The sequence below is a fragment of the Pseudomonas sp. 91RF genome (assembly GCF_003576265.1).
GTDB classification, from domain to species: domain Bacteria; phylum Pseudomonadota; class Gammaproteobacteria; order Pseudomonadales; family Pseudomonadaceae; genus Aquipseudomonas; species Aquipseudomonas kribbensis.
The window spans coordinates 169,924-256,733 of sequence record NZ_QWFC01000019.1 but is presented as its reverse complement, the minus strand read 5'-3'; the positions used below and the strand labels follow the sequence as shown (position 1 = coordinate 256,733).

Genomic DNA, 86,810 nt, shown 5'->3' with positions numbered 1-86,810 from the left:
CTCCAAAACCTCCGCCACCAAAGCCGCCCCCGCCTCCGGAGCCGCCCCGGCCGACGGGAAGGATACCGAGCATCTGGCAGACAAAAACAGTCAGGATGAACAACATCACCAGAAATACGAAAATTCCCGGATGCCGCGAGACAAAGTCGTCCGAAGGATCGCCGGACGATTCGTACACCGTGGAAGGTTCGTCCAGCGGATTGCCACCCAGCACCACCAGCATCGCCGCCACGCCGTCGCTGATGCCCTTGCTGAAATTGCCGGCCTTGAACGACGGTGTGATCACCTGATGGATGATCACTGAACTCTGGGCATCGGTCAGGCGATCCTCCAACCCATAGCCGACTTCGATGCGCAATTTGCGCTCGTCCCGGGCGACGATCAGCAAGGCGCCGTTGTTCTTGTCCTTCTGGCCGATGCCCCAGTGCCGGCCGAGTTCGACGCCGTAATCCTCGATGGTGGCGCCTTGCAGGTTCGGCAGCGTCACGACCACCAGTTGCTCGCCGGTCGCCTGCTCGTGGGCCTGCAACTGCTGGTTCAACTGCGCGCGCACCGCCGGCTCGATCATCTGCGCATCGTCCACCACCCGCCCGGTCAGCGCCGGGAAGGTCAACTCGGCCCGGGCGCTGATGGCGAACAACCACAGCATCAGCACCAGGCCCATCTTCAACACGCGCATGGGCATCCCCGGCTCAGAACTTCACTTCCGGGGCCTTGTCCGCGCCGGGGCTGGTGGCTTCGAAGGTCTCGCGGATCGGCAGGTCGCTGTACATCACGCTGTGCCACAGGCGACCGGGGAAGGTGCGGATTTCGGTGTTGTACTTCTGCACCGCCAGAATGAAATCCCGGCGGGCCACGGCGATGCGGTTTTCCGTGCCTTCAAGTTGCGATTGCAGGGCGAGGAAGTTCTGGTTGGCCTTGAGGTCCGGATAACGTTCGGACACCACCATCAACCGGCTCAATGCACCGGTCAGCTGATCCTGGGCCTGCTGGAACTGCTTGAGTTTTTCCGGATTGTCGAGGGTGCTGGCATCGACCTGGATCGACGTCGCCTTGGCCCGGGCCTCGACCACCGCCGTCAGGGTGGCCTCTTCATGCTTGGCATAACCCTTCACGGTTTCCACCAGGTTGGGGATCAGGTCGGCGCGGCGCTGGTACTGGTTCTGCACCTGGCCCCAGGCAGCCTTGGCCTGTTCGTCGAGGGTGGGAATGTTATTGATGCCGCAAGCGGTCAACAACGCGGCCAGCACCAGCAAGGTGGCGACCTGCAAACGCGAGCGGTAGACAGGACTGACATTCATCGTTCGGGAGCTCCCTTGCACATTTCATGAATGATCGCGCGTGAAACCTTCTGGACCGGCTCTTGGGGCATAATCGCCCGCGCCACTGGATTGCAGCGGGCCGATGGGCTAAAAAGAGGCCCTGCGCGATCACGTCGCCGAAACTGGCGCCGTACATTCGGCTGTCGTTTTTTGAATCAGCACCCGAACAACAATAGTCGCTCCCTAAATTTTGGCTGGCCGGCGTTGTAACGCCGTTTAGGCCCTTGAGAAAACTATTCATGAAGAAGCTGTGTTTGCTGGGCCTGTTCGTCAGCCTGGCCAGTCATCAGGTACTGGCCGCCACGACCCCGGTACCCCTGGAAAACAAGGACGCGTTCATCAGTAACCTGATGAAACAAATGACCCTCGACGAGAAGATCGGCCAGTTGCGCCTGATCAGCATCGGCCCGGAAATGCCCCGCGAGCTGATCCGCAAAGAGATCGCCGCCGGCAACATCGGGGGCACGTTCAACTCGATCACCCGCCCGGAAAACCGTCCGATGCAGGACGCTGCCATGCGCAGCCGCCTGAAGATCCCGATGTTTTTCGCGTACGACGTAATCCACGGTCACCGTACGATTTTCCCGATTCCCCTGGCCCTGGCATCAAGCTGGGACATGGACGCCATCGGTCAGTCAGGACGCGTTGCCGCCAAAGAGGCCGCCGCCGACAGCCTCGACATCACCTTCGCACCGATGGTCGACATCTCCCGCGACCCGCGCTGGGGCCGCAGCTCCGAAGGTTTCGGTGAAGACACCTACCTGACCTCGCGCATCGCCAAAGTCATGGTCAAGGCCTATCAGGGCGACACGCCGAGCGCGGCCGACAGCATCATGGCCAGCGTCAAGCACTTCGCCCTGTACGGCGCGGTCGAGGGTGGTCGCGACTACAACACCGTCGACATGAGCCCGGTGAAGATGTACCAGGACTACCTGCCGCCGTACCGCGCCGCGATCGATGCCGGCGCCGGTGGCGTGATGGTCGCGCTGAACTCGATCAACGGCATCCCGGCCACCGCAAACACCTGGCTGATGAACGACCTGTTGCGCAAGGAATGGGGCTTCAAGGGACTGGCGGTCAGCGACCACGGCGCGATCTTCGAACTGATCAAGCACGGCGTGGCCGCCGACGGTCGCGAAGCGGCGAAGCTGGCGATCAAGGCCGGCATCGACATGAGCATGAACGACACCCTGTACGGCAAAGAGCTGCCGGGGCTGCTCAAGTCCGGCGAGATCGAACAGAAAGACATCGACAACGCCGTGCGTGAAGTCCTCGCTGCCAAGTACGACATGGGCCTGTTCAAGGACCCGTACCTGCGCATCGGCAAGGCTGAAGACGACCCGGCCGACACCTACGCCGACAGCCGTCTGCACCGCGCCGACGCCCGCGAAGTGGCGCGTCGCAGCCTGGTGCTGCTGAAGAACCAGAACGAAACCCTGCCGCTGAAGAAAACCGCGAAAGTTGCGCTGGTCGGCCCGCTGGCCAAGGCGCCGATCGACATGATGGGCAGCTGGGCCGCCGCCGGTCGTCCGGCGCAATCGGTGACCCTGTTCGACGGCATGAGCAACGTGATCGGCGACAAGGCGAACCTGATCTACGCCCGTGGTGCCAACATCACCAGCGACAAGAAAGTCCTCGATTACCTGAACTTCCTCAACTTCGATGCGCCGGAAGTGGTCGATGACCCGCGCCCGGCCAACGTGTTGATCGACGAAGCGGTGAAAGCCGCCAAGGATGCAGACGTAGTGGTCGCAGCCGTGGGCGAATCCCGTGGCATGTCCCACGAGTCGTCGAGCCGTACCGACCTGAACATCCCGGAAAACCAGCGCGAGCTGATCCGCGCCCTGAAAGCCACCGGCAAGCCGCTGGTGCTGGTGCTGATGAACGGCCGTCCGCTGACGATCCTTCAGGAAAAAGAACAGGCTGACGCGATCCTGGAAACCTGGTTCAGCGGCACCGAGGGCGGCAACGCCATCGCCGACGTGCTGTTCGGCGACTACAACCCTTCGGGCAAACTGCCGGTGACCTTCCCGCGCTCCGTGGGCCAGATCCCGACCTACTACAACCACCTGAGCATTGGCCGGCCGTTCACGCCGGGCAAACCGGGCAACTACACCTCGCAGTATTTCGATGACACGACCGGGCCGCTGTTCCCGTTCGGTTTCGGCCTGAGCTACACCGATTTCGCCCTGAGCGACATGGCGCTGTCGTCGACCACCCTGAACGCCACCGGCAAGCTCGACGCCAGTGTCACGGTAAAAAACACCGGCAAGCGTGACGGTGAAACCGTGGTTCAGCTGTACATCCAGGACGTCACCGGTTCGATGATCCGTCCGGTCAAGGAGCTGAAGAACTTCCAGAAAATCATGCTCAAGGCCGGCGAGCAGAAAGTCGTGCACTTCACCATCAGCGAAGACGACCTGAAGTTCTACAACGCCCAGCTCAAGTACGCGGCCGAGCCTGGCAGGTTCAACGTGCAGATCGGCCTGGATTCCCAGGACGTGGCGCAGCAGAGCTTTGAATTGCTGTAATTATCAGGCAACGCACATACCCTTTGTGGGAGCGAGCCTGCTCGCGAATGGTGTTCATCAGTCACATCAACGCTGACTGGTACACCGCTTTCGCGAGCAGGCTCGCTCCCACATTGTTTTTTGGGGATGGCTGCTAACCGCGCCTATCCAGAATATTGACCACCACCCGATCCACCCAGCCCCAGATCCGCTGCTTCACCCGCCGCCACAACGGCCGGCGCTGCCATTCCTCCAGACTCACCTGCTGACTCAGGCCGAAGTCCTTCTCGAAACTCGCCACCACCGCTGCCGTCAGTGACGGATCCAGCGCCTCCAGATTCGCCTCAAGGTTGAAGCGCAGATTCCAGTGGTCGAAGTTGCACGAACCGATGCTCACCCAATCGTCCACCAGCACCATTTTCAGGTGCAGAAAACACGGCTGGTATTCGAAGATCTTCACTCCGGCCTTGAGCAGGCGCGGGTAGTAGCGATGCCCGGCGTAGCGCACCGACGGGTGATCGGTGCGCGGCCCGGTCAACAGCAGCCGCACGTCGAGGCCACGGGCGGCAGCCTTGCGCAGGGAGCGGCGGATTTTCCAGGTCGGCAGAAAGTACGGCGTGGCCAGCCAAATGCGTTTCTGGCCGCTGTTCAGGGCACGGAACAGCGATTGCAGAATGTCACGATGCTGACGGGCGTCGGCATAGGCCACGCGGCCCATGCCCTCCCCCGTGTCGGGTACACGCGGCAATCGCGGCAGGCCGAAATTCGCGTGGGGCTTCCAGGCGCGGCGATGGCGGTTGGCGATCCATTGGCGGTCGAACAGCAACTGCCAATCGAGCACCAGGGGGCCGGTGATGTGCACCATCACTTCGTGCCATTCGCTGGTGTCGTGGCCCGGCTGCCAGAATTCGTCGGTGAGCCCGGTGCCGCCGACCACCGCCAGACGCTGGTCGACCAGCAGCAGCTTGCGGTGATCGCGATAGAAATTGCCGACCCAGCGCCGCCAGCTCAAGCGATTGTAGAAACGCAGCTCGACCCCGGCGAGGGTCAGGCGCTGACGCAGGGTCAGAGTGAGCGCGAGGCTGCCGTAATCATCGAACAGGCAACGCACCCGCACGCCCCGCTCGGCCGCCAGCACCAGCGCCTGAATCACGGTTTCGGCGCAGGCGCCGGCCTCCACCAGATACAGCTCCAGTTCGATCTGCTCACGAGCGCTGGCGATTTCCTCCAGCATGCGCGGGAAAAATTGCGGGCCGTCGATCAACAGTTCGAAGCGATTGCCATCCCGCCACGGAAACACTGCGCCGCGCATGTCAGCGCGCCGTGAAGATCAGCACCGCACCCACCGGCACCGACAGACTGATGGCCGACAGGCCGGCCTTTTTGCGCAGGTTTTCCAGGCCCGGCAGCAGATCGAAATCCTCGGCGCTGATCACCAGCGGCTCCAGGGTCACCACTTGAAAGCGCCGGTCATCGAGACGCGTGGCGAGCAGTTCGGCAGGGTATTCGTGCTGTTTGCCGTGCAGGTTGACGGTCAGCGGCAGGCGCAATTCAAGCTGCGCGCCGGGGGCCAGATCGTTGATCGGGCGCAGGTCGATTTGCGTGGTGATGGTCGCCTCGGGGAATTGCTCGATCTGGAACAGTTCCTTGCGCATGCGCTCGTCGCGCAGCGGGATGCCGCTGTTGATCGAATCCAGCTCGACTTCGACTTCGGCGCGGCCATCGGGATCGACCTTGCCGTGCAACACCAGAAAGCGCTGCACCTCGGAAATATTGGCGTTTTTCGTGCTGACGAACGACAGCCGCGACGACTCGCCGTCCAGATACCAGTTGGCCTGGGCCGGCAGCGCGGCGGCGCCCAGCAGCAGGCCGGCGAAGGCGTTGCACAGAGAACGGTTGAACATTGAAGACTCGTGGGGCCGATAAACCTGCACGAACCTTAACTGCCTGAAGCCGGGATGCAAACCGGTAGTTGATTTTGCCGATCAGGGCTTGAGGCGACAGCCCTGGCGCTCGCCCTGCCATTGGGCGCTGTTGCTACGGCCCATGCCACTGGCGCTGACGAGTTTTTGCGTGCTGTCATCGGTCAATTCGCTGGGCAACCACTGCTTGACGTAGCCTCGGCAATACTCGGCGTCGTTGTTCATCACGTAGCGGCACGAGCAGTATTCCTTGGCGGTATAGGCACTGATGATGTCCGGGAAGGCCCACAGGTTTTCCCGTTCATGCCAGCCCCAGCCCGCCAGCACAACCAGCAGCACCAGCAGGATGCGTCTGAACAGTTTCATGGCCGCACCGCCCCGAGCACGCGCTTGAGCAATTCGTTGTGGCGATAGCTGCCGTCGCGGTCATCGCCGTAGCGGACGACCACCAGTTTTTCGCTCGGGATCACGTACAGCGCCTGGCCCCAATGGCCGAGGGCGGCGAAGGTATCGGGCGGTGCATCGGGCCATGGCGAGGGCGCGCCGTCCGCCGGGCGATTCAACCACCACTGACCACCGGGCACGGCTTCGTCCTGATGGGCCTTGTATCCGGCGAAGGGTTGGCGGTTGAAGGCGACCCAATCCCTAGGCAGCAACTGCCGGTCGTTCCAGCGTCCGTCCCGTTCCATCAGCAGGCCGATTCGCGCCAGATCCCGGGCCGTCAGGTAGGCATAGGAAGACGCGACAAAAGTGCCCGTGGCATCGGTTTCCCAGGTGGCGTGGCGGATGCCCAACGGATCGAAAAGCGCAGTCCATGGATAATCCGGATAACGCTGCGGGCCGACGATGGCTTTCAGCACGGCGGCCAACAGATTGCTGTCGCCGCTGGAATAGCGGAACGCCTGACCCGCGGGTGCGTAGCTGTCGTGATCGGCAGTGAAGGCGGCCATGTCGCGGTGGCCGCGGGTGTAGAGCATCGCCACCACCGAGGATTTCAGCGGGGCGTATTCGTAGTCTTCCTGCCAGTCGATGCCCGAGGCCCAGTGCAGCAGATCCTTGAGGGTGATGGCCGGGTGTTTTTCCAGCACCGGGTAATATTTTGCGGCCGGGTCATCGAGCTTGAACAAGCCTTCGCCGTACGCCACGCCGAACACCGTGGCCATCAGGCTTTTGCTGATGGACCAGGTCAGGTGCGGGGTGTCGGCGGTGGTTGCAGCGGCGTAGCGTTCGTAGATGAGCTGACCGTCGCGGATCACCAACAAGGCATCGGTGCGGATGCCTTTGCGAGTGTTGTCATCGCGGGTCGGGAAGGCATAGGCCTCCAGTGCTTCGACGGCCGGGCCGACGATTTTCGGACCGGTCGGCCACTGCTCCCCCGGCCATTGTTCGGCCTGAACCGTGAAGCTGATCAGCAGCAGAAACAGGGACAGGCCTTTGAACATGGTGAGGGCTCTGGGGATGAACCTGCCAAGACTAGCCGGCGTTCATGACAGATGTGAGGTGTTTTTGAGGGCGCTATCGCGAGCAGGCTCGCTCCCACATTTGATCGAGTTCCTCCAGTTGGAATGCGGTCGAAAGTGGGAGCGAGCCTGCTCGCGAAGGGGCCAGTCAGTTCACCGCCAACGCCTTGGCCAGTCGTTTGGCCCGCGCGCCTGCGGCCAGTTGCATGACCGATTGATCGCGCTGCCACATCGCCGCCCACTCAGGATTGCCGTCGCGCAGAGCCTGATCGACTTCCGCGTTGAGCCCGTCGAACTGCGCGAACAAGCCACCAAGCAACACATGCCCGGCGGGACTGTTCGGCGGCTGCCGACTGACCTCCGCACACCCGGCCAACAGCGCCAGCAAGCGCAATTGCAGCGGCTGCGGCCAGCCACTGTCCTGACCGACGCCGTACAGCCATGCAGTCATTGCGCTCAACACGTAAACGTCTTCAAGGGTGCGGAACGGTTTGACGTAAGCGTCCCAACCGTCCCCGGCGAGCAACTCGCACAGGGCGTCGTCGAGATGCAGCCGACCATGGCTGATGTCCGGCATCAACGGCAGCGCCGGGAGTTTTTCCACGCGCACGCCGGATTCGCCGGGGTACACCACCGCCAGGCTCAGGCGCGGTGATTCGCCGGGTTGCTCACTGCGGGCGGCGATCAGCAGCCAGTCCGCCGCGTCGCCGGCGGTGACGAAATCCTTTTGCCCGTTCAGGCGCAGATCCGTCAGCCGGGTCTGCATGTCCGCCGGGCGCAGGCTGCGCTGTTCGGTCGCACACAACGCACCGAGGCTCGGCGGCGCGCTCGGCCAGAGCATGCGCAACGCCGCCTGATAACCCACCAGAAACGCCAGCCCCGGCGTCGCCATCCGCCGCCCTCCCGCCACCGCCAGTTCGAACGGCGTGACGCTGCCCAGTTGATGCAACAGCGTGGCGAAACCCTCCGCCAGATCGGCAACAGCGGGCAGGCGTTCGCGACATTCAAGCAGGGTCGACCAGGTCATCAGAGGCTCCTCGTGGGCTGTCATATAAGCATCACCAAACATTCATGGCGATGACACCGGGGCTACATAGCCTGACTTTGCACAACACAGCTGCATAAAGAAAGTCGATCGGCTGTAACCCACGACGGGTTAAAGGCCCGTACGGAGATTCAAATGACTCAGATCGCCCGCATCAGCGACACCGGCAATGAACGCCGCCTGCAAGCCGAACGCCTGATCGGCGCCGAGGCCTTGCAGCAAGCCCAGGCCTTGCGTTTCAACGTGTTCAGCGGCGAGTTCAACGCCAAGCTGAAAGGCGCGGAACTGGGTCTGGACATGGATGACTATGATGTTCACTGCAGCCACATCGGCGTGCGTGACCTGAACACCGGCCGCCTGGTGGCGACCACCCGTTTGCTCGATCACACCGCCGCCAGCAGCCTGGGCAAGTTCTACAGTGAAGAAGAATTCAGCCTGCACGGCCTCGCCGGTCTGCAAGGCCCGATCCTGGAAATCGGTCGCACCTGCGTCGACCCGGCCTACCGCAACGGCGGCACTATCGCTGTGCTCTGGGGCGAACTGGCCGAAGTCCTCAATCAGGGCGGCTACAGCTATCTGATGGGTTGCGCGAGCATCCCGATGCAGGACGGCGGCGTGCAGGCCCACGCGATCATGCAGCGCCTGCGCGAACGTTATCTGTGCACCGAACACCTGCGCGCCGAACCGAAGAATCCGCTGCCAACGCTGGATCTCCCTTCGAACGTGATCGCCGAAATGCCACCGCTGCTCAAGGCCTACATGCGCCTGGGCGCGAAGATCTGCGGCGAGCCGTGCTGGGACGAAGACTTCCAGGTCGCCGACGTGTTCATCCTGCTCAAGCGCGACGAACTCTGCCCGCGCTACGCCAAGCACTTCAAGGCGGCCGTGTGATGAGCCGGTTGCGGGTGTACGCGCGGATTGCGCGGGTGCTGCTGGTGGTGACGCTGGGGTTGAGCATGGCCAGTGTCTTCGGGGTTTTCGAACGTCTGGGGCTGGCTCATTCGATGCAACGCCGGCAGCGCTGGTCGCGGTTTTTCATGGCGCGCCTGAGCAATGCCCTGCCCTTTCGCGTAACCGTGCACGGTGAGCTGCCGAAGCAACCGATGCTGTGGGTCAGCAACCATGTGTCGTGGACTGACATTCCACTGCTCGGCATGCTCACGCCACTGTCGTTTCTGTCCAAGGCCGAAGTGCGCACCTGGCCGGTGGCCGGCTGGCTGGCGGCGAAGGCTGGCAGCCTGTTCATCCGTCGTGGCTCGGGCGACAGCCAGTTGATCCGCAAGCAGATGACCCGTCACCTGCAAACCGATCATCCGTTGCTGATGTTCCCGGAAGGCACCACCACCGACGGTCGCTCGCTGCGCACCTTCCATGGTCGCCTGCTGTCGGCGGCGATTGATTCGGAAGTGATGCTGCAACCGGTGGCGATCCGTTATCTGCGCGACGGCGAGATCGATACGCTGGCACCGTTCATTGGCGACGACGATCTGCTGTCACACCTGATGCGTCTGTTCAGCAACGATTGCGGCGATGTGGAAGTTCATTTGCTCAAGCCGATTGCCTGTCAGGGTCGGGAGCGCGCGGCGCTGGCGTACGAAGCGCAGCAGGCGGTGCAGAAAGCGTTGTTCGGCGAGGTGGCCAAACCGGCCGAACCGCGTCGCGCAGGCGAACTGATCGCGGCCTGATCGTCCTCCTCTGCCTACAGCTGCCGGCCTGCGAAGTCCTGCAGCTGTGGGTAGAACAAGCGAAAGTCATCACTGAGCGGTTCATACAGACGCCGCAACTCCTGCATCGCCCCCGCCAGTTCTTCAGGCTTGCTCAGGCGCCGGGAAATCCCGCGCAGCACCTGCTCCAGCACTTCGAATTCCTGATACGAACCCAACCAGTCATTGGCCACCATGTGCGGGGCTATCTTCGCCAGGCGCTCGGGCAATTGCCGCTCGCTGGCCAGCACGCGATATACGTCCGTGGTGAACTGCCCCAGCGGCCGGTCGGCGTAAAGCGTCCAGTCCCGGGCCAGACAATGGTCGAAAAACACGTCAAGGACGATGCCGGCGTAACGGCGGCGGGTCGAGGTGAACCTTGCCAATGAAGCGTCGACCAACGGGTGGCGATCGGTGAACACATCAATTTGACGATGCAAGGCAATCGCCGCTTCGATCTCCGGATCGAACTGCCCTTGCAGCCGTCCTTTGACGAAATCGCCATACAGACTGCCGAGCAGTTGACCGGGGCGCTGGCCACCGAGGTGCAAATGTGCGAGATAGTTCATGGGCGCAGCTTAGCACCGCGCCCGCGTTTGTTTACACCTCATATATCGTTATAACCCGATATACCGATTTATGCGGTCGTCAGATCGAATTCATATTGGCATATCGCGAAATACCGATTTAAAGTTCGCCTCATCGCGATATAGCGCTACACACATCACGAGCAACCAGCCATGAACATTGACCTCGACGAAATAATAAAAGCCCTGGCACACCCAGTACGGCGAGACATCCTCAACTGGCTGAAAGACCCGAAAGCCCAGTTTCCGGAACAGATCCACAACCACGAGTACGGCATCTGCGCCGGGCAGATCGACCAACGCTGCGGCCTGTCGCAATCGACCGTCTCCGCCCACCTGGCCACCCTGCAACGGGCCGGGCTGATCAGCAGCCAGAAAGCCGGGCAGTGGCACTTTTTCAAACGCAACGAGGACGTGATCCAGGCGTTCCTCAGCACCCTCAGTAAAGAGCTCTGACCCTTAACGTCAGCCAGCCGAAAAGGACCAAACGATGCCCCTCTCGCTCCTCATACTCGCCCTGAGCGCCTTCGCCATCGGCACCACGGAATTCGTCATCATGGGCCTGTTGCCCGATGTGGCGGCGGATCTCGGCGTGTCGATTCCCGGCGCTGGCTGGCTGGTGACCGGTTACGCCCTGGGCGTGGCCATCGGTGCACCGTTCATGGCGATGGCCACTGCCAAACTGCCGCGCAAGGCTGCACTGGTGGCGTTGATGGGCATCTTCATTATCGGCAACCTGCTCTGCGCCATCGCCACTGACTACGAGGTGCTGATGTTCGCCCGAGTGGTCACAGCCCTCTGCCACGGTGCGTTCTTCGGCATCGGTTCGGTGGTGGCGGCCAACCTGGTGGCGCCGAACAAACGTGCTTCGGCGGTGGCCCTGATGTTCACCGGCCTGACCCTGGCCAACGTGTTGGGCGTACCGCTGGGCACCGCCCTCGGTCAGGAAGCCGGCTGGCGCTCGACCTTCTGGGCAGTGACCGTGATCGGTGTAATCGCGCTGATCGGCCTGATCCGCTTCCTGCCGGCCAAGCGTGACGAAGAAAAACTCGACATGCGCGCCGAACTGGCCGCGCTCAAGGGCGCCGGGATCTGGTTGTCCCTGAGCATGACCGCGCTGTTCGCTGCGTCAGTATTCACCCTGTTCACCTATGTCGCGCCGCTGCTGGGCGATGTCACCGGCGTCTCGCCCCGTGGCGTGACCTGGACCCTGATGTTGATCGGCCTGGGCCTGACCGTCGGCAACATTATCGGCGGCAAGATGGCCGACAAAGGCCTGGCCGCGACGCTGATCGGCGTGTTCATCGCCATGGCCGTGACCTCCACCGTCCTGACCTGGACCAGCATTGCGCTGATCCCGACCGAAATCACCCTGTTCCTCTGGGCCACAGCGTGTTTCGCCGCCGTGCCTGCCCTGCAAGTGAACGTCGTGACCTACGGTCAGGCCGCACCGAACCTGGTGTCGACCCTGAACATCGGCGCCTTCAACGTCGGCAACGCCCTAGGTGCCTGGGTCGGCGGCAGCGTCATCGCCCACGGCTACGGCCTGACCAGCGTGCCCCTTGCCGCTGCGGCGCTGGCGATCCTGGCCCTGCTGGTAACCCTGATCACATTCCGCCGGAACGGTAATCCCGAGCTGGCCACCGCTAACTGATTCACTCACTGACTTCACGAGGGTTGTATTTCATGGCAACAATTTTCGATCCGATCAAACTGGGCGATCTCGAGCTGTCCAACCGCATCATCATGGCGCCGCTGACCCGCTGCCGCGCCGACGAAGGCCGCGTACCGAACGCGCTGATGGCCGAGTACTACGTACAACGCGCCTCTGCCGGCCTGATCCTCAGCGAAGCCACCTCGGTGACCCCGATGGGCGTCGGCTACCCGGACACCCCGGGCATCTGGTCCAACGATCAAGTGCGCGGCTGGACCAACGTGACCAAGGCCGTTCACGCGGCAGGCGGCAAGATCGTCTTGCAACTGTGGCACGTCGGGCGGATTTCCCACCCGTCGTACCTGAACGGCGAAACCCCGGTCGCTCCAAGCGCCATCCAGCCTAAAGGCCACGTCAGCCTGGTTCGCCCATTGGCCGACTTCCCGACGCCACGCGCGCTGGAAACCGCTGAAATCGCCGACATCGTCGACGCCTACCGCGTCGGTGCGGAAAACGCCAAGGCCGCCGGTTTCGACGGCGTGGAAATCCACGGCGCCAACGGCTACCTGCTCGACCAGTTCCTGCAAAGCAGCACCAACCAGCGCACCGACAACTACGGCGGTTCCCTGGAAAACCGTGCCCGCCTGCTGCTGGAAGTGACCGACGCCGCCATCGAAGTCTGGGGCGCCGGCCGTGTCGGTGTACACCTGGCACCACGCGCCGACTCCCATGACATGGGCGACGACAACCTGGCCGAGACATTCACCTACGTCGCTCGCGAACTGGGCAAGCGTGGCATCGCTTTCATCTGCTCCCGCGAGAAAGAAGGCACCGACAGCCTCGGCCCACAACTGAAAGAAGCCTTCGGCGGCGCGTACATCGCCAACGAACGCTTCACCAAGGACAGCGCCAACGCGTGGCTGGCCGAAGGCAAGGCTGACGCCGTGGCGTTCGGCATCCCGTTCATTGCCAACCCGGACCTGCCGGCCCGTTTGAAGGCCGACGCGCCGCTGAACCAACCGCACCCGGAAACCTTCTACGGCAAAGGCGCAGTCGGTTACCTCGACTACCCGACGCTGTAAGTCGCACCGCAGAAACGCAAAAAGCCCCCGACTCGTGAGAGCCGGGGGCTTTTTATTGGGCGCGGGGTTCGCGAATCGCTCACGGGTTTGACACAAAATCCCTACAAAATACGTAGTTCGCTACGTATCAACTCGATGGGTTGAGGTATATAAAAGCAATCCACTGCGGCGAGGCGAACGAACAGGGATCTTCATCCGCCTCCTTCATTGACATAACCTGATCCAATTACGCATTTTGTTTCATTTGCGCAGGCTGGGGCTCCAGCGCAGCATGTCCAGCCCTGTATCGACCCAGCGCTCGGCTTCGGCGTAAAGCTCGAAGCTGTCCGGGGCCAGCAGCCACTGATACAGGATGCCATCGATAAAGGCGTGAATGCTGATGGCGGCGCGGGCGGTGTCGAGGTCCGCCGGCAGTTGCCCACGATTGACCGCATTACTCAATGTCAGCGCGATCCGCACATTGCAATCGAGGCTGGCGGTCCGGCGCTGTTGGCGCAGGTCGCACATTTCATCGGTGAACTCGCACTTATGAAACAGAATTTCGTTGATACGCCGGGTTTTCGGGTCCAGCGCAACTTGATGAAACAAATGAATCAGCAGCTTGCGCATGCAGCCCAGCGGGTCGGGTTCGTCCTCGCTTTCGCTGGCCTTGGCCAGCTCATCCAGCGGCTCGTGCAGCGTATCGAGCATCGCCTGCAGCAAATCGGCCTTGTTGCTGAAGTGCCAATAGATGGCACCCCGCGTCACGCCGGCCAGGCTCGCGATATCGGAGAGCGTGGTGCGGGCCACTCCCCTCTCGAAGAAAGCTTTCTCGGCGGCTTCCAGAATCTGGCTTCGCGTTTCCTGAGCTTCCTCTTTGGTACGACGAACCATGGCAGTAAAACCTCAAACAGGATGTTTCAGGGATGGCTGAATATCCGCTGAATAAAAAGGGGTGGATCTCTCGCGGATCGACTCCCCCGGCCTACAATTTCAGACCTTGCCACGACCTTTGTAACCGGTTGGGTACGCAGCCAAGGTGTTTACAAACAACCATGAACGTAAGTATATTCCTTAGCAAGCTACTTATCCACCCGGTAACCTTTTTTTACCCTTCCACACTTCTTGTGCGCTTTTCGCGCGCCTGACCCGAGGATCTTCATGCAATTCAAGCCAGCTGTTACCGCTCTGGTCACTGCCGTCGCCCTGGCATCGCTGCTCAGCGGATGTAAAAAGGAAGAGGCGGCTCCCGCCGCACCACCTCCTCAGGTCGGCGTCGTCACCCTGCAACCACAAGCCTTTACCCTCACGTCGGAACTTCCGGGGCGCACCAGTGCGTTCCGCATCGCTGAAGTCCGTCCGCAGGTCAACGGCATCATTCTCAAGCGTCTGTTCAAGGAAGGCGGCGATGTCAAAGCCGGCCAGCAGCTGTATCAGATCGATCCGTCGGTCTATGAAGCGACCCTGAAGAGCGCCGAAGCCAACCTGCGTTCGACCAAGTCGATCTCCGATCGCTACAAGCAACTGGTCGACGAGCAGGCCGTGAGCCGCCAGGAATACGACACGGCCGTGTCCAACCGCCTGCAATCGGAAGCCTCGCTGCAGAGCGCGCAGATCAACGTGCGTTACACCAAGGTCTACGCGCCGATCTCCGGTCGTATCGGCCGTTCTTCGGTCACCGAAGGCGCGCTGGTCAGCAGCGGTCAGGCCGATGCGATGGCGACCATCCAGCAACTGGACCCGATCTACGTCGACGTGACGCAGTCCTCGGTCGAACTGCTGGAACTGCGCCGTGAACTGGAAAGCGGGCGTCTGCAGAAGGCCGGTGACAACGCCGCGGCGGTCAAGCTGACCCTGGAAGACGGCAGCCAGTACAAGCTCGACGGTAAGCTGGAATTCTCCGAGGTGTCGGTCGACCCGACCACCGGTTCCGTGACCTTGCGCGCCGTGTTCCCGAACCCGGATCACACCCTGTTGCCAGGCATGTTCGTGCGCGCCCAGCTGCAGGCCGGTGTCAACGCCGCCGCCATCCTGGCGCCGCAACAAGGCGTGACCCGTGACCTCAAGGGCACGCCGACCGCGCTGGTCGTCGGGGCGGACAACAAGGTCGAACTGCGTCAGCTCAAGGCCAGCCGCACCGTCGGCAGCCAGTGGCTGATCGAAGACGGCCTGAAAGCCGGCGATCGCCTGATCACCGAAGGGCTGCAGTTCGTGCGTCCGGGTGTTCAGGTCAATCCGACCGAAGCGACCAACGTAGCCAAGAACCCGGCACCCGCCAAGGCAGCTGACAAAGCCTACGGCGGCAAAGGGGAGTAACTCATGTCAAAATTTTTCATCGACCGTCCGATTTTCGCCTGGGTAATTGCCCTGGTGATCATGCTGGTCGGGGCACTTTCGATCCTGAAGCTGCCGATCAACCAGTACCCGAGCATTGCGCCACCGGCCATTGCGATCTCCGTGACCTATCCGGGTGCTTCGGCACAGACGGTCCAGGACACCGTGGTGCAGGTGATCGAACAACAGCTCAACGGTATCGACAACCTGCGTTATGTGTCCTCGGAAAGTAACTCCGACGGCAGCATGACCATCACCGCGACCTTCGAGCAAGGCACCAACTCCGACACCGCGCAGGTCCAGGTCCAGAACAAGCTGAACCTGGCCACCCCGCTGTTGCCGCAGGAAGTGCAGCAACAGGGTATCCGTGTGACCAAGGCAGTGAAGAACTTCCTGCTGGTGATCGGCGTGGTATCGCGTGACGGCAGCATGAGCAAGGACGACCTGTCCAACTACATTGTGTCGAACATGCAGGACCCGATTTCGCGGACCGCCGGTGTCGGTGACTTCCAGGTCTTCGGTGCCCAGTATGCGATGCGTATCTGGCTCGATCCGGCCAAGCTGAACAAGTACAACCTGACCCCGGCCGATGTCAGCGCCGCGATCTCGGCACAGAACGTCCAGGTATCCTCCGGCCAGCTCGGCGGTCTGCCGGCGCTGCCAGGCCAGCAGCTGAACGCCACGATCATCGGCAAGACCCGTCTGCAGACCGCCGAGCAGTTCAAGGCGATTCTGCTGAAGGTCAACCAGGATGGTTCGCAAGTCCGTATCGGTGACGTCGCCGACGTCGGTCTGGGTGGTGAAAACTCCAGTATCGCGGCCCAGTTCAACGGCAAACCGGCTTCCGGTCTGGCGGTGAAACTGGCCAACGGTGCCAACGCCCTCGACACCGCAAAAGCCCTGCGCAAGACGATTGACGACCTCAAGCCGTTCTTCCCGCAAGGCATGGAAGTGGTGTTCCCGTACGACACCACCCCGGTGGTGACCGAATCGATCAAGGGTGTGGTTGAAACCCTGGTCGAAGCGATCGCCCTGGTGTTCCTGGTGATGTTCCTGTTCCTGCAGAACTTCCGTGCCACCGTCATCACCACGATGACCGTGCCGGTGGTATTGCTCGGTACGTTCGGCATCCTCGCGGCCGCCGGCTTCAGCATCAACACCCTGACCATGTTCGGTATGGTGCTGGCCATCGGCTTGCTGGTGGACGACGCCATCGTCGTGGTGGAAAACGTCGAGCGGGTGATGGCCGAAGAAGGCCTGTCACCGAAGGAAGCGACCAAGAAGTCCATGGGCCAGATCCAGGGCGCCCTGGTCGGTATCGCCCTCGTACTGTCGGCGGTACTGCTGCCGATGGCGTTCTTCAGCGGTTCCACCGGTGTGATCTACCGTCAGTTCTCGATCACCATCGTCTCGGCCATGGCCCTGTCGGTAATGGTTGCGCTTATCTTCACCCCGGCGCTCTGCGCCACCATGCTCAAGGCGATTCCGAAAGGCGAGCACGGCACGCCGAAAAAAGGTTTCTTCGGCTGGTTCAACCGCAACTTCGACCGCAGCGTGCGCAGCTACGAGCGCGGTGTCGGCAACATTCTGCAGCGCAAGGCGCCGTACCTGTTGGCGTACATCCTGATCGTGGTCGGCATGATCTGGCTGTTCACCCGCATTCCGACGGCGTTCCTGCCGGAAGAAGACCAGGGTGTACTGTTCGCCCAGGTACAGACTCCGGCCGGCTCCAGTGCCGAGCGCACGCAGGTAGTGATCGACGATATGCGCTCCTACCTGCTGGACAAGGAAGCCGGTGCGGTAGCCTCGGTGTTCACCGTGAACGGCTTCAACTTCGCCGGTCGCGGCCAGAGCTCCGGCCTGGCGTTCATCATGCTCAAGCCGTGGCACGAGCGTGACGCGAGCAACAGCGTGTTCGCCCTGGCGCAACGTGCCCAGCAACACTTCTTCAGTTTCCGCGATGCGATGGTGTTTGCCTTCGCCCCGCCGGCCGTACTGGAGTTGGGTAACGCCACCGGTTTCGACGTGTTCCTGCAGGACCGCGCCGGTATCGGTCACGACAAGCTGATGGAAGCCCGTAACCAGTTCCTCGGCATGGCCGCGCAGAGCAAGGTGCTCTACCAGGTGCGTCCGAACGGTCTGAACGACGAGCCGCAATACCACCTGGAAATCGACGACGAGAAGGCCCGCGCCCTGGGCTTGAGCCTGTCCGACATCAACAGCACCCTGTCGATCTCCTTCGGTAGTAGCTACGTCAACGACTTCATCGACCGTGGTCGGGTGAAGAAGGTTTACGTACAAGGGCAGGCCGGCGCTCGCATGAGCCCTGAAGACCTGAAGAAGTGGTACGTGCGCAACAGCGCCGGCACCATGGTTCCGTTCTCCGCGTTCGCCAAGGGCGAGTGGATCTACGGTTCGCCGAAACTGGCACGTTACAACGGTGTGGAAGCGATGGAGATCCTCGGTTCTCCGGCGCCGGGTTACTCCACCGGTGAAGCGATGGCCGAAGTCGAAGCGATTGCTGCCAAGCTGCCGCCGGGTGTCGGTATTTCCTGGACCGGTCTGTCCTACGAGGAACGCCTGTCCGGCTCGCAAGCGCCAGCGCTGTACGCCCTGTCGCTGCTGATGGTGTTCCTGTGTCTGGCGGCGCTGTATGAAAGCTGGTCGATCCCGATCGCGGTCATGCTCGTGGTGCCACTGGGGATCATCGGTGCGCTGATGGCCACCAGCCTGCGCGGTCTGTCGAACGACGTGTACTTCCAGGTGGGCCTGTTGACGACCATCGGTCTGGCGGCTAAAAACGCCATTCTGATCGTCGAATTCGCCAAGGAGCTGCACGAGCAAGGGCGCAGTCTGCGCGATGCGGCGATCGAAGCCTGCCGCATGCGTCTGCGACCGATCATCATGACCTCGCTGGCGTTCGTCCTCGGTGTAGTACCGTTGGCCATCTCCACCGGCGCAGGCTCGGGCAGTCAACACGCGATCGGTACCGGCGTGATTGGCGGTATGCTCACGGCCACGATCCTGGCGATCTTCTGGGTCCCACTGTTCTTCGTCACTGTGTCGTCCATGGGTCAGCGCAAAATCGCTGGCGAGGATGACACCAAAGAAACTCCTAAAGAGGCTGGCCAATGAGCAAGTCGCTACTCTCCATCGCAGTCGCCGCCTTCGTGCTGAGCGGTTGCTCGCTGATACCGGATTATCAGCAGCCTGAAGCACCGGTGGCCGCGCAATTCCCGCAGGGCCCGGCGTACTCGCCGGCCCAGGCACCGGCGCAGGCCGCTGCCGAGCAGGGCTGGAAGCAGTTTTTCCATGACCCTGCCCTGCAACAGCTGATCCAGGTGGCCCTGGAAAACAACCGTGACCTGCGCGTCGCGGCGCTGAACATCGACGCCTACGCGGCTCAATACCGCATCCAGCGTGCCGACCTGTTCCCGGCCGTCTCGGCCAATGCCAGCGGCAGTCGTCAGCGGGTTCCGGCCCGTGCATCGCAGACCGGTGAAGCGAACATCACCAGTTCCTACACCGCCACCGTCGGCATCAGCGCCTACGAGCTCGACCTGTTCGGTCGGGTTCGCAGCCTGAGCGAACAAGCGCTGCAACAATACTTCGCCACCGAAGAAGCGCGCCGCAGCACCCAGATCAGCCTGGTGGCCAGCGTGGCCAACGCGTACCTGACCTGGCAGGCCGACAAGGAACTGCTCAAGCTGACTCAGGACACCCTCGGTGCCTTCGAGGAAAGCTACAAGCTGACCAGCCGCAGCAACGAAGTCGGTGTGGCCTCGGCGCTGGATCTGGCGCAATCGCGCACCTCGGTCGAGAACGCCCGTGCCCAACTGGCACGTTACACCCGCCAGGTGGCTCAGGACGAAAACAGCCTGACCCTGCTGCTCGGCACCGGCGTGCCGGCCAACCTGCAAGCGGCCAAACCGCTGTCGGATGACCTGCTCAGCGATGTGCCGGCCGGTCTGCCGTCGGATCTGCTGCAGCGTCGTCCGGACATCCTTCAGGCCGAATACAACCTGAAGGCCGCCAACGCCAACATCGGCGCGGCCCGTGCAGCGTTCTTCCCGAGCATCAGCCTGACCGCCAACGCGGGCAGCCTGAGCCCGGACCTGTCCGGCCTGTTCAAGGGCGGTTCGGGCACGTGGCTGTTCCAGCCGCAGATCAACCTGCCGATCTTCAACGCCGGCAGCCTGCGCGCCAGCCTCGACTACGCCAAGATCCAGAAGGACATTGGCGTGGCGAACTACGAGAAGTCCATTCAAACGGCCTTCCAGGAAGTCGCCGACGGCCTGGCCGCGCGCCAGACCTACACCGAGCAGCTGCAGGCCCAGCGTGATTTCGTCGCCGCGAACCAGGACTACTACCGTCTGGCCGAGCGTCGCTATCGCATTGGCGTCGACAGCAACCTGACCTTCCTTGATGCCCAGCGTCAGCTGTTCAGCGCCCAACAGGCCCTGATCACCGACCGCCTCGCGCAGCTGACCAGTGCGGTCAACCTGTACAAGGCACTGGGTGGCGGCTGGAATGCGCAAACCGCGCAGAACGAACCGTTGAAAGAAGAAGCGCCGAAGATGAAGTTGTTCTGATCGTCTCGCGATAAACAAAAAGCCCACCATCCGGTGGGCTTTTTGTTGTCTGCACAACGCCTTCAGCCGCCGACACCGTTGAGCAGAAACACCGGTTCTTCCAGATAATCGAGCCCCAGGCGGTTTTCGAACATTTCATCGCGCAGCGCCGCCGTGGTGAAACACCCGAGATTCAACGCCGTGGCCACCAGTGAAAACGTCTGGCTCAGGTGCCCGGCATCCATCAACGCCACCCGCAGCGCCCGGCTGAACTCGTACTTCCAGGCCAACCGCTCGACCCGCGCGGTGGACACGAATACCGCGGCCGCGTCCTTCACCCAGGGTTGCCCGCCACTGGCCTCGCTGATCCAGGTTCTAGGATCTTCCCGCGACCGCAACTCCAATCCGTGACGACGTACGGAGTAGTGATAAAGCCCCCGCTCAAAACCCTGCACATTCATCAACACCGCATACACCTCTGTGGCTTGCAGCGAACCGCCGGAGGGTGAGGTTTTCTTCAGAAAATAGTCACCCATGCCGTTCGGCTCCATCGCCGTCACCCCCCAGGTGTAATAGAGCAGCAAGGACAATTGCGTCGGGTTCAACGGCTTGCCGCTGAACGCCCGAGAGGTACGCCGGGCGCACAGCGAATCGAGCAGCGTCGTTTCGGCGAGAGTCTCGCCGGGCACCAGCAGCGGATTTTCCAGAGCGATGAAGGGATGAGAGTGATAGTCCTTGAAGGACGACGGTTGACGCTGTTGCGCGGCCTTCTGTTCCAGCTCGGCCTCAAGCTCGACGACGCTGACATAGGGTGTCTGCAAACCGGTGCGGGTGCTGAGGTAAAACTCCAGCGCCGCCTCCCAGCGCGACCAGAGCTTGAGCGGTTGCCTGTGCACCCTGTCCCGCGAACCTGCGACAGATTGCACAATTCCGTGACTCACCAGCGCCTGCAAAAAAGCCAGATGACTGCCCTGCTCCGGGTTATTCAAGACGCCCGGCAGCATCAGCGCACTCTCAAGCGAATGCGGGGTCATGAAGTGGTTCAACAACGGCAGCAACGTCAGGCAGAAATCCAGACTCAGGCCCGACTGCCGATCCCGCAGCACGAATGATGAAGACCCGACACTGAACCATACGTTTTCCCTGAGTTTGAGCAACGAGCCGGGCTCGAGGGCCGGGGTGTCCGGCGCAGGCGACGGCTCGCGCCCCTGCCAGAACAGCACCCTGGGCTTGAGACGCTTGATGTCGCGGATCAGGACCTCCAGTTGCGCATCATCGGTTCTGTCAGCGATATCCCACTCCAGCGTCACCGCCCTGACCGGGGACACCGCAAACAACTGAGTCAACAGATCCCAGTCCCGACGCGGATGCCCGGTGTGGATCTCAATCAACCGGTCCAGCGGCAACGAACGCAGATAGTCTTTCAGGTCATAACCCAGCGCTTTGGCAGTGGCGATGGCGCTGTCCAGATCCAGCAGAAACCCCGCATGGCTGCGTTGCACCACGCTGGAAATGAATTCGCCTTCCGGCTGCTCGTGGGCGTCGCCCAATGAAAACAGGCGTGGCGCGTTTTCCAGTACCAGCGGCGTCGCGGTCAGTGCTTGCAGTTCCAGGGCGTTGGCGACCACCGTGTCGGCCACTTCCGCCGCCAGGGTCGGCAAAATGAAGTGCTGGGTGTCACCGCCGTGAAACCGCGACCAGGAAATGTGCTCCGCAAGCCAGGGTGAGCGGGTTCTGTCGCACAGCCGTCGGGTCATCTGCAGAAACTCGCGATCCATCGCGATGCCTACACTGCCCAGAGACAGGCTGGAGGAATGCAGCAGACTGGGCGTCTGCTCCCCCACTTCAAGCAGGCGTGGTTCGAGGATGCTGTGGGTCGGCTGAAACTCCAGGTAATCGAAATACGGCAGGCCTTCGGCGAGGATCCGTTCGAGGGCCGGATCGACGGCATGATCCGCCACCCGGTGACGGGGCAAGTGATACTCCAGCCCTACCCCGGCCTCGGGAAACCGCGAAGCATCGAACATCGTCATGATTGCCTCCCGGGCTCAGGCCGTCGCACCCAATACCGGTGGCGTCGTGGGCAATGGCGCCGCAGCGGCCAGCCGCCCGGCGTATTTGCTCTCCATGGCCCGCACCTCGGCGGCAAGGTTTTCCAGCAACTGGCGCCCGTGGGGCGTGAAATCCTCACTGCCTTGAAGGTCTGGCAAGGCCCGGATCAGCCCGCGCAGGATGAACAGCAGACGGTTCTGTGCCCGCTGCAATTCCTCGTCGGAACGCGACCGCACCCGCTCCATGTACTTGACCAGCGCGATGTACACGTAAAACGCATGAAAGTAGCCATACAGGTCACGTTTCTGGCCCGACCACGGCAAGCTGAATGACGCCTCCTGCGAAGCATCGGGGTCGACAATCGCAGACACTTCGACGACGTGATAAAGCAACTGATGAGTCGCCTCATGCACCAGGGATTCCTCAAGATCGAGGATCGAGTCGTCCCGGCTCGCCAGGAGGATGACGCCGGTGTAGCGCGAAGCCGAACAACTGCGAAAGGAACCGTCCGGCAGGTAGCAAATCGACTTGATCAGAAACTTCATCTGTTCGCGGCAGGCCGGCCAGGTGTGCTCGATCCGCAACAGGGCAATCTTCACCACGTCAGCGAAGAACCGGCTGGAAACACCGCCAAGCTCCAGGCGCTTGCGGGTCGCCTCGTCTTCCGGGAATTCATAACTGGGCGGCGTGGCCTGCATGATCAGCGGATCGACGTCGAAGCGGTAGACCGGCGGGTCGTTCTGAGCCACGCCCGACTGACTCCGGGCCTTGACCCTGTCGAGCATCTCGGGAAACTCGAGTAATGTCTTTTCCAGTTCGGCAGTACTTTCTGACTTTCCGACCAGAAATTGATTGGTTGAACGAAACGCCTGCCCGGTCCATATCTGAAAAACCGGATCGTTGATAATCAAAGCCTGTTCACGGGGTGGCAGCAATACAAGTTCCACCGCCCGGTCGAAAAACACCGACAACCGCGACTCCCCGGAAAACAACTTGAACAGTTCGGCATATAAAACCATGAAGACGGTGAAACGATTGCGACTGACATGCTCAAGTAACAATTCAAATCTGGAATGTCTGTCGTCCGCGAGAAATGTGTTCCCTTTAAACAAGTCATCAACCGTCGAATCAAGTTCGCCGTGGTTTCCAATATCCATTTTTCAACCATCCTTCAGGCAGGCGGCAATGGTTTCGCCATGGTCAGACTGGCAATGTCATAGCCCAATTGTTCATAAAGACAACGCGCCGGCAGGTTGCGACCGAACACATGCAGACGCATTTCCTCGCAGCCGTTCTGGCGCGCCCAGGTTTCGGCGGCCAGCATCGATTGTCGGGCATACCCCTGACGACGCTCGCCGGGTTCGATGTAGATATCCAGAATGAAGGCAATCGGCTTCGTGCCAACATGTCGGCGGGCGATCCACAACTCGCCGATACGTCGCTGGCTGTCACGGATCACCCAGAGCTGATGGTTTTCGGTCAGCCGTCCCTTGTCCAGCAACTGCGCGAAAGCCGTGGCGGATCGGTGCGAGGCCTCTGCCTGGCTCCATTCTCCCGAGGCGACCATGCCCTGGGCGTACTCGTCGACCGCCCTTTCGGTGAACGTCACAAAGTCCGCGTCGTCCATGGGAATCAAGGTGACTGACATACGTCGCTCACTCCCTGTGCAAACACTTTGCAATCGGGCCATTTGGCGCACACAGAGCCGGATCGCCGCTCCACGACACGCCAAACAGCCCCCCGGGCATCAGTCCATCCGTGCCTGAACCTGTTGTTGCTGGTCAAATATCGCAGCCGCTCCCAGCTTGTCGCGAATACCCGCCCCGGCGGTGCCCAGTTTTGCTACATCAATACTCTTGACGGCGCCCAGTTCGGATGCGCTCAGATGCACACCGATGCCCTTGGCCGCGCCTTCAGCATCCTTGTGCAACTGTTCCGCAAAGTCCTTATCAATAAGGGCACGACCGACCACCGTCGCGAGACGTTCCTGATTCACTTTTGCAGGCATGTTATCTCTCCTTGTTATCAATAATTAATCCTCTCGAGAGCGACAATTAACCTCCCTGCCCCTTTCGAGAATTTTGAATATAGCAATGCCTGTTTCCTTTGCCAGTTACAACACAAATTCCCGTTAAACCTTTTCACGATAAGCGATAACGCCAATTATCAAGTTGAACCCGCGATGATCAAGATGGCTTTTATTACACCAATTACTGTAGGCAATTTCCTACAACCAAATAAATAAACACATTTACAATCGCCATTAATAGAACGCCGCCGAAAAAGCTCGTTAATGCGAAACATAAGTACGGGATTTCATTAAGAATGCGGTGTTTGCGTAAATTGAAACCATCGTCGATTAGCGTTCGATAATCGCACAAAACCCTGTTTACCCCGATTGAATCCCCGTGCTGATCCCCCTCACCATTGCCCACACCAACAAAACCAATAAAAACAGGTTCACCCCCATGACCATGCGTCCTCCCCGCTCGGGCTGATCCCGCCCTTCGTTTCATCGAGTCCGTTTCTTGTCTGCAACTTCCGGTTGCGGCTGCGAACTGCTTCATCCCAAACAATTAGAGAGACCCGAGCCCATGACACGTTCCACAACACCTTGCGCACTCAGTCTGATCGCCCTGGCACTGACCGGCATCGCCTTGCCTGTGGCCGCCGAAGAGACGGGTTTCATCGACGGTGCCAAGGCCGACCTGAACCTGCGCAACTTCTACATCAACCGCAACTTCACCAACCCGACCAAGGCCCAGGGCATGGCGCAGGAATGGACGCAGAACTTCATCCTCGACGCCAAATCCGGTTTCACCCAGGGCACAGTCGGTTTCGGCATGGACGTATTGGGGCTGTACTCGGTGAAACTCGATGGCGGCAAAGGCACGGGGGGCACGCAACTGTTGCCGCTGGATCATGACGGGCGACCGGCGGACACCTTCGGCCGCACCAATGTGGCGTTCAAGGCCAGACTGTCGCAGACCGAAATCAAGGTGGGCGAATGGATGCCGGTACTGCCGATCCTGCGTTCGGATGACGGTCGCTCCCTGCCGCAGACCTTTCGCGGCGGGCAGATCACTTCGAAGGAAATCGACGGTCTGACCCTCTACGGCGGCCAGTTCCGCGCGAACAGCCCGCGCGACGACAGCAGCATGAGCGACATGTCGATTTTCGGCAAACCGGCGTTCACCTCGGATCGCTTCAACTTCCAGGGCGGTGAATACGCGTTCAACGGCAAGCGCACGCAGATCGGCCTGTGGAACGCCGAGCTCAAGGACATCTACAGCCAGCAATACGTCAACCTGATCCACAGCCAGCCGCTCGGCGACTGGACCCTGGGCGCCAACCTCGGTTTCTTCTACGGCAAGGACGACGGCAGCGCCCGGGCCGGCAAGCTCGACAACAAGACCTGGTCGGGGCTGTTCTCCGCGCGCTACGGCGGCAACACCTTCTACGTCGGCCTGCAAAAACTCACCGGCGACAGCAACTGGATGCGGGTCAACGGCACCAGCGGCGGGACCCTGGCCAACGACAGCTACAACTCAAGCTATGACAACGCTCAGGAACGCTCCTGGCAAATCCGCCACGACTACAACTTCGCCGCCCTCGGCGTTCCCGGCCTGACCCTGATGAACCGCTACATCAGCGGCGACAACGTGCACACCGGCACCATCACCGACGGCAAGGAATGGGGCCGCGAATCGGAACTGGGCTACACCGTGCAGAGCGGCACGCTGAAGAACCTGAATGTGCGGTGGCGCAATTCGACCATGCGCCGTGACTACAGCAACAACGAGTTCGACGAGAACCGGGTGATCGTCAGCTACCCGATCAACCTGCTCTAGAGGGCTGTGCCATCCGTCCGGATTCATGGATCGTCACGAATCGTTGAGTAGAGTGGATGCACCTGAAGGACTCAGGCGCTCCACCCTTCCCGCTTCCGTTATCTGTTGATGTTGGTCCCCCGGGACTTGAGCCAGGCTGTCACCGGAAGACACTGCCGATCATCGGAGGACCACCTCATGATCACTCGAGTCAAACCGGCTCCCGATTGGGATGCCAGGGCGTATCAGCAGTTTTCCCGTCTCAGGCAACAACCGGTCGATGAACTGCTCGGTCGCGTCGATCTGCACAATCCCCAACGCATCTACGACCTCGGTTGCGGCACCGGGATTGCCACGAAGGTTCTGGCTGTTCGCTGGCCCCGGGCAGATCTCAAGGGCATCGACAGTTCGCAAGACATGCTGCAGGTCGCCCGCTGCCTGCCGATCAAGGCACGCTGGCAACACGCCGAGCTGCAACACTGGAAACCCCGCAAGCCGGCGGACCTGCTGTTCGCCGCTGCCGTGCTGCATTTCATCGATGACCATCAAACGCTGTTGCCGGGACTGCTCCGCCACCTCAACCCCGGCGGATGCCTGGCCGCCCACATGCCCGACTGGCGCGATGCACTGTGGTATCGCCTGATGCTCGACACCCTCGAGGATGCCGGCCCCGGTGGCCAACCGCTGGGCAGCCCGCAGCTGCGCCAGCGCATGGCGGCGCGGCCGTTGTTGTCGCTGGAGGATTACTACCGTTTGCTCGCACCGCTGACCCGGTCGCTGGATATCTGGGAAACCGAGCAGTTGCAGGTGGTCGACGGTAAGTCGCCGGTTTATGACTGGGTGAAAGTGTCGGCGCTGCGGCCGGTGATGCAGGGGCTGACGCCGGAGGAGCAGGCGCGCTTCATTTATCACTACCTGATGCGGGTGCATGCGCATTATCCGCAGGAGGACGACGGGCATACGCTGTTTCCGTTCAAACGGATTTTCATTGTCGCCAGGGTTTGAATCGGCGCGGCAAATACCGCCATCGCTAGCAGGCTAGCTCCCACAATGGGTCACATTTCACTGTGGGAGCTAGCCTGCTAGCGATGGCGCCCGCTCAGGCACCCTCAATCCCGGGATTCGACACCCAACTCATCCCACACCGACTCGGCCAGATGAAACGTCGCATTCGCCGCCGGAATCCCGCAGTAGATCGCACTCTGCATGATCACTTCCTTGATCTCGCCACGGCTCACGCCATTGTTGGCCGCCGCCCGCAGGTGCAACTTGAGTTCGCCTTCGCGGTTCATGCCGATCAGCATGGCGATAGTGATCAGGCTGCGCGTGTGGCGCGGCAGGCCCGGACGGGTCCAGATGTCGCCCCAGGCGTGACGGGTGATCATCTCCTGGAACTCCGAGTTGAACTCGGTCAGCGTGGTCAGGCTGCGATCGACGTGGGCATCACCGAGTACCGCGCGGCGCACTTGCATGCCGTCGTCATAACGTTGTTTTTCGTCCACGGAAATATCCTCAAGCGGCCTGCAGGAATGTCAGCACGCGGTCGCTGAACGCGTCGCCGGCCTGAACGTTGGAAAGATGTGCGGCATAGAACTCGGCGTACTCGGCGCCGCGCACATGCTCCTGAATGAAGTGCCCGCCGGACGGTGGCGTCACTGCATCTTGCGTACCGGCAATCACCAGCAACGGGGCAGTAATCGACGCCAGTTGATCGCGGAAGTCCGCATCGCGCACCGCCGCGCAGTTGGCGGCGTAACCTTCAGGATTGGTGGCCGCGAGCATGTCGGTGATCTGCTTGGCCGCTGCCGGATTGGCCGCCGAAAAATCCGGGGTAAACCAACGGGCAATCGATGCATCGCGCAACGCGACCATCGCCGCCGGGCCGTCGCGCAGAACGGTTTCGATGCGCGGATTCCACACCGACGGATCGCCAATTTTGGCGGCGGTATTGCAGACGATCAGTTTGTTCAGACGCTGGCCGGCATTGATTCCCAGCCACTGACCGATCAACCCGCCCATGGACAGACCGCAGAAATGCGCACGTTCGATGTGCAGCGCATCCAGCAGCGCCAGCACGTCACGGCCCAGTTGCTCGATGCTGTAGGGGCCCGGCGTCACCAGCGACTGGCCGTGACCACGGGTGTCGAAACGCAGCACCCGAAAGTGCTCGGTGAACGCCGGCATCTGGGCGTCCCACATGTGCAGGTCGGTGCCCAGCGAGTTGGACAGCGCCAGCACCGGCGCATCAACCGGGCCTTCCAATGAGTAATGCAGTTCGCCGTCGGCGAGTTGAACGAAAGCCACAGCCCTCTCCTTTCAGTCAGACAATGCGTTGTGTTCGGCCACCGCACGCTCGACCCAGACCTGCGCCTGGCCAAGGTAGTGGGCGGGATCGAGCAGATGATCCAGTTCAGCAGCGCTGAGTTCGGCAGTCACTTGCGGCTCGTCACCGAGTACCGCACGCAGATGGCGTTGTTCGGCCACCGCCCGTTTGCAGCATTGTTCGAGCAGATGATGCGCGGAGTCGCGGCCAACCCGTTGCGCAAGCACGATGCTCACCGCTTCGGCCAGCACCAGACCTTGGGTCAATTCCAGGTTGCGGCCCATGCGCGCGGCATCGACTTCAAGACCCTCAGCCAGCAGCCGCGCCTGTTGCAGCGCGCCCGACACCAGGCAGCAGATGTCCGGCAAGGTTTCCCATTCGGCGTGCCACAGGCCGAGGCTGCGTTCGTGCTCCTGAGGCATGGCGCTGAACAGCGTCGAGACCAGACCCGGCACGCGGGTCGCCGCGCCGATCAGCACCGCCGCGCCCACCGGGTTGCGCTTGTGCGGCATGGTCGAGGAACCGCCCTTGCCCGGCGCCGATGGTTCGAACACTTCCGCCGCTTCGGTCTGCATCAACAGGCTGATGTCGCGGCCGAGTTTGCCGAGGCTGCCGGCGATCAGAGCGAGCACTGCGCCGAACTCGACAATGCGATCACGCTGGGTGTGCCAGGGTTGTTCCGGCAGGGTCAGTTGCAGTTCTTCGGCCAGTGCGCAGGCAATCGGCAGCGCCTGTTCACCCAACGCCGCGAGGGTGCCGGACGCACCACCGAATTGCAGCACCAGCAGCCGTGGCTTGAGTTCGCGCAAACGCTGACGGCTGCGAGTGATCGCGCCAAGCCAACCGGCGATCTTCATACCGAGAGTGACCGGCGTTGCGTGTTGCAGCCAGGTACGTCCGGCCAGCGGCGTGGCGGCGTGGCGCTTGGCCTGGGTCGCGAGGGATTCGGCCAGTTGCGCCAACTCCCCTTCGATCAGCGCCAGCGCCTGACGCAATTGCAGCACCAGCCCGGAATCCATCACGTCCTGGCTGGTGGCACCCAGATGCACATAACGTTCGGCTTCAGCATCGGATGCCGCGATCCGCTTGCCCAATGCCTTGACCAGCGGAATCGCCGAATTACCCGCCGTGGCGATGGCTTCGCCCAAGGCTGCGAAATCAAACAACTCGGCGCGGCAGGCGTTTTCAATTGAGGCGACAGCACTGGCCGGAATCACCCCGACCCGCGCTTCGGCCCGGGCCAGCGCCGCTTCGAAGTCGAGCATAGCCTGCACCCGGCCCTGATCGCAGAACACCTCGCGCATTTCGCGGGCAGTGAAATAGGCATCGAACAATTGATTGCCCGGTCGCTGAGTCATAAACAGTCCTTGCCGGCGCGGGCCATCGCGGCCCGCGCACTTCGGTTTAGAGATCGTGGTGCAAATACGCGGCCTGTTTCGGCAGGCGCAGGCTGAACAGGAACGCTACTGCCATCATCACCGTGACGTACCAGTAGAAGGCGTTTTCCATGCCCCCGGCCTTGAGGCTGAGGGCGACGTATTCCGCCGAACCGCCGAAGATCGCATTGGCCACCGCGTAGGCCAGGCCGACGCCAAGGGCGCGGACTTCCGGCGGGAACATTTCGGCTTTCACCAGGCCGCTGATCGAGGTGTAGAAACTGACGATCGCCAGCGCCACGGTGATCAGCACAAAGGCCAGGAACGGGCTGCTGACGCTTTTCAGGCTCAGCAGGATCGGCACGGTGAACAACGTACCGAGGGCGCCGAACCAGAGCATCGAGTTACGCCGGCCGATCTTGTCGGCGAGCATGCCGAACAGCGGCTGCATGCACATATATAAGAAGAGCGCGCCGGTCATGATGAAACTGGCGGTCTTGGCGTGCATGCCGGCAGTGTTCACCAGGTACTTCTGCATGTACGTGGTGAAGGTGTAGAAAATCAGCGAGCCACCAGCGGTGTAACCCAGCACAGTGATAAACGCGGCTTTGTGATCGCGGAAGAGCGCAGCGATGCTGCCGGCGTCCTTGTGTTCACGGGTTTCCTTGTTGGTGGTTTCTTTCAGGGTGCGACGCAGGAACAGCGAAATCAGCGCCGCCACCGCCCCGACCACAAACGGAATCCGCCAGCCGTAGGCCCGCAGTTCGTCTTCAGAAAGAAACTGCTGCAGGATCACCACCACCAGCACCGCCAGCAGTTGCCCGCCGATCAGCGTCACGTACTGGAACGAGGCGAAGAAACCGCGCTGGCCCTTGAGCGCGACTTCGCTCATATACGTCGCCGTGGCGCCGTATTCGCCACCCACCGACAAGCCTTGCAGCAGACGCGCGAACAGCAACAGCACCGGTGCCCAGACGCCGATGCTGTTGTAGGTCGGCAGACAGGCAATGAGTAACGAGCCGAAGCACATCATCAGAATCGAGATCAGCATCGAATTCTTGCGCCCGTGCTTGTCCGCCACCCGGCCGAAGATCCAGCCGCCGATCGGTCGCATCAGGAACCCGGCCGCGAACACGCCAGCGGTGTTGACCAGCTGCACCGTGGGGTTGTCCGAGGGGAAGAACGCCGGGGCGAAATAGATCGCGCAGAAGGCGTAGACATAGAAGTCGAACCATTCGACGAGATTGCCGGACGAGGCGCCGACAATCGCGAAGATACGCTTGCTGCGCTCTTCGCCGGTGTAATGGGTGGTGGTGGTTGTCATTGTTTTTCACTCGATAGGGACAGTGAGAGTCTAGACACACTTCGCAACAGTCCCGTTCCACATTGGATCAGCAACACAGTTGCCCCAGTGGGAGCGAGCCTGCTCGCGATGGCGGTACATCACCAACCTTTGTGCTGAATGACACTCCGCAATCGCGAGCAGGCTCGCTCCCACATTGGGACTCTGGTGTTCTCAATAATCGAAGAACACGGTTTCCGCATCAGTGCCCTGCAGGACCACATTCCACTGATAAACCCCCGACGCATCCGGTTTCGCCAGCAACGTAGTGCGGCGCTCGGCCGGTACGCATTCGAGCAGCGGATCATTCACGTTCGCCGGATCGCCTTCGAAGTAGATCCGCGTCAGCAAGTGCTTCACCAGACCGCGCGCAAACACCAGCACCACCAGATGCGGCGCCTGGGTCGTGCCTTTCAGGCCTTCGACCGTGCCCGGCTTGATGGTGGTGAAACGGAAGCGCCCTTCTGCGTCCACCGGCACCCGGCCGAAGCCTTCGAAATTCGGGTCCAGCGGCTTGGCCTGTTCATCTTCCGGGTGATCGTATTTGCCGGCGGCGTTGGCCTGCCAGACTTCGAGCATGGCGTCGTTGACGACATCGCCGTTGCCGTCCACCACTTGCCCGGTGATCGCCACGCGCTGGCCGAGGGTCAACTCGTTGGCGAGGTTTTCGCGGTTCAGCCAGGTCAGGCCGATGTGGTAATACGGCCCGACGGTGTGGGACGTGGTCGCAGTCAGGGTCATCTCATTTCTCCATCGGCGTGGCTTCGCGGCCGCGCAGCACGATGTCCCAGCGATAAGCGAGGGCGTAGGACGGAATGGTTTTTTCCAGATCGAAAGCGGCGATCAGGCGTTCCTTGGCCGAGGTGTCCGGCACGCAGTTGTAGATCGGGTCGTAGGGCAGCAGCGGGTCGCCCGGGAAATACATCTGCGTGACCAGACGCGTCAGGATGCTCGGCCCGAACAGCGAGAAATGCACGTGGGCCGGGCGCCAGGCGTTGTGGTGGTTGCCCCACGGATAGGCACCGGGCTTGATGGTCTGGAACTGATACCAGCCGTCGGCGTCGGTCACGGTACGGCCGGTACCGGTGAAATTCGGGTCCAGCGGCGCGTCGTGCAGGTCACGGGCGTGGTTGTAGCGACCGGCGGCGTTGGCCTGCCAGATCTCCACCAGAATCCCCGGCACCGGCAGACCGTCTTCATCGAGCACACGGCCGTGAATGATGATCCGCTCGCCGAGCGGCTCGCCGGCATGCTGTGCGGTCAGATCGTTATCGGTGTCGGCCACTCGCTCGGCACCGATGGTCGGGCCAGTGATTTCAGACAGCGAATGGGGCAGAAACACCAATGGCTTGGATGGCGAGCGCAGATTGGTGGATTGATAAGTCGGGTGCAGGTACGGCGGCTGGGTGCCTTCCTGTGGACGACGGTAGCCAGGCTTGTCAGTCATTTCGCTTTCCTCTGTTCAATTCGTCACGGCTGTGTGTCAGATGCGTTCGATCGCCAGGGCCAGCCCCTGGCCGACACCGACACACATGGTCGCCAGACCTTTATTGCCGCCGGTCTTTTCCAGCTGATGCAGCGCCGTCAATACCAGCCGCGCACCGCTCATGCCCAATGGATGGCCGAGGGCAATCGCCCCGCCGTTCGGGTTGACCTGGGCGGCGTCGTCCGCCAATCCCAGCTCGCGCAGCACCGCCAGACCCTGGCTGGCAAACGCTTCGTTGAGTTCGATCACATCGAAATCGCTGACCGCCACTCCAAGGCGTTCGGTGAGTTTGCGCACCGCCGGCACCGGGCCGATGCCCATCACCCGTGGCGCGACCCCGGCACTGGCCATGCCCAGCACTTTGGCGCGGGCAGTCAAACCGTGTTTTTTCACTGCTTCGGCCGAGGCCAGGATCAGCGCGGCGGCACCGTCATTCACGCCCGAAGCGTTGCCGGCGGTGACGGTCTTGTCCGGACCGTTGACCGGGTTCAATCTGGTCAGGGCTTCAAGCGTGGTGTCGGCGCGAGGGTGTTCGTCCTGGCTGACCACGGTTTCGCCCTTCTTGTGGGCGATCCGCACTTCGACGATTTCCTCGGCGAAGTAGCCGGCAGCCTGGGCGGCGGCCGTTCGTTGCTGACTGCGCAGGGCGAAAGCGTCCTGATCTTCGCGGGAAATTTCGTAATCGTCAGCCACGTTGTCGGCGGTCTGCGGCATCGCGTCGACGCCGTACTGCGCCTTCATCAACGGATTGATAAAACGCCAGCCGATGGTGGTGTCTTCCAGCTTCATGTTGCGCGAAAACGCCGCATCGGCCTTGCCCATCACGAACGGCGCGCGGGACATCGACTCGACACCACCGGCAATCGCCAGCTCCATTTCGCCGCTGGCGATGGCGCGGAACGCCGTGCCAATAGCATCCATCCCCGACGCACAAAGGCGATTGAGGGTAACGCCGGGCACGCTGTCCGGCAGACCCGCCAGCAACAGCGCCATGCGCGCCACGTTGCGGTTGTCTTCGCCGGCCTGGTTGGCGCAGCCGAGGAATACTTCGTCGAGGGCGCTCCAGTCCACCGACGGGTTGCGATCCATCAGGGCCTTGATCGGCACGGCGGCCAGGTCGTCGGCGCGAACAGCCGCCAGACCACCACCGAAACGACCGATAGGGGTACGAATCGCATCGCAGATATAAACGTCGCGCATCATGCTTCTCCCGGTGCCTGGCCGTGGGCCGCTGCGGTGCGGGCTTCAAGATCGCGCAAAGCGGTCAGCTCGACCTCGGTCGGTTCGGCAGTGGTGGCTACGCTGTCAGCAAAACGGATGACCCAGCCGGTGGCGGCGACCACTTGCTCACGGGTCACGCCTGGGTGCAGCGCAGTGACCACGAACTCATTGGTGCCCTCTTCCGGCTCCATGATGCACAGGTCGGTGATGATCCCGACCGGCCCGGCGCCCGGCAGGCCCAGACGTTTGCGCGAATCACCGCCCTCGCCATGGCCGACCGAGGTAACGAAATCGAGCTTGTCGACAAACGAGCGCGCCGACTGTTTAAGGATGATCAGCACGCTTTTCGCGGAACCGGCGATCTCCGGCGCGCCACCGGCACCCGGCAGGCGCACTTTCGGCTGGTGATAGTCGCCCACCACCGTGGTGTTGATGTTGCCGAAACGGTCGACCTGCGCCGCGCCGAGAAAACCGACGTCGATGCGCCCGCCCTGCAGCCAGTAGCGAAAAATCTCACCGGTCGGGACGACGGTGTCGGCGGTTTCCGCCAGCTCGCCGTCACCGATGGACAGCGGCAATACGCTGGGTTTGGCGCCAATCGGGCCCGATTCGTAGATCAGCACCACGTCCGGCGACGAGGTCAGGCGCGCCAGGTTGGCGGCTTTCGATGGCAGGCCGATGCCGACGAAGCACACCGAGCCGTTCTTCAAGCGACGGGCCGCGGCGACGGTCATCATTTCATTGGTGGTGTAAGTCATTACTTGGCCTCCGAAGCAGCGGCCAACTTGGCCTGAAACTCGCTGAAGTCAGCGCAGCCATGGATGTATTCGTTGATCCACGCAGTAAACGTCTCACGGTCGCGGGCGATCGGGTCCCACGCCTGGTAGAAACGATTGTCACGCTCGGTGTAACCGTGGGCGTAGGACGGATGCGCGCCACCGGGTACATGGCAGACCGCGCTCAACGCCCAGGTCGGCAGTACGCAGGCGTTCATCGGCGCGTTGAGGTTGTCGACAATTTCTTCGACGGTGACGATGCAGCGCTTGGCGGCCAGTGCGGCTTCTTTCTGCACACCGAGAATGCCCCACAGCAGCACGTTGCCCTGACGGTCGGCCTTCTGGGCGTGGATCACGGTTACGTCCGGACGCACCGACGGCACCGCCGCCAGCACTTCACCGGTGAACGGGCACGTCACGGACTTGATCAGCGGGTTGACCTTCGGCAAGTCAGAACCGGCGTAGGCCCGCAACACCGCGAACGGCAGGCCGGAGGCGCCGGCGACGTAAGCGTTGGCCAGGTCGGCGTGGCTGTGTTCTTCGATTTCCAGCGCGTGGGGCCATTGTTTCTCGACTGCATCACGCAGACGGTGCAGCGAACCCACACCCGGGTTGCCGCCCCAGGAGAAGATCAGCTTGCGTGCACAACCGGCGCCGATCAGTTGGTCGTAGATCAGGTCAGGCGTCATCCGCACCAGGGTCAGATCTTTCTTGCCCTGACGAATGATTTCATGACCCGCCGCCGTAGGGATCAGGTGAGTGAAGCCTTCGAGCGCGACGGTGTCGCCGTCATTGACGAATTGCTTCACCGCGTCGTGCAGCGAAAGGATCTCAGCCATGGAGCGGGCTCCCGTTTTTGTAGTGGATCGCCAGTGATAAAAAGGCGCGAGGTTGTGCGCCGGAGTCACTGAAGATTAAGCCGCTGATTTTCGCCAAACAATCCGATAATCGACTGAGTGTTCGTTTATCGAACAGATTGTTATCAACCTAATGATCGCCCCGAGTGCGGGGCGATCATTCCCGATATCAGGTCGCGTCCGCGTGACTGACCAGACCCTTGATCACCACCGCCGCCGTGGCCAGCCCGGCCGGGATCACCAGCGCTGTCAACACCTGTTCGAAATTCCAGCCCAGGCCCAGCAGGGTCGCGCCCATCCATGCGCCGAGAATCGCACCGAAGCGGCCGATCCCGAGCATCCATGACACACCGGTCGCCCGGCCCTGCGTCGGATAAAACCGCGCCGCCAGCGACGGCATCGCCGATTGCGCACCGTTGACGCACATGCCCGCCACCAGCACCAGCGTCGCCAGCAACGTGATGTTGCCCAGGCTCTGCCCGACCGCGTAGGCAAACACCCCGGCCAGCAGGTAGAAAATGCCGATGACCTTGTGCGGATTGAACCGGTCCATCGCCCAGCCTACGCCGACCGCGCTCAACACCCCGCCGAACTGGAACAACGCGCCGATGAAGGCCGCCTGCTCCATGCTCGCGCCACTGTCGCGCATCAGGGTCGGCAGCCAGCTGGTCAGCAGGTACACGATCACCAGGCCCATGAAGTAGGTCAGCCACAGCAGCAACGTGCCGATGCTGTAGGTGCCGGAGAAAATCACCGCGAACACGTTGCGTGCCTTGACGGTTTTCTGTTCCGGCACGCTGAAACTTGCTGCTTGGGCGACGGTGGCAGGGTCAATGGGCGCGAGAGTCTTGCGCACTTTGTCGGTGCCACGATTACGCACCACCAGATAACGCGCCGATTCCGGCAGCCAGACCAGCAACACCACGGCGAGGATCAGCGGCAGAATCCCGCCAATCAGTAACAGGCTGTGCCAGCCGAACGCCGGAATCAGCTTGGCCGAGATGAATCCGCCACCCGCCATACCGAGGTTGAAGCCACAGAACATGCTGGTCACCAGCAACGACTTCTTGCGCTCCGGGGTGTATTCCGACAGCAGCGTGGTGGCGTTCGGCATGCCCGCGCCCAGTCCCAGACCGGTGAGGAAACGCAGCACCAGCAATTGCTCGACGTTGGTGGCATAAGCCGACGCCAGGCTGAAAGCACCGAACAGAAAGACCGCGCCGACCAGTACGACTTTTCGCCCGAAGCGGTCAGCCAATGGCCCGGAGCCCAGGGCACCGAAGACCATGCCGATCAGCGCGGCGCTCATCACCGGACCGAGGCTGGCGCGGTCGATGCCCCAGTCCTGGGACAGGGCCGGCGCGATGAAGCCCATGGCTGCGGTGTCGAGGCCATCGAGAAAGACAATCAGGAAACACAGAATCACCACCCGCCACTGATAGCGCGAGATCGGTTGGGCATTGATGAAGGACTGCACGTCGAGGCAGTGACCTACAGCGGACTGAGGCTGGTTCATTATTTTTATTCCACGCAAAAAACGCAGTCGAACGGCGACCGGCCAAAGACTGGCACGGACACAAGCATATAAGGAGGGAATCAGGCGTTGCGCTAAAACCGGCAACAGGAACGGGAGCGGCGACAGTCGGGGAACGTGCGCATGGGAAGTTGCCTCTTGTCATTATTATGGGAGTCGACGATCCGGCGGGCTCATTCACAACAGCGCCGGATGACGCTGCCGCGACATTAATGATCCGGGGGTTTTAGCGTCAATTCGATAAACGCAACTCTGTGCGTTTATCGAACAGCTTCCTCAGGCGAACAACTGCGCGCTGAGGTCGCGACTGGCACTCAGCAGCCCGGGCAGAAAGCGTTGTTCCAGTTCGGTACGGCTGACTCGACCGGCGTGGGTGCTGACGTTGAGCGCAGCCACCACCTGGCCGGAGGCGTCATACACCGGCACCGCAATCGAACGCAGGCCTTGCTCCAGTTCCTGATCGACGATGCACCAGCCCTGCTGCCGCACTTCCTGCAGACATTCGAGCAAGGACTCGGGGGTGTGCAGTGTGCGACTGGTCTTGGCCACCAGTTCAGCGTGGTCGAGGTACTCGCGTAGCGACGTGTCGTCCAGCGCTGCCAGCAGGATCCGCCCCATGGACGTGCAATACGCCGGCAAACGCCCGCCCACCGACAGGTCCACCGAAATCAGGCGCTGGGTGGTGGCCGAGCGAGCGATGTAAAGAATGTCGTCGCCTTCCAGGGTCGCCATGTTGCAGGCCTCGTGGAGTTGCTCACTCATGCGGTCGAGGTACGGCTGGGCGGAGACTGCCAGCGGCGTCGAAGACAGATAGGCGTGACCGAGGGTCAGCACTTTGGGCAGCAACGAATAAGTACGGCCGTCGGTGGTGGCGTAGCCGAGTTTGATCAGCGTATGCAGGCAACGGCGCACGGCGGCGCGGGGGATTTCCGTACGGTGGCTGATCTGGGCGATAGTCAGGTGGCGCTTGCGTTCCTGAAACGCCTGAACCACGGCCAGGCCTCGGGCCAGGGAAGTCATGAAGTCCGGATCGCCGGTCAGGGCCTGGATGCGTTTGGCCGGCGAGGCGACGATCGGCGGCGCTACCGAGGTGAAGGAATTGCGCATTTGATCGTTCATGTCAGGTCCTTTTTTTCTTGTTCGGATCAACGGCTATACAAGCGGCTCGCAGACAGATGCACAAGCGCCAGATCGCCAACACCGGGCGATTATCGAACCGTCGACCGATAATCGCAAACGCTCCCTCCGACCCGGATTGAGCGACTCCGGACAGTTTCCAACGCGATATCACTCACGCGCCCGTCCCCTTAGTTGTTCGACTAAATGACGCCAGAAACACAACACCCGGCAACAACGACGCAACTACCGGTAAAAGTTGCGAGTCACAAAACAATCACACATCCGGAACCGTTTTTAACTTGGCAAAGATAGTCAATCCCGAATCGGCCGCTATAATGCACCTCAATGGCGTCGCACTTTTATTGGCCGTCGACGTCATTCGCTGAGGTAATGTCCATTGCCTTCAGCCCCGGCCAGCGCCTGATGATCATCACCCATGCACCGCCAGCGCGCTCGCTGAAACAGGAAACTGATGCTGCGTCAGTTTTAATCTGGTGCCGTAGCCGCCTGTAACATGGAAGTCTTGACCGCCCTGCCGATATTACCGCTGCCTGTTCAGGCCGCGTCTTGTTGGCGAACCGGTTCAATCGATTCGTTGCAGTGCGTTTCACCAGACATTTATCTCAACTCATACAGGTAGCACTGTGACGAAAGACGAACTGCGCGCGGAACTTGAGCGCCAGGAACAACGTTACAAGGAAGTTTACGGCGGGGAAGTCACCACCTACGCCGCTCAGCCGGAACCGGAACGCAAAGCATGGCGTAAACGCCCTACCGTTCAGGATCAGGTCTTCCAGCAAGAACTGAAAAAAATGGAAGAGGAACTCAAAGCCGAAGAGCCCTGATGCCTTCCTTTGAGACTTTCGAGGGTAAGCGTACTCACCGGGTTACAAGCACGGTGGACTGACGATGCCTTGCGCGCCCGCTACCCGCGGGCAGCGGCCAACTCCCCTGTATTGCACAGGTCTGGAGCATGTCAGACACGTTTCTCAGATATTTCATACACGCTTCTGCCCCCTCCCGCCCCCCGGCCAATCCGCCGGATCTTCGCATTTTTATCAATCGAATCAAGGCTTTGCAAAACCCTGCAAAAAGCTTGGGTAATGCACCTTGATACAAATTAATTTGGCGAAGAAGGTTACCGATGAGCAGGTAGGGGATCGATTTCCAGTCTTTTCTGGCATAATCGCGCCCCCTTATGACCGGGTCAGAAAACCTTCATGATCGATTTATTCAGCGGACTGGATGCCTGGGTGCTTGTGAGCCTCCTGCTCGCCCTGACATTTGTCCTCGCCTTCGAGTTCATCAATGGATTTCATGACACCGCTAACGCGGTAGCCACTGTTATCTACACCAAAGCGATGCCGCCTCACCTGGCGGTGTTCTTCTCGGGCGTGTTCAACTTCCTCGGCGTATTGCTGGGCGGCGTCGGCGTGGCGTATGCCATCGTCCACCTGCTGCCGGTAGAACTGTTGATCAACGTGAACACCGGCCATGGTCTGGCAATGGTGTTCTCGCTGCTCGCCGCCGCCATCGCCTGGAACCTGGGCACCTGGTACTTCGGTATCCCGGCCTCCAGCTCTCACACCCTGATCGGATCGATCCTCGGTGTCGGCCTGGCCAACGCCCTGATCAACGACATTCCGCTGGGTGATGGCGTGAACTGGCAGAAAGCGATCGATATCGGTGCTTCGCTGGTGTTCTCGCCGATGGCTGGCTTCCTCGTGGCCGCACTGGTGCTGATCGGCCTGAAGTGGTGGCGCCCGCTGTCGAAAATGCACAAGACCCCGGAACAACGCCGCAAGATCGACGACAAGAAGCATCCACCGTTCTGGAATCGCCTGGTCCTGGTGATGTCGGCCATGGCCATGAGCTTCGTGCACGGCTCCAACGATGGTCAGAAAGGCATCGGCCTGATCATGCTGGTCCTGATCGGTATCGTGCCTGCGCAGTTCGTGCTCGACCTGAACAGCACCACCTATCAGATCGAACGCACTCGCGACGCAACCCTGCACCTGAGCCAGTTCTACCAGCGCAACGCCGCCACCCTTGGCGAATTCCTGGCCCTGGGCAAAAGTGTCGAAGGCGACCTGCCGGAGAAATTCCGCTGCAACCCGCAGCAGACCGAACCGACCATTTCCGCCCTGCTCCACACCCTCAAAGGTGTATCGGACTACCACTCGCTGCCGGCGGAAAGCCGCATCGAAGTGCGCCGTTACCTGCTCTGCCTGGACGACACCGCGAAGAAAGTCGCCAAGCTCCCGGGCCTTGAGGCTCGTGAAAAGGCCGACCTGGACAAGCTGCGCAAAGACCTGACCACCACCACCGAATACGCCCCGTTCTGGGTGATTCTGGCGGTAGCCCTGGCCCTGGGCCTCGGCACCATGATCGGCTGGAAACGCGTGGTTCTGACCATCGGCGAGAAAATCGGCAAGCAAGGCATGACCTATGCCCAGGGCATGTCGGCACAGATCACCGCAGCGAGCATGATCGGCCTGGCCAACATCTTCAGCCTGCCGGTGTCCACCACCCACGTCCTGTCCTCGGGCGTGGCCGGCACCATGGTCGCCAACAAAAGCGGCCTGCACAGCGGCACCGTGAAAACCATCCTGCTGGCCTGGGTCCTGACCCTGCCAGCCACCGTGGCCCTGTCGGCCGGCTTGTTCTGGCTGGCGTCGAAGGCGCTGGGTAGCTGATAGATCGTGGTAATGAAAAAGGCGTGATTCGAGAGGATCACGCCTTTTTTGTTGCCTTCAGAACAGGAACGCGGAGCGTCCCGGGCTGTATTCCCACGCGGAGCGTGGGAACGATCAAGCAATAGCAGTCCGCCTGTCGCCCTTCGCTTCTCACCACTCAACACAATGAGCGTTAGCTCGAGTACCGCTTTTGACGTGCCGGCCCCATCGGCAGGCTGAGTGGAGGGATTTATCCGGGGGTAGGCGCGCAGCGCCGTTTGGCGAAGCCAAACACATCGAGAGGAGGTGCAGCGAAGCAAACCGGAGGCGATGCCCCCGGATGAATCCCGGAGCGAAGGAACACCGAGCCAAAGCGAGGTGCCGAACGCAGGGGCCCAGCCTTTTGGTTACTTTTTGGCGTTTGAAAAAGTGACCCGCTGTAAGAGCGGAACCGCCAGCGGCAACACCCGAAGCAACGGATATTCACAAAGAACACCCAAAGCATGGTCGGCCCAAAGGCCGCCAAGACACAAAAAAAAAGGGCAACCGAAGTTGCCCAAAATGCCTTGCGTGCTCATCAAACCCGGAAGGACTAAGGCTTCTTGCGCTTATTCGCATCCTTCCAGATAAAAAATCCAAACCCTGCAAAAAACAGAACCATAAGCCCCACCGTCAGAACCCCGGCAAACACCACGTTATCGAAAAACATGACTGGCCTCCTGGCCCCTGCTTTGCTGCGATGGAGCTAAGTTAACCAATCAGGCAGGCGCAGGAATTGACCGGGATCAATACCGGTCAAGGTGCGGAGCAAAGGAAGGGAAATAACTGACCTGCATCAACGGATACAGGGGGAGATCAACGCTTTTTCGGTTTGTTTTTCGACTTTTTCTTCGGTTTTCCCAACGGCATGGCCTGTTCGAAGGCCTTGCGCACTTCATTCAGGCGTTTTTCGTTGAGGTCGTGAACCCGCTTGGCGCGTTCGGTGCTGAGGTCGATCAGTTTTTCGTCTTGGCTCATGGCGTTCGATGCATCGCTTGGACTGAATCACAACTGCCGGACCACCGACAGGACTGCGCCAATAATGCGGCCTCACGCCGGCGCTGACCAGCCGTCGACGTACAACAAATCGTGTATTCAAGACGCGGTGGTCGGGCGGCCTCAGATCTCGATGTCGACCCACAGGCCCTGACGCGGCTGATCTTCCATCAACGGCACCACCGGCACGGTGTTATCGGCATTGAGTTCGGTGCCCGGCACGGCGAGGTGTTCTTCCGGATCTTCGTCGGCTTCGCGCTTGCGACGCTCACGCTCCTGCTGGCGCCGTTGCTCTTCGCGCAGCAGATAACCGTCCTCTTCAGGATCGCGCTTTTGCAGGTCAATGGTGCTTTCGTTCGAGCTTTCCTGCACCGGCACCACCGGGGGAATGTCCGGCCGCTGGCGGATCGGGTCCTGCTGGGATGTGATCGGCACGGCGCTCAGGGGGAGCATCGGTGGCAGCATATGAAGGGTCTCCTGTCAGCAGGCTATCGGCTGCGGCATCGGGGCCTTGAGCCATCGGTCGAAAACTTGTGACCGGGTTGGCACTCAATCGTGCCGCCAGCGCTCCTGAAACCGACGCATGACCTAATCTTCCCTCAGTCGGCCGTCGGCATTTAATGGCCGCACGCGACGCCTAACCCTTTGGCCTCAGGGCCTCATTCCGTTAAGATAGCCCGCTTTTTCAAGGTGGGAGTCAGGCAGCATGGCGCAGCAGTATCAACCGGGGCAACGCTGGATCAGTGACAGCGAAGCAGAGCTTGGTTTAGGCACCGTTCTGGCACAGGACGGCCGCTTGTTGACCGTGCTTTACCCGGCCACTGGCGAACCCCGCCAGTACGCGCTAAGGAATGCGCCTTTGACCCGCGTGCGATTTTCGCCGGGCGACTCCATCACGCACTTCGAAGGCTGGAAGATGGCCGTGCGCGAAGTCGAGGATGCCGATGGCCTGCTCGTCTACCACGGTCTGAACGCCGAGAACGAAGCCGTCACCCTGCCGGAAACCCAGCTGTCGAACTTCATCCAGTTCCGTCTGGCCAGCGACCGTCTGTTCGCCGGGCAGATCGACCCGCTGTCGTGGTTCTCCCTGCGCTACCACACCCTGGAACACACCAGCCGCCAGTTGCAGTCCTCGCTGTGGGGCCTGGGCGGCGTGCGTGCGCAGCCGATCGCGCACCAGTTGCACATTGCCCGTGAAGTCGCCGACCGCATCGCGCCACGGGTATTGCTGGCGGACGAAGTGGGCCTGGGCAAGACCATCGAAGCCGGTCTGGTGATCCATCGCCAACTGCTTTCCGGCCGCGCCAATCGCGTGCTGATCCTGGTACCGGAAAACCTCCAGCACCAATGGCTGGTGGAAATGCGCCGTCGTTTCAACCTGCAGGTCGCGCTGTTCGACGAAGAACGCTTCATCGAAAGCGATGCCTCCAACCCGTTCGAAGACACTCAGCTGGCCCTGGTGGCCCTGGAGTGGCTGGTCGAAGACGAAAAGGCCCAGGACGCGCTGTTCGCCGCCGGCTGGGACCTGATGGTGGTCGACGAAGCGCACCACCTGGTGTGGCACGAAGACAAGGTCAGCCCGGAATACTCCTTGGTCGAGCAGCTTGCCGAGACGATCCCGGGCGTGCTGCTGCTCACCGCCACCCCGGAACAACTCGGCCAGGACAGCCACTTCGCCCGTCTGCGCCTGCTCGACCCGAACCGTTTTCATGACCTGGCCGCCTTCCGCGCCGAAAGCGAGAACTATCGCCCGGTGGCCGAAGCCGTTCAGGAGCTGCTGGACAAGGGCCGCCTCTCGGCCGAAGCGCACAAGACCATTCACGGTTTCCTCGGCAACGAAGGCGAGGCCCTGCTCACCGCCGTCAACGATGGCGACAGCGAAGCCAGCGCCCGCCTCGTTCGCGAACTGCTCGATCGCCACGGCACCGGCCGCGTGCTGTTTCGCAACACCCGCGCCGCCGTGCAGGGGTTCCCGGAGCGCAAACTGCATCCGTACCCGCTGCCGTGCCCGGACGAATACCTCGAACTGCCACTGGGCGATCATGCCGAGCTGTATCCGGAAGTCAGCTTCCAGGCCCAGCCGGACGCCAGCGAAGAAGAACGCTGGTGGAAATTCGACCCGCGCGTCGAGTGGCTGATCGATCAGCTGAAAATGCTCAAGCGCACCAAAGTGCTGGTGATCTGCGCCCACGCCGAAACCGCAATGGACCTGGAAGACGCCCTGCGCGTGCGTTCCGGCATCCCGGCCACGGTGTTCCATGAAGGCATGAACATCCTCGAGCGTGACCGCGCCGCCGCCTACTTCGCCGACGAAGAGTTTGGCGCACAGGTGCTGATCTGCTCGGAAATCGGCAGTGAAGGTCGCAACTTCCAGTTCGCCCACCACCTGGTGCTGTTCGATCTGCCGTCGCACCCGGACCTGCTGGAACAGCGGATCGGTCGTCTGGACCGGATCGGCCAGAAACACATCATCGAACTGCACGTGCCGTACCTGGAAACCAGCCCGCAAGAGCGCCTGTTCCAGTGGTATCACGAAGCACTCAACGCATTCCTCAATACCTGCCCGACCGGCAACGCCTTGCAGCACCAGTTCGGCCCGCGCCTGCTGCCACTGCTGGAAGAGGCTGACGATGGCGAGTGGCAGACGCTGATAGACGAAGCACGCACCGAGCGTGAGCGTCTGGAAGCCGAGCTGCACACCGGTCGCGACCGCCTGCTGGAGCTGAACTCCGGCGGCGCCGGCGAAGGTGAAGCACTGGTCGAGGCGATTCTGGAACAGGACGACCAGTTCGCCCTGCCTATTTACATGGAAACCCTGTTCGACGCGTTCGGCATCGACAGCGAAGACCACTCGGAAAACGCCCTGATCCTCAAGCCGAGCGAGAAGATGCTCGACGCCAGTTTCCCGCTGGGCGACGACGAAGGCGTGACCATCACCTACGACCGCAACCAGGCGCTGTCGCGCGAAGACATGCAGTTCATCACCTGGGAACACCCGATGGTGCAGGGCGGCATGGACCTGGTGCTGTCCGGTTCGATGGGCAACACCGCCGTCGCGCTGATCAAGAACAAGGCGTTGAAGCCGGGCACCGTACTGCTGGAACTGCTGTACGTCAGCGAAGTGGTTGCGCCGCGCTCGCTGCAACTGGGCCGTTACCTGCCGCCGGCCGCCCTGCGCTGCCTGCTCGATGCCAACGGCAACGACCTGTCGGCCCGTGTGGCGTTCGAAACCCTGAACGATCAGCTGGAAAGCGTTCCGCGCGCCAGCGCCAACAAGTTCATCCAGGCCCAGCGCGATCAGTTGACGCCACGGATCAACGCCGGTGAAGACAAGGTCACCCCGCGTCACGCCGAGCGCGTGGCCGAGGCCCGCCGTCGTCTGGCAGCGGACACCGACGAAGAACTGGCACGCCTGACCGCGTTGCAGGCGGTCAACCCGACCGTACGCGACAGCGAGCTGGTGGCCCTGCGCAAACAGCGCGAGCAAGGCCTGGCCATGCTCGACAAGGCTGCGCTGCGACTGGAAGCGATCCGGGTGCTGGTCGCAGGCTAAACCGCCCTGCTCCATCGCCAAAAACGAAAAGGCCCGCAGCGATGCGGGCCTTTTTGTTTGTCTGAAATGCATTGATTGATGCTGATGGCCTTTTCGCGAGCAGGCTCGCTCCCACATTGATCCGAGTCGTTCACAAATTATGTGGTCGCCGTAAAGCCTGTGGGAGCGAGCCTGCTCGCGAAGGCGGTTATGCAGTCACCGCTGCGCCATCCGGCTCCACCACTGCCGACAACCCCTCTTTCATCCGCTTGGCATCCCGCACAAAACACCGCGACGCCAGAAACAGAAACACCATCGTAAAGAACAGCGCCACAGGGATCAGGTACATCGCGTCATGCAGGCCGACAGCCTTGAACGCCTCGGTCATCTGCTCGGCCCCCGCCGAAATCATGGCCGACTTGGCGAAGTGATCGGACAAACCACCGACCACCACTGGCCCCAGACCGCCACCCAGCAAGTACAAACCGGCAAAGAACAGCGCCATCGCCGTGGCCCGCAGGCGCGGTTCGACCACGTCCTGAATAGCCGTGTAGACGCAGGTGTAGAAGTTATAGGCAAACAGCCAGCCGACACTGAACAGCGCGACAAACACACCGATCTCGATCCGCCCGGCATGCAGCGCCCAGGCGGTGCACACCGTCGAGATGATCAGACTGAACGCCGCAAACAACAGCCGGCCGCTGGCCACGCGCTGGTGAATCTTGTCGGCGATCCAGCCGCCCAGGGTCAGGCCGATCAAGCCGGTCACCCCGACGATCATCCCGGTGGCCACCGCCGCCTCCTGCAGCGGCATCAGGAAATAGCGCTGCAGCATCGGCACCAGAAACGAGTTGCAGGCATAGGTCGCAAAGTTGAAGCACAACCCGGCCAGCACCAGCCACAGGAACGTCGGCACCGCCAGCACCCGGCGGATCGGCTTGTCGACTTTCTCTTGCGAGACCTGCACGGTTTCTGCCGCGCCGCGCTTGGGTTCCTTGATGAAGAACATGAACACCGCCAGCAGCAGCCCCGGCACGGCAGCGATGAAGAACGGCGCACGCCAGCTGTCGAACGCCTTGACCATCGCACCGATGGTGAAGAACGCCAGCAGCAGCCCCAACGGCAGGCCCAGCATGAAAATCCCCATGGCCCGCGCCCGACGGTGGGCGGGGAACAGGTCACCGATCAGCGAGTTGGCGGCGGGCGCGTAACTGGCCTCGCCGATGCCGATGCCCATGCGCACCAGCAGAAAACTCCAGAAACTGCCGACCAGTCCGTTAACTGCGGTCAACGCGCTCCAGGTCGCCAGGCCCCAGCCCATCAGTTTGCTGCGCGAGCCGGTGTCGGCCATGCGCCCCAGCGGCAGGCCGGCAATGGCGTAGACGATGGTGAACGCGGTGCCGACGATCCCCAGCTGAAAGTCGCTGAGGTGCCATTCCATACGGATCGGCTCGATGATGATCGCCGGGATGGTGCGATCGAAGAAATTGAACAGGTTGGCGAGGAACAACAGGAACAGAATGCGCCAGGCATTCGCCGCTTGGGTCGAGTTCTGCATGGGTCCGTCTCTTTTATTGTTATAGGGCTTCACTGCCGACGCATCCGAGCCCGGAACCTGCAATCTAGTCACGGCCGTCGGGGCTGTCTGTGATCATTCGCCAGCCTGATAGGGAGCCATGGCACTGTAACGAAACGTAAGCCCTTGAAAAGGCTCGAATCCCCCGAAAACCGGGGGGTTTGCGGAAAAATCCGGCAATGAAAAAATACTTTCTCGCCCCCCTTCCCAACGCCGTGGCAAAGCCTAGAATGGCCGCCGGATTCGTCCGGATCCAGCCGATCAATCCCTTTGATGCCCCTCCCATGTCCGATGTCAGTCCGTGCCTGAATTGCGGTGCCTGCTGTTCCCATTTTCGTGTGTCATTTTTCTGGGGTGAATGCGCATCCTCCGGCGGAACCGTGCCTGATGAACTGGTCACCCAGATCACGCCAAGCCGGGTCGCCATGATCGGCACCGACCGCAAGGCGCCGCGCTGCACCGCGCTGGAAGGCGAAGTCGGCAAGGCCGTGAGTTGCACGATCTACGACAAGCGCTCCAGCCCCTGCCGCGAGTTCGAGGCATCGTGGGAAAACGGCGAGCAGAACATTGACTGTGACAAGGCCCGCGCCCGCTTCGGCCTGCCGCCGTTGCAACCGCACTGGAACGAGGTCGCCTGAGCCTTAGCGCCAATCGCTATGGCCCTCATGCCAAAATCATTAGAACCAATGTGCCACCACGGCTTGCGCCCCGAAATCGGCCTCTATACTGCATTCATTCGCCTGCGTTGATGACGCAGTAAGGAAGCACTCAGAGACGGGGCATGCTATGGAGTGGCTTGGTTTGCAGTTTGTTGCCGAGCTGCCGGAGAGCGGGCAGGTCATCCTCAATTGCACACACAACCCCTTGCTGGTGCTGGTCGCCTATCTGGTGGCGTGCGCCGCAAGTTTCGCCACCCTCGACATGGCGGAACGCGTCGGCCATGCCGAAGACCCCGGATCGCGCAGGCTCTGGCGCTGGATCGGCGCCACATGCCTGGCCGGCGGTATCTGGGCCATGCATTTCATCAGCATGCTGGCGTTCCAGACACCGATCGACATCCAGTACGATCAGTCCATCACCCTGTTTTCCCTGGTGATCGCCGTGCTGGCATCCTGGCTGGCGATGCACACCCTCAGCGAACCGCAGCCCAGCCTGCTGCAATACTTCAAGACCGCCATCGTCATCGGCCTGGGCATTGCCGGCATGCATTACGTCGGCATGGCCGCCATGCAGTCCGCCGCCACCGCTTACTACGAACCGACTCTTTTCGGCCTGTCGATCCTGATTGCCATCGGTGCCAGTTTCGCCGCGCTGTGGGTGGCCGGGAACTTGCGTGAAGGCAGCGGCCTGCACAACCAGATGCTCAAGTACGTGGCCACCCTGATTCTCGGGGCCGGCATCATCAGCATGCATTTCACGGCCATGGCAGCGCTGCACCTGGTGTTGCCGGAGGGAAACATCCCGACCCTCAAGGCCGAGACCAACCAGCTGCAACTGGGGCTCACCGTCGCCTTCATCACCCTGCTGATCCTCGGCAGCGCCATCAGCGCCGCATTGGCCGACAAGAAACTGCAGAACAAGGAGGATGACCTGCGTCGGGTCAACATGCTGCTCAGCCAGCTCGATCAGGCGCGGATGTCGCTGCAACAGGCCGCCAATTACGACGCCCTGACCAACCTGATCAACCGTCGCGGCTTCAACCAGCTCTTTGCCGAAAAGCTCAGCCAGAAATCCACCGAGGGCGGCATGCTCGCGGTGATGTTTCTCGACATCGACCACTTCAAACGCATCAATGACAGCCTCGGTCATGACGCCGGCGACGAATTGCTCAAGGTCATCGCCCAGCACATCAAAGGCTCGGTGCGCGGCCACGAAGACGTGGTCGCGCGTTTCGGCGGCGATGAGTTCTGCATCCTCATCGGCCTGCGCGACCGCGAGGAGGCCCGCAACCTGGCCCAGCGCATCATGCTCAAGATGAAGGAGCCGATCGAACTCGCCGGGCGGCGTATGGTGATGACCACGAGCATTGGTATCAGCCTGTTTCCCGAAGACGGCACCACCTGCGATGAACTGCTCAAGCACGCGGACCTGGCGCTGTATCAATCCAAGGGCGCCGGGCGCAACGGCGTGCACTTTTTCGATTCCAACCTGAAAAACCGCGCCAGCCTGGAACTGCAACTGGAGGAAGAACTGCGTCATGCCCTGCGCGAAGAAAACGGGCTGATGCTGTATTACCAGCCGATCTTCGAACTGAAGACCGGCAAGGTCACCAAGCTCGAAGCGCTGATTCGCTGGCAGCACCCGGTGCACGGCCTGCTGACTCCGGATCGTTTTATTGCCATCGCCGAAAACAACGGTCTGATCGCCGAACTCGACAACTGGGTGCTGCGCAAGGCCTGCGAAGACCTTGGCGAACTGTCGCGCCATGGCTGCGACGAACTGAAGATCGCCTGGAATTGCTCCCCCCTGAATCTGGCCCGGGAAGAACTGGCCAATGAGATCGAACGCGCCTTGCGCAGCGCCGGCGTCGCCCCTGAACGCCTTGAGCTGGAGGTGACCGAAAACGCCCTGATGGGCAACATCGCCAACACGCTGGTGCTGTTGCGGCAAATCCGCGCCCTGGGCGTATCACTGTCAATCGATGACTTCGGCACCGGTTATTCGTCCCTGGCCTATCTCAAGCGTCTGCCGCTCAACACCCTGAAGGTCGACCGCTCGTTCATCCTCGACATTCCCAAGGCCACCGCCGACATGGAAATCGTCCAGGCGATCATCGTCATGGCTCACACCCTGCACTTACAGGTCGTCACCGAAGGCGTGGAAAGCCTGGAGCAATACGAATTCCTCGAGCGTTCCGGCTGCGACTTCATTCAGGGTTACCTGCTCAGCCGTCCGGTGCCGCTGCACGAACTGCGCCCGGTCCTCGAAGAGATCAATCAGCGCAAACACGCCCACCCGGTCAATCCGCTGACGCTGGCTCGCGGTACATTTTCACCAGTGTCGATGGATCTCTCTCCAAAAAGCCCTGCGCCCCATGCAGGCGCATCAGTTGTGCGGCCAATCCGCTGATCGGCGTGGCCGAGCCGACTTCACGGGAAAACTTCACCGCCGTATCGAGATCCTTGAGCAGCGTGCGCACGTGCCACTTCACCGGTTCGAAACGGCTTTCGGCCATTTGCGGGGCGAGGATCTGCAGCGGCTTCGAATCGGCAAAACCACCGGCCAGCGCCTCGGCAATCAGGCTGGCGTCGACCCCGGACTGCTCGGCCAGCGCGACCACTTCGGCGATCACCAGCGCATTGCAGGCGACGATCATCTGATTGCAGGCCTTGGTCACCTGGCCGGCACCGATGCCGCCCATGTGCGTGACGCGCTGACCGAGGGTGAGCAACACCGGGCGAACCCGATCAAGATCTGCGGCATCACCACCGACCATGATCGCCAGGCTGCCGGCCTCCGCGCCAACGACACCGCCGGACACCGGTGAGTCAAGCCAGGCCATGCCGGTCTTTTGCGCCAGTTCTGCTGCCATCTCGCGAGTCGCCGTCGGTTCAAGGCTGGAAAAGTCCACCAGCAACTGACCGTTTTTTGCGCCTTCAGCAACACCGGCCGGGCCAAACACCACCTCGCGGACCACCGCCGTATCGGCCAGGCAGAGCATCACCACGTCGGCCTGCCCGCACAATTCGGCCGGGGTCGCGACTTGCCGGGCACCCGCCTCCACCAGCGGCGCGCACTTGTCCGGGTTGCGGTTCCACACGGTCAGCGGATAACCCGCCGCCAGCAGACGCCGGCACATCGGCAGCCCCATCAGTCCGATTCCGGCAAACCCCAACGAAGGTAGCGTTGACATCATTTAGCCTCCTTTTGATTAAAGATCGCCGAATAATGGCCGATCCATCATCAATCAGGAAAGGATTCCCCCGTGCGACACACAGGCAAAGACCCTGACGCACGGGCCAAATACGCGCAGCAAAAAGACGCGAGATTCCCATTCCGTGAGGCTCGACGACAGTGGTCGCCGAGCCAACCAGTCCAGGTAAATGGCGCACAATGACTTCTAAAAACAATCCGGCCACTGCGGTATCCGATCTGACCCTGAGCCCTGCGGCGAACAGCCCTGCCCCGATGAAGCCATTGCCTCCTTCGCGCCCTCTGGGCACCCAGCAATACCTGTACTTCACCGAAACCAACACTGACCGCATCCTCGACAACCTCGACGGCCTGCGTGACCTGGTGTTCCCGCGCCCGCCGCACCTGGAAGGTGACAACGAGCAGCACAACGACCAGGAATTCCCGTCGGTGTGCCTGATCGGCCTCGGTCGCTGCGGCTCCAACATCGCCCTCGACGTGGCGGAGCTGGTGTACAACGCGCGCAAGTTCTACCTCAACGAATTCAACAACGAAGACCGCGTGGCTGACCGTCGCCTGGCCTCCGACAAAGGCTACAGCCCGGCCCAGTGGATCAAGCAGAACCTGCGGATCGGCCCGAACAAGTCGACCAAACCAGTGTTCCTGGTCGAGCCGCTGGTAATGCTCGGCGACCTGGATAAAGACATTGCCGGACGCATCCGTTTCTCGCGCAAGGGCGAGAAAAGCGGTTTCCTGCGCGACTACAGCAAAATGAAGATCATGGACTTGTCCGAAGTCCACGCCGGTGGCGCCGGTAACGCGCCGATCCTCGGCCAGTACCTGGCGAAGATCATCCTCAACAAGGACACCCAGCGCTTCTCCAGCCCCGACTGGAAAATGATCCACTCGTACCTGATCGACAGCTGCGGCATCAAGGCCAACCAGTCGCGCCTGTATTTCTCGATCTTCAGTGCCGGCGGCGGTACCGGTTCGGGCATGGCCTCGGAATTCGGCCTGGCCCAGCAGCACTCGTACATGAACAAGACGTTCGACACCAAGCCGATGGACGAACATGACGGCAAGAGCGGTCATTCGTTCGTGTTCGAGCCGATCTTCACCAGCGGCATCTGCGTGCTGCCGAACATTTCCGACCACCGCAGCGAAATGTCCGAGGCGCTGCACATCAACGCCGGTCGCCTGCTGTGCAAATACCTGTCGGAAGAATGGGATTTCTCGTACAACTTCGCCAACGAAGACAGCAGCGAAGCCAGCGTCATGGGCCGTATCCGCCCATGGAACGCGATGATGCTGATCTCCAACGACATCATGCGTTACGCCGAAGAGAGCGATGACGGCAACATCCAGAACATTGATGTCAATGCGATGGAGAAGCACGCTAACCAATACATCTCGCAGCAGATCTTCAACATTCTGACGGCCCAGGCGGTTACGACCGACTACGACCAGAACTATTTCCGTCGCGCCGGTATCGACATCGGCGAGACCATTCGCCTGGACGCCAACGACCTGTTCATGAGTCTGGCCGGCCCGGTCGCCATTGCCTACGCCGAATCCGTGGTGCCGGAAACGCCGCCACCGAGCAGCGACAAGTTCAAGGTGTTCGACAAAGAGCCACAGCGCCTGAACATCGACGACCTGTTCTTCCGCTCGATCGACCTGCCGCACTTCAACAAGGTGACCCAGGCCATCGAAGGCATCAGCCTGCTGCCGATCGAATCCAAGCGTTATCGCGCCTCGCTGGAGCAGTACAAGAATTCCGGCTACGACGCCGCCGCGCTGTATGACCTGCACTTCTTCAAGAACTGCTCGTCGGTGGTCTCGATCGTTTCGCTGCCGAAAGACTACAAGCTGTCGTACATGGACCTGAACCGGTTGAAGACCCACCTCAACAGCCTGTTCCCCAACACCACGCTCAAGCGCTACGCGCTGGTGATCGGTGCTTCGGCCAACCTGTCGCTGACCACCCTGATCGCCAAGAGCCCTTGCCTGTCGGACGACTTTCTGACCCTGATCGTGGCGTTCATCAAGCGTTGCTTTGCGAAGAATCCGTACCGTTTCGACGAGACCCTCGACAACTCGATCCTCGACTTCATCATCAATGAAGAATTCGACGAAGAACGTATCGATGACCTGCTCAACGAATTCGAGAACCCGGCGAAGATCCTCGATACCAACTGGTACGCGATCAAACCGATGTACGAGAAGAAGTACCGCGAGCTGATCAACGACAAAGAGAAGTTTGTCTCGATCAACGACATTCGTCTGTCGCGCGATTGTGTGAAGAAGTCGATCAAATACCTGCGCGAGATCTATCGCCACCGGATCGGCAAGACCAAGGTCATTTCGCTCAACAATCACACCGGCAAGACTTACTCGGTCTGACACCGGACCGAGGCGACCCCATCGCGAGCAGGCTCGCTCCCACATTGGAATGCGTTTCCCTGTGGGAGCGAGCCTGCTCGCGATGAGGCCCTCGAATTCCCCGATTTATTCAGCCTTTCCAACATCCCGAAACAATTAAGCAGCCGTTAGGCTGCTTACTAAACTGTGCCCGTTACGTTTACGTCACCGTTATGCCACCCGCGCTTGTGGCATTTCTCTACGGCAACGTGCCATCACGCTACTCGGCTACACACTTTTCCTCGGCCATCATGCGCACCAACGAGGTGCAACCCCTCAGGCCGACGCCCTTTCCTGGACCAGAATCCACGGCCGCACCACCACCGCCCACATCTCGGGATCACGTTCGAAAATATCCAGCGCCCGCGTTTCAGACAGCTTGGCGACCTTGTCTTCGGCCAGCCAGGCAGCGACTTTCTCGCCCTGATCCGATGCCACGGCCTCGGCCACGGCGATCAAATCCAGGTCGCCGTCGACCCACAATAGGGCACCCTGGGCGTAGAAGCGCTCCAGCTCTTTCCAGGTAATGGATGCGGTTTCACCAAGCAGCTTGGCATAGAGGGTGCTAGGTTCTTGATTCATGGGACTGTCCGGAAAAGAAATCGGCGCGAATGATAACGTCGGTGGTCCGGCAGAAAAACCCGGTAGCAAAAGGCTGTACCGAACGAAAAGCGCAGGAAAGCCAAGGAATGCTGACGATTGGGGCATAAGCCCTCTGAAAGCCCCGCCGCAATTCTGTCTTTTTCTTTCATTAAAGCGACATCTCCAGAATTTGCCCCTGGGCGCCAGCTTCCCAGGCCAACAACCGGCGCTCTACACTGTACCGGTACAGTTGCCGGGGGCATTTCCGGAAGGTATCGCGAAGATATCCAGCCCGGTTCTGCTGCTACGGCGTCAGGACTCTAAAAAAATACAACAGTAAGAGTGGAGCACTATGACTAAGGCTACTAAGCAGATTTCCAAACTGTTTGCCGCTATGGTACTGGCCGGGGTTGCCAGCCATTCGTTCGCAGCTGACACCATCAAGATCGGTATCGCCGGCCCTAAAACCGGCCCGGTAGCCCAGTACGGCGACATGCAGTTCAGTGGCGCCAAAATGGCCATCGAACAGATCAACGCCAAAGGCGGTGTCGACGGCAAGAAGCTTGAAGCCGTTGAATACGATGACGCCTGCGATCCGAAACAAGCGGTAGCGGTGGCGAACAAGGTCGTCAACGACGGCGTCAAGTTCGTGGTCGGTCACCTGTGCTCCAGCTCCACTCAGCCTGCTTCGGACATCTACGAAGACGAAGGCGTGATCATGATCACCCCGGCTGCCACCAGCCCGGACATCACCAATCGTGGTTACAAAATGGTCTTCCGCACCATCGGCCTGGACAGCGCCCAAGGCCCTGCAGCCGGTAACTACATCGCCAAGTTCGTCAAACCGAAAGTCGTCGGCGTACTGCACGACAAGCAGCAGTACGGTGAAGGCATCGCCACCGCCGTCAAATCCACTCTCGAAAAAGACGGCGTGAAAGTCGCCGTGTTCGAAGGCGTCAACGCCGGCGACAAAGACTTCTCCGCGATCATCGCCAAGCTCAAGCAAGCCAACGTCGACTTCGTCTACTACGGCGGCTACCACCCGGAGTTGGGCCTGATCCTGCGTCAAGCCCAGGAAAAAGGCCTGAAAGCCAAATTCATGGGTCCGGAAGGCGTGGGTAACGACTCGATCACCCAGATCGCCAAGGACGCGTCCGAAGGCCTGCTGGTGACCCTGCCGAAATCCTTCGACCAGGATCCGGCCAACGTGGCCCTGGCCGATGCATTCAAGGCCAAGAAGGAAGACCCGAGCGGTCCGTTCGTGTTCCCGGCCTACTCGGCGGTTGAGCTGATTGCCCAAGGCATCACCGCTGCCAAGTCCGAAGACCCTGCCAAAGTGGCTGAAGCCATCCACGCCGGCACCTTCAAGACCCCGACCGGCGACCTGAGCTACGACGCCAAGGGCGACCTGAAGGACTTCAAGTTCGTGGTTTACGAGTGGCACAACGGCAAACCTAAAACCGAAGTGTCGCCTCAGTAAGGCGCTGCCTGACTGACTGCCAATAAAGCCCACGGCGTGCCGTGGGCTTTGTTTTACGAATGTATTGGGCCGCGCTGGCGTGATCCGCCAGTCTCCCCACCTGAAAATCTCAAAACCGTCATCAGCGGTTCGCTGGCAAAACCCGGATTCGAAGTGGATGAAGATCCACGGGACCGGGCGGGAAAATGACTCCACCAGTGAAATGCGTATCAGGTTTTTAGGAGCGCTGTAATGCCTGACATCTATCACTTCTTCCAACAGCTGGTTAACGGCTTGAACGTTGGCAGCATGTATGCCCTGATCGCCATCGGCTACACGATGGTCTACGGCATCATTGGAATGATCAACTTCGCCCACGGCGAGGTGTACATGATCGGTTCCTACGTGGCGTTCATCGCCATCGCCGGGCTGACCATGATGGGACTCGAAAGCGTGCCACTGTTGATGACCGTGGCGTTCATCGCCAGCATCGTCGTCACCAGTTCCTACGGATACAGCATCGAACGCATTGCCTACCGCCCGTTGCGCGGCAGCAACCGTCTGATCCCGCTGATTTCCGCCATCGGTATGTCGATCTTCCTGCAGAACACGGTTCTGCTGGCGCAAGACTCCAAGGACAAAGCCATTCCCAACCTGATTCCGGGCAACATTGCCTTCGGGCCAGGTGGTGCACATGAAGTGCTGATTTCCTACATGCAGATCGTGGTGTTCGTCGTGACCCTGATCGCCATGCTCGGCCTCACGCTGTTCATCTCCCGCTCTCGCCTGGGCCGCGCCTGCCGCGCCTGCGCCGAAGACATCAAGATGGCCAACCTGCTGGGCATTAACACCAACAATATCATCGCCCTGACCTTCGTCATCGGTGCTGCGCTGGCGGCCGTCGCGGCCGTGCTGCTGAGCATGCAATACGGCGTGATCAACCCGAACGCCGGTTTCCTCGTCGGCCTCAAGGCCTTTACCGCCGCAGTACTGGGCGGGATCGGCAGCATCCCCGGCGCGATGCTCGGCGGGCTGGTGCTCGGGGTGGCGGAAGCCTTTGGCGCCGATATCTTCGGCGACCAGTACAAGGACGTGGTGGCTTTCGGCTTGTTGGTTCTGGTGCTGTTGTTCCGTCCGACCGGCATTCTGGGCCGTCCGGAGGTTGAGAAAGTATGAACAGGAATCTTAAACAGGCGCTGTTCAGCGCCTTGCTGGTCTGGGCCGTGGCCTATCCGGTACTGGGTCTGAAACTGACCATCGTCGGCATCAACCTGGAAGTGCACAACACCAGCCCGGCCATTCTGGCGACCATCGCCATCTGCTCGGTGCTGATGTTCCTGCGGGTGCTGTTCAACCAGCAGATCAGCAAGGCGTGGCGTTCGTCGCCGGGTCTGCCGCTGATCCCGGCCAAGGCCAGCAACTTCCTGACCCTGCCGACCACCCAGCGCTACTTCATCATTGCGCTGATCATCGGTGCGCTGGTCTGGCCGTTCTTCGGCTCCCGTGGCGCGGTGGACATCGCGACGCTGATCCTGATCTACGTGATGCTCGGCCTGGGCCTGAACATCGTGGTTGGTCTGGCCGGTCTGCTCGACCTGGGTTACGTCGGTTTCTACGCCGTCGGCGCCTACAGCTACGCGCTGCTGTCGCACTACTACGGCCTGAGCTTCTGGATCTGTCTGCCGATTGCCGGCCTGATGGCGGCCACGTTCGGCTTCCTGCTCGGCTTCCCGGTGTTGCGTCTGCGCGGCGACTACCTGGCGATCGTGACCCTCGGTTTCGGGGAAATCATCCGCCTGTTCCTGCGTAACCTGACCGATATCACCGGCGGCCCGAACGGCATCAGCAACATCGAGAAACCGACGTTCTTCGGCCTGACCTTCGAACGCAAGGCGGCGGAAGGCCTGCAAACCTTCCACGAGTATTTCGGCCTGGAATACAACTCGATCAACAAGGTGATCTTCCTCTACCTGGTTGCCCTGTTGCTGGCGCTGGCGGCGCTGTTCATCATCAACCGCCTGCTGCGCATGCCGATCGGTCGTGCGTGGGAAGCGCTGCGTGAAGATGAGATCGCCTGCCGTGCGCTGGGTCTCAACCCGACCGTGATCAAGCTCTCGGCGTTCACCCTGGGCGCGAGCTTCGCCGGTTTCGCCGGCAGCTTTTTCGCCGCCCGTCAGGGTCTGGTGACGCCGGAATCGTTCACCTTCATCGAGTCCGCCATCATCCTCGCCATCGTGGTGCTGGGTGGCATGGGCTCGCAGCTGGGCGTGATTCTCGCGGCCGTGGTGATGATCCTGCTGCCGGAAATGATGCGTGAGTTCAGCGAGTACCGCATGTTGATGTTCGGTGCCCTGATGGTGTTGATGATGATCTGGCGTCCACAAGGTCTGCTGCCGATGCAACGCCCACACATGGAGTTGCGAAAATGAGCCGCGAGATCCTGAAAGTCGAAAATCTGAGCATGCGCTTCGGCGGCCTGCTGGCGGTCAACGGCGTGGCCCTGACCGTGAAGGAAAAACAGGTGGTGGCACTGATCGGGCCGAACGGCGCCGGCAAGACCACCGTGTTCAACTGCCTGACCGGTTTCTACCAGCCATCGGGCGGCAGCATCCTGCTGGACGGCGAGCCGATCCACGGCCTGCCGGGCCACAAGATCGCCCTCAAAGGCGTGGTGCGCACCTTCCAGAACGTGCGGTTGTTCAAGGACATGACGGCAGTCGAGAACCTGTTGATCGCCCAGCACCGTCACCTGAACACCAACTTCCTGTCCGGCCTGTTCAAGACCCCGGCGTTTCGCAAGAGCGAGCGCGAGGCCATGGAGTTCGCCGAGTACTGGCTGGAAAAGGTCAACCTGAAAGAGTTCGCCAACCGCCCTGCCGGCACCCTGGCCTACGGTCAGCAGCGTCGTCTGGAAATCGCCCGCTGCATGATGACCCGTCCGCGGATTCTCATGCTCGACGAACCGGCCGCCGGCCTGAACCCGAAGGAAACCGAAGACCTCAAGGCGCTGATCAGCGTGCTGCGTGAAGAGCACAACGTGACCGTGCTGCTGATCGAACACGACATGAAACTGGTCATGAGCATTTCCGACCACATCGTCGTGATCAACCAGGGCACGCCTCTGGCCGACGGCACGCCGGAACAGATCCGCGACAATCCTGAAGTGATCAAAGCCTACCTGGGGGAAGCGTAAATGCTGCAGTTCGAAAACGTTTCCACCTTCTACGGCAAGATCCAGGCCCTGCACAGCGTCAACGTCGAAGTCCGACAGGGCGAGATCGTGACGCTGATCGGCGCCAACGGTGCCGGCAAGTCCACCCTGCTGATGACGCTCTGCGGTTCGCCGCAGGCCCACAGCGGCAGCATCCGTTACATGGGTGAGGAACTGGTCGGCCAGGACTCGTCGCAGATCATGCGCAAGAGCATCGCCGTGGTGCCGGAAGGTCGTCGGGTGTTTGCCCGTCTGACCGTCGAAGAAAACCTGTCCATGGGCGGCTTCTTCACCGACAAGGGCGACTATCAGGAACAGATGGACAAGGTTCTCGGACTTTTCCCGCGCCTGAAAGAACGCTTCAACCAGCGCGGAGGCACCATGTCCGGCGGTGAACAGCAAATGCTCGCCATCGGCCGGGCGCTGATGAGCAAGCCGAAACTGCTGCTGCTCGACGAGCCTTCGCTGGGCCTGGCACCGATCATCATCCAGCAGATCTTCGACATCATCGAACAGCTGCGCAAAGACGGAGTGACGGTGTTCCTGGTCGAACAGAACGCCAACCAGGCGCTGAAAATCGCTGACCGTGCGTACGTTCTGGAGAACGGCCGGGTGGTGATGCAAGGCACCGGTGAAGCGCTGCTGACCGACCCGAAAGTGCGCGAGGCGTACCTCGGCGGTTGATCGATCGCTTCAAACAAAAAACGGCCTTCGGGCCGTTTTTTTTTGCGCTTTGAAAAATATTTTGTCGATCGCTGTAACGCATCGCCAGGTCGTTTCTCTAGTGGGGTAAGCAAGCGCACATCGCTTGTTCCAACCCAAGTTGAAACCGGAGAAACATCATGACTGCTACCACCCGCACCCTGTCCGCTACCGCCCTGGTTCTGGCCCTTGGTTCCGCCCTGAGCATGGCCGCCGTTTCGACCGTCCAGGCGGCCGACAACAGCAACATGGAAAAATGCTTCGGCGTGGCCATGAAAGGTCATAACGACTGCGCCGCCGGCGCCGGCACCACCTGCGCAGGCACGGCGAAAATGGATTACCAGGCCAACTCCTGGAAGTTCGTACCGAAAGGCACCTGCACCACCACCGAAAGCAAGACTTCGCCGACCGGTTTCGGTCAGATGGAAGCCTTCAAGGCCAAGTCCTGATCCGGAGGCTGCCCGAGTGTCGATCATGATCACTTCCTGCGACCATGCCTCCCCCCGCACTCGGGCAGCCCTCACCGGGCTCCCGCCCCGTGCCGGGCTGGGGCTCAAGACCGGGCACTTCCGTGAAGTGCTCGGTTCTTTACCGGACATCGGTTTCTTCGAAGTCCACGCCGAAAACTACATGGTGGCCGGTGGCCCGTTTCATCATTTTCTGGGTTTGATTCGTGAAGCGTATCCGCTGTCGCTGCATGGCGTCGGTCTGTCCATCGGTGCCGAAGGCCCGCTGGATGTGCAACACCTCAAACGCCTGAGCGCGCTGATCGAGCGTTATCAACCCCACTCCTTTTCCGAACACCTGGCCTGGTCGACTCACGGCCCGGTGTTTCTCAATGACTTGCTGCCGCTCGCTTACGACACGCCGACGCTGAATCGCGTCTGCGATCACATCGACCAAGTGCAGAACACCCTCAAGCGCCCGATGCTGCTGGAAAACCCGGCAACCTATCTGGCGTTCGAGCGCTCGACGATCGACGAAGCGGATTTCATCCGTGAAGTCATCCGGCGCAGCGGCTGCGGTCTGTTGCTGGACGTGAACAACGTCTACGTCTCGTGCATCAACCATCAACGCGATCCCCTGACCTACCTTGACGCACTGCCGCTGCACGCCGTTGGCGAGATCCATCTGGCGGGGTTTGCCGAAGATTCCGATAGCCTCGGCGATCGCCTGTTGATCGACGATCATGGCGCACCGATCGATCAGGCCGTCTGGTCGCTGTACCGACAGGCGCTGGAGCGCGTCGGCCCGGTGGCCACGTTGATCGAGCGGGACAATCAGGTGCCGGCCTTCGGCGTGCTGATGGCCGAGGCGCAACAGGCCGACGCGCTTCTGCTTTGCGCAGGAGGTCGGCCATGAGCACCCAAGCGACTTTCAGCGCAGCACTTCTCGACATCAGCCTGCCCTGCCCCGACGGATTGTGCAGCGCCAACGGGGCCGATCCGGCCAGCCGATTCGCGGTGTACCGCAACAACGTGCAAGGCTCGTTGAGCAATGCACTGGCCGACAGTTATCCCGTGGTGAGGCAGTTGGTGGAAGAGGAGTTCTTCCGCGCCATGGCCGGAATTTTCATTCAAAACCAGCGACCACACAGTCCGTTGATGAGCGACTACGGGAGTGATCTGGCGGACTTCATCAACGGATTCGAGCCGGCGTCGAGCGTGCCTTATCTGGCCGACGTCGCGCGACTGGAACGCCTGCGCACGCAGGCCTATCACGCCGCCGATATCGCGCCACTCAGCCAGGACCAGATCGCTGCGGCCTTCGCGGATCAGGAAGGCCTGAGTCGCTTGCAAATCGACCTGCATCCTTCGCTGCACGTACTCGACTCAGTCTTTCCCGTGGTGGATATCTGGGCCGCGCACCAGCACGACGCAACGCTGGCCGGGATCGATCTGAATCAGGCCCAACACGCGCTGGTCCTGCGCAATGGCCTGGAGGTCGAGGTGTTCGCCGTGGATCCCGGCGCCAGCGAGTTCATCGGCCAGCTCAAGGCCGGCCTGTCACTCACCCAGGCGCTGGAATCCGCAGAAGCCTTCGATCTCAGCCAGACCCTGGCCCTGTTGATCAGCCGCCAGGCCATCACTCACTTACATCACAAGGTTTCGCCATGAACAGCCTCATTGCCCGCGCCATCGCGCTACTGGAAAAAATCCCGCACAGCCTGATCGCGTTCATCGCGCGTTTTTCCATTGCGGCGGTGTTCTGGAAATCCGGGCAGACCAAGGTCGAGGGCCTGGCCATCGACCTGATCGACGGCACCTTTCAGGTCGGCTGGCCACGTCTGGCCGACTCGACGATTCCGCTGTTCCAGAGCGAATACCACGTGCCGCTGCTGTCACCGGAAATCGCCGCGCACATGGCGGCATTTGCCGAGCATTTTTTCCCGGTCCTGATCCTCGTCGGTTTCGCCACTCGGTTTTCGGCGCTGGCATTGCTGGGCATGACGTTGGTCATCGAGCTGTTCGTGTACCCCGACGCCTACCCGACCCACGGCACCTGGGCGGCAGTGTTGCTGTACCTGATCACCACAGGCCCGGGAAAACTGTCGATCGATCATCTCATCGCACGACGTTACCGCTGAAGCCGGTCCAGGGCCTCGCCGCTGCGCTTGAACCAGTCGATCAGGTAATCCGCCAGCACTTGAGTGCGCTTCGGCAGCCCGCCCTGATACGGATGCACCAGGTACATCGGCATGCGCCGGGTCTGAAAATCCCGCAGGAGCCAGCGCAATCGACCGTCAGCCAATTCCGTCTGCAGCAGATAGGACGGCAGGCGAGCGATGCCGGCGCCAGCGAGTGCGGCTTTTTTCAGCAGGCTGTAGTGATTGCTGGCGAACGGCCCCGACACCCGCACCCGCAACAGCTCGTGCTGCTGGTGATAGAGCCACTCTTCGCGACCGCCGTAGTGACTATTGAGCAAGCAACGATGTTCGGCCAGCGCCTGTGGTGTCAGCGGTTCGCCGAAACGTTCGAGGTAGGCCGGACTGGCGCAGGTCATTTCCTGCCAGGCCAGCAAAGGCTTGGCCACCAGACGCTCGTCGTTGGCGACGTCGGTGCGGATCGCCAGATCAAAGCCATCGCGGGAGAGATCGCGGTAGCTGTTGTTCAGCTCCAGCTCGATCTGCACTTCGGGGTATTTCTGCGAAAACTCCAGCACCAGACCATCGAAGAAGGTTTCCCCCAGCGACACCGGCACCGTCATCCGCACCGGGCCTGCCATGTCGTCCTTCAAACGCGCCAATGCCTGACGCGCCCTTTCCACCTGGACGACAAGCGCCTGAGCCTGGGGCAACAGCGCCGCACCGGCCGCCGTCAGGCTGAGCCGACGAGTGGTGCGTTGCAGCAGCACCACGGAAAACTGTGCTTCCAGCTGACTGATGCGCTTGGACAGTTGTCCTTTGCTGCACCCCAGTTGCTGCGCCGCCAGGGTAAAACTGCCGGCCTCGATCAATACCGCGAACGCCGCCAGATCATCCATCTCGCTCATGGATTGTTTCCGTTTGAAAACCAAAGGTTGCCCATTAGCGCGCTTATCAGCAGAAAAAACCACTCTAGACTGAAAGCTCGTTCAATCACTTGAGGCAAGCACGATGAAAATTCTGTTGATCGGCGCCGGCGGCACCATCGGTTCGGCCGTGGACAAAGAGCTGTCGCAGCGTCACGAAGTCATTCGTATCGGCCGCAGCAGCGGCGATTTCCAGGTGGATATCAGCGACAGCGCGTCGATCCGCAAGCTGTTCGAAAAGACCGGCAAGTTCGACGCCCTGGTCTGCGCCGCCGGCAACGTAACCTTCGCCCCGCTGGGCGACATGAACGAAGACAGCTTCGCCCTCGGGCTGAAAGACAAGCTGATGGGCCAGGTCAATCTGCTGCTGATCGGCCGAGAATTCGCCAACGACGGCGCATCGTTCACCTTCACCACCGGGGTGCTCAGCCACGACCCGATCCGCAGCGGTGCTTCGGCGGCACTGGTCAACGGTGCGCTGGACAGCTTCGTCCGTGCCGCCGCCATCGAACTGCCACGGGGCCTGCGCGTGAACTCGATCAGCCCGACCGTGCTGGTGGAAGCCATGGGCAGCTATGCCCCGTACTTCCGCGGCTACAAGCCGGTTCCAGCGGCGGATGTGGCGTTGGCCTACGCCAAAAGTGTCGAAGGTCTGCAGACAGGTCAGACATTTCACGTGGGCTGAAAAGCCTCGGCATGCGGCGCTGGGTCAGCGTCGCATCAAGGTTTCAGTGCTCCAGCAGCGTCGGAAGCAGCTTGCCGGCGACCTCGCGGGGCACGCTTATCATCAGACTCGGGCCTTTGATTACCGATTGAATCGTTGCGCTCGACACTTGAACGCCGTTGATGGACAGCTGCAGGGGTTGATGCAGTCCCTCGGTCGTCACCCGCTGCAGGCGATGCTGCGCATCCGGGTTCAAGGTGACATTGAGCATGACGGCATGCGGATTCGGATCATCGATTCGTTTGAGCTCGAGGCTCATTTCGGAGAAATCCGCCGCTGATGAAAAAGCAATTTCAGCCGCCATCGACGGCCATGAAGCCATCATTGCCAGTACCACCAATAGCACCCTGCCTGATCCGTTCATAAAAACCTCCCGTATCCAAATGCCGGACAAGGTACGGCCAAATGTCCTTCGTCCCGACTTCCAAAGTTAAGCCAAATGTTTCCGGTACGTGGCAAATCCAACTCATGGTTGTGATAAGCGGTCAGCCTGCGTAACGTGGCGGCACTTGTCTGGAGAGCCGAAGATGCGTGTTGCCCGTTCCTTGATCGTTGTTGCCCTGCTCCCTCTGTTTGCTGCGTGCCAGTTGTTCGACGGCGCGCGGACAAGCGCCTCCCACGTCGGCCAGACGCGGATGCAGGGGCAACTGACCGCTGCCGACGGCAAACTGGTGTTCCAGTCGTGCGGCGAGCAGCGCCAGTACGTGGTCAACGACATCGGCGGCACCAGCATTCTGCAAGAGGCCGCCACCCTGGCCGATCAGCAGGGCAAGCTGTTCGCCGACGTGCGCGGGAAGATCGCCGGTGACCGTCTCGACCTGACCCAGTTGTACCGCGTCGAACGTTCCGGCACTGCCTGTGACGACCCCAACTTCAAGCAGCTGATCCTGCGCGCCGCCGGCCATGGCCCGGAGTGGAACGTCAAGGTCAGTGGCAAAGGCATGGTCATCGACCGCGAAGGCCAGCCACCGCTCGCCGTGCCTTACGTCGAAGAGCAATTGGGCGACGGTCGTTTCAACCTCAGCAGCGAAGCCAACAACCAGCGCATCGAGCTGTGGGTGGCGCCGCAACGCTGCGTCGACAGCAACACCGGCAGCGTGCAGCACATGAGTGCCGAGCTGCGCATCGACGGCAAGGTGCAGCGCGGTTGCGGGTATTTCGGCGGTTCGCGCAACGACTGATCGTTTTACCCTCACGGGATCCGGCCGTTGCGGCTTATAATCGCCGCCTTCAAACGCCCTGGCGCAGTTGTGCGCCCCGCGAACCGGATCCTGTCATGTTACGAATCACTGAACTCAAGCTGCCGATCGACCATCCCGACGAAGACCTGCGCGCCGCCATCGTGCAACGCCTGGGCATCGCCAGCGATGACCTGCTCGACTTCACCTTGTTCAAGCGCAGCTACGATGCGCGCAAAAAGTCTTCCGAACTGTGCTTCATCTACACCATCGACCTCGAAGTGCGCGACGAGGCCAAGGTGCTGGGCAAGTTCGCCGATGACCGCAACGTCAACGTGGCGCCGGATGTCAGCTACAAATTCGTCGGCCAGGCGCCGAGCGACCTGAGCCAGCGCCCGATCGTGGTCGGTTTCGGCCCGTGCGGGATCTTCGCCGGCCTGTTGCTTGCGCAGATGGGCTTCAAGCCGATCATCCTCGAACGCGGCACCGAAGTGCGTCAGCGCACCAAGGACACCTGGGGCCTGTGGCGCAAAAGCGTGCTTAACCCCGAGTCCAACGTGCAGTTCGGCGAAGGCGGCGCGGGCACGTTCTCCGACGGCAAGCTGTACAGCCAGATCAAGGATCCGAAATTCCTCGGCCGCAAAGTCCTGCACGAATTCGTCAAGGCCGGCGCGCCGGAAGAAATCCTCTACGTCAGCAAGCCGCACATCGGTACGTTCCGTCTGACCGGCATGGTCGAAACCATGCGTGAGGAGATCCGCGCCCTGGGCGGCGAAGTTCGCTTCCAGGAACGCGTCACCGACGTGCTGATCGAAGACGGCCAACTGGTCGGCGTCGAGCTGGCCAGCGGCGAAACCCTGCATTCGAAACACGTGATTCTGGCACTGGGCCACAGTGCCCGTGACACGTTCCGCATGCTCCACAGCCGTGGCGTGTTCATGGAAGCCAAGCCGTTTTCGGTGGGTTTCCGCATCGAGCACCCGCAATCGCTGATCGACCGTGCACGACTGGGCAAATACGCCGGTCACCCCAAGTTGGGAGCTGCCGACTACAAGCTGGTGCACCACGCCAAGAACGGCCGTTCGGTCTACAGCTTCTGCATGTGCCCGGGCGGCACCGTGGTGGCGGCGACTTCCGAGCCGAACCGCGTGGTCACCAACGGCATGAGCCAGTACTCGCGTAACGAGCGCAACGCCAACTCCGGCATCGTCGTCGGCATCACCCCGGAAGTCGATTATCCGGGCGGTCCGCTGGCCGGGATCGAGTTGCAAGAACGTCTGGAGTCCCACGCCTTCATCCTCGGCGGCAGCGATTACAAGGCGCCGGCGCAACTGGTCGGCGACTTCATCAACGGCACGCCGTCCACAGAGCTGGGCGAGGTTGAGCCTTCGTACAAGCCGGGCGTGGCGCTGGGCGATCTGGCCCTGGCGCTGCCGGACTTCGCCATCGAGGCGATCCGTGAGGCGCTGCCTGCGTTCGAGAAGCAGATTCGCGGTTATTCGCTGCACGATGCGGTGCTGACCGGGATCGAGACGCGGACTTCGTCGCCGCTGCGGATTACACGGAACGAGTCGCTGCAGAGCATGAACGTCAAAGGTCTGTTCCCGGCCGGTGAAGGCGCGGGTTATGCGGGCGGGATTCTGTCGGCGGGCGTTGACGGGATCCGGATTGCGGAGGCTGTGGCGCGTGACATCCTGGGCCTCGATGCCTGATAAACAAGCTTTGAAGTGACACACCCCCCTGTGGGAGCGAGCCTGCTCGCGATTGCGGTAGACCAGTCAACATTTCTGTTGAAGGTCAAACCGCTATCGCGAGCAGGCTCGCTCCCACATTGGTTTCAGCTTTTGGCGTCAGATATTGGCGCGCAGGACCGAGGCAGGTAGCGCCTCACCCCGTTCGGCACTCGCCGCCACAGCCGCCATCAATCCTTCCAGTTCGTAGCCCTGCGCCTTGAGCCACGCCGGATCGTAATAGGTGTCCGCGTAGCGCTCGCCGCCATCGCACAGGATCGCCACGATCGACCCCGACTCCCCCGCCGCTTTCATCTGCTGCGCCGCCATCAATGCGCCGATCAGGTTGGTGCCGCTCGACCCACCGACATGCCGGCCCAGACGCTGAGCCAGGTAATGCATGGCCGCCAGCGACAAGGCATCCGGCACCTTGACCATCGCATCGATCACCTTGGGCAGGAACGATGCCTCCACCCTTGGCCGGCCGATACCTTCGATCCGCGAACCGTGGTCCAGACGCAGGCTGGCATCGCCGGTCTGGTAAAAGTCGAAGAACACCGAACGCTCGGCATCGGCACACAGCACCCGGGTGCAGTGCTGGCGATAGCGCACGTAACGACCGAGGGTCGCAGTGGTGCCGCCGGTGCCGGGGCTGGAAATCAGCCACGCCGGGCATGGATGCTGCTCGTAGCGCATCTGCTGGAAGATCGACTCGGCGATGTTGTTGTTCGCCCGCCAGTCGGTGGCGCGCTCGGCATAGGTGAACTGGTCGATGAAGTGCCCGTCGTGTTCGCGGGCCAGACGTTCGGATTCGGCGTAGATCTGGGTCGGATCGTCCACCAGATGGCTCTTGCCACCATAGAAAGCGATCTGGGCGATCTTCTCCTTGGAGGTGGTTGCCGGCATCACCGCAATGAACGGCAGCCCGAGCATCCGTGCAAAGTACGCTTCGGAAATTGCCGTCGAACCACTGGACGCCTCGATCACCGGCGCGCCGGGCTTGAGCCAGCCGTTACACAAGGCATAGAGAAACAGCGAACGGGCCAGCCGATGCTTGAGGCTGCCGGTGGGATGGCTGGATTCGTCCTTGAAATACAACTCGATGCCCGGAAACCCCGGCAGCGGCAAGGGGATCAGGTGCGTGTCGGCGCTGCGCTGGAAGTCCGCTTCGATGATCCGGATGGCTTCGCGGGCCCACTGTCGGTTGTCGCTCATGGCTGTTGTTCTCGTTGAATCGGGCAGAAGTGCCTTCACAGGCTTAGCCCCCAAGCTTAGGAAAAATCCTGCTGCACTGACAGATACAGCTGAGCTTCAATACCTTTGGCAACTGCTAGGCTCTGCTGCAGGTCTGGCAGGCGCCTTGTAACCATATATAACAAAAAAGAATATAACTTTTGTTTTAACAACTAACAGTACGGGTTAGGGTGTCCCACCTTTTGACTTTATCGATGGAGAGCGACCTTGCCTCTGCGTAGCACTTTCACGCGTTTCTTTCAGTTGGAAGCTGCCAGCGGTCTGTTACTGATCGCCGCGGCCATCCTGGCTCTAATCATCAACAACTCGCCGCTGTCGTGGCTGTACACCGGCCTGCTCGACACGCCGGTAGTCGCGCAGATCGGCGCGTTGAAAATCGCCAAACCCCTGCTGCTGTGGATCAACGACGGCCTGATGGCGCTGTTCTTCCTGCTCATCGGCCTGGAAGTGAAGCGCGAAGTGCTCGACGGCCAGCTGTCGAAACCGTCGCAGATCGTCCTGCCCGGCGCAGCGGCCATCGGCGGCATGCTGGTGCCGGCGCTGATCTACTGGTTCCTCAACCGCGACAACCCGGCCGCCCTCGATGGCTGGGCGATTCCCACCGCCACCGACATCGCCTTCGCCCTCGGCGTGCTGGCCTTGCTCGGCAAGCGGGTGCCGGTGTCGCTGAAGCTGTTCCTGATGACCCTGGCGATCATCGACGACCTTGGCGCCATCGTGATCATCGCGATTTTCTATTCCGGCGAACTCTCGACCCTGTCGCTGGGCCTTGCGGCGGCGTGCATTGCGGCGCTGGTGGCGATGAACCGGCTCGGGGTGGTCAAGCTCGGGCCGTACATGATCATCGGCCTGATCCTGTGGGTCTGCGTGCTCAAGAGCGGTGTCCACGCGACGCTGGCCGGCGTGACCTTGGCGTTCTGTATCCCGCTGCGCACGAAAAACGCAGAGCCTTCGCCACTGCTGACTCTGGAACATGCGCTGCACCCATGGGTGGCCTACGGCATCCTGCCGCTGTTCGCCTTCGCCAACGCCGGTTTGTCGCTGACCGGTGTGACCGCCGAAAGCTTCACCCACCACGTACCGATGGGCATCGCCGTCGGCCTGCTGCTGGGCAAGACCATCGGCGTGTTCGGCCTGACCTGGCTCGCCGTGAAAACCGGCATCGCCGCCCTGCCCCAGAACGCCAATTGGGGTCAGGTGCTGGGCGTGGCGATCCTCTGCGGGATCGGCTTCACCATGAGCCTGTTTGTCGGCTCGCTGGCCTTCGTGCCGGGTGCCAGTGAATACGCCGGGATGGACCGGATGGGCATTCTCACCGGCTCGGTGTTCGCCGCATTGATCGGTTATGCGGTGACCTTGGCCGCGAGCAGAAAGAACACCGCGCTGCCTGCCTGATGCCGTAACGAACAATCCCCACGTCTTTAGAGACGCGTCCTACAGCCACGATTTTCCTGCTTCGTTAACGTCGTGCATCCCCTTTCGAGGGGCTGCCGATGCATGAACGAAAGGACAATCAGTGGCTGGTCAAAAGGACATTCCCCGGGTTCCCAACCCACCGGCAGGCGACGGCCATCACGTCACCTACCGCTACCTGACGGCCACCGAACTGGCCGATCAGGACGAGCGACAAAACAAGTACGACGCCATGCTGGCGCGGCAGGACGCCTTCGAGCGCAGTCGCGAGGTCGCGGCGAACAAGCCTGAGCCGGTACGCGCCGGCTGCACATTCGCCAAGTCCTGCAAGTTGCCGGACGCGATCATCGATTACTCGAACCCTTCGGGGATGGTGCCGACGGACAGCCTGAAAGATTACGGCGATCTGATCCTGCTCGGCGGACGTGAAGCCGATGACAGCGGCGGCGTTGCACTCAAAAAAATCAGCGGCACCGCCATTCCTGCTGGCCTGGGCACCTTTGCTCTCGCCGGTGAGGCGTTCAAGGCATTGCCCGCAATGGCCTCCGCCGCCGTCGTGGCCCCGCTGGTCGGGTTGGTGGCGATGTTCATGCCATCGAACCTGGGCGACAGCGCCCTCTACACCGAAGACCAGTTGCTCGCCCTCAAACAGGCCCGCACCCGCGTGCGCTTGCACGTTGAACAACAGGCCGACGGCAGCCTCAAGGGTTACGGCTTCTACACCGGCAAGAACCGCGACTGGGAAATGGTCGATGTCGCGCAGTTCACCGCACGCGGTAACCGGTTTATCGCAGACCTCGGCGAAGGCATCGAACTGATCTGGACGCCCGCCGTGGACGGCTCCGACATCCTCGGCATCCCCGCACTGGAAGCCGCCCCGCAGGCACCGCATATCTGGGTGTATCCGCCGACGAAAGCGGCGGACGGGATTCTGGTGAATCCGGTTTATCCGCCGGAGTATCGGGATTTCATATTGGTTTTTCCGGCAAGTTCGGGGGTAAAACCGTTATACGTTGTACTGAACACATCACGCAAAGGCTTGGCACCCGCAGGCCATAGCTACCATAAACCGCCGAAGACCGACCAAATCACCGCATTTCCAGACCTGAAAAAAGTTAAAGACATGAATCCGGTTCAGGGTGGAGGAGGACTTCGTAAGCGCTGGACTGATGCTAAAGGAAAGACAATTTACGAATGGGACTCAAGACATGGAGAGTTAGAAATGTACCGAAGCGATGGAACTCACCTCGGAGCCTTCGATCCCTACACAGGTGAGCAGCGCGAAGGGCCTATAAAAAAAAGAAGCATCAAAAAAAGATATCTGTGAGGACGAGATGGGACTGGAACTAAGACTGGAGTGGTACGACACAGCAACCCAGCAATTCCAAGGCGAGGAGTCGTCGAAAGATCTGGGGGATGATGAATCAGTACTGAATGCCTTAGGCATTCCTGTGGAGGGCAACATCAATAATGGCAGCTTCAATGTCGTAGAAGAGTGGGTTGCGACCATTCAGCCGTACTTTCAACATCAAATCGCTCTAAGTGCCAACGACTATCAAATTTCGTTTGACTACAGCTAACACCGACAGACAGGCTGATTGACCTTAATGCGCTACCTTTCGATCACCGGTTTTTTCCCTGATGAAGTTCAAGACGACTCTTTGCAATTCGAGCTGGATATCACGGGTAGTGAGATGAATGAAAAAGTTGCCCAGCTCTCAGAATCCAAACCTCTTAGCGAGGTCGAGCCGGGCGAGTTGTTGTTGAATCAAGATCAGATAGCCGCGCTAGAAAATCTTTTAAACGTCAGTTTCCCAAAGGACTTGGAGTACTTTGTGGGCACCCGTGCCGAATATTGATTCGTCAATTCGGAGGCATACAAAAAAACCCGACCAGTCACCTGATCGGGGTTTTTCTTTACCGCTCGTTCCCGCTTAGTGCGAAACGCGGCTGGTCCCGCCGACAGTCGAAATCCGTACGCGCTCACCGACGCGGAACACTTCGTTCTCCTGCACTTGCTGCACGTAGGCGCGCATGCTGCCGTCGTCTTCGCGCACGGTGATTTCAACACCCTGGGTACGGGTCAGGCCTTCTTCGGTGGCGGAACCGATCAGGCCGCCGGCCACGGCACCGATAACGGCTGCAACGATGCTGCCTTTACCGCCGCCGATGGCGCTGCCGCCGACACCGCCGACCACTGCACCGGCTGCGCCGCCGATCGGGGTCTTGGTGCCTTCGATTTTCACCGGACGCAGGGATTCGATGGTGCCCATGCGAATCGTCTGCACGCGACGCGCTTCGTCACGGGAGTAGGAGTCACCGGTCAGGCTCGATTGGCAGCCGGCAAGCAACATCGCCATCGTGGAAAAGGAAGCAACCAGCAGAACAGACTTACGCATAGGATCAACTCCAAAGGACAGGTATTCATTAAACTCCGCAGCTTGACGCCTGTCACGGCGCCGCCCGGATAAATTTGGTTTCATTCAGGCCCGGTACAGGGCCTCCACGAACTCACCCAACAGTAGCGCCAAAATACAGAGCTTGCGCCGCCGACCCCAAGGATTTTCATGGATTACTTCATCATTGTCGTCACAACCGTCGCCGGTTTGTACTTCCACTGGTGGTTGTACGTGCGGATCAAACGCTGGATGGACCGCGATCTGGCATTGTCGCTGGCCGGCAAGGATGAAGGCAAACGCGCCTACATGCTCGAACGGCTGGCGCAAGCCCGATCACAGAAGATCAGGCGTCGGGACCTGCCGAAGTGGCTTGAGGCCGCTGCGGCAGGCTATCCCGCTCGGTAGACTGCTTAAGGTGCCAGACGTTCAAGAATCCAGTCGGCGCCCTGCAAACGGTAGTTGAGGCGATCGTGCAGGCGGCTGGCGCGCCCCTGCCAGAACTCGATGCGCTCCGGCAGCAGACGGTAACCGCCCCAGTGTTCCGGGCAGTCGGGCTGGGTGTCGGTGAAGCGTTGCTCGGTAGCCTTGAGCAAGTCTTCCAGTTCACCCCGGCCGTTGATCACCCGGCTCTGAGGGGAGGCCCAGGCGCCCAGACGGCTGCCCAACGGGCGCACCTGATAGTAGGCGTTGGACTCCTGCGGTGTGACCTTCACCACCCGCCCTTCGATGCGCACCTGACGCTCCAGGGTCGGCCAGAAGAATGTCATGGCCGCGAACGGATTCGCGGCCAGATGCTGGCCTTTGTCGCTTTCGTAGTTGGTGAAAAAGGTGAAACCCTGCTCGTCCAGGCCCTTGAGCAGCAGAATGCGGCAATGCGGACGCCCGTCCGCATCAACCGTGGCCAGGGTCATGGCGTTGGCCTCCACGGGCGCCTGCTCGGTTTTCACCGCGTCGGCGAACCACTGGTGGAACAGCGCAAAAGGCTCGGCCGGGGCTTGCGCCTCGGTCAGGCCGTCCCGGGTGTAATCACGACGCATATCTGCCAGAGCCTGGGTCATGGCGCATTCCTTTTCGTTAGCGGATCACTGTTTTGCCGCGTCGGTCGCCGCGACTTTCTTGTCGCTGGCGGCGGCTTTGGCTGGAGCGGTTTTCTTCGCCGGGGCCTTCTTCACGGGTGCCTTGGCAGCAGCCTTCTTGGCCGGCGCCTTTTTGGTGGCCGGGACAGCAGCTTTCTTCGTGGCAGGTGCCGGAGTTACAGGCTTGGCGACTGGCTTGACGTCCTGGGCAGCGACCATGGTCACCGGCTTCGGTGCCGGCATGTTGTACTTGCTCAGCAGCGCGACCATGGTGTTCTGCGGGGTCACCAGCAGTTCGACGCGACGGTTCAGGGCACGGCCTTCAACGCTGTCGTTGGCCGCACGCGGGGCATCGGCGCCCATGCCGCGCAACATCAGGCGATCACGCTGCAAGCCGCTTAGGCGGAAGATTGCCGCCACCGACTGGGCACGTTCCTGGCTGAGTTTGGTGTTGTCTGCCGCGACACCGGCGTTGTCGCTGTGGCCCAGCACCAGGACTGCGGTTTTCGGGTCGGCTTCGAGGATCTTGGCGATATTGGTGAACGGGCTCAGGGTCACCGGCAACAGCATGGCCGGACGCTTCGGGTTGAACGAGCCTTCAACCGGCGCGGTTACCACGAGGACGTTTTCACGGCGCTCGAATTGCAGGTTGCTGCCCTTGATCGCCTCACGCAGGCGCGGCTCGTAGTCGTCGAGCCAGGCCTGGGTCACTTTCGGGTCAGGCATCGGCACGGCTTTGGCGGTGTCCTGAGACTTGCCGCCGAACGGCCACCACCATTTGGTGCCGGTATCGGCATCAGCCTTGGCGACAACGGCAGGCGCGGCTTGCGGTTTTACTTCGGGCTTCACGTCGGCCTTGGCCTTGTCGGCCGAATCGTCGGAGCCGAACGGCCAGTACCAGTGGCTGCTGCTCTCGGTCTTGGCGACAGGGGCTGTAGCGGCGGGTTTCACCGGGGCAGGTGCTGGAGCCGGCTCCTTGGCCGCGACCTTGTCGGAGGAACCGAACGGCCACCAGCTGCCGCCATCGGCGTCATTCTTGGGAGTCTGAGCGCAACCGGTGATCGCGAAACACAGGGCCAGAGCGAGAGTTTGTTTGGACGACATTGGAAACCCACAAAAATTAGTAATGGACTATCAGAGGACTTTCGCCCGGATAAACAGACGCTTTGAATCGAAAAACCGTATGAGGTTCCGGCCCTGGAACCTCCAGTAACGTTTTACAGACAAGTGGCAAGTACCCGCGCCAGCTTCTGCGCGCGCGGATCCATCAAGACGTACGGCCCCAGGGTATTTGTCACAAATCCGAAGGCCACATCGTGCTCCGGATCAGCAAAACCGATGGAGCCGCCCGCCCCCGGATGCCCGAACGCCCGTGGGCCGAGGCCATAGGTGGCGTTCGGCACATCAGGCTGATCGAGCATGCAACCGAGACCGAAGCGGGTGCGGGTCAGCAAGGTCTTGTCCTCGCCGAGGCTGTGTTCCCGGGTCAGTTCGTCGAGCATTTCGCTTTCCAGCAGGCTGCCGTCGAGCAGACCGGCGTAGAACCCGGCCAGGCTGCGCGCATTGCCGTGGCCGTTGGCCGCCGGTTGCTGCATGCGCCGCCATTCCGGCTTGTTGGTGCTGGTGAGCACCGACGGCGGATTGGTGAAGGCTCGGGTGGTCATGGCGGTGGGTTCACGCATCGTGACTTGCAGCAGGCGCTGGGCGGCGGCATCGCCGACATTGCCCTTGCCCCGTGCGATATGCGCGACGCGGTAAAACTCTTCGTCGGCCAGACCGACATGGAAATCCAGCCCCAGAGGTTTGGCGACTCGAGCCACAATGGATTCACCCGGCCCGCGACCGTCGGCCCGGCGCAGCAACTCGCCGATCAGCCAGCCGTAAGTGATCGCGGCATAACCGTGACCGGTGCCCGGCGTCCACCACGGTGCTTCCGCCGCGAGGGCGTCGACCATGGTCTGCCAGTCATACAGTGCTTCAGGCGCCAGCATTTCGCGCAGGGCCGGCAGGCCAGCCTGATGGCAAAGCAATTGGCGCAGGGTCACGGACTCCTTGCCGGCGGCCGCGAATTCCGGCCAGTAACGGGCGACCGGCGCATCGAGTTGCAACTTGCCTTCGGCCACCAGTTGCAGTGCAGTGACGGCGGTGAAGGTCTTGGTGCAGGAGAACAGGTTGGCGATGGTGTCGCTGTGCCAGGCTTCGCTGCCGTCCTTGTCGGCGGTGCCGGCCCAGAGGTCGAGGACGGTTTCCCCGCCGACCCGGATGCACAACGCGGCGCCACGTTCCTGGGGATCGTCGAACAGTGCCGCGAAGGCTTCGCGCACCGCTTCGAATTGAAGCTCGTAATGTCCCTGAATCTGCACCCGCAACTCCCCCGCGAAAACGCTCTACAAAGTGGCCCGCATTGTTCCAGCCCTTGAGGGTTTTGGAAACAGCGGCGGGCCGGGTGGTTATTTCCGAATTTTCGCTGAAGCGGCTGACGCCTTCGCGAGCAGGCTCGCTCCCACATTGAATCTCTGTATCACTGAAGATCTCCTGTGGGAGCGAGCCTGCTCGCGAAGAACGATAACGCGGTCCAAATCTTAGTGACCATTACCCGAATGCCCACCCGCATGCCCGGCCCCGGCGCCTTTGCCGGCTTCGCCCTTGCGGCCGCCTTCGGTCTCGTGACCGGCCTTGTCCGCCGCCGCAGCGGCTTTCCCGGCTTCTTTACCGAGCTGATCGAGGGTCGCCAGATTGCTCTTGCGCACGGTTTCGACGAACCCTTGGTATGGCAAGTCAGTCACGCCCACCAGACCGAAGTGACCGTTTTCGCCATCGAGCAGACGCCCGGTCACCGGTTGATCGAGGTACTGGAACCAGTGCACGCCGACAATCGACGGTTCGCTCAGCGCCTGCTTGAGGAAATTGGCGTAGGCCGGGCCACGGTCTTCTTCCTTGCTCAACGGCGTCACGCCGCCCCAGAACGGGCCGCGATCGGTGGAGCCGAAGTTGAACTCGGTGATCAGCACCGGTTTGTCGAGGCTGCGCAGCGCGGCGAAGTCATAACCGTCCTGCGGTTTCAGGGTGTACATGTTGAAGCTCAGCACGTCGCAATACTGCGCGCAGGAAGCCACCGCTTCCGGGGTGCTGATGGCGAAGCGGCCGCCCAGCAGCAACTGGTTCGGCGCGTGCCATTTCAGCGAATCGGAAATGGTCTTGAAGTAAGTGTCGGCGAAGACCTTCTGGAAGTATTTGAAGTCCGCCTCGATTTCCGGGTGCTCCGGATTCGGCAGCGGTGCCTCGAACCCCGGGTCTTCCATCAATTCCCACGCCGGCAGATCGATACCCCAGGCCTTCGACAGCCCCGCCTGGTTGCGGTATTTGTCGCGCAACTGCTTGAGGAACGCACGCTTGGCCGGTACGTCGGTGGTCATTTTCAAGGTGCCGTAGGCCAGCGCATAACGCGACTTCGGATCATCACCGGGACCGGCCCAGGCCAGTTCGTTGTCGGCGAAGTAGCCGATCAGCCACGGATCGTCACGGTGATCCCGGGCGGCAATCGCCACGGCGCGCTCGGTGGCCATGGCGAAACGCGGATCGAACGGGTCAGGCATGCCGCCCCACCAGTCGTTGCCGGTGCTGATGCTGGTGTAATCGCCGACGATCGACAACGGCAAGGTGTACGGCACGCGCTCGGCGTCGCCCAGTTGCGGTGCACTCCAGTTGCCGACGGTATTGAAGCCCCACGCCTGCAGGCGGTCGAGGGTATGACCGGTCCACTTCTGCTCGTCGATGGCGGCCTTGCATGGCGCAGCAGGCGCTTTCTCGGTCGCCGCTGGAGTCGCGCAAGGTTCGCCGTACAGGCGCTGCAGGTTGGCGCCATAGAAGTCGTACCAGCGTCCGTTGCCGTAGCCACGGCCCTGATCGGCCCCGTTGCCGCCACGGTTGTCACCCTCACCAAAGTGAGCGGCCAGTGGCTCGTCGGGTTTAGGCAGGGACTCGAACATGTACTCGCGCCCGGTCACATAGGTCTGGTTGACCTCGGGGCTGATGGTGTTCACGCCCAGGGAATAAAACGGATGGCCCTCCGGCGTCACCAGATACCAGCGACCGTCGAGTTTTTCGGTGCGGAAAAAGCCGCTGGCCTTGAACGTCGGGCCTTTGTTCAAGCCGCCGAACTTGTCCAGCGATGACTTCTCGCGTTCGGCCAGCCAGGTTTTCAGCTGTTGCTGCTCCCTGGCGGCAGCGGATTTCAGTTGTTCGTCATTGGCGACTTTCTCCGGCCATTTGCTGCGGGTCGACTGACCGTAGGCATCCACCAGATTGCCGTAGGCGGCTTTGATCACCTCGCCTTCGTCCTGCACGCCGAAGCGCTCCAGCAACAGGCTTTGCGCGGCTTTCGGCTGGTCCATCGACAGGCTGACGGATACCACCTGGCTGCGATCCAGTTCACCGGAACTGCTGGCCAGCAGGATGCGCTGCCCGTCGATGGTCATTGGCATCAACGGCCCGGCCTTCATGCCCTGGCTCAGCGGCGAGGTCGCGGTCAACGGTACGAGCAAGGTCTGCGCCGGCCCGGCCGGCAGATCGACGCGGCTGACCAGGGTCTTGCCGTCGTTGCTCTGGATCTGTACGTAAACGGTCACCGCCCAGTTCATCGCACTCTGGATGCGCAGGCTCATCATGCCGGACTGCGACCAGTCCCAGGCACCGGTCTGCGGCGTCAGACGCAGGGTCGGACGCGCCACCGGGTTGAAAGTCACCCGGCGCAACACTTCGCCCTCGGGGGTCTGTTCGGCGTTGGCTTGTGGCAGGTCGGCGTTTTCGGTCGCCACTTTCACCACGTCGGCGGGGCGGACAAAGTTGAACAGGGTCTGCTGCCCGGCAGGTGCCGCCAGCAGAGGCGTAGCGAAAACCAGGGCAAAAAGGGCAGGCAACGAACGACGAATCATGAGAACGGATTTCTCCCTAACGACCAGCAATGGCCAATGGAAAAGCGATGGCGTAGAGATAGACAACGCGGCGGGCAAAACTGCCCACCGATGTCTCAGGATATTTCACGACGGAAAGGAGGCAACGCATTGAGGATCGCCTTGCCATAGCGCTGGGTGACCAGTCGCCGATCCAGCAAGGTGATGGTGCCGCGGTCTTCTTCGGTGCGCAGCAGACGGCCGCAGGCCTGAACCAGCTTCAGCGAGGCATCGGGCACCGAAATTTCCATGAACGGATTGCCGCCCCGGGCTTCGATCCACTCCGACAGCGCGGCCTCGACCGGATCGTCCGGCACCGAGAACGGAATCTTGGCGATCACCACGTGCTCGCAATAGGCACCCGGCAAGTCCACCCCTTCGGCGAAACTGGCGAGACCGAACAGCACGCTGGAATCACCGCCATCGACCCGCGCCTTGTGCTTGTTCAGGGTTTCCTGTTTCGACAGGTTGCCTTGAATGAACACTTGCTTGCGCCAGTCGCGGTCGAGACCGTCGAACACGTCCTGCATCTGTTTGCGCGAAGAGAACAGCACCAGACTGCCGCGCGAGCCTTCGACCAGCTCCGGCAGATCGCGGATGATCGCGGCGGTGTGGGCGGCGGCATCACGCGGATCGGCTTTCAGATCCGGCACCCGCAACACACCGGCATCGGCGTGATGGAACGGGCTCGGCACCACGGCAGTGACCGCTTTTTTCGGCAGGCCGGCACGCATGCGGAAACGGTCGAAGGTGCCGAGTGCGGTCAACGTCGCCGAGGTCACCAGACAGCCGTAGGCCACGTTCCACAGGCTGCGGCGCAGGGTTTCGGCGGCGAGGATCGGGCTGGCGTTGACCTCGATGTCGAACAGCGAACCGCTTTCGGCCAGGGTCAGCCAGCGGGCCATCGGCGGGCTCTCTTCCGGGTCTTCGGCGGTGAACGCGGTCCACAGCTCCCAGTTGCCGGAGGCACGGGACAACAGGCTGCCGAACAGTGGATACCATTCCTCGGCCTGGTTGCTGGCGATGCCGATGTTGACCTCGCCGTCCATGCCTTCCTTGAGCAGGTCAGTCAGGCGGGTAAACAGGTCGTTGAGGCGTGAGTAGCCTTTCTTCAGCTCGATGCCCATCTCGCGCATGTGCTCGGGAATCACCCCGCCGATGAAACGATGGCGCGGACGCTCGCGGCCTTCGACGTCTTCACCGGGTTTGAAATCGGCGATCTGCTCGCAGGCGGTGAACATGAATTGCTGCTGGGTCTTGATCTCCCGCGCCAGCTCCGGCACTTGCTCGATCAGCTTGCCGAGGTCCCCCGGCAGCGGATGCTGGGCCAGCAGTTTGGTGAGATTCTTGGCGGTGGTTTCCAGCCAGTCGGCGGTGGAGCGCAGGCGCGTGTAATGGGCGAAGTGGCCGATGGCCTTGTCCGGCAGGTGATGGCCTTCGTCGAACACATAGATGGTGTCGCGCGGATCGGGCAACACTGCCCCGCCGCCCAGCGCCAGGTCGGCCAGCACCATGTCGTGGTTGGTGACGATCACGTCGACCTTGCCCATGCCTTCGCGGGCCTTGTAGAAGGCGCACTGGCCGAAGTTCGGGCAATGACGGTTGGTGCACTGGCTGTGGTCGGTGGTCAGGCGCGCCCAGTCGGCGTCTTCCAGCGCGTTGGGCCAGCTGTCGCGGTCGCCGTCCCATTTATTGCCGGCGAGCTTCTCGATCATGCTGGTGAACAGCTTCTGGCTGGCCTCATCGACCTCGATCTTGAAGCCTTCTTCTTCGAACAGCTGCGCCGTGGCGGTTTGCGCGTGGCCTTCCTGCAGCAGCATGTCGAGCTTGGACAGGCACATGTAGCGGCCACGGCCCTTGGCCAAGGCAAAGCTGAAATTCAGCCCGCTGTTGCGCATCAGGTCGGGCAGGTCCTTGTAGACGATCTGCTCCTGCAGGGCGACGGTGGCGGTGGCGATCACCAGGCGCTTGCCGGCGAGTTTCGCCGTGGGGATCGCGGCCAGGCTGTAGGCCACGGTCTTGCCGGTACCGGTGCCGGCTTCCACCGCGACAATCGCGGGGTCGCCACTGCGCCGGCCTTCGTCGTCGGTGTCGATATCCCCGAGGACCTTGGCGACTTCAGCGATCATCAGACGCTGGCCGTAACGCGGCTTGAGGCTCTTGGCCTCTAGAAAACGCGAGTAGGCGCCCTGGATCGTGGTTTTGAGTTCAGTGCTGATCATTGAGTGTCGGGCGCAAAAAACGCTGGATAAATTTTCAGTGGTTCGAATGGGGGGCTATCATACCCCGCGAATCGATCCCGCGCAGAACGGAGTACCCCAATGACACCTTTTAGCCTCGTTTACCCCCTGCATGTCCTCGCCGCTCTGGTGTGGGTCGGCGGCATGTTTTTCGCCTGGATGGTGCTGCGCCCCGCGGCGGTGAAGGCTTTGGACGGCCCCGGCAGACTGTCCCTGTGGGTGGAAGTGTTTCAAGGTTTTTTCCGCTGGGTGTGGGGTGCGGTGATTCTGCTGCCGGTGACCGGGGTCGGCATGTTGCATCTGCAGCACATCGGTTTTGAGACAGCGCCGAAGTACGTGCAGGTGATGATGGGGTTGTACGTGGTGATGACCGCGCTGTTCATCCGGGTTCAGGGGCTGATGCTGCCGGAGCTGCGCACGGCGGTTGAAGCGAAGGACTGGCCGGCGGGTGCGGCGGTGCTGGGGCGGATTCGTCGGGTGGTGGGGATCAATTTGCTGGTCGGCGTGCTGCTGGTGGCAATTGCGGCGGCGCGACCTTCGTTCTGACGTATTGCTGATCGTTCCCGCAGCGCGGGAACGATCATTTAGAAATTCGCTTACAGGCGCTGAACCGTAACCGAACCCGCCGCACCAGCCGGCCCCGGCTGACCGTCAGCCCCCGGCTTGCCGCTCTTGCCGCCATCGGCGCGATACACCAGGCAGCCCTTGGACTTGCCACCGGCGCCCGGTTTGCCACCCGGCCCTGCCGCCCCGCCGGCACCACCGGCCACATCGACCTTGATCAGCTCCGCCGGAAACTCCCGTGGCACTTCCAGCCGCACCAGCGCGCCCGGCGCACCCGGCTGGCCGTTGCTGCCGTCACTGCCGTCGAAGCCGTGCCCGGCCTGGCCCCAGGTGCAGCCCGGTTCCTGACCATTGGCTCCGTCGAGCCCGACGAAGCCCGGCGCACCGGTGCCGCCACGGGCATCGACAATCAGCCGTGGAGCCTCCAGCGCCTTGAATTGCAGGTTCAGGTTACGCCCGGCGCGGGCCGCTTTTTCATAAGTGCCCGGCGCACCGTGGGCCGTGATGCGGCTCCCGTCGGCAAACCGGGCGCGGATGACTTTCATGTCCAGCGCCTGTTCGCCCGGCACGATGGCAATGCGCGCTTCGTGGCCCAGCTGCAGTTCGCCGACGCTCAGCTCGGTCACGTTCGAGGGCACCAGCAACGTGCCGTAATCGGCGACCACCAGTTTTTCCAGCTGCAGCGTGCTGGCCGTGTTCGGCAGACGCATCAGGGAGTTGGCTTCGACACTGACCACCTGGGCGCAGGCCAGGGGACTGATGAATGCAGCGAGCAGGCAGAGTTTACGCATGGGAAGCCTCCGGAGCGGCCGGGGCCGGGATGGTTTGCAGGTGGAAAACGCCGAACAGCAGGACACGGCCACGATCACGCCACGGGTGCGGCCGACCTTTGAGGCTGGCGTTGCACAGCAGCACTTCAAGAAGATGGATGGCCAGCAGCAGGACGCCAGCCAGATTGACCAGCAGATGCAACGGATGAACAAACGGCACCAGCTGATTGGCCAGTACCACGCAGCAGAACACCAGGGTCAACAATCGCCCCAGCCCACAGAACACCTTCATACGCTCCCCCGTGTTGCGAATTATTCTTTGGGCGCACAGTAACGGCTTCCGTACGGGATAAGCCAGAGGGGCAAATAAAAAAGTTCCGGGCACTCGTCGGATGGCTGCCGGTTCGACGTTGATCGTCGACCGACAGCTCTAGCCTGCGGACTACAGAAGAGTCCTAGCGGTTGATGTGCAGTTCCACGCGACGATTTTGCGCGCGCCCTTCTTCGGTCTCGTTGTCGGCAACCGGTTCACGCTCGCCACGCCCTTCACTGGTGAGTTTTTCCGGCGCCAACCCTTGGCTCAACAGATAAGCCGCCACGCTGCTCGCGCGACGTTCCGACAAAGCCTGGTTGTAGGCATCGGTGCCCTTGCTGTCGGTGTGGCCGATCACCTTGATGCTCACCACGTCGGCATTGCGCAACTTGTCCATCAACGCATCGAGCTGGCTTTTCGCGGCCGGGGTCAGGTCGGACTTGTCGAACGCGAACAGCACGTTGCCGGCATCGCTCAGGGTGATGACTTCGGATTGCGGGACCGGTTCGGCCGGTTTCTCGGTGACCGGGTATTGCGGCAGCGGACAGCCGCGATGATCGACCGGTGTGTTCGGTGGAGTGTCAGGACAACGGTCGCGGCGGTCGAACACGCCATCGCCGTCTTCGTCGCCATCCTGGGCATAACAGATCAGCCCTCCGGTAAGGATACCCAGTGCCGCACCGCCTGCGGCCCAACCACCGTTTTCAATGGCGCCGAGACCGCCGCCGACCAGTCCGCCAATGACGCTGCAGATCGGCCAGGTACGTTGATTGAGGGGGGCAGTGCCATCGCTGTGGGTAGCGCAGCCAGTCAACAGGCTGCCTGCCAGCAGCACCGGTAAGACGGACCGTGAGAGAACACTCATATGAAAGCTCCTGTGTCACCGGCCCATACCGGTTACACAGGAGTAAAGACCCGCATCCGCGACTGCACAAGCCGCGGATGCGAGGGCATCAACGCTCGATTTTGATTTCCGTGCGACGGTTCAGCGCACGGCCATCGGCGGTTTTGTTGTCCGCCACTGGCTGGCTTTCACCGGCACCGGTCACCGAAACGAAGCTGGAACGTGGCACACCATCATGGATCAGGTATTCCACCACCGAGTGCGCCCGACGATCCGACAGTTTCTTGTTGTAGGCATCACTGCCCACGCTGTCGGTATGACCGGTCACGGTCAGCCGCGCAGTGCTGGATTCCTGTTTCAGGCGCGTGGCGACCTTGTCGAGAACCAGCTTGTCGGAAGGCGTCAGGGTGGCCTTGTCGAACTGGAAGTGCACATCGCGGATGACGATGGTTTCTTCCTTGACCACTACAGCTTCTTCAACCACGGGTGCAGGGGCCGGGAACGGGCAGCCGTCTGCGTCGACCTTGGTGCCGCGAGGCGTGTGCGGGCACTTGTCGCGACTGTCCGGCACACCGTCGCCGTCTTCATCGCCATCACCGTGCACCCAGCAATAGGCTGCCGCCGTACCGCCGACGAGTAATGCGCCATAGCCTGCCCACGCGGAGCTTTCCGTCGCGCCGAGACCCGCACCGACGACACCGCCGACTGCCGCACAGGTCGGCCAGTCGGTTTTCTGCAAACCTGCGCAACCAGTCAACACACTGGTTAGCAGAACCAAGGGTAATGCTGTCCGAACTATGCTCATCTAGTTTTCTCCTGAGGGATCGGCTTAGAACCGATTCAGGGAGTAAAGACCGGAGTTTTAATCTCCGCCAGCAATAGGCCACTGCTGTTTGCGAGCGTGTTCACAGGACTTCGAGGCATTTGCCGCAAACCCGCAGAACAGAGATCTAGGCCTCGACGCTCGGGCAGGCTAGTCTTGGCGATCTGATTGAGGAGCTTCGATGAACGTCGCGATTTCTTCCCGCACGCCACAGCAGGCACTGGCCGCTCTGCTCGACCGCTACGCCCCGGCACGTCTGCTGCTGATCGGCGCCAGCGAATTTCCGGCGCTGGCCGCTTTCAAGGACGCACATCCGGACACTTGCGTCGCTCACGCCGCGCCCGGTGCCTTGCCCGCAGACCTCGCCGCACAGCGCTTCGATCTGGCACTGGTGGTCGATTGCCTGGAGCATTTGCCCAAGCGCGATGGCCTGAATCTGCTCGGCGGGATCCGCAACCTCAACGCCAGCCGCATCGCCGTGCTGGCCGACCTGCCGGCCAGCGGCTGGCAGGAAACCGACTTCTACTCTCTGGCTCTGCAGGCCAGCGAACGCTTCGCCCGGGATGAACAGGTGCTGACCCTGTTCACCTATGATCTGCTTGACTACAAACAAGTCCCCGACTGGCTCAACTCACGGTTCTGGGCCAATCCGGAAAACTTCGGGAAATACTGGTGGTAATGCAATGAGTACAGCCATTTGCCCCTGCGGCAGCGGCAACCTGCTGGATGCCTGCTGCGGCCATTATCACGCCGGCCATCCGGCACCGTGCGCCGAAGCACTGATGCGCTCGCGCTACAGCGCCTACGTGCTGGGCCTGATCGATTATCTGGTGGCGACCACCCTGCCCGCTCAGCAAGCCGGGCTGGATCGCCAGTCGATCAGCAACTGGAGTGCGTCGAGCACCTGGCTTGGCCTCAACGTGGAAAGTTCGGAAGTCTTCGGCGGCCAGCCGGAACACGCCTTCGTTACCTTCACCGCGCGCTGGCATGACAGTCAGGGTGAGCACAGTCACCGCGAGCGCTCCTCGTTCGTGCAGAACGGCGGACGCTGGTACTTCATCGACCCGACCGTGCAGCTCAAGCTCGGGCGCAACGACAGCTGCCCTTGCGCCAGCGGGCAGAAGTTCAAGAAGTGTTGCGCGGGCTATTTCGGCGCGTGAGGTGAGTGGCGACTAGACTGGGCGCAAAAGGGAGTTCTGCGATGGTCGGTCAATGGCACACATTCAAAGCCTTCACGCTGCTGCTGTTTCTGGGGCTCGGCGGCTGTGCCTCATGGTTCGCCGACGACACCCTGGACCCCGCCGTGCACCTGGTGAAAGTCGAAGTGGTGCGGGCCAAGTTGCTCGAACAGAAATTCATCCTGCACTTTCGCATCGACAATCCCAATGACAGCGAGCTGACCGTGCGCGGCCTCGAATACCGCGTACATCTGGCGGACATGCTGCTGGCCGAGGGCGAGCACGAGCACTGGATCACCGTCGGCGCCAAAAGCAGTGCTTTCTACAAGGTGCCGATCCGTACCAACCTGTGGCCGAAGGTCAAGGACGTGGTGAAAATGCTGAAGAATCCGCACCAGCAGGTTCCCTACCGACTGCAAGGCGAGATGGAAACCGGTTTATTCATCGCCCACTACGTGCACCTGGAGCGCAATGGCGTGATAATCCCCGCCGATTTGATTACGGAGTGACCCCGATGACCCAGCAACCTCATGTCCATGGCCCAGACTGCAACCACGATCATGACCATCACCATGATCACGACCATGGCCATGTCCACGGCCCGAACTGCGGCCACGCCCACCAGGAGCCGGTACGCAACGCCTTGAAAGATGTCGGCCGCAACGACCCTTGCCCATGCGGCAACGGCAAGAAATTCAAGAAGTGCCACGGCGCTTGATGTTTCAGGCGAAGACTTTCTTCACCTGATAGATCGCCATCGCGAGCAGGCTCGCTCCCACATTGGGATCCGGTTCCTTCAGACGGAATGCACACCACTGTGGGAGCTGGCCTGCCAGCGATGGCGATAGCACATATGGCAAATCCCTATCGGACGCCCCCAAGAACCTCGGCACTGCTGACCACCGTCGCATACTCCCCATGCAGATTCCCCAGCGACATGGCATGCACCTCTTCAGCCGTACGCAACGTACCGAAGTAATCAGCCTTGTCGAAGGTAAAGCACGCATCCTCCGCCACCCACGCCTCGAACCCCAGATTGCCCGCCGTGCGCGCCGTGGACTCCACTGAATTGTTGGTGGCAACGCCGACGATGATCAACTGATCGATCCCCGCCTCACGCAACTTCACTTCAAGCTTTGTTGCACAAAACGCGTCCGGCACCTGTTTCTGGATCAGCCACTCGCCGTCCTGCGGCAGAAACCTTTCCTGAAATTCCACCCCGGACTGCTCGGGCCAGAACACCGAATCCGGTGAGCGCGACAGGTGCTGCACGTGAATCACCGGCCGCCCGCTGCGCCGCCAGAAGCTCAGCAAATCGAGGATCCGCTCTTCGGCCAACGGATTATTCCGCCGGCCAAGACGCGGTTCCAGAATGCCCTTTTGCTGGTCGATGATGATCAGTGCAGCGTTGGCCTGAAGCTCCATGGCGATTTTTCTCACGCGCGGTCATTGAATTTCCCGTACTTGAGCATCACCTCCTGTCACCAAGCAAGCTATCGAACGCACACAGGACAACCTGAAGCGGGCGTTTGCTGTCCGTACCCTTCCTGATTTGGAGCTTTCCATGATCGACCTGTATTACTGGACCACGCCCAACGGCCACAAGATTTCCCTGTTCCTCGAAGAGGCCGGCCTGCGCTACAACGTGCACCCGATCAACATCAGCCAGGGCGAGCAGTTCCAGCCGCACTTCCTGAAGATCGCGCCGAACAACCGCATCCCGGCCATCGTCGATCATGAGCCGGCCGATGGCGGCGAGCCGTTGTCGCTGTTCGAGTCCGGCGCGATTCTGTTGTACCTCGCGGAGAAGACCGGGAAGTTCCTGCCCAAGGATCTGCGTGGCCGTCAGGTGGCGCTGCAATGGCTGTTCTGGCAAATGGGCGGGCTGGGGCCGATGGCCGGGCAGAACCATCATTTCAGCCAGTTCGCCCCGGAAAAAATCCCCTACGCGATCAAGCGCTACATCGATGAAACCGCACGTTTGTACGGGGTGCTGGACAAGCAACTGGCCAACAATGAGTTCGTCGCCGGCAGCGAATACAGCATCGCCGACATGGCGATCTACCCGTGGATCGTCTCGCACAAATGGCAGAGTCAGAACCTCGAAGACTTCCCGAACGTGCTGCGCTGGTTCAACCACATCAAGGATCGCCCGGCGACCGTGAAGGCCTACGCGCTGGTGCAGAAGATCAATCCGCCGAAGGCTTGAGTGACCCGGCCTGATCGTTCCCGTGCTCGGGAACGATCAACGGGAAGAAATAACCGCTTGCCCCGCTTGCGCGGCCCCCTCCTGCTCACTAACGTAGCGGCTTTATTGCGCCCCCAGCCTCTACACCCCCGCAGGAGCTTTGCCATGGCCTCGCCAGCCCTTTCACATTTTCTTCCCCGGTTCGGCGTTGCCGCAGCAGTGACCGGTGTCTTGAGCCTCTCCGGTTGCCAGACCTGGAACGCTCAGGACTCCCTCCCCCCGACCTCCGGTGTACAGCCGCTCAAGGGCCTGGCGCAGAACGTTTCGGTACGCCGCAATGCCATGGGCATGCCGCTGATCGAAAGCAACAGCTTCCACGACGCCTTGTTCGCCCTCGGTTATGTGCACGCCAGCGACCGCATCAATCAGATGGTCACCCTGCGCCTGCTGGCCCAGGGGCGTCTGGCGGAAATGTCCGGCGCGTCGATGCTCGACGCCGACCGCTACATGCGCGCCGTCAACCT

General features: G+C 61.3%; 85 protein-coding genes (1 of these 85 running past the window's edge). 41 read left to right on the top strand and 44 right to left on the bottom strand.

Features of this window, described 5'->3' with window-relative positions:
• Both DXT77_RS08280 and DXT77_RS08275 read right to left on the bottom strand, forming a co-directional pair.
• A partial coding sequence (locus tag DXT77_RS08280) for a YgcG family protein (protein ID WP_119427280.1) occupies positions 1–679 on the bottom strand: 679 nt, incomplete at its 3' end.
• Positions 680–692: 13 nt separating this feature from the next.
• A complete protein-coding gene (locus DXT77_RS08275) occupies positions 693–1,301 on the bottom strand; it encodes a LemA family protein (RefSeq protein WP_085712991.1) in 609 nt (202 codons plus the stop codon).
• 260 nt (positions 1,302–1,561) lie between these two features.
• Between DXT77_RS08275 and bglX the strand changes: the two genes are divergently transcribed.
• Positions 1,562–3,853, top strand: coding sequence for a beta-glucosidase BglX (gene bglX, locus DXT77_RS08270; protein WP_119427279.1), 2,292 nt, complete (start codon positions 1,562–1,564; stop codon positions 3,851–3,853).
• Positions 3,854–3,986: 133 nt separating this feature from the next.
• Here bglX and DXT77_RS08265 read toward each other — a convergent pair whose 3' ends face one another.
• The 5 genes from DXT77_RS08265 to DXT77_RS08245 form a co-directional block, all read right to left on the bottom strand.
• On the bottom strand, positions 3,987–5,144 hold the full coding sequence (locus tag DXT77_RS08265; protein WP_119427278.1) for a phosphatidylserine/phosphatidylglycerophosphate/cardiolipin synthase family protein: 1,158 nt from the start codon (positions 5,142–5,144) through the stop codon (positions 3,987–3,989).
• 1 nt (position 5,145) lies between these two features.
• The gene (locus tag DXT77_RS08260) at positions 5,146–5,736 is read right to left on the bottom strand and encodes a YceI family protein (RefSeq protein ID WP_119427277.1); all 591 of its coding nucleotides are present in this window, start codon (positions 5,734–5,736) and stop codon (positions 5,146–5,148) included.
• An 81-nt stretch (positions 5,737–5,817) separates the two neighbouring features.
• A complete protein-coding gene (locus tag DXT77_RS08255) occupies positions 5,818–6,120 on the bottom strand; it encodes an amidase (RefSeq protein WP_119427276.1) in 303 nt (100 codons plus the stop codon).
• Positions 6,117–7,196: a serine hydrolase gene (locus DXT77_RS08250; protein ID WP_119427275.1), complete on the bottom strand. Its 1,080-nt coding sequence runs from the start codon at positions 7,194–7,196 to the stop codon at positions 6,117–6,119. The genes DXT77_RS08255 and DXT77_RS08250 overlap by 4 nt, the downstream gene beginning before the upstream one ends.
• Positions 7,197–7,362: 166 nt before the next feature.
• On the bottom strand, positions 7,363–8,241 hold the full coding sequence (locus tag DXT77_RS08245; protein ID WP_119427274.1) for an acyl-CoA dehydrogenase family protein: 879 nt from the start codon (positions 8,239–8,241) through the stop codon (positions 7,363–7,365).
• Positions 8,242–8,394: 153 nt separating this feature from the next.
• On the opposite strand from DXT77_RS08245, the gene olsB reads away from it, so the two are divergent.
• Both olsB and DXT77_RS08235 read left to right on the top strand, forming a co-directional pair.
• Entirely contained in the window at positions 8,395–9,150 is a 756-nt protein-coding gene (olsB, locus tag DXT77_RS08240) for an L-ornithine N(alpha)-acyltransferase (RefSeq protein WP_085712985.1), read from the top strand.
• Positions 9,150–9,944 (top strand): 1-acyl-sn-glycerol-3-phosphate acyltransferase, encoded by a 795-nt coding sequence (locus DXT77_RS08235; protein WP_119427273.1) that lies wholly within the window; start codon positions 9,150–9,152, stop codon positions 9,942–9,944. Before olsB ends, DXT77_RS08235 begins: the two co-directional genes overlap by 1 nt.
• Positions 9,945–9,958: 14 nt before the next feature.
• On the opposite strand, the gene DXT77_RS08230 is transcribed toward DXT77_RS08235, so the two are convergent.
• Complete coding sequence (locus tag DXT77_RS08230; RefSeq protein WP_119427272.1) at positions 9,959–10,531, bottom strand: ACP phosphodiesterase; 573 nt, start codon at positions 10,529–10,531, stop codon at positions 9,959–9,961.
• Positions 10,532–10,702: 171 nt separating this feature from the next.
• Between DXT77_RS08230 and DXT77_RS08225 the strand changes: the two genes are divergently transcribed.
• Genes DXT77_RS08225 through DXT77_RS08215 form a run of 3 tightly spaced genes read left to right on the top strand, consistent with a single transcriptional unit; the run spans position 10,703 to position 13,285 of the window.
• Complete coding sequence (locus tag DXT77_RS08225; RefSeq protein ID WP_007957866.1) at positions 10,703–11,005, top strand: helix-turn-helix transcriptional regulator; 303 nt, start codon at positions 10,703–10,705, stop codon at positions 11,003–11,005.
• Between the two features lie 34 nt (positions 11,006–11,039).
• On the top strand, positions 11,040–12,203 hold the full coding sequence (locus DXT77_RS08220) for an MFS transporter (RefSeq protein WP_119427271.1): 1,164 nt from the start codon (positions 11,040–11,042) through the stop codon (positions 12,201–12,203).
• Positions 12,204–12,235: 32 nt separating this feature from the next.
• Positions 12,236–13,285, top strand: a complete 1,050-nt coding sequence (locus DXT77_RS08215; RefSeq protein WP_119427270.1) for an alkene reductase — start codon at positions 12,236–12,238, stop codon at positions 13,283–13,285.
• A 240-nt stretch (positions 13,286–13,525) separates the two neighbouring features.
• Here the strand turns inward: DXT77_RS08215 and emhR are convergent, their stop codons facing one another.
• Complete coding sequence (gene emhR / locus DXT77_RS08210; protein ID WP_114881735.1) at positions 13,526–14,158, bottom strand: efflux system transcriptional repressor EmhR; 633 nt, start codon at positions 14,156–14,158, stop codon at positions 13,526–13,528.
• 267 nt (positions 14,159–14,425) lie between these two features.
• On the opposite strand from emhR, the gene emhA reads away from it, so the two are divergent.
• From emhA to emhC, 3 genes are read left to right on the top strand one after another with little or no spacing between them, the layout of a single operon-like run.
• Complete coding sequence (gene emhA / locus DXT77_RS08205) at positions 14,426–15,580, top strand: efflux RND transporter periplasmic adaptor subunit EmhA (RefSeq protein ID WP_085712979.1); 1,155 nt, start codon at positions 14,426–14,428, stop codon at positions 15,578–15,580.
• Positions 15,581–15,583: 3 nt separating this feature from the next.
• A complete protein-coding gene (emhB, locus tag DXT77_RS08200; RefSeq protein ID WP_119427269.1) occupies positions 15,584–18,733 on the top strand; it encodes an efflux RND transporter permease subunit EmhB in 3,150 nt (1,049 codons plus the stop codon).
• The gene (gene emhC, locus DXT77_RS08195; protein ID WP_085712977.1) at positions 18,730–20,190 is read left to right on the top strand and encodes an efflux RND transporter outer membrane subunit EmhC; all 1,461 of its coding nucleotides are present in this window, start codon (positions 18,730–18,732) and stop codon (positions 20,188–20,190) included. Before emhB ends, emhC begins: the two co-directional genes overlap by 4 nt.
• A gap of 62 nt (positions 20,191–20,252) precedes the next feature.
• Here emhC and DXT77_RS08190 read toward each other — a convergent pair whose 3' ends face one another.
• The 4 genes from DXT77_RS08190 to DXT77_RS08175 form a co-directional block, all read right to left on the bottom strand.
• Positions 20,253–22,202 (bottom strand): DUF692 family multinuclear iron-containing protein, encoded by a 1,950-nt coding sequence (locus DXT77_RS08190; RefSeq protein WP_119427268.1) that lies wholly within the window; start codon positions 22,200–22,202, stop codon positions 20,253–20,255.
• A 15-nt stretch (positions 22,203–22,217) separates the two neighbouring features.
• The gene (locus tag DXT77_RS08185; protein WP_256662923.1) at positions 22,218–23,282 is read right to left on the bottom strand and encodes an HEXXH motif-containing putative peptide modification protein; all 1,065 of its coding nucleotides are present in this window, start codon (positions 23,280–23,282) and stop codon (positions 22,218–22,220) included.
• 110 nt (positions 23,283–23,392) lie between these two features.
• Positions 23,393–23,869: a GNAT family N-acetyltransferase gene (locus DXT77_RS08180; protein ID WP_119427266.1), complete on the bottom strand. Its 477-nt coding sequence runs from the start codon at positions 23,867–23,869 to the stop codon at positions 23,393–23,395.
• A gap of 99 nt (positions 23,870–23,968) precedes the next feature.
• Positions 23,969–24,229: an Os1348 family RiPP precursor gene (locus tag DXT77_RS08175; protein ID WP_119427265.1), complete on the bottom strand. Its 261-nt coding sequence runs from the start codon at positions 24,227–24,229 to the stop codon at positions 23,969–23,971.
• 586 nt (positions 24,230–24,815) lie between these two features.
• Here DXT77_RS08175 and DXT77_RS08170 point away from each other — a divergent pair.
• Both DXT77_RS08170 and DXT77_RS08165 read left to right on the top strand, forming a co-directional pair.
• The gene (locus tag DXT77_RS08170; RefSeq protein ID WP_119427264.1) at positions 24,816–26,072 is read left to right on the top strand and encodes an OprD family porin; all 1,257 of its coding nucleotides are present in this window, start codon (positions 24,816–24,818) and stop codon (positions 26,070–26,072) included.
• A 177-nt stretch (positions 26,073–26,249) separates the two neighbouring features.
• Positions 26,250–27,056 (top strand): methyltransferase domain-containing protein, encoded by an 807-nt coding sequence (locus tag DXT77_RS08165; RefSeq protein WP_119427263.1) that lies wholly within the window; start codon positions 26,250–26,252, stop codon positions 27,054–27,056.
• A 104-nt stretch (positions 27,057–27,160) separates the two neighbouring features.
• On the opposite strand, the gene pcaC is transcribed toward DXT77_RS08165, so the two are convergent.
• The 11 genes from pcaC to pcaR all read right to left on the bottom strand — a co-directional run bounded on the left by pcaC (position 27,161) and on the right by pcaR (position 38,085).
• Complete coding sequence (gene pcaC / locus DXT77_RS08160) at positions 27,161–27,553, bottom strand: 4-carboxymuconolactone decarboxylase (protein WP_007957838.1); 393 nt, start codon at positions 27,551–27,553, stop codon at positions 27,161–27,163.
• Between the two features lie 10 nt (positions 27,554–27,563).
• Positions 27,564–28,355, bottom strand: a complete 792-nt coding sequence (gene pcaD, locus DXT77_RS08155; protein ID WP_119427262.1) for a 3-oxoadipate enol-lactonase — start codon at positions 28,353–28,355, stop codon at positions 27,564–27,566.
• Between the two features lie 12 nt (positions 28,356–28,367).
• Positions 28,368–29,732 carry a 3-carboxy-cis,cis-muconate cycloisomerase gene (locus DXT77_RS08150; RefSeq protein ID WP_119427261.1) on the bottom strand — a complete coding sequence of 455 codons (1,365 nt, stop codon included), beginning with the start codon at positions 29,730–29,732 and terminating at the stop codon, positions 28,368–28,370.
• Between the two features lie 46 nt (positions 29,733–29,778).
• Positions 29,779–31,074 carry an MFS family transporter gene (locus tag DXT77_RS08145; RefSeq protein WP_085712972.1) on the bottom strand — a complete coding sequence of 432 codons (1,296 nt, stop codon included), beginning with the start codon at positions 31,072–31,074 and terminating at the stop codon, positions 29,779–29,781.
• Between the two features lie 192 nt (positions 31,075–31,266).
• Positions 31,267–31,833, bottom strand: a complete 567-nt coding sequence (gene pcaG / locus DXT77_RS08140) for a protocatechuate 3,4-dioxygenase subunit alpha (protein ID WP_119427260.1) — start codon at positions 31,831–31,833, stop codon at positions 31,267–31,269.
• A gap of 1 nt (position 31,834) precedes the next feature.
• On the bottom strand, positions 31,835–32,539 hold the full coding sequence (pcaH, locus tag DXT77_RS08135; protein WP_119427259.1) for a protocatechuate 3,4-dioxygenase subunit beta: 705 nt from the start codon (positions 32,537–32,539) through the stop codon (positions 31,835–31,837).
• 36 nt (positions 32,540–32,575) lie between these two features.
• Positions 32,576–33,781 (bottom strand): 3-oxoadipyl-CoA thiolase, encoded by a 1,206-nt coding sequence (pcaF, locus tag DXT77_RS08130; protein WP_178083453.1) that lies wholly within the window; start codon positions 33,779–33,781, stop codon positions 32,576–32,578.
• The gene (locus tag DXT77_RS08125) at positions 33,778–34,557 is read right to left on the bottom strand and encodes a CoA-transferase subunit beta (RefSeq protein ID WP_119427257.1); all 780 of its coding nucleotides are present in this window, start codon (positions 34,555–34,557) and stop codon (positions 33,778–33,780) included. Before DXT77_RS08125 ends, pcaF begins: the two co-directional genes overlap by 4 nt.
• On the bottom strand, positions 34,557–35,414 hold the full coding sequence (locus DXT77_RS08120; RefSeq protein ID WP_003222404.1) for a CoA transferase subunit A: 858 nt from the start codon (positions 35,412–35,414) through the stop codon (positions 34,557–34,559). Before DXT77_RS08120 ends, DXT77_RS08125 begins: the two co-directional genes overlap by 1 nt.
• Before the next feature lie 187 nt (positions 35,415–35,601).
• Positions 35,602–36,948 carry an MFS transporter gene (locus DXT77_RS08115; protein ID WP_119427256.1) on the bottom strand — a complete coding sequence of 449 codons (1,347 nt, stop codon included), beginning with the start codon at positions 36,946–36,948 and terminating at the stop codon, positions 35,602–35,604.
• 294 nt (positions 36,949–37,242) lie between these two features.
• On the bottom strand, positions 37,243–38,085 hold the full coding sequence (gene pcaR, locus DXT77_RS08110) for a pca regulon transcriptional regulator PcaR (RefSeq protein WP_007963153.1): 843 nt from the start codon (positions 38,083–38,085) through the stop codon (positions 37,243–37,245).
• 644 nt (positions 38,086–38,729) lie between these two features.
• Between pcaR and DXT77_RS08105 the strand changes: the two genes are divergently transcribed.
• Complete coding sequence (locus DXT77_RS08105; protein ID WP_007957826.1) at positions 38,730–38,930, top strand: hypothetical protein; 201 nt, start codon at positions 38,730–38,732, stop codon at positions 38,928–38,930.
• Between the two features lie 375 nt (positions 38,931–39,305).
• Positions 39,306–40,781 (top strand): inorganic phosphate transporter, encoded by a 1,476-nt coding sequence (locus DXT77_RS08100; RefSeq protein ID WP_119427255.1) that lies wholly within the window; start codon positions 39,306–39,308, stop codon positions 40,779–40,781.
• A gap of 571 nt (positions 40,782–41,352) precedes the next feature.
• Here DXT77_RS08100 and ccoM read toward each other — a convergent pair.
• The 3 genes from ccoM to DXT77_RS08095 all read right to left on the bottom strand — a co-directional run bounded on the left by ccoM (position 41,353) and on the right by DXT77_RS08095 (position 42,260).
• Positions 41,353–41,469, bottom strand: a complete 117-nt coding sequence (gene ccoM, locus DXT77_RS30250) for a cytochrome c oxidase subunit CcoM (protein ID WP_007959205.1) — start codon at positions 41,467–41,469, stop codon at positions 41,353–41,355.
• Between the two features lie 146 nt (positions 41,470–41,615).
• Entirely contained in the window at positions 41,616–41,777 is a 162-nt protein-coding gene (locus DXT77_RS29895; RefSeq protein WP_178083452.1) for a hypothetical protein, read from the bottom strand.
• Positions 41,778–41,918: 141 nt separating this feature from the next.
• The gene (locus DXT77_RS08095; protein ID WP_085712966.1) at positions 41,919–42,260 is read right to left on the bottom strand and encodes an aspartate-semialdehyde dehydrogenase; all 342 of its coding nucleotides are present in this window, start codon (positions 42,258–42,260) and stop codon (positions 41,919–41,921) included.
• A gap of 241 nt (positions 42,261–42,501) precedes the next feature.
• On the opposite strand from DXT77_RS08095, the gene rapA reads away from it, so the two are divergent.
• The gene (gene rapA, locus DXT77_RS08090) at positions 42,502–45,348 is read left to right on the top strand and encodes an RNA polymerase-associated protein RapA (RefSeq protein WP_119427254.1); all 2,847 of its coding nucleotides are present in this window, start codon (positions 42,502–42,504) and stop codon (positions 45,346–45,348) included.
• Positions 45,349–45,535: 187 nt separating this feature from the next.
• Here rapA and DXT77_RS08085 read toward each other — a convergent pair whose 3' ends face one another.
• Positions 45,536–46,885, bottom strand: a complete 1,350-nt coding sequence (locus tag DXT77_RS08085) for an MFS transporter (RefSeq protein ID WP_119427253.1) — start codon at positions 46,883–46,885, stop codon at positions 45,536–45,538.
• Positions 46,886–47,187: 302 nt separating this feature from the next.
• On the opposite strand from DXT77_RS08085, the gene DXT77_RS08080 reads away from it, so the two are divergent.
• Positions 47,188–47,541, top strand: a complete 354-nt coding sequence (locus DXT77_RS08080; protein WP_119427285.1) for a YkgJ family cysteine cluster protein — start codon at positions 47,188–47,190, stop codon at positions 47,539–47,541.
• Between the two features lie 148 nt (positions 47,542–47,689).
• Positions 47,690–49,972 (top strand): bifunctional diguanylate cyclase/phosphodiesterase, encoded by a 2,283-nt coding sequence (locus DXT77_RS08075; protein ID WP_119427252.1) that lies wholly within the window; start codon positions 47,690–47,692, stop codon positions 49,970–49,972.
• Here DXT77_RS08075 and DXT77_RS08070 read toward each other — a convergent pair.
• On the bottom strand, positions 49,863–50,759 hold the full coding sequence (locus tag DXT77_RS08070) for an NAD(P)-dependent oxidoreductase (protein ID WP_178083451.1): 897 nt from the start codon (positions 50,757–50,759) through the stop codon (positions 49,863–49,865). The two genes, DXT77_RS08075 and DXT77_RS08070, sit on opposite strands and share 110 nt — an antisense overlap.
• Before the next feature lie 197 nt (positions 50,760–50,956).
• Between DXT77_RS08070 and DXT77_RS08065 the strand changes: the two genes are divergently transcribed.
• Positions 50,957–53,158, top strand: coding sequence for a hypothetical protein (locus DXT77_RS08065; protein WP_119427251.1), 2,202 nt, complete (start codon positions 50,957–50,959; stop codon positions 53,156–53,158).
• 294 nt (positions 53,159–53,452) lie between these two features.
• Here the strand turns inward: DXT77_RS08065 and DXT77_RS08060 are convergent, their stop codons facing one another.
• Entirely contained in the window at positions 53,453–53,758 is a 306-nt protein-coding gene (locus DXT77_RS08060) for a DUF2288 domain-containing protein (protein ID WP_119427250.1), read from the bottom strand.
• A gap of 352 nt (positions 53,759–54,110) precedes the next feature.
• On the opposite strand from DXT77_RS08060, the gene DXT77_RS08050 reads away from it, so the two are divergent.
• The 9 genes from DXT77_RS08050 to DXT77_RS08005 all read left to right on the top strand — a co-directional run bounded on the left by DXT77_RS08050 (position 54,111) and on the right by DXT77_RS08005 (position 61,717).
• Complete coding sequence (locus DXT77_RS08050; RefSeq protein WP_119427249.1) at positions 54,111–55,238, top strand: branched-chain amino acid ABC transporter substrate-binding protein; 1,128 nt, start codon at positions 54,111–54,113, stop codon at positions 55,236–55,238.
• A 231-nt stretch (positions 55,239–55,469) separates the two neighbouring features.
• Positions 55,470–56,393 carry a high-affinity branched-chain amino acid ABC transporter permease LivH gene (gene livH, locus DXT77_RS08040; protein WP_119427248.1) on the top strand — a complete coding sequence of 308 codons (924 nt, stop codon included), beginning with the start codon at positions 55,470–55,472 and terminating at the stop codon, positions 56,391–56,393.
• Complete coding sequence (locus tag DXT77_RS08035; protein ID WP_119427247.1) at positions 56,390–57,646, top strand: high-affinity branched-chain amino acid ABC transporter permease LivM; 1,257 nt, start codon at positions 56,390–56,392, stop codon at positions 57,644–57,646. Before livH ends, DXT77_RS08035 begins: the two co-directional genes overlap by 4 nt.
• The gene (gene livG / locus DXT77_RS08030; protein WP_007959160.1) at positions 57,643–58,410 is read left to right on the top strand and encodes a high-affinity branched-chain amino acid ABC transporter ATP-binding protein LivG; all 768 of its coding nucleotides are present in this window, start codon (positions 57,643–57,645) and stop codon (positions 58,408–58,410) included. The genes DXT77_RS08035 and livG overlap by 4 nt, the downstream gene beginning before the upstream one ends.
• Complete coding sequence (locus tag DXT77_RS08025) at positions 58,411–59,112, top strand: ABC transporter ATP-binding protein (protein WP_003222380.1); 702 nt, start codon at positions 58,411–58,413, stop codon at positions 59,110–59,112.
• 158 nt (positions 59,113–59,270) lie between these two features.
• A complete protein-coding gene (locus tag DXT77_RS08020; protein WP_085712955.1) occupies positions 59,271–59,579 on the top strand; it encodes a DUF2282 domain-containing protein in 309 nt (102 codons plus the stop codon).
• Positions 59,580–59,604: 25 nt separating this feature from the next.
• Positions 59,605–60,492: a DUF692 domain-containing protein gene (locus DXT77_RS08015; protein ID WP_119427283.1), complete on the top strand. Its 888-nt coding sequence runs from the start codon at positions 59,605–59,607 to the stop codon at positions 60,490–60,492.
• The gene (locus DXT77_RS08010) at positions 60,489–61,247 is read left to right on the top strand and encodes a DUF2063 domain-containing protein (RefSeq protein ID WP_119427246.1); all 759 of its coding nucleotides are present in this window, start codon (positions 60,489–60,491) and stop codon (positions 61,245–61,247) included. Before DXT77_RS08015 ends, DXT77_RS08010 begins: the two co-directional genes overlap by 4 nt.
• The gene (locus tag DXT77_RS08005) at positions 61,244–61,717 is read left to right on the top strand and encodes a DoxX family protein (RefSeq protein WP_119427245.1); all 474 of its coding nucleotides are present in this window, start codon (positions 61,244–61,246) and stop codon (positions 61,715–61,717) included. Before DXT77_RS08010 ends, DXT77_RS08005 begins: the two co-directional genes overlap by 4 nt.
• Here DXT77_RS08005 and DXT77_RS08000 read toward each other — a convergent pair.
• Positions 61,708–62,622 carry a LysR family transcriptional regulator gene (locus DXT77_RS08000; RefSeq protein ID WP_119427244.1) on the bottom strand — a complete coding sequence of 305 codons (915 nt, stop codon included), beginning with the start codon at positions 62,620–62,622 and terminating at the stop codon, positions 61,708–61,710. The two genes, DXT77_RS08005 and DXT77_RS08000, sit on opposite strands and share 10 nt — an antisense overlap.
• Before the next feature lie 103 nt (positions 62,623–62,725).
• Between DXT77_RS08000 and DXT77_RS07995 the strand changes: the two genes are divergently transcribed.
• On the top strand, positions 62,726–63,325 hold the full coding sequence (locus DXT77_RS07995; RefSeq protein ID WP_085712951.1) for a short chain dehydrogenase: 600 nt from the start codon (positions 62,726–62,728) through the stop codon (positions 63,323–63,325).
• A 43-nt stretch (positions 63,326–63,368) separates the two neighbouring features.
• On the opposite strand, the gene DXT77_RS07990 is transcribed toward DXT77_RS07995, so the two are convergent.
• Positions 63,369–63,728, bottom strand: coding sequence for a hypothetical protein (locus tag DXT77_RS07990; protein WP_119427243.1), 360 nt, complete (start codon positions 63,726–63,728; stop codon positions 63,369–63,371).
• Between the two features lie 163 nt (positions 63,729–63,891).
• On the opposite strand from DXT77_RS07990, the gene DXT77_RS07985 reads away from it, so the two are divergent.
• Both DXT77_RS07985 and DXT77_RS07980 read left to right on the top strand, forming a co-directional pair.
• Positions 63,892–64,545, top strand: coding sequence for a COG3650 family protein (locus DXT77_RS07985; protein ID WP_119427242.1), 654 nt, complete (start codon positions 63,892–63,894; stop codon positions 64,543–64,545).
• Positions 64,546–64,640: 95 nt separating this feature from the next.
• On the top strand, positions 64,641–66,254 hold the full coding sequence (locus DXT77_RS07980; RefSeq protein ID WP_119427241.1) for an NAD(P)/FAD-dependent oxidoreductase: 1,614 nt from the start codon (positions 64,641–64,643) through the stop codon (positions 66,252–66,254).
• A gap of 138 nt (positions 66,255–66,392) precedes the next feature.
• On the opposite strand, the gene DXT77_RS07975 is transcribed toward DXT77_RS07980, so the two are convergent.
• Entirely contained in the window at positions 66,393–67,487 is a 1,095-nt protein-coding gene (locus DXT77_RS07975; protein ID WP_119427240.1) for a PLP-dependent cysteine synthase family protein, read from the bottom strand.
• A gap of 246 nt (positions 67,488–67,733) precedes the next feature.
• On the opposite strand from DXT77_RS07975, the gene nhaA reads away from it, so the two are divergent.
• From nhaA to DXT77_RS07955, 4 genes are all read left to right on the top strand, one after another.
• Entirely contained in the window at positions 67,734–68,921 is a 1,188-nt protein-coding gene (gene nhaA / locus DXT77_RS07970) for a Na+/H+ antiporter NhaA (protein WP_119427239.1), read from the top strand.
• A gap of 121 nt (positions 68,922–69,042) precedes the next feature.
• Positions 69,043–70,266, top strand: a complete 1,224-nt coding sequence (locus DXT77_RS07965; RefSeq protein ID WP_119427238.1) for an S-type pyocin domain-containing protein — start codon at positions 69,043–69,045, stop codon at positions 70,264–70,266.
• A gap of 7 nt (positions 70,267–70,273) precedes the next feature.
• On the top strand, positions 70,274–70,519 hold the full coding sequence (locus DXT77_RS07960; RefSeq protein ID WP_085712945.1) for a colicin E3-like toxin immunity protein: 246 nt from the start codon (positions 70,274–70,276) through the stop codon (positions 70,517–70,519).
• A 27-nt stretch (positions 70,520–70,546) separates the two neighbouring features.
• Positions 70,547–70,798 (top strand): pyocin S6 family toxin immunity protein, encoded by a 252-nt coding sequence (locus DXT77_RS07955; protein ID WP_119427237.1) that lies wholly within the window; start codon positions 70,547–70,549, stop codon positions 70,796–70,798.
• Positions 70,799–70,873: 75 nt separating this feature from the next.
• On the opposite strand, the gene DXT77_RS07950 is transcribed toward DXT77_RS07955, so the two are convergent.
• A complete protein-coding gene (locus DXT77_RS07950) occupies positions 70,874–71,338 on the bottom strand; it encodes a glycine zipper 2TM domain-containing protein (RefSeq protein WP_065261914.1) in 465 nt (154 codons plus the stop codon).
• Positions 71,339–71,506: 168 nt separating this feature from the next.
• Here DXT77_RS07950 and DXT77_RS07945 point away from each other — a divergent pair, with 168 nt between their 5' ends.
• A complete protein-coding gene (locus DXT77_RS07945; protein ID WP_085712943.1) occupies positions 71,507–71,743 on the top strand; it encodes a hypothetical protein in 237 nt (78 codons plus the stop codon).
• A gap of 5 nt (positions 71,744–71,748) precedes the next feature.
• Here DXT77_RS07945 and pdxH read toward each other — a convergent pair whose 3' ends face one another.
• The 5 genes from pdxH to dinG all read right to left on the bottom strand — a co-directional run bounded on the left by pdxH (position 71,749) and on the right by dinG (position 79,588).
• Positions 71,749–72,396 (bottom strand): pyridoxamine 5'-phosphate oxidase, encoded by a 648-nt coding sequence (gene pdxH / locus DXT77_RS07940; protein ID WP_119427236.1) that lies wholly within the window; start codon positions 72,394–72,396, stop codon positions 71,749–71,751.
• Positions 72,397–72,420: 24 nt separating this feature from the next.
• Positions 72,421–73,518, bottom strand: a complete 1,098-nt coding sequence (locus DXT77_RS07935; RefSeq protein WP_119427235.1) for an OmpA family protein — start codon at positions 73,516–73,518, stop codon at positions 72,421–72,423.
• Positions 73,519–73,631: 113 nt separating this feature from the next.
• The gene (locus DXT77_RS07930) at positions 73,632–74,777 is read right to left on the bottom strand and encodes a serine hydrolase domain-containing protein (protein WP_119427234.1); all 1,146 of its coding nucleotides are present in this window, start codon (positions 74,775–74,777) and stop codon (positions 73,632–73,634) included.
• 219 nt (positions 74,778–74,996) lie between these two features.
• Complete coding sequence (locus DXT77_RS07925) at positions 74,997–77,348, bottom strand: beta-galactosidase (RefSeq protein ID WP_119427233.1); 2,352 nt, start codon at positions 77,346–77,348, stop codon at positions 74,997–74,999.
• 95 nt (positions 77,349–77,443) lie between these two features.
• A complete protein-coding gene (dinG, locus tag DXT77_RS07920) occupies positions 77,444–79,588 on the bottom strand; it encodes an ATP-dependent DNA helicase DinG (protein WP_085712938.1) in 2,145 nt (714 codons plus the stop codon).
• 99 nt (positions 79,589–79,687) lie between these two features.
• Here dinG and DXT77_RS07915 point away from each other — a divergent pair, with 99 nt between their 5' ends.
• Positions 79,688–80,152: a CopD family protein gene (locus tag DXT77_RS07915; protein ID WP_119427232.1), complete on the top strand. Its 465-nt coding sequence runs from the start codon at positions 79,688–79,690 to the stop codon at positions 80,150–80,152.
• Positions 80,153–80,202: 50 nt separating this feature from the next.
• On the opposite strand, the gene DXT77_RS07910 is transcribed toward DXT77_RS07915, so the two are convergent.
• The 4 genes from DXT77_RS07910 to DXT77_RS07895 form a co-directional block, all read right to left on the bottom strand.
• On the bottom strand, positions 80,203–80,961 hold the full coding sequence (locus tag DXT77_RS07910; RefSeq protein WP_119427231.1) for a collagen-like protein: 759 nt from the start codon (positions 80,959–80,961) through the stop codon (positions 80,203–80,205).
• On the bottom strand, positions 80,954–81,232 hold the full coding sequence (locus DXT77_RS07905) for a DUF1145 domain-containing protein (RefSeq protein WP_114881704.1): 279 nt from the start codon (positions 81,230–81,232) through the stop codon (positions 80,954–80,956). Before DXT77_RS07905 ends, DXT77_RS07910 begins: the two co-directional genes overlap by 8 nt.
• A gap of 163 nt (positions 81,233–81,395) precedes the next feature.
• Positions 81,396–82,118, bottom strand: coding sequence for an OmpA family protein (locus tag DXT77_RS07900; protein WP_119427230.1), 723 nt, complete (start codon positions 82,116–82,118; stop codon positions 81,396–81,398).
• 88 nt (positions 82,119–82,206) lie between these two features.
• On the bottom strand, positions 82,207–82,902 hold the full coding sequence (locus DXT77_RS07895) for an OmpA family protein (protein WP_085712933.1): 696 nt from the start codon (positions 82,900–82,902) through the stop codon (positions 82,207–82,209).
• Between the two features lie 199 nt (positions 82,903–83,101).
• Here DXT77_RS07895 and DXT77_RS07890 point away from each other — a divergent pair, with 199 nt between their 5' ends.
• From DXT77_RS07890 to DXT77_RS07875, 4 genes are read left to right on the top strand one after another with little or no spacing between them, the layout of a single operon-like run.
• Positions 83,102–83,599, top strand: coding sequence for a DUF6231 family protein (locus tag DXT77_RS07890; RefSeq protein WP_065261926.1), 498 nt, complete (start codon positions 83,102–83,104; stop codon positions 83,597–83,599).
• Positions 83,600–83,603: 4 nt separating this feature from the next.
• Positions 83,604–84,080: a YchJ family protein gene (locus DXT77_RS07885; protein WP_085712932.1), complete on the top strand. Its 477-nt coding sequence runs from the start codon at positions 83,604–83,606 to the stop codon at positions 84,078–84,080.
• 41 nt (positions 84,081–84,121) lie between these two features.
• A complete protein-coding gene (locus DXT77_RS07880; RefSeq protein ID WP_085712931.1) occupies positions 84,122–84,607 on the top strand; it encodes an LEA type 2 family protein in 486 nt (161 codons plus the stop codon).
• 5 nt (positions 84,608–84,612) lie between these two features.
• The gene (locus DXT77_RS07875) at positions 84,613–84,816 is read left to right on the top strand and encodes an SEC-C metal-binding domain-containing protein (RefSeq protein WP_003198420.1); all 204 of its coding nucleotides are present in this window, start codon (positions 84,613–84,615) and stop codon (positions 84,814–84,816) included.
• A gap of 146 nt (positions 84,817–84,962) precedes the next feature.
• Here DXT77_RS07875 and DXT77_RS07870 read toward each other — a convergent pair whose 3' ends face one another.
• On the bottom strand, positions 84,963–85,523 hold the full coding sequence (locus DXT77_RS07870; protein ID WP_119427229.1) for a cysteine hydrolase family protein: 561 nt from the start codon (positions 85,521–85,523) through the stop codon (positions 84,963–84,965).
• Positions 85,524–85,662: 139 nt separating this feature from the next.
• Here DXT77_RS07870 and DXT77_RS07865 point away from each other — a divergent pair, with 139 nt between their 5' ends.
• Together DXT77_RS07865 and DXT77_RS07860 are read left to right on the top strand one after the other, a co-directional pair.
• The gene (locus tag DXT77_RS07865) at positions 85,663–86,307 is read left to right on the top strand and encodes a glutathione binding-like protein (RefSeq protein ID WP_119427228.1); all 645 of its coding nucleotides are present in this window, start codon (positions 85,663–85,665) and stop codon (positions 86,305–86,307) included.
• Between the two features lie 144 nt (positions 86,308–86,451).
• A protein-coding gene (locus DXT77_RS07860; RefSeq protein ID WP_119427227.1) for a penicillin acylase family protein crosses the window boundary here: on the top strand, positions 86,452–86,810 show its start. The gene runs 2,092 nt beyond the window's last position; the window shows 359 of its 2,451 coding nt (coding positions 1–359); the start codon lies at positions 86,452–86,454; the stop codon falls past the right edge of the window.

What these genes read in the sequence shown, in the direction of transcription:
- DXT77_RS07880 (WP_085712931.1), top strand. Translation starts at nt 84,122, where the DNA reads ATGGTCGGTCAATGGCACACATTCAAAGCCTTCACGCTGCTGCTGTTT.
- DXT77_RS08220 (WP_119427271.1), top strand. Translation starts at nt 11,040, where the DNA reads ATGCCCCTCTCGCTCCTCATACTCGCCCTGAGCGCCTTCGCCATCGGC.
- DXT77_RS07935 (WP_119427235.1), bottom strand. Translation starts at nt 73,518, where the DNA reads ATGTCGTCCAAACAAACTCTCGCTCTGGCCCTGTGTTTCGCGATCACC.
- DXT77_RS08010 (WP_119427246.1), top strand. Translation starts at nt 60,489, where the DNA reads ATGAGCACCCAAGCGACTTTCAGCGCAGCACTTCTCGACATCAGCCTG.
- DXT77_RS08115 (WP_119427256.1), bottom strand. Translation starts at nt 36,948, where the DNA reads ATGAACCAGCCTCAGTCCGCTGTAGGTCACTGCCTCGACGTGCAGTCC.
- DXT77_RS07950 (WP_065261914.1), bottom strand. Translation starts at nt 71,338, where the DNA reads ATGCGTAAGTCTGTTCTGCTGGTTGCTTCCTTTTCCACGATGGCGATG.
- DXT77_RS08085 (WP_119427253.1), bottom strand. Translation starts at nt 46,885, where the DNA reads ATGCAGAACTCGACCCAAGCGGCGAATGCCTGGCGCATTCTGTTCCTG.
- DXT77_RS08150 (WP_119427261.1), bottom strand. Translation starts at nt 29,732, where the DNA reads ATGACTCAGCGACCGGGCAATCAATTGTTCGATGCCTATTTCACTGCC.
- DXT77_RS08035 (WP_119427247.1), top strand. Translation starts at nt 56,390, where the DNA reads ATGAACAGGAATCTTAAACAGGCGCTGTTCAGCGCCTTGCTGGTCTGG.
- olsB (WP_085712985.1), top strand. Translation starts at nt 8,395, where the DNA reads ATGACTCAGATCGCCCGCATCAGCGACACCGGCAATGAACGCCGCCTG.
- DXT77_RS08170 (WP_119427264.1), top strand. Translation starts at nt 24,816, where the DNA reads ATGACACGTTCCACAACACCTTGCGCACTCAGTCTGATCGCCCTGGCA.
- DXT77_RS07865 (WP_119427228.1), top strand. Translation starts at nt 85,663, where the DNA reads ATGATCGACCTGTATTACTGGACCACGCCCAACGGCCACAAGATTTCC.
- DXT77_RS08025 (WP_003222380.1), top strand. Translation starts at nt 58,411, where the DNA reads ATGCTGCAGTTCGAAAACGTTTCCACCTTCTACGGCAAGATCCAGGCC.
- DXT77_RS07885 (WP_085712932.1), top strand. Translation starts at nt 83,604, where the DNA reads ATGAGTACAGCCATTTGCCCCTGCGGCAGCGGCAACCTGCTGGATGCC.
- DXT77_RS08050 (WP_119427249.1), top strand. Translation starts at nt 54,111, where the DNA reads ATGACTAAGGCTACTAAGCAGATTTCCAAACTGTTTGCCGCTATGGTA.
- livG (WP_007959160.1), top strand. Translation starts at nt 57,643, where the DNA reads ATGAGCCGCGAGATCCTGAAAGTCGAAAATCTGAGCATGCGCTTCGGC.
- DXT77_RS07975 (WP_119427240.1), bottom strand. Translation starts at nt 67,487, where the DNA reads ATGAGCGACAACCGACAGTGGGCCCGCGAAGCCATCCGGATCATCGAA.
- DXT77_RS08145 (WP_085712972.1), bottom strand. Translation starts at nt 31,074, where the DNA reads ATGACAACCACCACCACCCATTACACCGGCGAAGAGCGCAGCAAGCGT.
- DXT77_RS07910 (WP_119427231.1), bottom strand. Translation starts at nt 80,961, where the DNA reads ATGCGTAAACTCTGCCTGCTCGCTGCATTCATCAGTCCCCTGGCCTGC.
- DXT77_RS07915 (WP_119427232.1), top strand. Translation starts at nt 79,688, where the DNA reads ATGACACCTTTTAGCCTCGTTTACCCCCTGCATGTCCTCGCCGCTCTG.
- pdxH (WP_119427236.1), bottom strand. Translation starts at nt 72,396, where the DNA reads ATGACCCAGGCTCTGGCAGATATGCGTCGTGATTACACCCGGGACGGC.
- emhA (WP_085712979.1), top strand. Translation starts at nt 14,426, where the DNA reads ATGCAATTCAAGCCAGCTGTTACCGCTCTGGTCACTGCCGTCGCCCTG.
- rapA (WP_119427254.1), top strand. Translation starts at nt 42,502, where the DNA reads ATGGCGCAGCAGTATCAACCGGGGCAACGCTGGATCAGTGACAGCGAA.
- DXT77_RS07955 (WP_119427237.1), top strand. Translation starts at nt 70,547, where the DNA reads ATGCGCTACCTTTCGATCACCGGTTTTTTCCCTGATGAAGTTCAAGAC.
- DXT77_RS29895 (WP_178083452.1), bottom strand. Translation starts at nt 41,777, where the DNA reads ATGAGCCAAGACGAAAAACTGATCGACCTCAGCACCGAACGCGCCAAG.
- DXT77_RS07905 (WP_114881704.1), bottom strand. Translation starts at nt 81,232, where the DNA reads ATGAAGGTGTTCTGTGGGCTGGGGCGATTGTTGACCCTGGTGTTCTGC.
- DXT77_RS08005 (WP_119427245.1), top strand. Translation starts at nt 61,244, where the DNA reads ATGAACAGCCTCATTGCCCGCGCCATCGCGCTACTGGAAAAAATCCCG.
- emhC (WP_085712977.1), top strand. Translation starts at nt 18,730, where the DNA reads ATGAGCAAGTCGCTACTCTCCATCGCAGTCGCCGCCTTCGTGCTGAGC.
- DXT77_RS07870 (WP_119427229.1), bottom strand. Translation starts at nt 85,523, where the DNA reads ATGGAGCTTCAGGCCAACGCTGCACTGATCATCATCGACCAGCAAAAG.
- DXT77_RS07995 (WP_085712951.1), top strand. Translation starts at nt 62,726, where the DNA reads ATGAAAATTCTGTTGATCGGCGCCGGCGGCACCATCGGTTCGGCCGTG.
- DXT77_RS08075 (WP_119427252.1), top strand. Translation starts at nt 47,690, where the DNA reads ATGGAGTGGCTTGGTTTGCAGTTTGTTGCCGAGCTGCCGGAGAGCGGG.
- DXT77_RS08120 (WP_003222404.1), bottom strand. Translation starts at nt 35,414, where the DNA reads ATGGCTGAGATCCTTTCGCTGCACGACGCGGTGAAGCAATTCGTCAAT.
- DXT77_RS08080 (WP_119427285.1), top strand. Translation starts at nt 47,188, where the DNA reads ATGTCCGATGTCAGTCCGTGCCTGAATTGCGGTGCCTGCTGTTCCCAT.
- DXT77_RS08095 (WP_085712966.1), bottom strand. Translation starts at nt 42,260, where the DNA reads ATGCTGCCACCGATGCTCCCCCTGAGCGCCGTGCCGATCACATCCCAG.
- DXT77_RS07890 (WP_065261926.1), top strand. Translation starts at nt 83,102, where the DNA reads ATGAACGTCGCGATTTCTTCCCGCACGCCACAGCAGGCACTGGCCGCT.
- pcaF (WP_178083453.1), bottom strand. Translation starts at nt 33,781, where the DNA reads ATGATGCGCGACGTTTATATCTGCGATGCGATTCGTACCCCTATCGGT.
- pcaH (WP_119427259.1), bottom strand. Translation starts at nt 32,539, where the DNA reads ATGACTGACAAGCCTGGCTACCGTCGTCCACAGGAAGGCACCCAGCCG.
- DXT77_RS08230 (WP_119427272.1), bottom strand. Translation starts at nt 10,531, where the DNA reads ATGAACTATCTCGCACATTTGCACCTCGGTGGCCAGCGCCCCGGTCAA.
- DXT77_RS08245 (WP_119427274.1), bottom strand. Translation starts at nt 8,241, where the DNA reads ATGACCTGGTCGACCCTGCTTGAATGTCGCGAACGCCTGCCCGCTGTT.
- emhB (WP_119427269.1), top strand. Translation starts at nt 15,584, where the DNA reads ATGTCAAAATTTTTCATCGACCGTCCGATTTTCGCCTGGGTAATTGCC.
- DXT77_RS07945 (WP_085712943.1), top strand. Translation starts at nt 71,507, where the DNA reads ATGGATTACTTCATCATTGTCGTCACAACCGTCGCCGGTTTGTACTTC.
- pcaR (WP_007963153.1), bottom strand. Translation starts at nt 38,085, where the DNA reads ATGAACGATCAAATGCGCAATTCCTTCACCTCGGTAGCGCCGCCGATC.
- DXT77_RS07900 (WP_119427230.1), bottom strand. Translation starts at nt 82,118, where the DNA reads ATGAGTGTTCTCTCACGGTCCGTCTTACCGGTGCTGCTGGCAGGCAGC.
- emhR (WP_114881735.1), bottom strand. Translation starts at nt 14,158, where the DNA reads ATGGTTCGTCGTACCAAAGAGGAAGCTCAGGAAACGCGAAGCCAGATT.
- pcaG (WP_119427260.1), bottom strand. Translation starts at nt 31,833, where the DNA reads ATGACCCTGACTGCGACCACGTCCCACACCGTCGGGCCGTATTACCAC.
- DXT77_RS07980 (WP_119427241.1), top strand. Translation starts at nt 64,641, where the DNA reads ATGTTACGAATCACTGAACTCAAGCTGCCGATCGACCATCCCGACGAA.
- DXT77_RS08275 (WP_085712991.1), bottom strand. Translation starts at nt 1,301, where the DNA reads ATGAATGTCAGTCCTGTCTACCGCTCGCGTTTGCAGGTCGCCACCTTG.
- DXT77_RS08250 (WP_119427275.1), bottom strand. Translation starts at nt 7,196, where the DNA reads ATGTTCAAAGGCCTGTCCCTGTTTCTGCTGCTGATCAGCTTCACGGTT.
- DXT77_RS08000 (WP_119427244.1), bottom strand. Translation starts at nt 62,622, where the DNA reads ATGAGCGAGATGGATGATCTGGCGGCGTTCGCGGTATTGATCGAGGCC.
- DXT77_RS08060 (WP_119427250.1), bottom strand. Translation starts at nt 53,758, where the DNA reads ATGAATCAAGAACCTAGCACCCTCTATGCCAAGCTGCTTGGTGAAACC.
- DXT77_RS08165 (WP_119427263.1), top strand. Translation starts at nt 26,250, where the DNA reads ATGATCACTCGAGTCAAACCGGCTCCCGATTGGGATGCCAGGGCGTAT.
- DXT77_RS08225 (WP_007957866.1), top strand. Translation starts at nt 10,703, where the DNA reads ATGAACATTGACCTCGACGAAATAATAAAAGCCCTGGCACACCCAGTA.
- DXT77_RS08190 (WP_119427268.1), bottom strand. Translation starts at nt 22,202, where the DNA reads ATGACGATGTTCGATGCTTCGCGGTTTCCCGAGGCCGGGGTAGGGCTG.
- DXT77_RS08180 (WP_119427266.1), bottom strand. Translation starts at nt 23,869, where the DNA reads ATGTCAGTCACCTTGATTCCCATGGACGACGCGGACTTTGTGACGTTC.
- livH (WP_119427248.1), top strand. Translation starts at nt 55,470, where the DNA reads ATGCCTGACATCTATCACTTCTTCCAACAGCTGGTTAACGGCTTGAAC.
- DXT77_RS08265 (WP_119427278.1), bottom strand. Translation starts at nt 5,144, where the DNA reads ATGCGCGGCGCAGTGTTTCCGTGGCGGGATGGCAATCGCTTCGAACTG.
- DXT77_RS08070 (WP_178083451.1), bottom strand. Translation starts at nt 50,759, where the DNA reads ATGATGTCAACGCTACCTTCGTTGGGGTTTGCCGGAATCGGACTGATG.
- DXT77_RS07925 (WP_119427233.1), bottom strand. Translation starts at nt 77,348, where the DNA reads ATGATTCGTCGTTCGTTGCCTGCCCTTTTTGCCCTGGTTTTCGCTACG.
- DXT77_RS07990 (WP_119427243.1), bottom strand. Translation starts at nt 63,728, where the DNA reads ATGAACGGATCAGGCAGGGTGCTATTGGTGGTACTGGCAATGATGGCT.
- bglX (WP_119427279.1), top strand. Translation starts at nt 1,562, where the DNA reads ATGAAGAAGCTGTGTTTGCTGGGCCTGTTCGTCAGCCTGGCCAGTCAT.
- DXT77_RS08255 (WP_119427276.1), bottom strand. Translation starts at nt 6,120, where the DNA reads ATGAAACTGTTCAGACGCATCCTGCTGGTGCTGCTGGTTGTGCTGGCG.
- DXT77_RS08215 (WP_119427270.1), top strand. Translation starts at nt 12,236, where the DNA reads ATGGCAACAATTTTCGATCCGATCAAACTGGGCGATCTCGAGCTGTCC.
- DXT77_RS08125 (WP_119427257.1), bottom strand. Translation starts at nt 34,557, where the DNA reads ATGACTTACACCACCAATGAAATGATGACCGTCGCCGCGGCCCGTCGC.
- DXT77_RS08065 (WP_119427251.1), top strand. Translation starts at nt 50,957, where the DNA reads ATGACTTCTAAAAACAATCCGGCCACTGCGGTATCCGATCTGACCCTG.
- DXT77_RS08175 (WP_119427265.1), bottom strand. Translation starts at nt 24,229, where the DNA reads ATGCCTGCAAAAGTGAATCAGGAACGTCTCGCGACGGTGGTCGGTCGT.
- ccoM (WP_007959205.1), bottom strand. Translation starts at nt 41,469, where the DNA reads ATGTTTTTCGATAACGTGGTGTTTGCCGGGGTTCTGACGGTGGGGCTT.
- DXT77_RS07895 (WP_085712933.1), bottom strand. Translation starts at nt 82,902, where the DNA reads ATGAGCATAGTTCGGACAGCATTACCCTTGGTTCTGCTAACCAGTGTG.
- DXT77_RS08235 (WP_119427273.1), top strand. Translation starts at nt 9,150, where the DNA reads ATGAGCCGGTTGCGGGTGTACGCGCGGATTGCGCGGGTGCTGCTGGTG.
- DXT77_RS08015 (WP_119427283.1), top strand. Translation starts at nt 59,605, where the DNA reads ATGATCACTTCCTGCGACCATGCCTCCCCCCGCACTCGGGCAGCCCTC.
- DXT77_RS07960 (WP_085712945.1), top strand. Translation starts at nt 70,274, where the DNA reads ATGGGACTGGAACTAAGACTGGAGTGGTACGACACAGCAACCCAGCAA.
- dinG (WP_085712938.1), bottom strand. Translation starts at nt 79,588, where the DNA reads ATGATCAGCACTGAACTCAAAACCACGATCCAGGGCGCCTACTCGCGT.
- DXT77_RS07985 (WP_119427242.1), top strand. Translation starts at nt 63,892, where the DNA reads ATGCGTGTTGCCCGTTCCTTGATCGTTGTTGCCCTGCTCCCTCTGTTT.
- DXT77_RS08020 (WP_085712955.1), top strand. Translation starts at nt 59,271, where the DNA reads ATGACTGCTACCACCCGCACCCTGTCCGCTACCGCCCTGGTTCTGGCC.
- DXT77_RS08100 (WP_119427255.1), top strand. Translation starts at nt 39,306, where the DNA reads ATGATCGATTTATTCAGCGGACTGGATGCCTGGGTGCTTGTGAGCCTC.
- DXT77_RS07875 (WP_003198420.1), top strand. Translation starts at nt 84,613, where the DNA reads ATGACCCAGCAACCTCATGTCCATGGCCCAGACTGCAACCACGATCAT.
- DXT77_RS08260 (WP_119427277.1), bottom strand. Translation starts at nt 5,736, where the DNA reads ATGTTCAACCGTTCTCTGTGCAACGCCTTCGCCGGCCTGCTGCTGGGC.